111 protein-coding genes (2 of these 111 running past the window's edge) are annotated in these 109998 nt (G+C 69.2%); 65 read left to right on the forward strand and 46 right to left on the reverse strand.

Annotation, left to right across the window (positions count from 1 at the left end; translation table 11 throughout):
- Positions 1-314, forward strand: the 3' portion of a protein-coding gene (locus tag EPL03_RS04505; protein WP_135828126.1) for a hypothetical protein. Its footprint begins 7 nt before the window's first position; the window shows 314 of its 321 coding nt (coding positions 8-321); the start codon falls outside the window, past its left edge; it ends in the stop codon at positions 312-314.
- 159 nt (positions 315-473) lie between these two features.
- Here EPL03_RS04505 and EPL03_RS04510 read toward each other — a convergent pair whose 3' ends face one another.
- Positions 474-881 carry a DUF6166 domain-containing protein gene (locus EPL03_RS04510; RefSeq protein WP_135828127.1) on the reverse strand — a complete coding sequence of 136 codons (408 nt, stop codon included), beginning with the start codon at positions 879-881 and terminating at the stop codon, positions 474-476.
- A gap of 227 nt (positions 882-1108) precedes the next feature.
- On the opposite strand from EPL03_RS04510, the gene EPL03_RS04515 reads away from it, so the two are divergent.
- Entirely contained in the window at positions 1109-1342 is a 234-nt protein-coding gene (locus EPL03_RS04515) for a hypothetical protein (protein ID WP_135828128.1), read from the forward strand.
- Between the two features lie 13 nt (positions 1343-1355).
- On the opposite strand, the gene EPL03_RS20280 is transcribed toward EPL03_RS04515, so the two are convergent.
- The gene (locus tag EPL03_RS20280; RefSeq protein WP_210424894.1) at positions 1356-2714 is read right to left on the reverse strand and encodes a hypothetical protein; all 1359 of its coding nucleotides are present in this window, start codon (positions 2712-2714) and stop codon (positions 1356-1358) included.
- The gene (locus EPL03_RS20800) at positions 2715-3089 is read right to left on the reverse strand and encodes an SWIM zinc finger family protein (protein WP_210424895.1); all 375 of its coding nucleotides are present in this window, start codon (positions 3087-3089) and stop codon (positions 2715-2717) included.
- A gap of 232 nt (positions 3090-3321) precedes the next feature.
- Here EPL03_RS20800 and EPL03_RS04530 point away from each other — a divergent pair, with 232 nt between their 5' ends.
- Entirely contained in the window at positions 3322-3771 is a 450-nt protein-coding gene (locus tag EPL03_RS04530; RefSeq protein WP_135828129.1) for a universal stress protein, read from the forward strand.
- A gap of 220 nt (positions 3772-3991) precedes the next feature.
- Complete coding sequence (locus tag EPL03_RS04535) at positions 3992-5059, forward strand: alcohol dehydrogenase catalytic domain-containing protein (protein ID WP_135828130.1); 1068 nt, start codon at positions 3992-3994, stop codon at positions 5057-5059.
- 32 nt (positions 5060-5091) lie between these two features.
- Here the strand turns inward: EPL03_RS04535 and EPL03_RS04540 are convergent, their stop codons facing one another.
- Entirely contained in the window at positions 5092-6684 is a 1593-nt protein-coding gene (locus EPL03_RS04540) for a class I adenylate-forming enzyme family protein (protein WP_135828131.1), read from the reverse strand.
- 276 nt (positions 6685-6960) lie between these two features.
- On the opposite strand from EPL03_RS04540, the gene EPL03_RS04545 reads away from it, so the two are divergent.
- Positions 6961-8253, forward strand: a complete 1293-nt coding sequence (locus EPL03_RS04545; RefSeq protein WP_168216177.1) for an NRAMP family divalent metal transporter — start codon at positions 6961-6963, stop codon at positions 8251-8253.
- Positions 8254-8259: 6 nt separating this feature from the next.
- On the opposite strand, the gene EPL03_RS04550 is transcribed toward EPL03_RS04545, so the two are convergent.
- Positions 8260-9000 carry an SDR family oxidoreductase gene (locus EPL03_RS04550; RefSeq protein ID WP_135828133.1) on the reverse strand — a complete coding sequence of 247 codons (741 nt, stop codon included), beginning with the start codon at positions 8998-9000 and terminating at the stop codon, positions 8260-8262.
- Between the two features lie 70 nt (positions 9001-9070).
- Here EPL03_RS04550 and EPL03_RS04555 point away from each other — a divergent pair, with 70 nt between their 5' ends.
- Complete coding sequence (locus EPL03_RS04555) at positions 9071-9922, forward strand: VOC family protein (protein ID WP_168216178.1); 852 nt, start codon at positions 9071-9073, stop codon at positions 9920-9922.
- Positions 9923-9949: 27 nt separating this feature from the next.
- On the opposite strand, the gene EPL03_RS04560 is transcribed toward EPL03_RS04555, so the two are convergent.
- The 7 genes from EPL03_RS04560 to EPL03_RS04590 all read right to left on the reverse strand — a co-directional run bounded on the left by EPL03_RS04560 (position 9950) and on the right by EPL03_RS04590 (position 15690).
- Complete coding sequence (locus EPL03_RS04560) at positions 9950-10858, reverse strand: MBL fold metallo-hydrolase (protein ID WP_135828135.1); 909 nt, start codon at positions 10856-10858, stop codon at positions 9950-9952.
- A 133-nt stretch (positions 10859-10991) separates the two neighbouring features.
- On the reverse strand, positions 10992-11531 hold the full coding sequence (locus EPL03_RS04565) for a universal stress protein (protein ID WP_135828136.1): 540 nt from the start codon (positions 11529-11531) through the stop codon (positions 10992-10994).
- A 265-nt stretch (positions 11532-11796) separates the two neighbouring features.
- On the reverse strand, positions 11797-12504 hold the full coding sequence (locus tag EPL03_RS04570) for an Nmad3 family putative nucleotide modification protein (RefSeq protein ID WP_135828137.1): 708 nt from the start codon (positions 12502-12504) through the stop codon (positions 11797-11799).
- Positions 12505-12555: 51 nt separating this feature from the next.
- The gene (locus EPL03_RS04575; protein WP_135828138.1) at positions 12556-12933 is read right to left on the reverse strand and encodes a zinc ribbon domain-containing protein; all 378 of its coding nucleotides are present in this window, start codon (positions 12931-12933) and stop codon (positions 12556-12558) included.
- A 71-nt stretch (positions 12934-13004) separates the two neighbouring features.
- Positions 13005-14159, reverse strand: coding sequence for a PQQ-dependent sugar dehydrogenase (locus EPL03_RS04580; protein WP_135828139.1), 1155 nt, complete (start codon positions 14157-14159; stop codon positions 13005-13007).
- Between the two features lie 146 nt (positions 14160-14305).
- On the reverse strand, positions 14306-14557 hold the full coding sequence (locus EPL03_RS04585) for a DUF7123 family protein (RefSeq protein WP_135828140.1): 252 nt from the start codon (positions 14555-14557) through the stop codon (positions 14306-14308).
- 296 nt (positions 14558-14853) lie between these two features.
- On the reverse strand, positions 14854-15690 hold the full coding sequence (locus EPL03_RS04590; RefSeq protein WP_135828141.1) for a molybdopterin synthase: 837 nt from the start codon (positions 15688-15690) through the stop codon (positions 14854-14856).
- A gap of 213 nt (positions 15691-15903) precedes the next feature.
- On the opposite strand from EPL03_RS04590, the gene EPL03_RS04595 reads away from it, so the two are divergent.
- From EPL03_RS04595 to EPL03_RS04605, 3 genes are all read left to right on the forward strand, one after another.
- Positions 15904-17241: an AI-2E family transporter gene (locus EPL03_RS04595; RefSeq protein WP_168216179.1), complete on the forward strand. Its 1338-nt coding sequence runs from the start codon at positions 15904-15906 to the stop codon at positions 17239-17241.
- 311 nt (positions 17242-17552) lie between these two features.
- Positions 17553-18203 (forward strand): hypothetical protein, encoded by a 651-nt coding sequence (locus EPL03_RS04600; RefSeq protein WP_135828143.1) that lies wholly within the window; start codon positions 17553-17555, stop codon positions 18201-18203.
- Positions 18204-18485: 282 nt separating this feature from the next.
- Positions 18486-19217, forward strand: coding sequence for a sugar phosphate isomerase/epimerase family protein (locus EPL03_RS04605; protein WP_135828144.1), 732 nt, complete (start codon positions 18486-18488; stop codon positions 19215-19217).
- Positions 19218-19238: 21 nt separating this feature from the next.
- On the opposite strand, the gene EPL03_RS04610 is transcribed toward EPL03_RS04605, so the two are convergent.
- Positions 19239-19766, reverse strand: coding sequence for a hypothetical protein (locus tag EPL03_RS04610; RefSeq protein WP_135828145.1), 528 nt, complete (start codon positions 19764-19766; stop codon positions 19239-19241).
- A gap of 227 nt (positions 19767-19993) precedes the next feature.
- Between EPL03_RS04610 and dnaG the strand changes: the two genes are divergently transcribed.
- Positions 19994-21424: a DNA primase DnaG gene (gene dnaG, locus EPL03_RS04615; RefSeq protein WP_135828146.1), complete on the forward strand. Its 1431-nt coding sequence runs from the start codon at positions 19994-19996 to the stop codon at positions 21422-21424.
- 42 nt (positions 21425-21466) lie between these two features.
- Here dnaG and EPL03_RS04620 read toward each other — a convergent pair whose 3' ends face one another.
- Positions 21467-22339, reverse strand: coding sequence for a DUF7351 domain-containing protein (locus tag EPL03_RS04620; RefSeq protein ID WP_135828147.1), 873 nt, complete (start codon positions 22337-22339; stop codon positions 21467-21469).
- Between the two features lie 290 nt (positions 22340-22629).
- Between EPL03_RS04620 and EPL03_RS04625 the strand changes: the two genes are divergently transcribed.
- The 3 genes from EPL03_RS04625 to EPL03_RS04635 all read left to right on the forward strand — a co-directional run bounded on the left by EPL03_RS04625 (position 22630) and on the right by EPL03_RS04635 (position 24888).
- Positions 22630-23493: an ABC transporter permease gene (locus EPL03_RS04625; protein ID WP_135828148.1), complete on the forward strand. Its 864-nt coding sequence runs from the start codon at positions 22630-22632 to the stop codon at positions 23491-23493.
- Positions 23490-24341 carry an ABC transporter ATP-binding protein gene (locus EPL03_RS04630; protein WP_135828149.1) on the forward strand — a complete coding sequence of 284 codons (852 nt, stop codon included), beginning with the start codon at positions 23490-23492 and terminating at the stop codon, positions 24339-24341. The genes EPL03_RS04625 and EPL03_RS04630 overlap by 4 nt, the downstream gene beginning before the upstream one ends.
- 211 nt (positions 24342-24552) lie before the next feature.
- Complete coding sequence (locus tag EPL03_RS04635) at positions 24553-24888, forward strand: hypothetical protein (RefSeq protein ID WP_135828150.1); 336 nt, start codon at positions 24553-24555, stop codon at positions 24886-24888.
- Here EPL03_RS04635 and EPL03_RS04640 read toward each other — a convergent pair.
- The 3 genes from EPL03_RS04640 to EPL03_RS04650 all read right to left on the reverse strand — a co-directional run bounded on the left by EPL03_RS04640 (position 24874) and on the right by EPL03_RS04650 (position 28081).
- On the reverse strand, positions 24874-25302 hold the full coding sequence (locus tag EPL03_RS04640) for a GNAT family N-acetyltransferase (RefSeq protein ID WP_135828151.1): 429 nt from the start codon (positions 25300-25302) through the stop codon (positions 24874-24876). The two genes, EPL03_RS04635 and EPL03_RS04640, sit on opposite strands and share 15 nt — an antisense overlap.
- On the reverse strand, positions 25299-26609 hold the full coding sequence (locus EPL03_RS04645; protein WP_135828152.1) for a DUF92 domain-containing protein: 1311 nt from the start codon (positions 26607-26609) through the stop codon (positions 25299-25301). The genes EPL03_RS04640 and EPL03_RS04645 overlap by 4 nt, the downstream gene beginning before the upstream one ends.
- A 122-nt stretch (positions 26610-26731) precedes the next feature.
- Complete coding sequence (locus tag EPL03_RS04650; RefSeq protein WP_135828153.1) at positions 26732-28081, reverse strand: MFS transporter; 1350 nt, start codon at positions 28079-28081, stop codon at positions 26732-26734.
- Between the two features lie 234 nt (positions 28082-28315).
- Here EPL03_RS04650 and EPL03_RS04655 point away from each other — a divergent pair, with 234 nt between their 5' ends.
- Together EPL03_RS04655 and EPL03_RS04660 are read left to right on the forward strand one after the other, a co-directional pair.
- Entirely contained in the window at positions 28316-29785 is a 1470-nt protein-coding gene (locus EPL03_RS04655) for an arylsulfotransferase family protein (protein ID WP_135828154.1), read from the forward strand.
- Positions 29786-29836: 51 nt separating this feature from the next.
- Positions 29837-30445 (forward strand): undecaprenyl diphosphate synthase family protein, encoded by a 609-nt coding sequence (locus EPL03_RS04660; protein ID WP_135828155.1) that lies wholly within the window; start codon positions 29837-29839, stop codon positions 30443-30445.
- 1 nt (position 30446) lies between these two features.
- Here EPL03_RS04660 and uppS read toward each other — a convergent pair whose 3' ends face one another.
- Positions 30447-31370, reverse strand: a complete 924-nt coding sequence (uppS, locus tag EPL03_RS04665) for a polyprenyl diphosphate synthase (RefSeq protein ID WP_135828156.1) — start codon at positions 31368-31370, stop codon at positions 30447-30449.
- A gap of 125 nt (positions 31371-31495) precedes the next feature.
- Between uppS and EPL03_RS04670 the strand changes: the two genes are divergently transcribed.
- The 6 genes from EPL03_RS04670 to EPL03_RS04695 all read left to right on the forward strand — a co-directional run bounded on the left by EPL03_RS04670 (position 31496) and on the right by EPL03_RS04695 (position 35280).
- Positions 31496-31690, forward strand: a complete 195-nt coding sequence (locus EPL03_RS04670; protein WP_135828157.1) for a cold-shock protein — start codon at positions 31496-31498, stop codon at positions 31688-31690.
- Between the two features lie 152 nt (positions 31691-31842).
- Entirely contained in the window at positions 31843-32247 is a 405-nt protein-coding gene (locus EPL03_RS04675) for a DUF5778 family protein (protein WP_135828158.1), read from the forward strand.
- Positions 32248-32435: 188 nt separating this feature from the next.
- On the forward strand, positions 32436-33806 hold the full coding sequence (hemA, locus tag EPL03_RS04680) for a glutamyl-tRNA reductase (RefSeq protein WP_210424896.1): 1371 nt from the start codon (positions 32436-32438) through the stop codon (positions 33804-33806).
- A 60-nt stretch (positions 33807-33866) separates the two neighbouring features.
- The gene (locus tag EPL03_RS04685; protein WP_135828159.1) at positions 33867-34142 is read left to right on the forward strand and encodes a 4a-hydroxytetrahydrobiopterin dehydratase; all 276 of its coding nucleotides are present in this window, start codon (positions 33867-33869) and stop codon (positions 34140-34142) included.
- A 15-nt stretch (positions 34143-34157) separates the two neighbouring features.
- Positions 34158-34550 (forward strand): LWR-salt protein, encoded by a 393-nt coding sequence (gene lwrS / locus EPL03_RS04690; protein ID WP_135828160.1) that lies wholly within the window; start codon positions 34158-34160, stop codon positions 34548-34550.
- A 46-nt stretch (positions 34551-34596) separates the two neighbouring features.
- Positions 34597-35280, forward strand: coding sequence for an HAD family hydrolase (locus EPL03_RS04695; RefSeq protein ID WP_135828161.1), 684 nt, complete (start codon positions 34597-34599; stop codon positions 35278-35280).
- A gap of 273 nt (positions 35281-35553) precedes the next feature.
- Here EPL03_RS04695 and EPL03_RS04700 read toward each other — a convergent pair whose 3' ends face one another.
- Together EPL03_RS04700 and EPL03_RS04705 are read right to left on the reverse strand one after the other, a co-directional pair.
- A complete protein-coding gene (locus tag EPL03_RS04700; protein ID WP_135828162.1) occupies positions 35554-37449 on the reverse strand; it encodes a molybdopterin biosynthesis protein in 1896 nt (631 codons plus the stop codon).
- 709 nt (positions 37450-38158) lie between these two features.
- Positions 38159-39412 (reverse strand): molybdopterin molybdotransferase MoeA, encoded by a 1254-nt coding sequence (locus EPL03_RS04705; RefSeq protein WP_135828163.1) that lies wholly within the window; start codon positions 39410-39412, stop codon positions 38159-38161.
- Between the two features lie 118 nt (positions 39413-39530).
- Here EPL03_RS04705 and EPL03_RS04710 point away from each other — a divergent pair, with 118 nt between their 5' ends.
- From EPL03_RS04710 to EPL03_RS04720, 3 genes are all read left to right on the forward strand, one after another.
- The gene (locus EPL03_RS04710) at positions 39531-39887 is read left to right on the forward strand and encodes an Hsp20/alpha crystallin family protein (RefSeq protein ID WP_135828164.1); all 357 of its coding nucleotides are present in this window, start codon (positions 39531-39533) and stop codon (positions 39885-39887) included.
- 9 nt (positions 39888-39896) lie between these two features.
- A complete protein-coding gene (locus tag EPL03_RS04715; protein ID WP_210424897.1) occupies positions 39897-41570 on the forward strand; it encodes an ABC1 kinase family protein in 1674 nt (557 codons plus the stop codon).
- Positions 41571-41673: 103 nt separating this feature from the next.
- On the forward strand, positions 41674-42612 hold the full coding sequence (locus EPL03_RS04720; RefSeq protein ID WP_135828165.1) for a ZIP family metal transporter: 939 nt from the start codon (positions 41674-41676) through the stop codon (positions 42610-42612).
- Between the two features lie 19 nt (positions 42613-42631).
- Here EPL03_RS04720 and EPL03_RS04725 read toward each other — a convergent pair whose 3' ends face one another.
- Positions 42632-44041 carry a DUF6498-containing protein gene (locus EPL03_RS04725; RefSeq protein WP_135828166.1) on the reverse strand — a complete coding sequence of 470 codons (1410 nt, stop codon included), beginning with the start codon at positions 44039-44041 and terminating at the stop codon, positions 42632-42634.
- 368 nt (positions 44042-44409) lie between these two features.
- Between EPL03_RS04725 and EPL03_RS04730 the strand changes: the two genes are divergently transcribed.
- The 9 genes from EPL03_RS04730 to EPL03_RS04770 all read left to right on the forward strand — a co-directional run bounded on the left by EPL03_RS04730 (position 44410) and on the right by EPL03_RS04770 (position 52789).
- On the forward strand, positions 44410-44634 hold the full coding sequence (locus EPL03_RS04730; protein WP_135828167.1) for an antitoxin VapB family protein: 225 nt from the start codon (positions 44410-44412) through the stop codon (positions 44632-44634).
- 49 nt (positions 44635-44683) lie between these two features.
- Complete coding sequence (locus tag EPL03_RS04735; protein WP_135828168.1) at positions 44684-45778, forward strand: aminotransferase class I/II-fold pyridoxal phosphate-dependent enzyme; 1095 nt, start codon at positions 44684-44686, stop codon at positions 45776-45778.
- Between the two features lie 207 nt (positions 45779-45985).
- Complete coding sequence (locus tag EPL03_RS04740; RefSeq protein ID WP_135828169.1) at positions 45986-46258, forward strand: hypothetical protein; 273 nt, start codon at positions 45986-45988, stop codon at positions 46256-46258.
- 64 nt (positions 46259-46322) lie between these two features.
- Positions 46323-46703, forward strand: coding sequence for a translation initiation factor IF-5A (locus tag EPL03_RS04745; protein WP_135828170.1), 381 nt, complete (start codon positions 46323-46325; stop codon positions 46701-46703).
- Positions 46704-47522: an agmatinase gene (speB, locus tag EPL03_RS04750; RefSeq protein ID WP_135828171.1), complete on the forward strand. Its 819-nt coding sequence runs from the start codon at positions 46704-46706 to the stop codon at positions 47520-47522.
- A 364-nt stretch (positions 47523-47886) separates the two neighbouring features.
- Positions 47887-48612, forward strand: coding sequence for a UMP kinase (pyrH, locus tag EPL03_RS04755; protein ID WP_135828172.1), 726 nt, complete (start codon positions 47887-47889; stop codon positions 48610-48612).
- Complete coding sequence (gene lysS, locus EPL03_RS04760; RefSeq protein ID WP_135828173.1) at positions 48609-50414, forward strand: lysine--tRNA ligase; 1806 nt, start codon at positions 48609-48611, stop codon at positions 50412-50414. Before pyrH ends, lysS begins: the two co-directional genes overlap by 4 nt.
- Before the next feature lie 108 nt (positions 50415-50522).
- Positions 50523-50915 carry a hypothetical protein gene (locus EPL03_RS04765; protein ID WP_135828174.1) on the forward strand — a complete coding sequence of 131 codons (393 nt, stop codon included), beginning with the start codon at positions 50523-50525 and terminating at the stop codon, positions 50913-50915.
- 71 nt (positions 50916-50986) lie between these two features.
- On the forward strand, positions 50987-52789 hold the full coding sequence (locus EPL03_RS04770; protein WP_135828175.1) for a site-2 protease family protein: 1803 nt from the start codon (positions 50987-50989) through the stop codon (positions 52787-52789).
- A gap of 19 nt (positions 52790-52808) precedes the next feature.
- On the opposite strand, the gene EPL03_RS04775 is transcribed toward EPL03_RS04770, so the two are convergent.
- Complete coding sequence (locus EPL03_RS04775; RefSeq protein WP_135828176.1) at positions 52809-53330, reverse strand: PadR family transcriptional regulator; 522 nt, start codon at positions 53328-53330, stop codon at positions 52809-52811.
- Between the two features lie 118 nt (positions 53331-53448).
- Between EPL03_RS04775 and EPL03_RS04780 the strand changes: the two genes are divergently transcribed.
- The 3 genes from EPL03_RS04780 to EPL03_RS04790 all read left to right on the forward strand — a co-directional run bounded on the left by EPL03_RS04780 (position 53449) and on the right by EPL03_RS04790 (position 57573).
- A complete protein-coding gene (locus EPL03_RS04780) occupies positions 53449-54939 on the forward strand; it encodes a heme-binding protein (protein WP_135828177.1) in 1491 nt (496 codons plus the stop codon).
- Between the two features lie 143 nt (positions 54940-55082).
- Positions 55083-56003 (forward strand): acyltransferase, encoded by a 921-nt coding sequence (locus EPL03_RS04785; RefSeq protein ID WP_135828178.1) that lies wholly within the window; start codon positions 55083-55085, stop codon positions 56001-56003.
- A 613-nt stretch (positions 56004-56616) separates the two neighbouring features.
- The gene (locus EPL03_RS04790; protein WP_135828179.1) at positions 56617-57573 is read left to right on the forward strand and encodes an AEC family transporter; all 957 of its coding nucleotides are present in this window, start codon (positions 56617-56619) and stop codon (positions 57571-57573) included.
- 25 nt (positions 57574-57598) lie between these two features.
- On the opposite strand, the gene EPL03_RS04795 is transcribed toward EPL03_RS04790, so the two are convergent.
- Positions 57599-59869, reverse strand: a complete 2271-nt coding sequence (locus EPL03_RS04795; RefSeq protein WP_135828180.1) for an LUD domain-containing protein — start codon at positions 59867-59869, stop codon at positions 57599-57601.
- Positions 59866-60366, reverse strand: coding sequence for an LUD domain-containing protein (locus EPL03_RS04800; protein ID WP_135828181.1), 501 nt, complete (start codon positions 60364-60366; stop codon positions 59866-59868). The genes EPL03_RS04795 and EPL03_RS04800 overlap by 4 nt, the downstream gene beginning before the upstream one ends.
- A 154-nt stretch (positions 60367-60520) precedes the next feature.
- Between EPL03_RS04800 and EPL03_RS04805 the strand changes: the two genes are divergently transcribed.
- The 4 genes from EPL03_RS04805 (at position 60521) to EPL03_RS04820 (ending at position 68226) form a co-directional block, all read left to right on the forward strand.
- Positions 60521-64225 carry a GAF domain-containing protein gene (locus EPL03_RS04805; protein WP_135828182.1) on the forward strand — a complete coding sequence of 1235 codons (3705 nt, stop codon included), beginning with the start codon at positions 60521-60523 and terminating at the stop codon, positions 64223-64225.
- 133 nt (positions 64226-64358) lie between these two features.
- Positions 64359-65156 (forward strand): hypothetical protein, encoded by a 798-nt coding sequence (locus EPL03_RS04810; RefSeq protein WP_135828183.1) that lies wholly within the window; start codon positions 64359-64361, stop codon positions 65154-65156.
- 203 nt (positions 65157-65359) lie between these two features.
- A complete protein-coding gene (trkA, locus tag EPL03_RS04815) occupies positions 65360-66703 on the forward strand; it encodes a Trk system potassium transporter TrkA (protein ID WP_135828184.1) in 1344 nt (447 codons plus the stop codon).
- Positions 66700-68226, forward strand: coding sequence for a TrkH family potassium uptake protein (locus EPL03_RS04820; protein WP_135828185.1), 1527 nt, complete (start codon positions 66700-66702; stop codon positions 68224-68226). The genes trkA and EPL03_RS04820 overlap by 4 nt, the downstream gene beginning before the upstream one ends.
- Before the next feature lie 78 nt (positions 68227-68304).
- Here EPL03_RS04820 and EPL03_RS04825 read toward each other — a convergent pair whose 3' ends face one another.
- The gene (locus tag EPL03_RS04825; RefSeq protein ID WP_135828186.1) at positions 68305-68886 is read right to left on the reverse strand and encodes a DUF2150 family protein; all 582 of its coding nucleotides are present in this window, start codon (positions 68884-68886) and stop codon (positions 68305-68307) included.
- A gap of 71 nt (positions 68887-68957) precedes the next feature.
- A complete protein-coding gene (locus EPL03_RS04830) occupies positions 68958-69809 on the reverse strand; it encodes a TatD family hydrolase (protein ID WP_135828187.1) in 852 nt (283 codons plus the stop codon).
- A gap of 284 nt (positions 69810-70093) precedes the next feature.
- Between EPL03_RS04830 and EPL03_RS04835 the strand changes: the two genes are divergently transcribed.
- Positions 70094-70570, forward strand: a complete 477-nt coding sequence (locus tag EPL03_RS04835; RefSeq protein ID WP_135828188.1) for a hypothetical protein — start codon at positions 70094-70096, stop codon at positions 70568-70570.
- A 174-nt stretch (positions 70571-70744) separates the two neighbouring features.
- On the opposite strand, the gene EPL03_RS04840 is transcribed toward EPL03_RS04835, so the two are convergent.
- A complete protein-coding gene (locus EPL03_RS04840) occupies positions 70745-71203 on the reverse strand; it encodes an NYN domain-containing protein (RefSeq protein ID WP_135828189.1) in 459 nt (152 codons plus the stop codon).
- Between the two features lie 181 nt (positions 71204-71384).
- On the opposite strand from EPL03_RS04840, the gene EPL03_RS04845 reads away from it, so the two are divergent.
- Both EPL03_RS04845 and EPL03_RS04850 read left to right on the forward strand, forming a co-directional pair.
- A complete protein-coding gene (locus tag EPL03_RS04845; RefSeq protein ID WP_135828190.1) occupies positions 71385-72968 on the forward strand; it encodes a S8 family serine peptidase in 1584 nt (527 codons plus the stop codon).
- Between the two features lie 163 nt (positions 72969-73131).
- Positions 73132-73395 carry a hypothetical protein gene (locus tag EPL03_RS04850; RefSeq protein ID WP_135828191.1) on the forward strand — a complete coding sequence of 88 codons (264 nt, stop codon included), beginning with the start codon at positions 73132-73134 and terminating at the stop codon, positions 73393-73395.
- On the opposite strand, the gene EPL03_RS04855 is transcribed toward EPL03_RS04850, so the two are convergent.
- The gene (locus EPL03_RS04855) at positions 73371-73823 is read right to left on the reverse strand and encodes a hypothetical protein (protein ID WP_135828192.1); all 453 of its coding nucleotides are present in this window, start codon (positions 73821-73823) and stop codon (positions 73371-73373) included. The two genes, EPL03_RS04850 and EPL03_RS04855, sit on opposite strands and share 25 nt — an antisense overlap.
- A gap of 259 nt (positions 73824-74082) precedes the next feature.
- Here EPL03_RS04855 and EPL03_RS04860 point away from each other — a divergent pair, with 259 nt between their 5' ends.
- The 3 genes from EPL03_RS04860 to gcvH all read left to right on the forward strand — a co-directional run bounded on the left by EPL03_RS04860 (position 74083) and on the right by gcvH (position 75999).
- Complete coding sequence (locus EPL03_RS04860) at positions 74083-74259, forward strand: AbrB/MazE/SpoVT family DNA-binding domain-containing protein (RefSeq protein WP_135828193.1); 177 nt, start codon at positions 74083-74085, stop codon at positions 74257-74259.
- Between the two features lie 262 nt (positions 74260-74521).
- Positions 74522-75619, forward strand: a complete 1098-nt coding sequence (gene gcvT, locus EPL03_RS04865; protein WP_135828194.1) for a glycine cleavage system aminomethyltransferase GcvT — start codon at positions 74522-74524, stop codon at positions 75617-75619.
- Positions 75616-75999 carry a glycine cleavage system protein GcvH gene (gene gcvH, locus EPL03_RS04870; protein ID WP_135828195.1) on the forward strand — a complete coding sequence of 128 codons (384 nt, stop codon included), beginning with the start codon at positions 75616-75618 and terminating at the stop codon, positions 75997-75999. The genes gcvT and gcvH overlap by 4 nt, the downstream gene beginning before the upstream one ends.
- A 90-nt stretch (positions 76000-76089) precedes the next feature.
- On the opposite strand, the gene EPL03_RS04875 is transcribed toward gcvH, so the two are convergent.
- Positions 76090-76842 carry a DUF7504 family protein gene (locus tag EPL03_RS04875; protein WP_135828196.1) on the reverse strand — a complete coding sequence of 251 codons (753 nt, stop codon included), beginning with the start codon at positions 76840-76842 and terminating at the stop codon, positions 76090-76092.
- A gap of 236 nt (positions 76843-77078) precedes the next feature.
- On the opposite strand from EPL03_RS04875, the gene EPL03_RS20610 reads away from it, so the two are divergent.
- Positions 77079-77204 (forward strand): hypothetical protein, encoded by a 126-nt coding sequence (locus EPL03_RS20610; protein ID WP_280178826.1) that lies wholly within the window; start codon positions 77079-77081, stop codon positions 77202-77204.
- A gap of 1 nt (position 77205) precedes the next feature.
- On the opposite strand, the gene EPL03_RS04880 is transcribed toward EPL03_RS20610, so the two are convergent.
- Positions 77206-79362, reverse strand: coding sequence for a hypothetical protein (locus EPL03_RS04880; protein WP_135828197.1), 2157 nt, complete (start codon positions 79360-79362; stop codon positions 77206-77208).
- Between the two features lie 120 nt (positions 79363-79482).
- Here EPL03_RS04880 and gcvPA point away from each other — a divergent pair, with 120 nt between their 5' ends.
- Together gcvPA and gcvPB are read left to right on the forward strand one after the other, a co-directional pair.
- Positions 79483-80826, forward strand: a complete 1344-nt coding sequence (gcvPA, locus tag EPL03_RS04885; protein ID WP_135828198.1) for an aminomethyl-transferring glycine dehydrogenase subunit GcvPA — start codon at positions 79483-79485, stop codon at positions 80824-80826.
- Between the two features lies 1 nt (position 80827).
- The gene (gcvPB, locus tag EPL03_RS04890) at positions 80828-82300 is read left to right on the forward strand and encodes an aminomethyl-transferring glycine dehydrogenase subunit GcvPB (protein ID WP_135828199.1); all 1473 of its coding nucleotides are present in this window, start codon (positions 80828-80830) and stop codon (positions 82298-82300) included.
- A gap of 19 nt (positions 82301-82319) precedes the next feature.
- On the opposite strand, the gene EPL03_RS04895 is transcribed toward gcvPB, so the two are convergent.
- The 3 genes from EPL03_RS04895 to thrS all read right to left on the reverse strand — a co-directional run bounded on the left by EPL03_RS04895 (position 82320) and on the right by thrS (position 85230).
- Positions 82320-82676, reverse strand: coding sequence for a response regulator (locus EPL03_RS04895; RefSeq protein WP_135828200.1), 357 nt, complete (start codon positions 82674-82676; stop codon positions 82320-82322).
- A gap of 63 nt (positions 82677-82739) precedes the next feature.
- A complete protein-coding gene (locus tag EPL03_RS04900) occupies positions 82740-83249 on the reverse strand; it encodes a DUF3592 domain-containing protein (RefSeq protein ID WP_135828201.1) in 510 nt (169 codons plus the stop codon).
- A gap of 52 nt (positions 83250-83301) precedes the next feature.
- Positions 83302-85230, reverse strand: a complete 1929-nt coding sequence (gene thrS, locus EPL03_RS04905) for a threonine--tRNA ligase (protein WP_135828202.1) — start codon at positions 85228-85230, stop codon at positions 83302-83304.
- A 313-nt stretch (positions 85231-85543) separates the two neighbouring features.
- On the opposite strand from thrS, the gene EPL03_RS04910 reads away from it, so the two are divergent.
- A complete protein-coding gene (locus EPL03_RS04910; RefSeq protein WP_135828203.1) occupies positions 85544-86347 on the forward strand; it encodes a DUF7260 family protein in 804 nt (267 codons plus the stop codon).
- Positions 86348-86367: 20 nt separating this feature from the next.
- Here the strand turns inward: EPL03_RS04910 and EPL03_RS19775 are convergent, their stop codons facing one another.
- On the reverse strand, positions 86368-86535 hold the full coding sequence (locus EPL03_RS19775) for a DUF7838 family putative zinc beta-ribbon protein (protein ID WP_168216180.1): 168 nt from the start codon (positions 86533-86535) through the stop codon (positions 86368-86370).
- Positions 86536-86667: 132 nt separating this feature from the next.
- Here EPL03_RS19775 and EPL03_RS04915 point away from each other — a divergent pair, with 132 nt between their 5' ends.
- Complete coding sequence (locus EPL03_RS04915) at positions 86668-86907, forward strand: glutaredoxin family protein (protein WP_135828204.1); 240 nt, start codon at positions 86668-86670, stop codon at positions 86905-86907.
- Positions 86908-86957: 50 nt separating this feature from the next.
- Complete coding sequence (locus EPL03_RS04920) at positions 86958-87491, forward strand: cob(I)yrinic acid a,c-diamide adenosyltransferase (protein WP_135828205.1); 534 nt, start codon at positions 86958-86960, stop codon at positions 87489-87491.
- Positions 87492-87736: 245 nt separating this feature from the next.
- On the opposite strand, the gene EPL03_RS04925 is transcribed toward EPL03_RS04920, so the two are convergent.
- Complete coding sequence (locus EPL03_RS04925) at positions 87737-88099, reverse strand: hypothetical protein (protein WP_135828206.1); 363 nt, start codon at positions 88097-88099, stop codon at positions 87737-87739.
- A 57-nt stretch (positions 88100-88156) separates the two neighbouring features.
- On the opposite strand from EPL03_RS04925, the gene EPL03_RS04930 reads away from it, so the two are divergent.
- From EPL03_RS04930 to EPL03_RS04935, 3 genes are all read left to right on the forward strand, one after another.
- Positions 88157-88708, forward strand: a complete 552-nt coding sequence (locus EPL03_RS04930; RefSeq protein WP_135828207.1) for a hypothetical protein — start codon at positions 88157-88159, stop codon at positions 88706-88708.
- Positions 88709-88806: 98 nt separating this feature from the next.
- Positions 88807-88974: a hypothetical protein gene (locus EPL03_RS19780; RefSeq protein WP_168216181.1), complete on the forward strand. Its 168-nt coding sequence runs from the start codon at positions 88807-88809 to the stop codon at positions 88972-88974.
- A gap of 2 nt (positions 88975-88976) precedes the next feature.
- Positions 88977-89174, forward strand: a complete 198-nt coding sequence (locus EPL03_RS04935; protein WP_135828208.1) for a hypothetical protein — start codon at positions 88977-88979, stop codon at positions 89172-89174.
- Between the two features lie 19 nt (positions 89175-89193).
- On the opposite strand, the gene EPL03_RS04940 is transcribed toward EPL03_RS04935, so the two are convergent.
- From EPL03_RS04940 to EPL03_RS04965, 6 genes are all read right to left on the reverse strand, one after another.
- Positions 89194-90147, reverse strand: a complete 954-nt coding sequence (locus tag EPL03_RS04940) for a zinc-dependent metalloprotease (RefSeq protein WP_135828209.1) — start codon at positions 90145-90147, stop codon at positions 89194-89196.
- A gap of 91 nt (positions 90148-90238) precedes the next feature.
- Positions 90239-91297, reverse strand: coding sequence for an ABC transporter ATP-binding protein (locus EPL03_RS04945; RefSeq protein ID WP_135828210.1), 1059 nt, complete (start codon positions 91295-91297; stop codon positions 90239-90241).
- A complete protein-coding gene (locus EPL03_RS04950) occupies positions 91290-92570 on the reverse strand; it encodes an ABC transporter ATP-binding protein (RefSeq protein ID WP_135828211.1) in 1281 nt (426 codons plus the stop codon). Before EPL03_RS04950 ends, EPL03_RS04945 begins: the two co-directional genes overlap by 8 nt.
- Positions 92570-93643, reverse strand: a complete 1074-nt coding sequence (locus tag EPL03_RS04955) for an ABC transporter permease (RefSeq protein ID WP_135828212.1) — start codon at positions 93641-93643, stop codon at positions 92570-92572. Before EPL03_RS04955 ends, EPL03_RS04950 begins: the two co-directional genes overlap by 1 nt.
- On the reverse strand, positions 93640-94629 hold the full coding sequence (locus EPL03_RS04960; protein ID WP_135828213.1) for an ABC transporter permease: 990 nt from the start codon (positions 94627-94629) through the stop codon (positions 93640-93642). The genes EPL03_RS04955 and EPL03_RS04960 overlap by 4 nt, the downstream gene beginning before the upstream one ends.
- A gap of 57 nt (positions 94630-94686) precedes the next feature.
- A complete protein-coding gene (locus EPL03_RS04965; protein WP_135828214.1) occupies positions 94687-96348 on the reverse strand; it encodes an ABC transporter substrate-binding protein in 1662 nt (553 codons plus the stop codon).
- 131 nt (positions 96349-96479) lie between these two features.
- Between EPL03_RS04965 and EPL03_RS04970 the strand changes: the two genes are divergently transcribed.
- From EPL03_RS04970 to EPL03_RS04980, 3 genes are all read left to right on the forward strand, one after another.
- The gene (locus tag EPL03_RS04970; protein ID WP_135828215.1) at positions 96480-97115 is read left to right on the forward strand and encodes a reverse transcriptase-like protein; all 636 of its coding nucleotides are present in this window, start codon (positions 96480-96482) and stop codon (positions 97113-97115) included.
- Between the two features lie 84 nt (positions 97116-97199).
- Positions 97200-97613, forward strand: coding sequence for an ArsR/SmtB family transcription factor (locus EPL03_RS04975; protein WP_210424898.1), 414 nt, complete (start codon positions 97200-97202; stop codon positions 97611-97613).
- Between the two features lie 159 nt (positions 97614-97772).
- Positions 97773-98741, forward strand: coding sequence for a sugar phosphate nucleotidyltransferase (locus EPL03_RS04980; protein ID WP_135828216.1), 969 nt, complete (start codon positions 97773-97775; stop codon positions 98739-98741).
- 19 nt (positions 98742-98760) lie between these two features.
- Here the strand turns inward: EPL03_RS04980 and EPL03_RS04985 are convergent, their stop codons facing one another.
- The 5 genes from EPL03_RS04985 to EPL03_RS05005 all read right to left on the reverse strand — a co-directional run bounded on the left by EPL03_RS04985 (position 98761) and on the right by EPL03_RS05005 (position 102648).
- Positions 98761-99327, reverse strand: a complete 567-nt coding sequence (locus tag EPL03_RS04985; protein WP_135828217.1) for a hypothetical protein — start codon at positions 99325-99327, stop codon at positions 98761-98763.
- A gap of 57 nt (positions 99328-99384) precedes the next feature.
- Complete coding sequence (locus tag EPL03_RS04990) at positions 99385-100182, reverse strand: DUF6498-containing protein (RefSeq protein WP_135828218.1); 798 nt, start codon at positions 100180-100182, stop codon at positions 99385-99387.
- Positions 100183-100358: 176 nt separating this feature from the next.
- Positions 100359-101111 (reverse strand): diphthine--ammonia ligase, encoded by a 753-nt coding sequence (locus EPL03_RS04995; protein ID WP_135828219.1) that lies wholly within the window; start codon positions 101109-101111, stop codon positions 100359-100361.
- Positions 101112-101189: 78 nt separating this feature from the next.
- Complete coding sequence (locus tag EPL03_RS05000; protein WP_135828220.1) at positions 101190-101426, reverse strand: hypothetical protein; 237 nt, start codon at positions 101424-101426, stop codon at positions 101190-101192.
- Between the two features lie 67 nt (positions 101427-101493).
- Positions 101494-102648, reverse strand: a complete 1155-nt coding sequence (locus EPL03_RS05005) for a DUF373 family protein (RefSeq protein ID WP_168216182.1) — start codon at positions 102646-102648, stop codon at positions 101494-101496.
- A 156-nt stretch (positions 102649-102804) separates the two neighbouring features.
- Here EPL03_RS05005 and EPL03_RS05010 point away from each other — a divergent pair, with 156 nt between their 5' ends.
- The 7 genes from EPL03_RS05010 to EPL03_RS05040 all read left to right on the forward strand — a co-directional run.
- Positions 102805-103521: an EthD domain-containing protein gene (locus EPL03_RS05010; protein WP_135828221.1), complete on the forward strand. Its 717-nt coding sequence runs from the start codon at positions 102805-102807 to the stop codon at positions 103519-103521.
- Between the two features lie 114 nt (positions 103522-103635).
- Positions 103636-104337, forward strand: coding sequence for a TIGR00266 family protein (locus EPL03_RS05015; RefSeq protein ID WP_135828222.1), 702 nt, complete (start codon positions 103636-103638; stop codon positions 104335-104337).
- 76 nt (positions 104338-104413) lie between these two features.
- Positions 104414-105448: an LLM class flavin-dependent oxidoreductase gene (locus tag EPL03_RS05020; RefSeq protein WP_135828223.1), complete on the forward strand. Its 1035-nt coding sequence runs from the start codon at positions 104414-104416 to the stop codon at positions 105446-105448.
- 136 nt (positions 105449-105584) lie between these two features.
- The gene (locus tag EPL03_RS05025; protein WP_210424899.1) at positions 105585-106892 is read left to right on the forward strand and encodes an ABC transporter substrate-binding protein; all 1308 of its coding nucleotides are present in this window, start codon (positions 105585-105587) and stop codon (positions 106890-106892) included.
- A 1-nt stretch (position 106893) separates the two neighbouring features.
- A complete protein-coding gene (locus tag EPL03_RS05030) occupies positions 106894-108873 on the forward strand; it encodes an ABC transporter permease (protein ID WP_135828224.1) in 1980 nt (659 codons plus the stop codon).
- Positions 108870-109685 (forward strand): ABC transporter ATP-binding protein, encoded by an 816-nt coding sequence (locus EPL03_RS05035; RefSeq protein WP_135828225.1) that lies wholly within the window; start codon positions 108870-108872, stop codon positions 109683-109685. The genes EPL03_RS05030 and EPL03_RS05035 overlap by 4 nt, the downstream gene beginning before the upstream one ends.
- Positions 109682-109998, forward strand: partial view of an ABC transporter ATP-binding protein gene (locus EPL03_RS05040; protein WP_135828226.1) — the 5' end (the start) only. Its footprint extends 442 nt past the window's final position; 317 of the gene's 759 nt are visible here — the first part of the coding sequence; its start codon is at positions 109682-109684; its stop codon lies beyond the right edge, outside the window. The genes EPL03_RS05035 and EPL03_RS05040 overlap by 4 nt, the downstream gene beginning before the upstream one ends.

Raw genomic sequence — 109998 nt, forward strand, 5'->3', positions numbered from 1 at the left:
AGAAGATTGACGGGAAATGGATCTGCTCCAGTTGTTCACCAACGAAGGCAGAAACCAAATCTGCTACACGGAAAGCCGTCGTGGTGACATGCCCAGTGTGCAACAAACAACAGCTCTACTGTGGCGTAGACGGTGAACTCTCCCCCATCAAGTGGAAACAAGGTGTCGACTACCATCTCGACCACCATAACCTCGAAGGCGAACTGAAGGAACGCTATCGTCAAAACGCTCTCAATGAGAAGCAAACTATGCAGGTTCCTCAATCTCTTTGCGATGAATCTGATAACAGAGGGTGGGACAACTACGGCCTCTAAGTTTTTCCTCCGTTGGTAGATCTCTGAGACAAGATGAGCGACGGAAAACGGTGAGGATCTAACGCTTACAACGTTGTAGGTATACTATCGGTACAAGTGCTTTTTATGGGAACAACGCAAATCAACCTCCGACTCCCCGAAAAACAGAGCCAAAATCCGTCACAGGCCGTCCCTGATGAAGTCATCGAGTTCCTTCGCGCGTAGCTCCCAGTCATCGTGCTGGTCGAATCCGTCGATCAATTCCTCAACCTCAGTCTGGTACGTAAGCGCCACGTCGTCATCGCCGTATGCATCCGCAACGAGCGACACCGCCAGCAGGTACGGACCGTGCCCCGAATACCCCCATTGGTAGCTTGCCTGCGGAGCAGAGTTGCTTAGCTCCCGTCGCGGAAGCAACGGAAACTCTAGGTGAGTCCCCGGTTCAGAAACGTAGACGTCTGGCGCATACTTCTCCTGAACTTCGTCACCGCCGAAGCAGTCGACGAGCTGTCCCTCCCGTTCACCACGATATACGGTTTCGGGCGGACGCTCCAACTCCGGCAACGCAACATCATCTCCCCACTTCATACCACGCATAATTATCGTCGAATATTCAAATACCAAACGGGGTGATACATCACCGAGAGCCCCACCTCCCCGTTCGGGTCCTGCTCGGAATCACTGTACAATGTATAGTCGGTGGTGATTCAAACCTGATTTAGCCCGTGATTGGGTACTCTGATAGGCCTGATTCTCACCCGGTTCAAACCTGTCTAACCACTGCCAGTGATGAGTCTGTGGAGTTGATGCGGAAGGTGGCGTACTTTGACGCCCAGAAAACCTCTGAAGACGCAGAATACACCAAGACCGTTTCGGGAAAGACTTGTTACTACAACTCCCAACAGAAAGCAATCAGTGCAGAACCACCGGAGACATTTTTTGGCGAGCTAAAGATGAGATATAATCCTGTAGAGTTCAAGGAACAGGCACGGGAATGGCTGGACAACTCTAACGGTTTCTACACCAAGAGAGAAGGATTTGGAAACTAAAAAAAGAAGAAAGTTATGCGGTTTCTGCTTCAAGGAAGCTGTCCACACTGTCCATAGTTAAACGAGTCTCAGGATCCATACTCATGTTGTGGAGTTCTCCGTCGTTAACTGCGTACGCCGCACCTTCAAACACTTCATCCTCCTGATTATAATCCAAGCTATCTCCGTAAACTTGGACGTGTTCACCGGTCTCTATCTGTAGTTGGCTGGCCTTCAGCATCATATCAATGATTGGGTCGGCGGCTTCGCCTTCCGGAATATGTGTGTTGTAGATGTTCTCAAGTAGAGGGTCGGATAGTGATATGTTGTCGACGTTCATGTCTGTGTGTTGGCTTCCTCTGGTAAATCCGAGTAATGGTGCGACTGCTTTAGTTTTCTCTGTGTCGTATCTGTAGTGGTTTTCTGGGTCGCTTACCTGTTCTTCTCCGCTGTAACCTTCGATGAACGGGTTGTATCCTCCTCTGGCACCTGGACCTATTCTTATCTGGTCGTTGTTGATTGGTAGGGTCCAGTTGTCTGTTGTGTCGACGAACCACCAGTTGAACTCTCCGTGTGTTTCACCGTCGAAGTGGGTGTATTCTGTATCTGTTTTTTCTGGGTCTGCGTAGGCCATTACTGTTCCGTGGTTGCCTTCGTTGACGTATGTGGTTTCGATTATGTTTTCGTTGTCCGGGTTTTCGTCGTGGAGTTCGTTACAGATTTTTTGGAGTGTTGATGCGAAGTGGTCGTTTTCCGTACTCCAGCTTGTAAAATTGTTTTCGAGGTAGTGTACGTGGAGTGCGTTTCTTCCGAAGCTGAGTATTTCCTGTATTTTGTCGGTGTTTTGGAAGTCGTTGAGGTTCCATGTTCCATCGTCGTCTTCCTCAGCGTTAGGGTATTCAACGCTGCTTCCGTACTTGCTTCCTTTGTACTGTTCCTGTATTTGTTGTTTGTCTCCGTCTTTGAGATCGGCAATCAAAGTTGGGTACGCCATTTCGTCGTTCCAGATCTGTCTCTGCTCTTCGATGGTGTTTCCGTTGAATGCTTCTAGTGGTTGGTTGAATGTGTGGTCGTCTACTGGTGTTTGTGTTTGGTGGTTGCCGATGTTCTCCCCATCAGTGTTTTTGAGGTCGACACGGTACTTAGCGGGACGCTCCAGTTCCTCCGTAGTACTCTCCTCAGCGGTAGCTGTTTCCTCAGCGGCAGTAGTTCTCTGCGTGGTTGTGGTGATTCCAGTAGATCCGTCAGAACGGTCTTGTTGGTCTTGGTCAGTTCCGCTACACCCGGCGAGTCCGACCGTGGCGGCGACTGCTGTCCCGAGGAGCTGTCGTCTGGTTACACCATCCCGACGCAAAGAATTGTCACCTTCTGATAACAATACCTGACTTTGCATTTATAAAACTACCGTGTAGCCATCACGTATACCCTCGATACCGCTCGAACAGCGTCTCACGTGTATTCGCTCCGGCAGTCGGTCGGCGCGTACGTGACCGAGGAACGCGGGTTCTACAGTTCCCTCCGGAGGTCGTCCGATGCTCGCTCGTACGCGGGCGGAACCAGTCGCTTCCCGACGCTGCTCGTTCCGACAGGAACGCCCGGTAGTCCGGCAAGTCGTCTGAACTGCGGTCGGCGTTCTCGAATCCGATTGCGCGTCGACGTCGGCGGGGAGTTCGCCGGTGAGCGCGAGCAGTACGGCGACGACGTGTTTGCACGCGCCGGGACCAGCGTACGGACAACTGCACGTTGGAGCGAACGCCGACGCCGTCAAATCCGCGTGCTCGCAGACCTTCGAGGGGAATCCCGGCGAGTACGCTACCGGGCGTCCGATGGTGATGGAGGGCCACGACCACTAGGTCCCGTCCACGAGGCGACCGGGACAGAACACCGCTCTCAGGTCGTATGGACCGGTTCGATGACCGGAGCGCGTCGAGCGTTCGTCCTTCTCGGGGGCCGGGTATCGGTAGCGGATTTTATTATATCCGCGTTCGAAACTCGGACGAATGTACGACAGGATTCTGCTTTCGACGGACGGCACGGTCGCGTCCGAACGGGCTGCGTCGCACGCGCTCGACCTCGCGGTCGCCCACGACGCCGCCCTCCACGTGCTCTACGTGGTCGACGAGGACGTCGTGACGGCGTACAGCGGCGACGAGTACGTCGACGAGACCGAAGGCCCCGAACACGGGCTCGAAGAGCACGGCGAACAGACGCTTTCGGCGCTCCGTCGCCGAGCGTCGGAGGCCGGCCTCGACGTCGAGACGGCGATGCGACACGGTCGCCCTGCGGAGTCCATCGTGGCGTACGCCGACGACCACGATGCGGACCTGCTCGTGCTCGGAACCAAACGCCGGCCGGACGAATATCGCGCCCTGCTGGGGAGCGTCACCGACCGCGTCCTCCGACTGACCACCCGCCCGGCGACCGTGGTGAAAACCGAGGTCGGCGACTAGCGGCGACGGTGAGCGCCTCGGTCGGCGAACACCTCGGCCGGCGACCGGCGTCGGGCGCTTCGCTGGCGACGGCGCGTCTCTCGCCCCGCCGTCCGGACGCCCAGCCAGCCATCGAAATCCGAACCGAACGTCCACGGCTCCCGAATCGCGCCCTCCGGGACTGCCCCCAGTACTTGCTGGCTTCACCCGGTTTATAGCCGTCGGCGAGTGAAAATACGCCATGGCCGATGCAGCGGACGGCGAGACGATGACGGCGATTGGCTTTCACGACCACGGAAACCCGCTCGACCAGCTCGACGTGCTGGACGTTCCCGAGCCCGAGGTGGGCCGCGGGGACGTGCTCGTCGACGTGAAGGCGACCGCGCTGAACCACCTCGACGTGTTCACCGTCAGGGAACTCGACCACTACGTGTCCGAGTACCCGTTCTGGACCGGCGGCGACGTCGCGGGCGTGGTCGCCGAGACCGGCGCGGGCGTCACCGACTGGGAAGTCGGCGACCGCGTCCTCGTCAATCCGGTGCTCACCTGCGGCGAGTGCGAGTACTGTCGGCAGGGCCAAGAACAGCTCTGTCCGGACCTCCGGACCATCGGGGAACACCGACGCGGCGGGCTCGCGGAGTACCTGTCGGTCCCGGGGACGAACCTCTTCTCGATTCCCGACGACGTCGACTTCACGACTGCCTCTGCCGTCCCGATTGCGGGGAGTACCGCGTGGGGAGCGCTCTCGTCGCGCGCGGAGGTTCGCCCCTACGAGGACGTGCTCATCGTGGGCGCGACCGGCGGCGTCGGCACCTACGCGGTCCAGATAGCCAAGAACGTGTTCAACGTCGACACCCTGATTGCGACGACTTCGACCGAGGAGAAGGCCGATTTCCTCCGGGACCTCGGCGTCGACCACGTCATCGACTACACCGAGACGGAGTTCGACCGCGAGGTGTGGGAGCTCACCGACGAGCGCGGCGTCGACGTCTGTTACAACTGCGTCGGCGGCGAGACGTGGACGAAGTCCATGCGCTCGATGGCCCAGGGCGGGCGACTCGTCACGTCCGGCGCGACTGCGGGCCCGAACCCGGAGACGGAACTCCGGCTCGTGTTCATCCGGGGACTCGACGTCCTCGGGAGTTCGGTCGACCGATACCAGGGGTTCCACGAACTCCTCGAGTACGTCTGGGACGGGACCATCACGCCGGTCGTCGACGACACCTTCGACCTGCTCGACTACGAGGAGGCGTTCCGCCGGGTTCTGGACCGCGAGATGTACGGCAATGTGGTTCTCACCCAGGATTGACCGGACTGGACCTGACCTGACGGACTCGACGACTACAGCTTCCCGTCGATGGACTCCCGGGCCGTCGCCTCCAACTGCTCGCGGTCGACCTTTCCGGTGCCCGTCAGCGGCAGGTCCTCGCGGAAGAAGACGCGCCGTGGATGGGCGTACGCCGGCCCCACGTCGATGGAGAACTGCTTCAGCTCCTCGGCGGTCGCGGTCTCGCTCTCGGACTGGACCACGAACGCGACCGGAGCCTCGCCTTTGACCGCGTGGGGGGCCGCGACCACGGCGCTGTCCTCGACCGCGTCGTGGCGCTCCAGCAGCTCTTCGACCTCGCTGGGGTAGACGTTCTCGCCGCCGACGATGAGCATGTCGTCGAGGCGGCCGACGACGTAGTGATACCCCTGCTCGTCGACTCGGACCACGTCGTCGGTGTGGAGGAACCGTCGGCCGTCCCGGTACTCGAAGTCCTCGGCCACCTTCTCCGGGCGGTCGTGATACGTGGCGACGCCGGGCGAGGACACGAGGAGTTCGCCGGGTTCGCCCGGCGGAAGCTCCGCTCCGGTGTCGGGGTCGACGACGCGCGTCTCGACGTCGGGCAGGGCGAGCCCCGCGCTCCCGACCTTCCGGACGCCCCACCGCGGCGACGCCGAGACGACCGGCCCGCCCTCCGTGAGGCCGTACGATTCGAGCATCGAGGCGTCGAACGCGTCGCGGAACTCCTCGTGTAATGACGCGGGCACGTTGTCGCTCCCGCACATGGCCCACTCGACCGACGAGACGTCGGTCTCCGGGAGCGAATCTGAGTCGAGCAACAGCTTGTACATCGCCGGAACCCCAGTCAGATAGGTTACGTCGTACGCCTCGACGGCCGCGAGGACCGCCTCGGGGTCGAACCCGTTCATGACCACGACGCTGCCGCCCCCGAGCAGCAGGGGTTTCACCGCCCCCGCCATCGCGTTCTTGTGATACAGGGGAGCCGCCACCAGCCCCCGCTCGTTCTCGTCGAAGTAGTGGACCTTCCGGATGACGTTGGCGTTCCAGACCGCTCCCTCGTGGTCGACGACGACGCCCTTCGGTCGCCCCGTCGACCCGGAGGTGTACGGCTGGAACGCCGGCTCGTCGCCGTCGACGTCCCTGGGTTCGAGTTCGTCGTCGGCCGCCGCGACCGCCGCGGCGTACGACTCGGCCGGCCCCTCGTACTCGACGCCCGGTTCGGCGTCGTCTATCGCGAGGGTCACCGTTCCCGGCGTCCGCGCCGCCGCCGCTGCCGCCCGCTCCGGACAGTCGCCGCTCCCGCTCGCGACCACGGTCCCGGCGTCGCTGTCGTCGAGCACGTACGCCAGCGTTTCGGTCGGGGACTCGACGTTGAGCGGCACCGGGACAGCGCCGAGTCGGGTCGCGCCGAAGAACAGCGAGAGGTACGCTGGTTCGTTCGGAAAGAACAGGCCGACGCGGTCGCCTCGGCCGACCCCCGACGCGGCGAGCGCGTTGCCGGCTCGGGCGACCCGCGCGTCGAACTCGGCGTACGTGATTCGCTCGCCGGTCTCGCCCACGAGTATCGCCGTTTTGTCCGGCCACAGCGTCGTCGCCTGTTCGTGTAGCCTTCCGAGAGTAGGAGAGCCCCGCGACGGTGTCGTCATACCCGGGATTTGTCGCCGCCACACCAATCAGTTCAGGAAGGGCGCAGTATTGCCGATACCTGTGACGGCCGATACGCGCCACGGGTGAGAAAACGCGGCGCAGACCCGCTCTCGCCGGGTTTCGGTCGAACGGAACGACGGCAAACATCCCCCGCTACGTGTTGGTTTATCCGGATGCACTCTCTAGAGAGGGCCATGAGTTCGTCGTCGAGGACGTGGAATCCACCGAACAGTGCCCTCGGAAAACTAAAATACGTCATTCTGACGGTCGGTCCGATGGCCATCCTGATGAGCGCGTCGATGGGGCCGGGCACCATCTCCTCGCTCACCGTCGCGGGGTCGACCCTCGGATTCTCGGCGCTGTGGCTGGCGCTGCTCAGCGGGTGGCTCGGCGCGGCCGTCTACTACGTCGGGGGCAAGGTGTGTGCGATAACCGGCGAGACGCCCGTCGACCTGATAAACCGCTTCACGCACCCGGTGTTCACGTACGTCCTCATGGGCGTGTTGCTGTACGTCTGGTACTACACCATCTGGTCGCAGGGCAACATCCTGAGCACGACGACCGCGTTGCTCGTCCCGCCCCTCGCACCGTACGCCGACTGGCTGGTCACGCCGCTGTTGATACTGGTCATCGCGTTCATCTTCGTCGGCGGCTTCGACACGGTCGAGGCCGTGCTCTCGGCGTTCACCGTGTTCATGGCCGCCGTGTTCCTCGTGAACGCGCTGTACGTCGGCCTCGACCTCGGGGCGGTCGGGTCGGGGCTCGTCCCGAAACTGCTCGACGGCTCCAGCGGTGCCTCCGCGTTCGCCGGGATTCTGGGCGGGTCGGTCGGCATCGGCCCGATATGGTACGCCTACATCGCTCACGACAACGACTGGGGCCGGGACCAGCTCACGTTCATGGCCGTCGACCAGATCGTGTTCTACGGCGTCCTGTTCACGATATTCAGCGTCGGCATCTACCTCTCGGCCGCCGCCACGCTCCAGGGGGTTACCGTCAACGGCGCGGTCGACGCCGCGACCTCGCTCGAACCCGTCGGCGGCGGGTTCGCGGCGCTCCTGTTCGGGCTCGGTCTGTGGGCGGCCGCGTTCACCACCATCGGGGGCATGTCGGCCGTCGCCGCCTATCTCGTCACGGACCTCGTCAACCACCTCCCGTTCGTCGACCGCGACTTCGAACTCTCGATGGACAGCACCGTCTTCAAGGGCGTCATCGTGGCGGGCGTCGTCTCCTCGGCTATCGGCCCGTTCCTCAGCGACCTCCCGGCGCTCCCGCTGATGGTGTACGCCATCTCGCTGTTCAACGTCGTCGCGCCGACGACGATTCTGATCTTCACCATCGCGGTCGTCCGGAAGCGCGACGTGGGCGAACACAGGGGACCGTGGTATCTCGTCGTCGGCCTGCTCGCCGCCTTCGCCATCACGCTGTACTCGGTGTACGGCCTCGAAGACGACCTCTACTTCCAGGTCGCGGTCGTCCTCGTCCTCGGCATCCTGTCGTACACCGCCTACCGGGAAGTGACCGACACCCACTTGACCATTCGCGGGAGTTGGACGCGAGGCGACTGACCCGACTCAGAACTCCGACAGCTGGTCGCGCCGATAGATGTCGACCTCGCTCAGCGTCGCGCCGGCTCCCACGCCGGCCGCGAGTGCGATAGTCTCCGCGACCTCTTCGGGTTCTATCGCGTCTCCCGCCTCGTAGCGCTCGGCTTGAGACTCCCCGTCGTCGAAGGCGAACGACGTGCGGACGCCGCCGGGATTGAGCAGCGAAACGCCGACGCCGTCGTCGCCGACCTGCGCCTCGACGCTGTGTGCGAACGACCGCAGCCACGCTTTGCTCGCGCCGTACACCGGGTTCGACGGATACGGGTACTGGCCGGCGTAGCTCCCGACGAAGACGAGACTCCCCTCGCTGTCGCGCAGGTGGGGCACGAGCGCGCGGGTCGCGAAGAACGCGCCGTCGACGTTGGTCGCCGTCGTCGCCCGGAAGTCCTCGGTGTCGATGTCGGCCACGTCGGTCGCCCCGCGCCCGACGCCGGCGTTCACGACGCCGACGTCGACGCCGCCGAATCTGTCGACGGCCCGGTCGACGAGTTCTTCCACCTCGCTCTCCTCGCGCACGTCGGTCGGGACGGCCAGCGCGTCGGCACCCTCCGCTTCGAGTTCGGCCGCGAGGTCGTCGAGCGGCCCGGGTCGTCGCGCCGCCAGAACCACGTCGGCCCCCTCGGCCGCGAGCCGCCTCGCCGTCGCTTCCCCGATGCCGGAACTCGCGCCCGTGACGACCGCGACGTCCCCGTCGAAGTCCAGTTCCATACGTACTCGCGTGACCGGGTCGCCTTCACACCTTCGACAGGCCTTTGCGGGTCCCCGGCACAGTTCGGGTATGCTCGGGTCCATCGACCACGTTACCGTCGCCGGGAGCGACCTCGACGACCTCAGCGCCGCGTTCGACGGCGTCGGCCTCGCCACCGACTACGGCGGCCCGCACTCGAACGGGACGACCCACATGTCGGTCGTCGGCTTCGGCGACGGGAGTTACGTCGAACTGCTCTCGACTCGGCCCGGCGTCGAGACCGCCTCGATGTGGGGCCCACACGTCCGAAACGACGCCGGCCCCTGCGCGTGGTGCGTGGCGGTCGACGACGTCGAGGCGGTCGCCGCGACCCTCCGGAGTCGCGGCGTCCCCGTCGAGGGACCCACGCGCCTCACCCGCGACCGGCCCGACGGCGTCACCGTGACGTGGGACCTGGCGTTCCTCGGTGACGGCGAGCCAGGGTCGACCCTCCCGTTCCTCATCGAGGACGTCACGCCCCGGGAGCGACGGGTGACGCCGACCGGCGACCTCGCGGCGACGCCGCTCTCGGGCGTCGAGCGGGTCGTGGTGGGCGTGCCCGACCGCGACGCCGCCGTCGAGGCGTTCCGAACCGCCTTCGAACTGCCCGCTCCCGAGCGGGGCGCGGTCGACGCCGCTCCCGTCGACTTCGCGGCGGACCTCGCGTGGTTTCCGGACGCGCCCGTCGTCCTCGCCGAACCGAGCGAGGGCTGGCTCGCCGAGCGCGTCGAGGCGTTCGGAGCCGCGCCGGCCGCGTTCGTCCTCGGGAGCGAGGACGTGGAAGCGACCGCCGAGCGCCTCGGGCTGACCGACCCGACGCCGTCGTTCGCCGGCGCGTCCGTGCGCTGGGTTCGCCCGGCCGAACTCGGCGGCGTCCGCTATCTGGGCGTCTCGCCGGTGTGAGGCGCACCTCGTGGGCACTCGTGCGTCTCAGAGACGGCCGGCGTGTTTCAGGAACCCGCGCGTCTGGACGCGTCGCTGCATCCCGACCAGCGCGTCGTCGTAGGCGTCGAGGCCGAGGAGTTCGTCCTCGACCGCTCGCTCGGTCCGGTCGAGGTCCTCGTCGTGTTCCTCGTACAACTCGGGCACGCGAGCCTCGAACTCGTCGAGTGCGGCTTCTGCGGCGTCGAACGCGTCCTCGGGCGCTTCGGCGACGCCGAAGTGCGAGAGACAGACGCGCTCGGGGTCGAACGCCCGGAGGCGGTCGAGCGTCGCCCGGACCGCGTCGACGTCGAATCGGGGGAGGGTCGCCGGCGGGAGCCACCGGTCGGCGTTCGGCCAGTAGTTGCCGAACGTCTCGGTGGCGAACAGCGTTCCGGTCCGCTCGTCCCACGCGGCGAGCGCGTCGGGCGCGTGTCCCGGTGCCGGAACGAGTTCGAGCCGGCGGTCGTCGCCGAGTTCGAGCGTCGTCCCGTCCTCGCCGACGCTCACGAGGCGGTCCTCGGGGAGCGCGTCGGGTTCGCCCACGTCGTCGAACGCCTCGCCCATGACGTCCCTGCTCGACGCGACGAGCGACGACGGGTCGACGAGGTGTTGGGCGGTCATCTCGTGGATGTACACGTCGAGGTCCGGCGATTCCGACGCGAGTTCGGCGGCCGCGCCGGCGTGGTCGAGGTGGACGTGCGAGCAGACCGTCGCCGCGAGGTCCGCCGGCGAGACGCCGACTTCCGACAGACCGTCCCGAAGTCGGTCGTAGCCGTTCGGATGCCCCGGCTCGACCAGGACGGGGCTACCGTCGTCCGGGGTCACGAGGAAACTCGACAGCGTCGCGTCGTCGTGCAGGTGGAGGTCGATGCCGGTGACGCCGTCGGCACCGTCAACGTCGAACGTCCTGTCCATGTCGTCCGGTTCGGGGCGGGCCGCGAAAACGTTCCCGGTGGCGGTAACGCGTCGCCGAACTGTCGCGGTCGGCGGGGTCGGCCCGCGAGCGACTCGCGGCTGTCGGCGCTCTCGCGCCGGGGTCGGCCCGCGCTCACTCCTCGTCCCGGACGAACGTCACCGGGCAGGGCGCGTCGAGTAACACCCGCTGTGCGGTGCTCCCCGCCTTCACCTTCCCGATCGGCGTGCGCCGCCGGCCGCCGATCAGCACCTGCTTGGCGTCGATGTCCTCGGCGGCGGCGACTATCTCCTCGCTGACCGTCTCGCCGACCCGCCCCATGATAGTCATGGTCGACCCGTAGTTCCGGAGCGGCGTGTCGAGTTGCCGGGCGACCATTCGGACGGGTTTCACGTGTTCGGCCGCCGCGTCGGGGTCGGGCGTCGCGTCGGCTGGGTGGTCCAGCTGTTCGAGGACCCGCTCGAAGCGGGCCCTCGTGAAGACGTGGAGGATGCAGACCGTCGACTGCATCAGCCCGCCGACCTCGGCCGCCGTGGACGCGAGTGCCTCGACCCGACCGACGTCGGAACGGCCGACCGGGAGGACGACGGCGTCCCGCGCGTCGTCGACGCCGTCCGCCAGCGCCACGCCCAGGTCTCCCGGCTCCACGAGCCCGTCGGGCGAGGAGTCCGTCATTCGAACTCGACCTCCGCCCGCGGACGCCGCGGCAGTTTCGCCACGTTCCCACCTTCGGAACGGTCGTTGGCTTGCATGGCTGAGATACCCACTCGTCTGGCGTGCCGGGTGTTACGCCGCCACGTGGAAGAGAGTATTCGGAGGAGCCCAAAAAACTGCCCCCGCGACGACCGCAATAACTTCAACAAAACCACACGTTGGCCGCGATTGGGACGCCGTCGAGCCCACTGCCGGTAGTCCCGACGTGAGTCCCCGCCGGTACCGCTCACGCGAGCCCGTGGGACGCCAGGTCCAGCAGCTCGGCCGTCCCCTCGGCTCCGAACCGCATCGGGCGTCGCCACCACGGCCCGTTCCCCGAGTCGCTGGATAGCTCCGTCACGATTCGGTTCGCGTCGACGCCGCGCTCGGGCGAACTCAGCGGGACGGCGGTGTCGTACAGTCCGGACTCGCTGGGCTCGCCCGCGAGCAGGACCGCGGCGTCGAACGCCTCGCGCTTGACGTGGGCGTTGTTCCGGAATCGCGCGCGCTCGGCGTCCGGCAGGTCGGCGTAGGCATCGCCGGGCACGGGGTCGCGCGCGAGCCGGAACTGGCCGACGAGGTACGCGCCCCACTCGGGGGCGATCCAGTCGCGCTCGGGGTCGCCCTGCGTCGTCAGGGTCGCGTAGAACAGCGCGTAGTCGCCCGCCGTCAGGTCCAGCAGGGGTCGGGCCTTCACGCCGTGGGGGTCGCCGTAGGTGTAGCGTTCGCACTCGGGATACTCGGCGAACTCGGGGTCGAGGTGGACCGGCAGGTCGGCGGTTCCGTCGGGCAGGTCGGCGTCGAGCGCGAGGTCGGCGTACGTCGGTACCGGCTCGGCTGTCGGCGCGTCCTCGGGGATGGGAACGAACTCGAACGAGCCGTCGGGGTGAATCGGGCCTCTCACTCCCGGTGCATTCGTGTTGGCTCCGACGTTGATGGCGACGGCGCGGGACATACGCGCGTCTCGGTCCCCCGTCGGGAAAAGCGCTCGCTCGTCCGCCGGGAGTCACCGCACGGCCATCGGCCCCACACAGCCCCGGCAGTAGGTGTATCCCGACTCGTTCTCCGCGCCACACTGGGGACAGACCACCGTCGACGACCCGCCGGCCGATGGGCCGTCCCGCGTCCGGTCGTCCCGTCCACGGTCGTCGCTCCCGGTGCGGTCGTCGGTCCGCCGGTGGCCGTCTATCCGCGTGCGGTCGTCGGTCCAGACCGGGTTCTCGACGCTCCGGACCTCCTCGGCTCCCGCCCGGTCGCGGGTCGTCGGCGTCGAACTGAACAGCGGCGTCTCCTCGTCGTCGTCGCTCCGGAGGTAGCGGTAGACGAGCAACTGGACGACGGCGAACGCGAGTACGTACAGCACGATCCAGCCCCACGCACCCATATCGTGGTGTATGTTATCACGGTACTTTTCTCTTCCGTCGCCACGGCCCGGGTCGGCCAGCCGACGCCCGCTCAGGCGGGGCGGATGCGGAGAACGCGGTCGTCCTGAGGCGCGGCCGCGTCCTCGCCGCGGCCGTCTCGATTGCTGGTCGTGACGTAGAGGTCGCCCCGTGGTCCGGTGAAGACGGTTCGGAGCCGGCCGTACCTGCCGTCGAGCAGTCGCTCCTGCCCGGCTACGCCGCCGTCGTCGTCGAAGCGGATTCGCTGGAGGTGGGTGCCGGCGAGCGCCGCGACGAACAGGTCGCCCCGCCACTCCTCGACCCGGCCGCGGTACACCGCCGCACCTCCGAGCGCGAGCGTCGAGGGATAGGTCACGAGGGAGTCCGCGACCGACTCTCCGGTCGAGTCGGTCGCTCGGGGCCAGCCGTGGTCCTCGCCCGCCCGGACGACGATGACCTCGTCGTCGGCCGCCGGCCCCCCGTCGGCCGTGGCGTTCGACGCCGCTCCGTCGGTAGCGCTCGTCCGAATCGGGGCGTCCCCGCCGGACTCGGCGACCAGTAGCGCGCCCTCGCGCCACGCGAGTCCCTGCGGGTTCCGGTGGCCGTAGGTGAGGACGGCGTCGTCGAAGGGGTTGTCGGGATGTGGCGCTCCGTCGGGGGTGAGTCTGAGGACCTTCCCGGCCAGCGACTCGCGGTCGCGCGCGCGCTCGGGGTCGCCCGCGTCACCGGTCGCGACGTACAGCGCGCCGTCCGGTCCGAAGGCGACCCGGCCGCCGTTTCGGACCGCTCCCCCGGGGACGCCGTCGAGGACGACCGACTCGCGGGCGAACCCCTCGCTCGCACGGTTGCGCACGACCCGGTTGGTCAGTCCGGCATCGCCTCGGCTGGTCCGGAAGGTGTACGCGAGGTCGTCGTCCTCGGGGTGAAACGCCAGGCCGAGCAGGCCGGCGTCGGCCCGTCCGGCGATTCGGTCGGTGAGGTCGGCGACCGCCTCCGTGCGGTCGGCGACGACGCGCTGGACCCGTCCGGGCCGCTCGGTCAGGTAGAGCTCCTCGTCCGGTCCGAACGCCGCGCCCCACGGTACCTCCAGGTTCATCGTCACGGTCTCGACGCGGAACCGGGGCTGGTCGGTGGTCGTGGCGAGTCGGCTCCCGGCCGACCGCAGACAGCCGCCGACTCCGACCAGCCCCGCGACCGACAGCGACCGGAGGTAGGCGCGCCGCTCCATGGCCGACTCGACGACGCGACGAGAGAAAAGTAGCGGGGGTCTCGCGACAGTGCGCCGGGGCGCGTCCGGTCGGGGACCAGCACGGACACGACCGCGAACGCGACGGTTCTACGCTGGGGTGACGACGGCGGCGGGGCGGGCCGCGGTTACGACGGGGCGACTCGCCACGTCGTCGCGCTCGTGTACGACCACTTCTCGATCTCGAGGTCGGCGGCCGAGTCCTTGAGCTTCACCATGAGCGCGCCGATCTCCTTGGCGGACAGGTCGACCTCGTCGGCGATGAATTTGCTCTTGAAGTACATCTCGCCGTCGCTGGCCTTCCGCCGGAGGAACTGCTGGAGCCGCTGTTCCTTCGACTGCGGTTCGGGCGCGTCGGAGGGCGTCGTGGTTGCGCTCATCTTCGTTTCCCCGTTGTGACCGGGGGATGTTATAAAGGGCCGACGGTTAGGTTCGTTTTCCGTATCTTTCCGTGACGAAACCACTCGACCGCGGAAAATAGAGTAAAAGACGACGTTTTACGACGTTTTCTGACGCCCCTTTACAGTTTAAAACGAATTCTAAGACTTTGTTTCGGCTGCCCCGATATGGCCGTCTCACGGCTTGCGAACGTCTGACGCGGTGGGTCTCGGAGCCCCCGCCCTCGGTCCCGATGGGCCGGGCAACGCCTCCCGCGGAACGCGCGCGCGGCGGTCGCTCAGGGGCGGTGGTGGACCCAGAACTGCTCGTCGGCCGTGACCTCCTTCTTGAAGATCGGCACCTCGTCCTTGAGCCGGTCGATACCGTCCTCGACCGTTCGGAACGCCTCCGAGCGGTGGCCCGCCAGCACCACCACGAACACGATGTCCTCGCCGTACTCGACGACGCCCGTCCGGTGGTGCATCGCCACCTCGTGGACCCCCTCGCGCGCTTCGAGTTCGGCGGCGAGGTCCTGCATGCGCTCGTCGGCGACGCGCTCGTACCTCTCGAATTCGAGGTACTCGGTCGGCTCGTCGTCGGGGTCCTCCTTCGCGCGGACCCGGCCGGTGAAGGTGGCGATGGCGCCCGCGTACGGGGCGTCCGCCGAGCGCTTGACCTGGGCGACCAGCGATTCGAGCGTCTCGTGGGGTTCGGTGGCGTCGAGTTCCGCGCGGACCTCGGCGGGGTCGAGCGCGTCGGCGCTGTCGACCTCGACCAGTCGCTCGCCCCGGAGGTCAGCGCCGGAGTCGCCGACGACCACCTGGGGCAGGTCGGCGTCCGGGAAGTCCGCGAGGAGCGCGTAGTCGTACTCGGGCGCGAGGTCGTCGAGCAGGGCGGACGTCGACCTGTCGCGCCCGCCGACCGTCCAGCCGTCGTCGCCGAGTTGGTACGTCGTGGTTCCGCGGTCGGCGCGCTTCCGGGGCGCGGCGTCGTCGCCCGTCTCCGAGTCCCCGCGACGTTCGGTTCCGGTCCGGCGCACCACCGCGACCCGGCCGTCCTCGCCGAGTCGGTCCGCGAGCCGGTCGGTTGCCGTCGAGACCTCCGACTCCGGCCCGACGACGCCCAGTACGTGCATGTGGGGACGATGGACCGGCGTGCGCTTGTAGGCTTCGGTGGTCGCGTGTGCGACCGGCTCGTCGGCGCTTCGGGGCGATTCCGGTCGTCGTCCGACACTGCGAGCCGGTTGTCGCGGGGACCGTCTCCAGTCACCACCGAAAGCGAGTGTGGCGTCCCGGACGGACGCGGCCCGTCCCCGAGGAACTTACGTCTGGGCGTCGAACGTCCGGATATGGGGTGGGTACGGGAGTTCTCGTTCGACCGCGAGCGCATCGCGTGGTGGCTGGTCGCGGCGGCGCTGTTCGTCGCGGTCGGGTACGTCGTCGTCTCGTTCCTCGGAACCGTCCTGCTCGGCCTGTTCGTCTACTACGCGACCCGGCCGGTGTACCGGCGGTTGCTCGGTCGCCTCCACCAGCCGACCCTGACCGCGATCGCGGCGCTGGTCGGGCTCGCGTTCCCCGGACTGGTTCTGCTCGGGTACACCGTGGCCGTCAGCGTCCGGGAGCTGACCGAACTGGCTGGCGTCGGGCGCTCGGCGTTCGAGGGGATTTTGGGTACCGCGGTGAGCGGGTCGGGCCTGGTCGACCCCCGGCGGCTGCTCGACGCTGCCGGCGTCGACCCCCGGCAGTTCGTGGGCCAGCAGGGTACCGAGGCGCTCGGGGACGTGCTCGCGTCGGCCCTCGACGTGGCGGGCGTGCTCGCCGGGACCGCCATCGGCGTCGTGGTCGTGCTGGTCATCGCCTTCTACCTGCTTCGGGACGACCATCGGCTCGCGGCGTGGTTCAGTACCGGCGTCGCGGGCCCCGACAGTCCCACCGTGGCGTTCGCACGGGCGGTCGACCACGACCTCGAGACCGTCTACTTCGGCAACATCCTGACCGCGTTCGTCATCGCGGTCGTCTCCGCCGTGGTGTACGTCCTGCTCGACGTGGTGGCTCCGCCGGCCGTCTCGATTCCCTCGCCGACGCTGTTGGGGCTGCTGACCGGGCTCGCGAGCCTCGTCCCCGTGGTCGGCATGAAGCTGGTGTACGTCCCGCTCGGCATCGGGCTCGTGGCCGTGGCGGCGGTGACCGACCGCGGACTGCTGTGGTTCCCCGCGGCGTTCCTGTTGGTCTCGTTCGTCGTCGTCGACACGATTCCGGAGCTCGTCCTCCGGCCGTACGTCTCGGGCCGGGACCTCCACACCGGACTGGTGTTGCTGGCGTACGTCCTCGGCCCGGTGTTGTTCGGCTGGTACGGGCTCTTCCTCGGGCCGCTGTTGCTCGTGCTGGTCGTCCACTTCGTCCGGGTCGTCGTGCCGGAGCTCCTCGAACGCGACGAGTTCGCGGTCGAGACCGGTGACGACCCGACTTCGCGACCGCCTCCGGCCCGGCGGGCTCGCACGCACGTCCCCGCCCCCGTCGCGGCGCTCGCCGACCGGGCGCGAACCCCCGGCGGTGGCCCGGGACGGACTGGGGACGGCGGTCCGGAAGGAACTGCGGACGGCGAGCCTGGGCGGACTGTCGGCGACGACCCCGAGTCGCGCTCGGCCCGGATGTCCGACGGGGAGCGCGACGAGCCGGAGCGGTAGGTCGTGGGGCCGGACTCTGCGCGCACCTCGAACACCGCCGTTCCCCGAACGTCGACGTCGGGGTCTGGAGCGCGACCACGACCGCTCCGGGCGCACGCGCCGTTCGCCATCGCGGCCGCGGCCGCTCCGACCGCCGCGTCGTTGACCGTCCATCTGTCGTGTCGTCCGACTCGTTTGCGCCGTAGAACGGGAGTCCGGGACGGCCTCACCGCTGCAGCGGTGGGTAGCCGGCGTCGACCTCGTTCCGTGAGAGCCGCGTCGCCCGCGTCGTCCCGTAATTCTTTATAGCTATCCGATACCAATCCCGGAAGATGGTGTTTCGTGGCGCTGAACCGCGACCGGCCCTGGAAGCGTTGACCGGGAAGCTGTTTCTCGTCGGCGGTGGGGCGGCCATCGCCTCGGCGGTCGGCAGTTCTGTCGGGGCGTTCGCGCTCGTTCCGCTCCCGGACGCTCTGGCGGCGCTCCCGCTGCTGTGGATGGTCGAGTCCCTCCCGGTGCTCGCAAGTCTCCCGCTCGCGGTCGCAGCCGTCGTCGTGCTGTATCCCCGGCTGGTCGACCGAACCCCGGCGGTGGCCACGAGCGGTCTGCTGCTCGCGGTGGTGCCGTGGTCCCTCTTCGCCGCAGTCCTCGCGTGGGGCTCTGCGAGCGTCGTGGTCCCGGGAGTGGCGTTCTCGCCGGATGCGGTGTTGTCGGCTCGCGCCGCCGGGCTGGCGCTGTGGCTCGCGTTTTTTCTGGGCGTCGGGCTCGCCGGCGTCTCCCTCCTGCAGACCGGCCGGCACTACCTCGCTGGCGGCGGCCTTTTGGCGTTCGTGGTGGCGTGGAACGGGCCGCTTCTGCTTGCGGAGGCGACCGGCTACCCGCCCGGTCGGGTGCTCCGGTTCTCCCCCACGGGGACAGCACTGGCGATGGTGGTGATCGGCTACTCGCTGTCGCCCGGGCAGGACCTCTCGGATGGGGGGTAACCGCAGAGCACGAAGCGGCGGGCCATTCGCGTCCGACCGGCTCGACTTCGTCCGTTGGCCTCCGAAACGCCCGCGGTCCGTATCGTCGGTCCCTGCCATGGGGCGCGTCCCGTCGATGCCCCCGTCGTAGCAGCGCGGAACGTCCCGGACGTCTCGGCCCGAGCGGAAGCAGGTACCGCCGAACCCCCGAGAAACTGCGACCGCACACGCCCGACGGACGGTCCAGCCGGACTCCGGTCCGCAACAATCCATTTACGTCGAGTCGTCGAACCCGAGTAGAACATGCGACCAGCCATCCAGCTGTTCACGCTCCGGGGCCTCGCCGAACCGCTGCCGGACCTGCTCGCGCGGGTCGGCGAGACGGCCTTCGAGGGCGTCGAGTTCGCGGGCCTCGGCGATTTCGACGCCCGGGAGATACGAACCGCGCTCGACGACGCCGACCTCGACGCGGCCGCGGCCCACGTCGGTATCGAGGACCTCGACTCCGACCTCGACGGCGCGGTCGAGACCTGCCGCCGGCTCGACTGCGACCGCCTCGTGGTCCCGTACCTCGACGACGCGGCGTTTGCCAGCGAGGCCGCCGTCGCCGACGCCGCCCGCCGACTGCGCGACCTCGACGACCGGCTCGCCGACCGCGGCGTCGCGTTCGGCTACCACAACCACGACCACGAGTTCACCGACCTCGGGGGGACCACCGGCTTCGACGCGCTGGTCGCCGAGACCGGCCTCGACCTCGAACTCGACCTCGGGTGGGTCACCGCCGCCGGCCGGGACCCCGTCGACCTGCTCGGGCGGCTCAGGGGGCGCGTGCCGGTGGTCCACTGCAAGGACGTCGCGGGCGACCGGCCGGTCGAACTCGGCGACGGCGACCTCGACCTCGACGCCTGCGTCCGGGCCGCCCGCGACGCCGGCACCGAGTGGCTGGTGTACGAACACGACGAACCCGACGACCCCGAGGCCTCGCTGGCCCACGGCGCGGCGACGCTCCCGGACCTGCTCGCGTCCGGCGAATGAGGGCGCTCGCAGCGAACGCAGCTACTCCCCGACGGTGACGTTCCCGGTGGTCGTCTGCGCGTCGTTGACCGTCACCTCGACCGCGTATTCGCCCGGTTCGCCGGGGTTGTCGACGGCGGGATACTCCACCACGACCACGTCGCCGGCTTCGAGGGTGTAGTCGGTGTCGAGTCCCACGGTGAACGAGTAGTCGTTGTTGTTGGCACCGCTGACGTGGCTCCCGTCGAACTCCCGGTCGAGCGCTCCGTCGCCGTCGGTGTCGACGCCGAGGCGTAGGTCCCCGTGTTGGACCGAGTCGACGCTGAACCGGTCGCGGGGGTAGGTGGCGGCGACCGACTCCCACTCGGAGCCTGCGCTCTCGTTCACCGTGACGCGGAGGGTGTGGTCGACGCCGGTCGCACCCGGCGTCGCGTTCCCCGACTCGACGACCGACCCGTCGGCTCCCGCGTCGTCGGCCGTCCCGTCGCCGGCGGGTCCGCCGCCGAGCCCCGAACAGCCGGCGAGCGATACGAGCGCGACCACGGCCACGACCATCGTCGTTCGTCGCATGCGCTCCCGTCGAGAGGGGAGCCCTGAATGCCTTCTGGCTCCCGGGCGGACCGCGTTCCGGTCTCGCGCACGGGCGCGAACGCGGACCTCGGCTCCGGCCGGCGAATCGCCGCCGGTGACGACAGGTATTTCAGTTTCGGTGTGTCATTTTAAAACATCCATGGCCGCGTTCACGCACATGGACACGTCACCATCAACCCGCCCCACAGAGGGGCAGTTCATCACTCATGGACGACACAGCAAAATACGTCATTCACGCCGACATCACCGCGGACGGGGTGGTCGAGCGCAGCGACGTCGTCGGGGCGGTCTTCGGCCAGACCGAGGGCCTGCTCGGCGACGACCTCGACCTCCGTGACCTCCAGCAGTCCTCCAAACTCGGACGCATCGACGTCGACGTCGACAGCGAGAACGGACAGTCGTTCGGCACCATCACCATCGCCTCCAGCCTCGACAAGGTCGAGACCTCCATCCTCGCGGCCTCCCTGGAGACCATCAGCAGGGTCGGCCCCTGCCGGGCCACGGTCTCGGTCGCGAGCATCGAGGACGTGCGGGCCGCCAAGCGCCGGACGGTGGTCGACCGCGCGAAGGAACTCCTCTCGGACTCGTTCGACGAGGACGTGATGACCAGCCGGGAGATTCTCGAAGAGGTCCGCCAGAGCGTCCGCGTCGAGGACATCGTCGAGTTCGAGGGCCTGCCCGCCGGCCCCCGCGTCGCCGAAAGCGACGCCGTGGTCGTGGTCGAGGGACGGGCGGACGTGCTCAACCTGCTCCAGTACGGCGTCAAGAACGCCGTCGCGGTCGAGGGCACCAACGTCCCCGACGCGGTGGCCGAACTGACCCAGGACCGGACCGTCACCGTGTTCCTCGACGACGACCGGGGCGGCGACCTCATCCGGAAGGAACTCGCGCAGGTCGCCGACGTCGACTACGTGGCGTTCGCGCCCACCGGCAAGTCGGTCGAGGACCTCTCGCGCCACGAGGTCATGTCCGCGCTCCGGAGCAAGCGGCCCTTCGAGGACGCGGTGGCCGACGACGAGGGGACCGCCGAGAGCGAGCGCGTCGAGGACGCGCCCGAGTCGCCGACCGACGGCGAAGGAGCCGCGAGCGCCGGCCCGTCGGCATCCGACGCCGGCGAGGCCGGACCGGCCGCGACCGACGGGAGCGCCCGTCCCGCGCCCGAGACCGACGCCGGAGCCGACGCCCCCGACTCGCCGGAGTCGACGGTCACTCCGAGCGCCGACGCGGAGGCCGTGGCCGCGGACGGGACGGCCGCGACCGACGAGGGCGGAGCCGACGACCTCGAAGCGGACGCGACGACGCCCGACGAACCGAGCGCCGACTCGGGCGCACCCGCCGACTCGGAGCCCGCGACTCTGCGCGAACACGTCGAGGCCGTCCTCGACGACGCGAGCGGGACGGCGCGCCTGCTCGACGAGGCGTTCGGCGTGCTGGACGAGGTCGACGCCGAGGAGGCCTTCGACGCGGTCGAGCGCGCCGACGAGCCACCGTTCGCGGTAATCGTGGACGGCACGGCCGACCAGCGCCTGCTCGACGTGTCGGCCCAGCGGGGCGTCGGACAGGTCGTCGCCCGGGAGTCGGGCGAGTACGTCAAACAGCCCGCCGACGTGCGGATCCGGACTGCGGACCAGTTCTGAGTCCGCGACGATTCTCCTGCCTTCGCGTCGTCGCTCGCCGCGTCAGCGACGCCAGTGGTCGAGGACGCGACAGGCCGCGTCGAGTTCGACGACCAGCGACTCGTCGCCGAGGTCGACCGTGAGCCGGACCGCCGGGGCGTCGCCGTCGCAGTCGGCGACCTCGCTCACGCGCGCCAGGTCGTGCGGCCCGAGCTGTGCGTCCGCCGGCCCCAGCCCGCGCTCGTCGTACAGGCGCTCGACCGCCGGATGGCCCAGGACGGCGTGAGCGACGGGCAGCGGATAGGACAGCCAGCAGTCCTCGCACGACGCCGTCGCGTACGCGACGTCGTCGAGGAGGTACGAGTCCGGGACCGACTCGCGCGGAACGGAGAGGCCGGCGGTCCCCACACAGCGCGGGCAGACCCCCGAACGCAGGAGTCGGACGTCGCAGGCGTGTCTCCGGAGCGAGACGTCGATGGCCTCCGACAGCGTGCGGTCCGCGAGCGCTCGCGGCGCGAGCGGGTACGCGACCGCAGCGCCGTGGTCCGGGCACACGACGAACAGCGAGTGGTCCCGGTAGGCGGCCACGAGCGCCTGCCCGCAGTGTGGACACTCGTAGTCGGTCCCCTGGGGGTCGACCGAGGCGGCGTCGCCGTCGTAGGTTCCGGCTCGAATCGCCGAGGCGATTTCGAGGGCCGCCACTCGCGGCCGGTATCGCCCGTCGACCTTGCGGACGAACTCGTCCTGGAGTTCGTCGAGGTGGTAGCTGAACCGGCTGGTGTCCTCGACGCCGACCTGCTCGCGCAACTCCGAGAACGTCGGCCACTCGGACGACCACGCCTCGTCGTACCGGGCCGCGAGCGCGAGCAGGATGCGAACCCGCGTCTCGTCGGTCAGGACCGCGTACGTCTCGTCGTGCGCGCCGTCGCCCGGCATACGTCCCGGTAGCACGGCTCCCCGCCTACGTGTTCCGGTTCGAGACGTCAACGAGCCAACTTAAAGGTCGTCCAGATAACATTTATTCCCGGCCCGAGACAACCCCCGGTCGTGCCGGATTCAGTTTCGAGACCGACGGCAGTCGCAACCGAGTCGTTCGCCGACCGGGCCGGGGTCGGTCCCGTCGCGGCGGTCCCCGCTGACGCCATCCCGGCCGAAACGGCGACGGACGTCGGGTCGAGACGACCGGCCCCAAGGCGCGACGGACGCCACGTCGGGGGTGACTGCGCGTGAGCGACGCCACCGGGGCCGTCGAGGACGTCGAAGCGTCGAGCGAGTCGCGGACGGCGACGCCGGCCGAGTCGACGCGCGGCGTCTGGGTCGAACAGGCAATGGGGTTCACCTACCGGACGCTCCGGGACGTGGCGCGGAGTTGGACCGTGCTGGGGGTCGCCGTCGGCCTGCCCCCGACGATGTACCTGCTCGTGACCGCGACCCGGGAGTTCGACCCGGCGACGAAAGGCTTGTTCGCGGTCGGCATCGCGGTGCTGGGCGCGATGATAGCGTCGCTGACCGTGTTCGGGAGCCAACTCGCCGTCGACCTGGAGTCCGACCGGTTCCTCGCGTACCGTTCGATGTCGGTGCGTCCCTCGGCCGACCTCGCGGGCCGGATGGCGGCCGGGCTGGCGGTCGCCGCGCTGGCGCTCGGGGTCGGACTCGTGGTCGGACTCCTCGACGGCGCGCCGCTCGGCGTCGGCGGCGTCGTCCCGGCGATGGTGTCTGTCGCCGCGTTCGTCGGCCTGAGCGTGGTGTTCATGGCGGCCGCGATTCCCGTCGTCGCGGCCGCGAACAACGAGCAGTACGCCCAGTTCGTGCTGTCGCTGGTCGCGGTGTTCGCGTTCATGCTCACCGGGTACAACGGCGTGATGCCCTCGATTGCGATACTCGACGAGTCGGTCGTCCAGTGGTTCCCGAACGCGCTCGCCACCCGCGCGATGGCGGTCCGCCTCGTCGCCGTCGAGGGGGCGTCGCGCGTCGGCTTCGCCGGGACGGCCAATCGGCTCGTTCCCCTCGCCGGATACGCCGTCGTCGCGGCAGTGGCCGGCGTCCTCCTCTCGCGCTGGCAGTTGTACGACGGGAGGTCCGGCCGATGAGCGACCCGATTCTGGTCGCCGAGAACGTCGGGAAGTCGTTCGGCGACGAGGCCGTGGTCGGGGGCATCGACCTGACCGTCGACCCCGGCGAAGTCGTCGTCCTGATGGGACCGAACGGCACGGGCAAGTCGGTCCTCGTCTCGTGTCTCGCCGGCGGGCTGGTCCCGTCGGCGGGCCGGGTCGAGGTCGCGGGTCGGCCGCCCGCGTCGGACCCCGGCACGACGAGTTTCCTGCTTCAGGACGCGCTCTGTCTCGACAGGCTGACCGGCCGGGAGAACGTCGCGTTCTACGACCGTCTCAACCCGACGTTCACCGACGAGTGGCGCACGCTGGTCGAGACGTTCGGCATCGACGACCGGCTCGACGACCGAGTGGCCCACTACTCCGGCGGGATGCGTCGAAAGCTCGAACTCGCCATCGCGCTCAGCATCGAGGCCCCGCTGTACGTCCTCGACGAGCCGACGGCCGCCCTCGATCTGACGATGGTGAGCGAGGTCCACCACAGGCTGTCGGAGCTTCGCGACCGTGGGAAGGGGGTCCTCGTGACGACTCACCTGCCGATGGACGCCGACGTCGCCGACCGGATCGTGTTCCTCACCGGTGACGGCGTCGTGGCGTCCGGGACGCCCGACGCGCTCCTGTCGTCGGTCCCGCCGGTCGTCGAGGCGTCGCTGGGAAGCGCCGACGCGCTCGCCGACGAGGTGATGGACGGACGCCTGTTCAGGGGCGACGGCGTCGTCCGCGGCTTCCTCGACTCGGACGCGGCGGGCGTCGACGACCTCGGGGACGCTCGCGTGACCGACCCCACGTACGCCGACCTGTTCAACTACCTCCGGTTCGCGGACTGACCGGCTCCGGTGGTCGGACAGTTCCGTCGCCCGGCCGAGCGAGACGCCCGGCTTCGGTTCGGTCGTCCCCAGTTTCCGCACAGCACTCCGTCACCCGTCCCGCCCGTTCGTGGTACAGTATCGGAACCCAGCCCCGTAACGCTCCGTAACAACCTGTTACAATCTGTTTCATTTCGTAACGCTTAACAGTCCCGCGCCGGAACGACGGGGTATGTCCGAAACGGTGCGAGTCCGAGACGACGACTACGAACGGATGCAGTCCGCACAGGACGTTCTGGGGCTGCCGTTCCCGGAGGTCGTCCATCTCAGTCTGACCACGGACCTGTTGAAGGGGAGTCCGGCACAGAACGCACGTCGGGCGATGCAGTACTACTACACGTACATCCTCCGCGAGTACGACGACGTGCGCGACGTTCCCGTCGAGGAGCTGTCGTTCGACAGCGCGGACCAGGCGAAAGCCGGGCTGACCATCGGCGCGGAGAAACACGAGAACCAGCTTCAAGAACAGCGGAAAGCGCGGCGAGCCGAGTCCTCACGCCCGTCCTAACTCCCGACTCATCGTTATCCCCTCGCTGCCGTCCTCGTAGTAGTCCGCGACGCGACCCACTTCCGCGAAGCCCAGCGACTCGTACAGTCGTCGGGCGGCGTCGTTGTCGGGGTGGACCGTGAGCCGAATTTCGGAACACCCCGCCGCGCGAAGGCGGTCGCAGGCGGCCGCAAGCAGTCGTTTCGCTCGGCCCGCCCGACGGTGCGCCGGCTCGACGACGATCTCCGCGACGTATCCCGTTTCGTCGTCGTGGAAGGCCGCGAGGTAGCCGACCGGCGTGCCCTCCGCGGTCGAGACCAGAACGAGCGGTGGCCCGTCGACGGCGTACGCCAGCAGGGCGGGATTCGGCTCCCGGAGGTTGGTCTGGATGGCGCGCAGGCGCTCGCGGTCACCGGCCTCGGCCGCTCGAATCACGGCAACGCGACCACCGCGAGGCCCGCGCCGACGAGCGCGCCCGTGAGCGTGGCGAGGAAGTTGACGCCCTGATTGCCCAGCGCGTCGCCTTCGAGGGTCGCGCCGAGCAGGCTGTCGGTCGTCATCCCGGCCACGCCCGCCGCGACGACGACCGCCGCGCCCGTCGGGTCCACGCTGTCGAACAGCGCGAACGCGATGGCCGCGACGACCGCCGCGCCCGCGAGCCCCGCGAGTTCGCCCTGCCACGTCACCGCGCCGTCGGTCCCGGGGTCGACGGGTTCGAGCGTGGTGACCAGCCGAGGGTCGTCGAACACGCCGCCGATTTCGCTGGAGAGGGTGTCGCTCATCGCGGTGGCGACCGAGCCGGTGAACGCGAACAGGAACAGCTCGCCCGGCACCGGGAGCCGGCCGCGCGCAGCGTACGCCAGCACCGCCGCCAGCGCGACCGCCGCGTTGCCGAGCACGTTGCCGGTGCCGCGGGCACCCTCGTTGTCCTCGGCGACGCCGCGGGCCTGCTTTTGCTCGTAGCGGAACTTGGTCGAGAGGCTGCCGACGCCGAAGAAGGCGATGAGGACGGCGAACCACGCGTAGCCCCCGAGCACGATGGTCAGCACCGCCAGCAGCGCGCCGGTCATCATCCCCGGGATGGAGGCGGCGTCGAGCGCCCACGAGACGTAGCCGAACAGCGCGCTCACGACGATGGCGACCGCGACGCCCTCGACGGTCACGACCACCGTGAGGTCGGCGAACAGCCACAGCAGCAGCGCGACCGAGAGGACCACCAGCGGGTCGTCGCGGGCGAACAGCACCGACCGGAGCAGCCCCGCCAGCATCGCGCCGCTGGCCGCGAGGAAGACGAGTTCCGGCAGCGCGGGCGCGACGGCGACGCCCTCGACGGTCAGCACGGCGAGTTGCCCGGCGGTGGCCGCGGCCAGTCCGCCGGCGACGAACGCGCCCGTCCGGACGATGGCGTCGGCGTCGAACCGCGACGCGACTTGGTGGGCCAGATTGCCGTAGCCGACCACGAGGACGCTGGCGACGAAGACGTGGGTCGGCAGGCGGGCGAACAGCGCGAGGAGCGCGACGCCCGTGGCGGCGAAGCCGAAGGCCGCGAGCCCGTGGAGTCGCCCCGCCTGCCGGTCGGCGGGCCGGGCGAACAGTTCGAACGCCGGTCCGTCGGTGACCGACAGCGCGAGGACCGCTATCGCGCCGAACGCTCCGGCGGTGGCCCATCCGAACATCGGGGCGGCCAGCGACAGGGTGGCCACTGCGGCGAACGCCGCCGCGCGCCGAACTCTGGAGGTCACGATGTGCGAGCGTTCCGCCGACGCCCACTTAATGCTCCCGAAGCGACCGGCACGACGCCGGACGTGGGGCCGACGCGCGTCTGACGCCGGGCGGAGAGGCGACCGTGGGTCCGCCCGCGCGGTCACCGATACGCGTCGAACTCCTCGCCGAACAGCAGGAAGTAACCGGTGCCGACGACGCCGATTACCGCCGCGAGCGTGAACGCGACCTCCGGGCTGACGAAGTCCCAGAGGTAGCCTCCCAGCGCCGCGCTCGGAACGACGACCGCGTTCCGGAGCAGATAGTAGGTGCCGGTGACTCGCCCGCCGGCGTCCCGTTCGGCCGGGCCGACGATGAGCGCCTTGTGGGAGGGCAGCCCGGCGAATCGGAGGCCGGAGAACGCGAAGATCGCCACCATCGCCCACTGGAGGGAGACTGCCGGAGCGAGCACTTCGGGGCCCGCGATGAGGACGACGGGGAACACGCCGTAGACGAGGAACCCGAGCGCGACGATAGGCTTGAGACCGACGCGCTCGGCGAGCTTGGCGGCCGGTGCCATCGTGAGCAGCGCGACCAGCATCTCCACGCCCAGCAGGTAGCCGAAGAACGCTTCCGGGGAGACGTCCACCGCGTAGGAGAACTCGCCCAGCGCCAGCGTGGCCTCGAAGCCGACCTCGTAGAACTGCGTGACCACCAGCACGAAGAACACGTACACCATCCCGTTCGCGAACCGGACCAGCGTGTCGCCCACCAGGAGCGGCCGGAGTTCGTCGGGCATCTCCCGGAGGTCGCGCCGAATCCCGTCGAGACCCTCGAAGCTGTCGCCGACGGTGTCCTCGCTGGCGTCGTAGAGGACGTGCTGGACGACCGTCCCGATTGCTCCGAAGACGACTGCGACGGCAAGCACGTACTGGAAGCTCACCGTGAACGCGGGATGGAACCCGATCAGAACGGCCGCGAGCACGGGGCCGACGAGGAAGGCGGTCCGGCGGAACGTCTCGGTGCTGGCGAACCCGGCCGCCAGCTTCGAGGGCTCGGTCGCCTGCTTGACGACCGCGAACGTCGCGCCGAGGCCGAACGACTTCCACGCCTGAGCGAGCAGCAGACCGACGAATATCCAGACCCACGGGTCGACGGTGACCCCGCCCACCGAGAGCGCGCCGACCGCGGGCGCGACGAGCCAGAACGCGAACCCGAGCGTCGAGAGGAGCCCGAACAGCGTCAGCGCGTATCGGGAGCCCAGCCGGTCGGAGACGGTACCGCCCGGGTAGGGATACACCGCGGAGATGACGTTGCCGACCGTCCCGTACAGGCCGACGACGAATCCCGAAGCGCCCAGCGCCGCCATGTACTCGGGCAGGTAGCGGCTGGTCATCTGGAAGCCGAGGCTGAACGCGAACATCGCGGCCGAAAGGACCAGCACGTCGCGTTCGAGTGCGAAGAACTGGTGGAACGGGTCGAGTACGCTTCTGGACTCGTCCTCGGCGACCATTCTCGGGTCGAGGTTCGGAGGTGAATCAATTATGCTTTGCCGTGCGGACGGTCGCGGGCGCGCCAGTGTTGGGAAATATATTTGCGCCTCGCCGGCGTAGCCCGGCCATGCGCGCTTCTGACGGGGGGACCGACGAATCGAGCGGCCGCGAACCTCGCGGGGAACAGTGATGGCCGTGCGAGCAGCGCCGGCATCCGAGCGACGTCGCCGACGCGACCGACTCCGACCCGACGAATGACGGGAGACACGAAGCGACGGCTCCGAATCGCGTTCGTCGCACTGCTCGCGCTCTCGGTCGTCGGCGTCGGCTACGGCCTCGCCACCTCGTGGACCGACACGACCGTCGAGTCCCACCTCGACGGCGACGGCGTCGACCCGACCGCCGAGGTCGCGCCCGACGCCGACGGCGTCACCGTCGTCGCGACCGACTCGAACTCGTGGCGGGGCGAGGCCAGCGAGGGCCCCCGCGCCCGGGCGGAACTCGTCGGCATCAACCCGAACGGGACGGTCCGCTACTACGACGACGCCCACACGCGCTACTGGGACGTCGACCCCGTGGCCGGCACCGACGCCACCGTCGAGTACTCGTACGCCGACCACCGCGAGGGCGAGGCCTGTCCCGACGCCGACGAGTGGGACCCCGGCGACTACGGCGTCGACGAGGTGACGTGGGACACCTACTACGAGAGCCACGACGAGGCCGGCGCGTGTACGTACAACGGCGTCGAGCGCGCCAACCTCACGACCGGCGAGACCGAGCAGGTGTGGGGCCACCTCACGCCCGGCAAGGAGTCCTCGCGGTACCACGACGTCGACCGGGTCAACGACACCCACCTCGTGGTCGCGGACATCTACCTCGACGGCGCGTTCGGCGTCGACACCACCGCCGACGAGGTGGCGTGGCGCTGGAACGCCTCCGACGCCTACGACACGGACGCCACGGGCGGCCCGTACCCCGAGGACTGGTCGCACATCAACGACGTCGAGTTGCTCGCCGACGGGCGCATCATGGTGAGCGCCCGGAACCACGACCGCGTCCTCTTTCTGACCGCCGAGGACCGAACCCTCGACGAGGAGTGGACGCTGGGCAGCGAGGACGAGTACGACGTCCTCTACGAGCAGCACAATCCCGACTTCGTGAACGAGTCGAACGGCGGGCCGGCCGCCGTCGTCGCCGACAGCGAGAACAACCGGGTGGTCGAGTACCGGCGCGAGGCCGACGGGACGTGGACCCAGTCGTGGCTCTGGCGCGACGCCCGGATGCAGTGGGCCCGGGACGCCGACCGGCTTCCGAACGGCCATACGCTGATCTCGGACTCGAACGGCAACCGCGTGTTCGAGGTCGACGAGGACGGCGAGGTGGTCTGGAGCCTCAACATCGCGTTCCCCTACGAGGCCGAGCGTCTGGGGACGGGCGACGAGTCCGCCGGGGGCCCGAGCGCGCGCTCGGCCGACCTCGCCTCGCGCACCGGAACCGCAGGCGACCGGTTCTGGATAACGGTCAAGAGCGTCGTGCCCGGCAAGTACCTCAACGGGCTGATGTACGTCACGCCGGTCTGGATGGGGTTCCCGGAGGTGGTCGCGACCGCGTTCGGCGGGCTGGTCGCGCTCGTCTGGGGCGTCCTCGAAGCGCGGTGGTATCGCGCCCGCCACCGCACGAGCCCCGCGGACGGCTCGGACGAGCGCGCGACCGACGACGACTGAACCCGTCCCGGTCCGTGACGTTTAGGTCGCTGGCCCGCGAAATTCCGACGCGTGGGACTGTACGACCGCTACCTCGCCGCCCGCCTCCGGCGGCGCGAGCCCGCGCCGCCGAGCCACGTCGCCGTCATCGTCACCGAGCGCGACCTGCTCGAACAGGGCGCATACGCCACCCTGGAGGCGTTCTTCGAGTGGGCGTTCGAGTACGGAGCCCAGCGCGTGACCGTGTACGTCAGCGTGCTCGACCCCGCGGCCGCGCCGACGCTCCGCCGGGAACTCGAAGGGGTGTCGGCCCCGCGAACGCTCGCGGTCCGGGGGCCCGAGGACACCCAGCGCGCCGACGCGCCCATCCAGGTGTCCATCGGCCTGGGCGGCAAACACGAGTTCGCGGGCGCGGTCCGGAAGATAGCCGAGGACGTGCAGGCGGGCGAGCTCGACGCCGAACAGGTCGACGAGCGCGAGGTCGAGAACTACCTCGTGTTCCCCGAGAATCCGGACCTGGTCATCAAGACCGGCGCGGAGCGGCTCTCGGACTTCATGATATGGCAGTCGGTGTACTCGGAGCTGTACTTTACCGACGTGAACTGGCGGGACTTCCGGAAGCGCGATTACCTCCGGGCGCTGCTCGACTACGAGAGCCGCCAGCGTCGGTTCGGCCAGTAGGTCACTCCACGGAGGTCCCGTCGCTCTCGACCTCCAGTTCCTCGACGCTCGGGTCCTCGGGGAGCGTGCCCCGGAACCGCTCGATGATGGCCCGAGCCTCGGCCAGCTCCGCGCCGCCGAGCGCCCTCACCAGCGCGAGCGCGCGCTCGGCCCGCGTGCGCCGCCACGACTCCTCGCGGGACTCGTAGGTCCGGACCGCCCGCAGGAAGTCGACCTTCGAGAACTCCGGCCAGTAGGGCGTACAGAAGAAGACGGCGGCCTCGTTGCCGTTGGCGTGCCACGGCAGGAAGTTCGACGTGCGCTCGTCCCCGCCGGTCCGGATGATGAGGTCGACGTCCCGGACCGGGCGGTCGTAGATGCGGTCCTCGATTTCGGCGACGTCGACGTCCTCGATGTCGAGGTCGCCGTCCTCGACCGCGCGGGCCACCTCGCGGGCCGCGCCGAGGAGTTCGTTCCGACCCCCGTACGCCAGCGCGACGTTGAGCGTGAACTCGTCGTAGTCGGCCGTCCGACGCTCGGCGTAGTCGATGGCCTCCCGGACGCGGCCGGGAAGCCGGTCGACGTCGCCGATGGCCCGAATGCACACCCCGCCGTCGTGGACGCGGTCGTCGTCGGCGAACTCGTAGAGTTTGTCCTCCAGCAGGTCGAACAGGACCTCGCGCTGGTCTTTCGGTCGGTCGAAGTTCTCGGTCGAGAAGGCGTACAGCGTCAGCTCCTCGACCCCCATCTCCTTGCACCAGTCGAGCACCCGCTCGGTCGTCCGCGCCCCGGCGTGATAGCCGTCGTGAGCGTCCCCGCCCCGCTGGGTGGCGTACCGTCGGTTCCCGTCCTGAATCACGGCGACGTGCGTCGGCGCGCCCGAAATCTCCCGCTCGAGGAGCCGTTCGTACGCGACCCCCGCACGCTGCCGTAGCCACTCGAACATCCGTTAGTGGCCCCGACGCCGTCGAGTACAATTAGCCTTTTGACCCGTCAGTCGGCCGACCCGGCGGACCAGCTTCACCTAGTTGCATACCTTTTTAACTATGGGGCGACTTGTGGCAGAACGCAATGGCGAAAGGTACGGTCGATTTCTTCAACGACACTGGCGGTTACGGATTCATCGACACCGAGGACTCGGAGGAAGACGTCTTCTTCCACATGGAAGACGTCGGCGGTCCCGACCTCGAAGAGGGGCAGGAAGTCGAGTTCGACATCGAACAGGCCGACAAGGGACCGCGCGCGACGAACCTCACGCGTCTGTAGCGGTATCCCGTCGAACAGAGTGATTTTCTTGGTGCAAGTCGGGTAGCTGCGGGTGTGCCGCGAATCGCCGTCGCTGCGACCCTCGGCACCGCACCGTGGCCACGACCCCGCGAACCGCAGGGCGTTTAACCGGCGGCTGACTTGACCCCGACATGGAAGACGTGCTCGACGAGGAGCTCTACCGCAGGACCAAGCAGTTGCTCGAACCCGGCGACGTCGAGCTGAACGGCGCGGTCGTCCACACCGACTTCGGGGGCGACGAGGACGTCGAGATGCATCAGGCGACCGTGGACGTGGGCGAGATAATCGCCGCACACGCGGGCCACGACCCCACCGACACGTTCGTCTACTCGGGCACCGACGATTCCGAGTTCGCGTCGAACCAGCATCAGGGGCTGACGCTCGACGACGAGTCGTTCGTCTGGGAGTGCCAACAGCTCCTCCGGGAGGGCAGCTTCGACGTGGTGTTCTACTACGAGGCAGACGCCGACCACGAGGGCATCCTCGCGGACGTCCGCGACCTGGGCTTCGAGGTGACGGGCGTCGAGGGGCCGTAGGCGATGCCCGGCGGACGCCCGGTGGTCGCCGGCCGGTCCCCCGAATACCGGAAGCGGGGGCGCGTTTGGAAGGCTTTACGTACCGGCCGTCCAAAGCCGTCTACAATGAGTGTGCGGTGCGTCTCGGTGGGTACGAACGGGACTCCCGGGGGCTCTCGGACCGAAGCACGGCTCGCGGGGTGGTCCCCGTGAGCGGGGCGACCGGCGTGGTCTCCGGCCTCCGGGTCAGCCACGACAGCGCGAGCCTCGACGCGGTCGAAGGAGCCTGTCACGTCGACAGCGAGGCGGTTCTCGGCCGCCTGCTGGACGCGCCCGACGTCCGCGAGGCGTTCGCGCTCCAGACGTGCAACCGGTTCGAGGCCTACGTCGTCACGGACGCGCCCGCGACCGGGCGAGCGGTCCTGTCGGAGTTCTCGCCCGACGTCGACGGTCACGCCACCGTCGAGACCGACCACGAGGAGAGCCTACGCCACCTGATGCGGGTGGCCGCCGGTCTCGAATCCATCGTGCTCGGCGAGGACCAGATACTCGGGCAGGTCCGTGACGCCTACGCGACGGCCGTCGAAGCCGGCGCGCTCGGCCCGATTCTCGACGACGCGGTCACCAAGGCCATCCACGTCGGCGAGCGCGCCCGGACCGAGACCGCCATCAACGACGGCGCGGTGTCGGTCGGCAGCGCGGCGGTCGAACTGCTCGACGAGGAGACCGACCTCGGCTCGGCGGGGGCCGTGGTCGTCGGCGCGGGCGAGATGGGAACCATCGCGGCGCGCGCGCTGGCCGACGCCGGCGTCGAGACGCTGACGGTCGCCAACCGGACGCCCGAGCGCGCGGCCGAACTGGCCCGCGAACTCGACCACGACGACGCCCGCGCGGTCGGCCTCGAGGACGTCGAGTCGGCGCTCGCGGCCGCCGACGTCGCGGTCACCGCCACCGGAAGCGACGGGCGCGTCCTCGGGGTCGAGGAGTTCGCGACCGCCGGCGGCACGCTCGTCGTCGACGTCGCCCAGCCTCGGGACGTCGCGCCCGCGGCCGCCGCGCTCGCGGACGTGACGGTGTACGACATGACCGCCCTGGAGACGGTGACCGACGAGACCGAGCGCAGGCGGCGGGCGGCCGCCGAGTCGGTCGAGACCATGATAGACCGGGAGTTCGACCGCCTGCTGGAGGGGTACAAGCGCAAGCGGGCCGACGAGGTGGTCTCGGCGATGTACGAGAGCGCCGAGCGCGTCAAGGAGCGCGAGCTCTCGGAGGCGCTGTCGAAGCTCGACGCGCACGGTGACCTCTCCGAGGACCAGCGCGAGGTGGTGGCGTCGATGGCCGACGCGCTGGTCTCCCAGTTGCTCGCGCCCCCGACCAAGAGCCTGCGGGACGCCGCCGCCGAAGACGACTGGACGACCATCAACACCGCGCTCCGGCTGTTCGACCCCGAGTTCGGCGACGAGGACGGGACCGAAGACCGTGAACCGCCGGCGTTCGTCCGCGAGCAGGCCGAGATACCCGACGAGGTGGCCGAGCGGATGCCCGACGACGTCGCGGCGGGCGTCACCGACGACGACTGAGGGCGCGCTCGTCGCTCCCCGGCACCTGATTTTATCTGCCGCCGCGCCCAACGACGACGCATGGCCGAGCTACTCTCGGACGACGAGATCGACCGGCGAATCCCCGACGGCTGGGAGCGCGAGGGCGACGAGATCGTGCGCGTCTACGAGTTCGACGACTACCTGAAGGGCGTCGCGTTCGCCAGCGAGGTCGGCGAAATCGCCGAGGAGCAGTTCCACCATCCGACCATCGAGATCGGGTACGAGGCGGTCACGGTACGGTTCACCAGCCACGAGGAGGGCGGCGTCACCGACGCCGACGTCGAGATGGCCGAGCTGACCGACGACGTTCGGTGAGTCGGAAGTGCGAGCATGGACGCCCGCTACGTCTTCGCGGTCCGGTTCCGGCTCGACCCCGCAGTCGGCGGCGTGTCGGTCGACCCCGACGAGTTCGAGACCCGACTGGCGCGCGCGGCCGACCCGCCCGGCGAGGCGGGGTGGCTCTTCTTCCGGGACAACCTCTGGCGCGGCGAGATAACCGACGAGGCCCACTTCCGCGAGTTGACCGAGGACGCGCTGGGCGTGACGGACGCGCGGGGCGTGACGGTGCTGTCGGTGGAGTACCGCGCGTTCGAGACCGACGAGGCGTACCTGACGGCGTTGAAAGACGAGATTCGGAGCGACCTCGCGCAGTTCAACGCCGACTCGGTCTCGGCGGTGCTGCACAAGTACCTCGGGAGTTCGCTCGAAGTCGAACGCTCGTAGTTCCGGAAAACGTTTATTTTTCCCGAGCGCCTACCCGACTGTCCCTATGGTCGCCCGCGAGTACGATTACTGGCTGCTCGACCTCGACGGCACACTCGTCGACGTCGACTGGTCGTACCCCCGGTCGGTGTTCGACCGGGTCGGGACCCGGCTCGGCCGGGAGTTCACCGACCGCGAGGCCGAACTCCTCTGGCACGGCCTCGGCGGGAGTCGCAACGACCAGCTCCGGGAGTGGGGCATCGACCCCGAGAACTTCTGGCCGGTCTTCCACGAGATAGAGGACCCACAGCGCCGGGCCGAGGAGACGTTTCTCCACGACGACGCCGCGTTCGTCGCCGACCTCGAGTGTCCGGTGGGGCTGGTCACCCACTGCCAGCCGTTCCTCGCGAACCCGGTCCTCGACGAACTCGACATCCGCGACTGGTTCGACGCCGTGGTCTGTTGCGACGAGGAACTGGGCTGGAAGCCCGACCCCAGCCCGGTCGAACACGCCGAGACACTGCTGGGCGTCGACCGTGAAGGCGTCCCCGCGAGCGGCGGTTCGTCGAGTCGCGGGTCCGACGGCGTGCTGGCGGGCGACGGCGCGAGCGACGTGGGCGCGGCGTGGAACGCCGGCCTCGACGCGGTCCACGTCGAGCGCCACGGCCACGCCCACCGCCAGCAGTGCGTCCTCGGCGACTATCGGGTGGAGACGTTCGAGGAACTGCCGGGACTGGCGAGTTCGGGGTAACTCGAAACGTCGAGAGCGGATTCGATCTGACCGGGACGACGGTAGCGAGCCGATTTTTGAATGAGACATCCGTACCGAGGAACGTTTAGAAAGCCCCCGCCCGCTCGCGGTCGCTCTGCGGGATATCTTGCGGGCGCAAAACTGCGCCCGCAAGATAGTGGCCGCGCACAGGCGACCACGGGCCTGCGGCCCGCGAGCGGGCGGCCCCTTTCAGTCCACCCGGACTGTCGGAGGCGTCACGGGGTGCATCCTCGTGGACGACCCCACCGCGCGCTACCGGTCGAATCCCGGCAGGTCGTCGAGTATCCCGTCCAGTTCCGCGTTCAGCGCCGTCCGAAGCGCCGCGACGCCCGGCTTCTCGGCGCGGTCGGGATTCCCCAGCACGCGGACCGTCTCGGTGCCGACCGGGACGAAGCCCAGTCCGAGCTTCTCCGCCGTCGCGCGCAAGCCGAGGCCGGCATCGGCGTCGCCCGTGGCGACCTTCCGGGCGGGGCTCTCGTGGGCTTTCGCCGCCAACTCGAAGCCGTCGATGGCGTCGGTGAGGTCCCTGCGGCTCGCGGCCCGGTCGTCGGCGAGGTCGGCGAGTGCGGCGTCGAGGGAGGTCCGCAGGCCCGAATCGCTCCCCCGGTTGACGAACCGCAAGTCGCGGTCGACGAGGTCGGCGAGGCCCGCGATTTCCTCGGGGTTGCCCGCCGGGACGACCAATCCCCACTCGCGCTCGTAGGCGGCGAGTTGCTGGGACGCGACGTCGCGGTCGTCGGGCGGGCCGGTCGTCGTGACCGCGACGTCCGGTACGCCGTCGCGCAGGCGACGCAGCCCCTCGCGCGAGCCGACCGCGAGGTATCTGGGTCGCTCCAGGTCGTCGAGCAGGCGGGCCAGCGCGGGGTCGTCCTCGCCGACGCCCAGCACCGTGGGCGGGCGCACGTCCGGGGAGAACAACTGGACCTCGACGGACTCGCCCTCGGCGAGGTAGGCGGTGTCGGCCGGCACCTCGACCACGCCGTCGGCGGCCACGAGGCTGGTGGTCGCGCCGCTGCCTTTGTCGACGGTGTAGGCCACTACCTCTTCGCCGGTCTCGACCAGCCCGACCGGCAACATTCGGGTCCGACCCTCCGAGTACCGCTCTTCGGCGGCCAGCCGAGCCGCGACGGTCGCGGTCGCCGGCTCGGGCAGGCCGGCGGCGTCGCGGACGGCGGGCGCGACGAACGTCCGGAAGATGGTGAGCGCCGAGACCGGGTAGCCCGGCAGGCCGACGTACGCCGACCGGTCGAGTCGACCCACCAGCATCGGTTTGCCGGGCTTGACCGAGACGCCGTGGAGCAGGAGTTCGCCCCGGTCCTCGATCACCTGATATATGACGTCGACCGCGCTCGCGCTCGTCGAACCCGAGGACAGCACGAGGTCGCACTCGTCGGCCGTCCGGCGCAGGACGGCCTCCATCTCGTCGTAGTCGTCCCCGGCGTGGGGGTAGAGTTCCGGCTCGCCGCCGGCCTCCGCCACGGCGCTCGCGACGGCGTAGCTGTTGACGTCGTATATCTGGCCCGCCCCGCTGTCGAGGTCCGCGCCGGGACGGACGAGTTCGTCGCCGGTCGAGACGATGCCGACGGTGGGTTTCGCGCGGACCGGCACCGAGTCGACCCCGAGCGCCGACAGCAGGCCGATTTCGCGTGGCGTGAGCCGCGTTCCCGGGCCGAGCGCGCGCTCGCCGGCGGCCACGTCCGCGCCCGCGAGCATCACGTGGTCGCCCGGTGCGACGGCGGTCCGGACGAGGACCGCGTCGCCGTCTTCGGACTCTTCCGTCCGCTCGACCATCACCACGGCGTCCGCGCCGGGCGGCATCACCGCGCCGGTCGAAATCTCGGCGGCTTCGCCCTCGTCGACCGCGACTGTCGGCTCCTCGCCCGCGTGGACGGTCCCCGCGAGGTCGAGGACTGCGGGGTCGGTCTCGTCCGCGCCGAACGTGTCGCGGGCGCGGACCGCGTAGCCGTCCATGCTCGCGCGGTCGAACCCCGGCACGTCGAGGCCGGCGTCGATTCGCTCGGCCAGCACCCGACCTCGGGCGTCTTCGAGCGGGACGCGCTCGGCGTCGGGCGTGAGGTCGAGGCTAGCGATTGCGTCTCTGGCGTCCTCGGGGTCGGCGAGGTCCCTGAACTCCTTGCGGTCGGTCATTGCGTATCACTTCCCGACGGGACGGTTGGAGCCGACGAGTCGGTGGTCGATTCGTCCTCGAAAGCCCCCGCCCGCTCGCTACGCCTCGAAGATATTGAAACACGGGAGAAGACAGCCGACAACAACACCCCGAAAGCCCCCGCCCGCTCGCGGTCGCTCAGCGACATATTCGGCGCAAACCGCACGCCGAATAGGGGTCGCTGAAGCGACGGAACTGCACGCGAGCGGGCGGCCCCTTTCGGTCCGCCCGGACGGTGGAGCGTCGAATCGGGCCCAATCCGGTGGGCAGTCCCACCGGGCGTGAGCCTCACGCCGCCCCAGCCTCGGCGAGCGCCTGAACGCGCTCGCCTCCCTCGCGCAGTCGGTCGCGCCCACGAGAGGGCGCGACCGTGCGCGCCGACCGCCGGCCGACCAACCGGCGCGTTCCGCCCGGTAGGCCATGCCCCCGCCTCGGCGGACTGAAAGGGCGAGCGGCGCTCGGGGAAGGCGGACGACGGAAGCACCGCAGGGAGCGACCGCAGGGAGCGACCGAGGAGCGCAACGAGTCCCCCGACCCGAGCGCCGCGAGGGCTTTCGGGGCGGTTGCCGCTCCAGTGGCCCTTGCGGTCCTGTATGCGAGGGCTTTCGAGGCGGTTGTCGTCCCAGTCGCTTCTACGGTGCTGTTCGCGGATGCGTCCGAGGAAGTCGCTATCGCGGTCCGTCCGACCGCTCATGGAAGCGCCTCCCAGTCCTGCACCTCGACGGTCTCGCCCGCGGGAATGCCCTCCCGGTCCTCCGGCACGACGACCCAGCCGTCCGCGAGCGCGACGCTCGACAGCACGCCCGACCCCGAGGCCCGCGTCGGGGTCGCGGTCGTCTCGCCCTCCGCGCTCGCGTCGACTTCCACTCGCGCGAACGTCCGGATGCCCGGCTCGCTCCGTATCTTCCGGTCGAGTCGCGCCTCGGTCGCGGGCAGGGGCCCGCACGGGAGCCCGCCGACCGCCTTCAGCGCGGGCCGGAGGAACTGGACCGCGTTGACGATGCACGCGACCGGGTAGCCCGGCAGCATCACCACCGGCGTCCCCTCGACCGCGCCGACCGCGACCGGGTGGCCGGGCTTGAGCGCGACGCCGTGGACCAGCACCTCGCCGAGGTCGGCCACGACCTCGGGCGTCAGGTCGCGCTCGCCCACCGACGACCCGCCGATGGTGACCACCACGTCCTTCGTGAGGTCGCGCTGGACGGCGGCCCGGAGCGCGTCCGGGTCGTCGGTCACCGGGTCGCGGAGCGTCGGAACGCCGCCCCACCGCTGGGCGAACCGCGCGACCGTCAGCCCGTTGGTCTCGACGACCTCGCCGGGGTCCGGGTCGGCCGCCACCAGTTCCTCGCCGGTCGGAACCACGCCGACGGTCGGGCGCTCGCGCACCGCGACCGTCTCGACGCCGACCGAGCGCAGCAGGCCGAGGTCGGAGGGTCTCAGGCGGTGGCCCGCGTCGTACAGGCGCTGGCCCGACTCGACGTCCTCGCCGACGGGCGCGACGTTCTCGCCGGGCGCGACCGCGTCGAAAACCTCCACCTCGTCACCGAAAACGTCGGTCTGTTCTATCATCACCACCGCGTCCGCGTCCGCGGGGAGTTCGCTCCCGGTGTGGACCCGGATCGCACCGCCGGGCGCGACCGCGTCGGCTCCCGCCCGCTCGCTCGCCGCTCCGCTCGGGCGGAGCACCGCGGGCGAGCGGTCGCTCGCGCCGAAGGTGTCCTCGGCCCGCACCGCGTAGCCGTCCATCGCGGCGCGCGGGTAGTGGGGGACGTTGCGCTCGGCGACCACCGGCTCGGCGAGCGCCCGCCCGTCGGCCGCTTCGAGGGGTCGCTCCTCGACCCGCTCGTGGGGGTCGACCGCGTCGAGCAGGCGTCTGCGGGCGTCGTCGAGGCGCGTCCTGTCCTTGAACCCGGACCGCTTCCGGTCGGGCGACTCGTCGCTCATGGGGTGGAATCGGCCTGCCTCGGGCAAAAGCGTGTGGGACGGAGCGACTGGACCGCCGACGCCGGCCGGCACGGGTCGGACCACACCCTTTTTCGCCCTTCCGTCCCAAAACGGGAGTATGTCAGCGCTTCGCGACGCGATGCGGGAGTTGCCCGACGCGGTGTTCGCCGACCTGTTGGAGAGCGACGACGCCTACCTGCTGGTCGTCGACCTGCCCGGCGTCGTCGACGACACGGTGGACGTCGAAGCGACCGACGGGACGCTCGAGATCGAGGCGCGCCGCGAGAAGGACGTCCCCGTCGCGTTCTCGTACCTCCAGGAGGACAGGTCGCCGTTCCTCGACGCCGAGCTACCGCTGCCGCCCGACGCGACCGGCGCCGGCGCGCGCGCGACCATCGACCGGGGCGTGCTGGAGTTGCGCCTGCCCAAGCGCGACGCCGCGCCCGAGCGAGAGATTCCCGTCGAGCATCGGTGACCGCGCGGGGTGGTCACACTGGTCCAACTCCGCGCGTACCGGCGGTTCCTCGTCGTGGCGTACCACTTCCTGCCGCTGTTGGTGAGCTACGCCCGCGACCGCCGCCGGTTCGTCCTGTTCGGCCGGTCGCGGCAGGTCGACGCCCAGACCCGCGTCGAGCGGGCCGAGACCCTGCTGGAGTCGCTGCTGACGCTCGGCCCGACGTTCATCAAGTTCGGCCAGTTGCTGTCGACCCGTCCCGACGTGCTCCCGCCCGAGTACGTGGACGTGCTCTCCCGATTGCAAGACGAGGTGCCGCCCGCGCCGTGGGCCGAGGCCCGGGTCGTACTCGAAGAGGAAATCGGTCCCGTCGAGGAGCACTTCGACGACTTCGACACCGACCCCATCTCCGGGGCGAGCCTCGGTCAGGTGTACACCGCCGAAATCGACGGCGAGGAGGTCGCGGTGAAGGTCCGCCGGCCCGGCATCGAGGCCCTCGTGGCGGCCGACCTCCAGGTCGTCCGGTGGGCGCTGCCGGTCCTGTTGTACTTCATCGACGACGCCCGGTCGTTCTCGCTGGAGACCCTCGCCGACGAGTTCGACCGCACCATCCGCGAGGAGATGGACTACGAGCGGGAGGCCGAGATGCTCGAAGAGATACGCGCGAACTTCGAGGGCGACGACGACGTGACGATTCCGGCGGTCGTCGGCTCTCACTCGGGCTCGCGCGTGTTGACGATGGAGTACGTCGAGGGGACCAAGATAAACGACGTCGAGGCGCTCGACGAGATGGGCGTCGACCGCCACGAACTCGCGGTGACTCTCCAGCGGGCGTACCTCCAGATGATGCTCGAAGACGGCGTGTTCCACGCCGACCCCCATCCGGGGAACCTGTCGGTCCGGCCCGACGGCACCATCGTCTTCTACGACTTCGGCATGTCCGGCCGGGTCGACGAGTTCGTCCAGAACAAGATAGTCGAGTTCTACGTCGCGGTGGCCAACCAGGACATCGACGGCATCCTCGACGCGCTCGTCGAGATGGGGACGCTCAGCCCGGAGGCCGACCGCGCGACGATGGGCAAGGTGATGGAACTCGCCATCGAAGACGCTCGCGGCGAGGACATCGAGACCTACCGGGTCCAGCAGATAATCTCGCAGGTCGAGGACACCATCTACGAGTTCCCCCTGCGCTTGCCGTCGAACCTCGCGCTCGTGCTTCGGGTCGCGACGGTCGTCGAGGGGGTCTGTGTCACGCTCGCTCCCGACTTCGACTTCATCTCGACCGCCACCGACTACCTCACCGAGCAGGGGTTCCGCGAGGAGTCCATCAGGAAGTACGCCGCCCAGACGGGCGACCGGCTCCGCGAGTCGGTCGAGTCGTCGGTCCGACTCGCGCCGAAGGTCGAAGACGCTCTCGACCGCATCGACCGCGAGGACTTCCACGTCCGCGTCGACGTCGAGGACGGCGACGACGTGTTCGAACTGCTGGCCAAGCGGCTCGTCTACGGGATGTTGCTCGCCTCGGGCGCGTTCTCGACCGCGTTCCTCTACGCGACCACCGAGGTCCGGGCGGCGGCCGTCGCCGCGGCGTTCTCGGCCGGCGTCGCGGTCCTGCTCTACCGGACTTTCCGGAGTCGCGGCGGCATTCGGACGACGCCCCAGTTCACCCGTCACGAGCTACAGCGCCGGCGCGGCAGGGAGTAGCCGGTCGGCAGTGACGCCGCTCGCGCGCGCCTGGTTTTAGGATAGCCAAAATTATGTTCTTCATTTAGAAACTCTTTTTTGTAGTCGGTGTGTTGAAACGGACATGAGCCTCGCAGGGAACCTCGTACTCGTGTTCGTCGCGGGACTGGTGACGGCACTGGCGACGGGCCTCGGCGCGCTCCCGTTTTTCTTCGTCGACGAGTTCAGCGACCGATGGAACGTGACGCTGTGGGGACTCGCGTCGGGCATCATGGTGGCGGCGTCGCTGTTCGGCCTCGTCAACGAGGGGCTGGCCTACACGTCGGGCGGCGTCCCGACGCTGATGGTCGGCGGCCTGTTCGCTGGCGTCGCGCTGGTCGAGGCCGCCGACAGGGCGCTCGACGCGGTCGAAGTCGGCGGGGGCGGCGAACCCGGGACGGCCGAACACGGGTCCGACGACCCCGACGACGAGGCCGACGCTCACCCCGACAACGAGACCGACGCTCACCTCGCCGACGGCGGCCACGACCACGACGACCACGCGATGGAGGCCAGAGCCTTCGCCGAGGGCGACCTCAAGACGCTCGTGCTCATCCTCGGCATCCTCACCGTCCACAGCTTTCCGGAGGGCGTCGCGGTCGGCGTCTCGTTCGCGGAGCTCGGACTGGACGGCGGCCTCCAGCTGCTCGGCTTCTCGATTCCGCTGCTCGCGGTGTTCATGACCGTCGCCATCTCCATCCACAACGTCCCGGAGGGGACCGCCATCGCCATCCCGATGCGGGCGCTGGGGCTCTCGAATTGGCGGATGGTCGGCGCGGCGGTGTTCTCCAGTCTGCCCCAGCCCGTCGGCGCGGTCATCGCGTTCGCGTTCGTGCGCTGGGCCGAGGCGTTCCTCCCGTTCGGCTTCGGGTTCGCCGCCGGCGCGATGGTGTACCTCGTGGCCACGGAGTTCGTCCCGGAGGCGCTCGAAACCGGCGCGGACCTGCCCAACGGCGGCTACAGGGAACTCGCCGTCGGGTTCGGCCTCGGCATCGTGGCGATGGTGCCGCTGATGTACGTGTGACGGGACCTCTCCACTCGACTCACGCGTTGTACAGCGAGACCCACAGCAGCGCGCCGACGAGTACCGCCATCATCGGCCCGAGCAGTATCACGACCGCGATCACCTGACCAGTCGACACGCTGGGCGCGGCCAACATTCCTACGGGGACCGTCAGGAAGCAGCCGACCAGTCCGAGCGCGGCGACCGCGACGGTCCGGTCGGCGTCGGCCTGACTCGCGTCGAACGGCGGGAACCCGAACCGGTCGGGAAGTTCCCGAGCGTCGGCGACGGGACCGACCCGGCGGGTCGACTCGTCGGACCAGTCGGCCGCGAACGTGACCACGCTGGTCCCGAACAGCCGGCTCGTGATTCGACGTTCGACCGACGGGTCGCGGACGGCGTCGACGTCGCAGGCCCACTGTGGCTCGTCGAGCCACGTATCGTAGCAGACGAACGCGTCGCCCCGGCGCTGGTATTCGAGCGTCCCGTACCGCAGGTAGTGTGTCAGGAGGCTCGCGCCCGCGAGGACCCCGACCACCGCGACGCCGACCAACAGCGCCTCGACGCCGACGACCAGAACTGCCAGCGCGACCAGCAGGAGCGAGAACACGCCCAGTTGGCTCACGAACGTCAGCGCGACCGGCACCAACCCGCTGAACAGCACGGCCGCCGTGTCCGTCCCCAGTCGCTCGTCGGGGGGGTCGTCGGGCACGTCGACGGTCGGCGGTGGCTCGCCGGTCTCGACGTTGCCGAACAGTCGCTCGCCGAGACGGTGGGGCTCCCCGCCGAGGTGGTCGACCCAGAACCCGTAGCCGTCGGCGAGCGTCTTCACGACGACCACGATGAACAGCGACAGGGTACCAGCAGTCCGCGATTCGCCGAGCGAGGCCAGCAACGGCAGCAGACAGACCACCAGCAGGAACTGTCTGACGGGCGTCGCCGCGACCGCGCGCGCCGACACGTCGGCGTACTCGCCCCGCCCGACGTACTCGGTCCGGAACTCGGCGAGTCGCGTGGCCACCAGTCCGAGTCCCGACACCAGGACCGTCAGCGACACCGCGTCGGACAGCGCGGCCAGCGCGTCGGCCAGCACGAGCGCGCCGGGGACCGCCCAGGCGAACAGAAACGTGCCGGTCATGCCGAGCGTGAACGGCAGGTTTCGCGGGTAGACCGGCGGCAACCCGTCCAGCACCGCGACGCCGCCCCGCTTCTCCCGGAGTTGCGGGAACGGGAGGTCGGTCGCGCTCATGCGGACGCTGGGTAGCCGTTCGGCGAACAGCATCTTCAGCGACGCGATGGCGGCCGTCACGACGCCCTCGATGCCGTAGAGGACTAAAAGCGCCGAGAGGTTCCACTCCCAGACCGCCACGCCGACCAGCGGGAGGGCGTTCCCGGCGACGAGCAGTCCGGCCCGGCCGCCGTGACCGACGAGGACGTTCGCGCGACCCATCGTCTCGGAGGTGAGAAGTGGCGGACTTAGCTGTGGCGGAGTCCCTGACGACCCTGTGACCCCGACGTGATGGCTGCGACCGTCGTTTCATCCGTCCAGTAGTGTTCAGATTAGCGCCACCGGCCACGAGTTGCGCTCGGCGAACGAATCCACGTCCTTGGTGGACTGAAAGGGCGAGGCGCGCTCGCGTTCGCGTGGTCGTCTCAGCGACCGCTCTCCGTCGCAACCACGTCCGTCGGAGGTGTCGCTGAGCGACCGCGAGCGCGCCGAGGGCTTTCGAGGAATTGGTTGCGGTCACAGCCGCTTATTTGAACAGTCCTATCCGTCTCAGAAGAACGCTTTTGACGGTGGTACGTACGTGTACGTGCATGGGCACGAAGACTATCTCGCTCGCCGATGACGCCTACGAGCGCCTCAAAGCCGAGAAGAAGGAGGACGAGAGCTTCAGTGACGTCGTTCGACGGATAACGGACGGTGCCGAACTCGGCGACTTCTACGGCGTCCTGAGCGAGGAGACGGCGGAGGAACTCGAAGACGCCGTCGCGGAGCGTCGGTCCGAGCGAATCGACGGCCTCGACGTCGTCTCCTATTAGCCTCTGCCCCTTCCAGTAGCTTTTCGCCCGCTCGGCTCGACGCTCCAGCATGGACATCGCACCGTTCGGACTCGAACGCTGGTTCGCCGAGTACGAACACGAGGCCGACATCATGCTGGCCGAGAGCGGCATCCGGAGCCTCGACGCCGACCGATTCGACCTCGACCCCGGCAAGTTGGGCTACGTCATCCCGACCAACGGCGACCCCGAGTTCCGCGCGGAGGTCGGCGACCGCTACGACCGGTCGGCCGACGAGGTACTGTTCACCTGCGGGACCCAGGAGGCCAACTTCCTCGCGTTCCTCGCGTTGCTCGGCGGGAACGCGGGTCGAGACGGCGAGGGTGACCACGCGGTCGTCGTCACCCCCACGTATCAGGCGCTCCACGCGGTCCCCGAGGCCGTGGGCGACGTGACCCGGGTCGGACTCGAACCGCCGGAGTGGGAACTCGACGTGGAAGCCGTGTCGGACGCGATTCGGCCCGAAACCAGCGTCGTCGTCCTGAACAACCCGAACAACCCCACCGGGCGCTACCACCCCGAGGAGAAGGTGCGCGCGCTCTACGACCTCGCCGCCGACAACGACGCCTACCTGCTCTGTGACGAGGTGTACCGGCTGCTGGCCGACGAGCCGCTCGCGCCGGTCGCGAGCATGGGCGAGTACGGCGTGAGTACGACGAGCCTCACCAAGGCCTACGGCCTCGCCGGCCTGCGATTCGGCTGGCTCGCCGGCCCCGAGGCGGTGGTCGAGGCGGCGTGGCGCTGGAAGGACTACACCACCATCTCGCCGTCGCTGTTCGGCCAGCACGTCGCACGACAGGCGCTCGGCGACGCCGAAGACGGGATTCTGTCCGAGAACCGCGACCTCGCGGCGCGCAACCGCGAGCGCGTCCGGGCGTTCGTCGACGAGCGCGACCTGTCGTGGTACGACCCGGTCGGGGTCAACGGCTTCGTGTCGGTGCCCGACGGCTTCGCGGGCAGTCGGGAGTTCTGCCGGACGGTCGTCGAGGAAGAGAGCGTGGTACTCGCGCCCGGCGACCTGTTCGGCTACGACGACTACTTCCGCATCGGGTTCGGCCTGCCGACCGACGAACTGGAGGACGGGCTCGCGCGAGTCGGCGACTGCATCGAGCGCCACTCCCGGTAGCTGCCGACCGTCGGTCGTCCGACATCTTTCCCGAAACGAGATTAAACGGTCTTATAAAATGTCTAGGGGAATCTAAACCCGTCGTAAAAGGTGGTCGGCCGGCGATGAAACCGAGGGAAAGCCGAGCTGCCGGGGTGAAACACGCGAATTTTCGCTAACGCTCTGGCCCTTATATGGGGTCGGCGTTCGTGGGGTGGAGTAAGAACGATGTCGAACGCACCCTCCACCTTCGACGCGACGCACGCGACCGGAACGGCCGACGAGTCGACGACCGCCCTCCCGAGTCTCGCACGAGCGGCGGGCGAGGCCGCCCGCGAGCGGGTCCAGTTCACCGGCTTCTGGTCGGCGGTCCTGCTCCCGCTGGTCTACGTCCCGATGCTCGTCGGGGGCGCGGCGGCCAGCCGTCCGTCGGCGGTCGTCGCCCTGCTCGGGGCCCACGCGCTCGCGCTCGTCGCTGGGCACGGCTACCACGAGGAGTGACCCGCGTCGCCGGGCGAAAATGCATTCCAAACTGTTTATACTGCCCCATCCGCTATCCGGCCGTATGGCAAGAGAGCAGAAGGAAGTTCGGGACCTGCAGGAAGGAAACTACGTGATGATCGACGACGCCGCGTGCGAGATCAACTCCTACAGCACGGCCAAGCCGGGCAAGCACGGCAGCGCCAAGGCCCGAATCGAGGCCGAGGGCGTCTTCGACGGCAAGAAGCGAAGCCTCTCCCAGCCGGTCGACGCCAAGATATGGGTTCCCATCATCGAGCGCAAGCAGGGACAGGTCGTCGCCGTCGAGAGCGCCGACGTGGCCCAGGTCATGGACCTCGAGACCTACGAGACCATCACCATCAAGACGCCCGAGGGCGTCGACCTCTCGCCCGACGACGAGATAGAGTACCTCGAGATGGACGAGCAGCGCAAGATTCTCGGATAGATGTTCCCCGGTGCGTCCGCCGACCGCGAGGCGGCCGACTACGTGGTCGTGGGCGCGCCCCTCGACGTCTCCACGACGTTCCAGCCGGGCGCGCGGTTCGGCCCCGACCGAATCCGGCAGTTCGCCCGGTCGTACGACGACTACGACCCGCGCGCCGACCGGCACTTCTCGGACCTCTCCGTCCACGACCACGGCGACGTCCGCGCGTGGGACGACGCCGACGAGTACCTGGAGTACCTCGACGGCGTCCTGACCGACGTGCGGTGGGACGACGCCCTCCCGCTCGTGCTGGGGGGCGAGCACACCGTCACGCTGGCGGGCGTGCGAGCGACCGACCCGGACGTCTTCGTCTGTCTCGACGCTCACCTCGACCTCCGTGAGGCCTACGACGGCAACCCGCTGAGCCACGCCACGGTGACCCGCCACGCCCTCGACACGGCCGACGAGGCCGTGATTCTGGGCGCTCGAACGGGCAGCGAGCCCGAGTACGAGCGCGCCGCCGAGTCGGACGTGACCGTCGTCGCGCCCGAGGCGGTGCCCGACTGGACGCCCGCGTTCGACGCCGACGAGTCGGTCTATCTGAGCGTCGACGTCGACGCGGCCGACCCCGGATTCGCGCCCGGCACGGGCACGATGGAGCCGTTCGGCCTCCGTCCCCGCGAGCTGCGCGACGCGGTCCGGGACGTGGCCGAATCCAGCGACGTGGTCGGGTTCGACGTGGTCGAGGTCAACGACCGCGACGACGGCCAGTCGGCGGCGCTGGCGGGCAAACTCCTCCGCGAGTTCGTCTTCTCGCACGCCGCCTCCGACGAGGCGTGAGCCGGGTCGACGAACCGCCGTTCGGACGAAGGCCGGGCCAGTTTCGGCGTCGGCAGTCCGACCAGCCGCCGGTTTCGACGGGCCGACCGTTAATGAGTCGACCGACTAACTGCCGCCCTCGGCCGACCGAACGGGCAGGCCGGGGTCGCGCCGACGGTTCGGGCCCCACCGCGTTGGGTGGGCGGTGCGACCGCGAGCAGCGAGTGTGACGTTGTCCGCGCGAGCCGACGCGCGCCGCTGGAACACGTCGAACTCCCGCGCGCCGAGCGACCCCGCGCCGTCACGAGGGCAGACGCGCCGTACCGGCTCGCACTCCGGACAGTTGGCAATCCTTAAGGCCGCGTCCGGGCTACTCGGCGACAGCATGAAAGTAGTCGTCTCCATCGGCGGGAGCGTCCTCGCGCCGGACCTCCGCTCCGAGCGCGTGCGCGCCCACGCCGACGTAATCGAGACCCTCGCCGCCGAGGGCTGCACCGTCGGAACCGTCGTCGGGGGCGGTGGCGTCGCACGGGAGTACATCGGCGCGGCCCGCGAGCTGGGAGCCAACGAGATCGAACTCGACGACATCGGCATCGACGTGACCCGGCTGAACGCCCGGCTACTCATCGCGGCGCTGTCCGAACAGGCCGCCCCGAGCCCGCCCGAGGACTACGAGTCCGCGGGAGCCGCGATGCACCGGGGCGACATCGCGGTGATGGGCGGGGTCACGCCCGGCCAGACCACCGACGCCGTCAGCGCCGCGCTCGCCGAGTACGTCAACGCCGACCTGCTCGTCTACGCCACCAGCGTCGACGGCGTCTACAGCGACGACCCCAACGAGACCGACGACGCCCGGAAGTACGACGAACTCGACGCGGGCGAACTCGTGGACGTCATCGCCGGCCTGGAGATGAACGCCGGGAGTTCGGCTCCGGTCGACCTGCTCGCGGCCAAACTCATCGAGCGGTCGGGCGTGCGCACCATCGTCCTTGACGGCACCGAACCCGAGCGCATCGCCGACGCGGTCCGGTACGGCGACCACGCCGGCACCGACATCGTCCCCGACGGCGCGGACGACCAGATGACCTACTGGGTCCGCGACGAGCAATGAGCGACGCGGACCCCGACCGGCCTGCGGCCCGCGAGACCCACGCCGACGACGACCCCTACGTCCTCCAGGGCTCTCAACCCCACCCGTTCTGGGCCGAGTCGGTCGCCGAGAAGATTCTGGAGCGCGACCCCGACGACCCGGTCGTCATCAAGGGCGGCATCTCGCCGTCGGGCGTCCCGCACCTGGGCAACATGAACGAAATCGTGCGGGGCTACTTCGTCGCGGAAGCCCTGCGCGACCGGGGCCGGACGGTCCGGCAGGTGTTCACCGCCGACGACCGCGACCCGCTCCGGGGGCTGCCCCGAAAGCTCGCGGACCTCGACGGGAACGTGGTCGACCTCGGCGACGTGAACGCCGGTGCCTTGGGCCGCAACCTCGGCAAACCCTACACCGCGATTCCGGACCCCTTCGGCTGCTGTGACTCGTACGGCGAACACTTCTCGACCCTCATCGAGCGCAGCGCCGAACTGCTCGGCGTCCCGGTCGAGACGGTGTCGAACACCGACCTCTACGAGTCGGGCGAGTTCGAGGCGGTGACCCACTACCTGCTCGAACACCGCGAGCGGGCCCGCGACGTCCTCGGCCACTATCAGGACAAGGTCGACGCCGAGTACGTTCCGTTCAACCCCATCTGCGGGGCGTGTGGCAAGATAACCGAGACCGTGACCGCAGTCGACCTCGGCGACAGCCCCGGGGAGACCACGGTCGAGTACCGCTGTACCGACATGGAGGCCGGCGACCAGACCATCGAGGGCTGTGGTCACGAGGGGACGGCCACCCTCCGGGAGGGAAAGCTCCCGTGGCGGTTCGAGTGGCCCGCCCAGTGGCAGGTGTTGGGCGTCGACCACGAGCCGTTCGGCAAGGACCACGCGGAGGGCTCGTGGCCCAGCGGCGCGGACGTCGCCCGGAACGTCCTCGACGTCGAACCGCCCTCCCCGATGGCCTACGAGTGGTTCACGCTCGACGGCGAACCGTTCTCCTCGTCGTCGGGTCACGTCGTCATGGTCCAGGACGTGCTGGAACTGCTCGAACCCGAGGTGGTCCGGTACTTCTTCACCAAGGACCCCGCCAAGGCGCGGGACTTCAGCGTCGAGAACCTCGAATTCCTCGTCGACGAGTTCGACGAGTTCGAGCGGGTCTACTACGGCGAGGCCGACGCCGACGACAAGCGGGCCGAAATCGCCGACGCGGCGTACCCGCCGGTCGTTCGGCCGACCGTTGCCGCCCGGTTCGACGAGGACGGCGCGCCCTCCGACCGACCGGACGCGGGGAGCGTTCCGGTCGCCGACCCCGAGCGCCGGGCGAGCGTCGACGCGGCGGTCGACGGGTCGTTTTGCGACCGGGTGCGTCTGCCGTACTCCTTCGCGGCGGTCCTCGGCATGACCGACGACCCCGACCTCCGCGAGGACATCGCTCGTCGGGAGGGCCACCTCGGCGACGACCCCGACTGGGCGGTCGCGTACGCGCTCGACCGCGTGGAACTGGCCCGCGAGTGGGCCCGCCGCACGGGCAACGCCTACGACTACGAACTCAAGCGGACCGAGATGCCCGCGGTCGACCTCGACGTCGAGGTCGAGGCGGCGCTCGACGAACTCGCCGACTTCGTGGCGACCCACGACGACCCCGACGAGATTCAGGGCGAGATATACGAGACCGCCAAGCGCCACGACGTCGACGTCGGCGAGTTCTTCGCGACCGGCTACCGGCTGTTCTTCGACGACGAGGAGGGGCCCAAGCTCGGGCCCTTCCTCGCCAACCTCGACGAGGAGTTCGTGCTGGCTCGGCTCCGCCGCGAGGAGTAAACGCTCCCTACTCCGAGTTCAGGGCCGGCATAACAAAGTGTCTCGCGGCCCTCCGTCGACGTGAGCGTCGGACGGCGGCTCTCGCCGACCGACCCACGGAGCGTTACTATGGCAATAATCGAACTCAATCTCGAGAAACCCGCGCTCAAGCGGGTCGAATCGGGCGAGAAACCGTCGCGAACGACGACCACGGAATCGACCTCGGGGAACCGAGACACCACCGAATCGAGCGAATCGACCGTGGACGTCGGAACTCCGGCCGCGGAATCGGGTCCGGCGTCGACGACGGGTCAGGAACCCGACCGGCAGTCCGACTCCGGGGGGAAGAGCCGCCTCCGGAAGTACGGCCGCCGGATGGCGATTCTGGGCGGTACGGCCGCGGGCGTGGCCGCCGCGCGAAAGCTCCGGCAGCGCCGAAAGGCCGGGTCCGACCAGCAGGACCTCGACGACGACTGGCAGACCGCCGACCCCACCTCGTCGTCGGAGTCGTCGAGTCGGTGAAGTCGGGCGACGCCGCCGGGGGCGTGGGCGTTCCCAAACGCCTTTGACCGCCGCGTCCTTTCTTTCACGCGATGAACACGCTCGCGTGGGTAGTCGCCGGCATCGCGCTCTACTGGTTCGGGATGCTCTACCTCGACTCGCAGGGCCTCCTCCCCGCCTCCGTCGGAACGCAGGGGCCGATTCTGACCGTCCACACTCAGCGGGGCAAGCAGTTCCTCGACTGGCTCGCCGGCCCCAAGCGCCTCTGGCGAGCGTGGGGGAACTTCGGACTCGGCGTGGCGCTGGTCGTGATGGCGGGCACGTTCGTCCTGCTGGTGGTCCAGGCGGTCGCCATCGTCCGGAACCCGCCGCCCGCCTCGCCCGCGACCCAGCCCCGGAACGTCCTCGTGATTCCCGGCGTCAACGATTTCCTCCCGCTGTCGGTCGCGCCCGAGATTCTGCTCGGACTGCTCGTGGGCCTCGTCGTCCACGAGGGCGGCCACGGGCTGCTGTGCCGGGTCGAGGACATCGAGATCGAGTCGATGGGTATCGCGGCGCTCGCGGTCCTGCCGGTCGGCGCGTTCGTCGAACCCGACGAGGAGAGCCGCGCGAACGCCGACCGGGGCAGCCAGAGCCGGATGTTCGCGGCCGGCGTCACCAACAACTTCGCGGTGACCGTGGTGGCGTTCGCCCTGCTGTTCGGCCCGGTCGTCGGCTCCATCGCGGTCGCGCCCGGTGCCGCCATCGGCGGGTCGTTCGACGGGTCGGCCGCCGCGCAGGCGGGCATCGGCGGGGGCGACCGCATCGTCGCGGTCGACGACGAGCGGATAGAGAGCAACGCCGACCTCGAGGCCACGCTCGCCCGCATCGACGACCGGACGGTGACGGTGACGCTGGCCGACGGCGAGGCGGTCGACCTCCAGCGGTCGCTGCTCGTCACCGCCGTCCATCCCGACTCGCCGTTCGCGTCGGCCGTCACCGTGAACGCCGACGACACCACGACCGTCGCGGCGGTCAACGACACCGAGGTCTACACCGAAGACGAGTTCCGGCAAGCGGTCGCCGGCTCGGAGGTCGCCACCCTGCGGACCGGGAGCGGCGACACCGTCACCGGCCCCGTCGGCGCGCTGGTGACCGTCCAGTCGGGCGGTGGTGGCGCGGCGGCCGGGCTGCCGGCGGACGAGACGGTCGTCGTCACGGCCATCGACGACCGGCGGGTCCCCAACACCTCGGCGCTGACCGCCGCGTTGGACCGATACGAACCGGGCGACACCGTCACCGTGGCGGCGTTCGTCGACGGCGAACGCGACGAGTACGGGGTCACGCTCGGCGAGGGCGACGACGGGTCGGCAGCGATCGGCGTGCTGGTGACCCAGGGGTACAGCGGCGTGGAGTTCAGCAGCGTCGGCGTGCAGTCGTACCCGGCGGCCGAGTTCCTCAGCGTGCTCGGGGGCAACCTCGGCGACTTCCTGTTCGCGAGCGGCGGGCCCGTCGTCTCGTTCCTCTCGGGGCTGTTCGGCGTTCTCATGCTCCCGTTCTCCAGCATCTCGCTGGGCACGACGTTCAACTTCGCCGGGTTCGTCGGGCTCAACGGCGGCTTCTACGCCGCGACTGGCGGCCCGCTCTCGTTCCTCGGCGAGTGGGGGCTGTTCGTGCTGGCGAACGCGCTGTTCTGGACCGGATGGATAAACCTCAACCTCGGGTTCTTCAACTGCATCCCGGCGTTCCCGCTCGACGGCGGCCACATCCTCCGGACGAGCACGGAGGCGGTCGTCTCGCGGCTCCCGACGAGTCAGAACCGCGAACTTGCCACGATGGTCACGACGACCGTCGGGCTGACGATGCTGGTCAGCCTGCTGTTGATGGTGTTCGGGCCCCAGCTGCTGTCGGGATAGCGGCGTCCCGCGATTCGAATCAGTCGCCGTCGTCCAGCCCCATCCGCTCGTGGAACTCCTCGGGCGTGTCCGGGACGCGCTCGAAGTCGCCGAAGTCGCGCTCGTGGTGGCGGGTCAACTGCTCGACGACCCACGCGCTGAACTCCTCGTCGAACCGCCACTCGTCGGCGCGGTCGTCGACCTCGAACCGGTCGTCGGTGGCGAACGCGACGAAGACGTGGTAGAACCCGAGGATGACGTCGGCGAAATCGCGGGCCTTGCCGCCGGTCTCCTCGCGCTTGCTTTCGAGTTCCTCGCGGCCCGCGTCGGTGAGTTCGAAGTACTTGCGGTCGGGTTCGTCCTCGCGGTCGATGCGCTCGGCCCAACCCTTCTCCTCGAACTTGTAGAGGATGGGGTACACCGACCCGTAGGAGGGCTCCCAGTGGCCGCCGCTGATGGACTTTATCTCCTTGAGAATCTCGTATCCGTACCGAGGCTTCTCGTCGAGTAGTTCCAGTACGAGATACGCGATGAGTCCTTTCGGCGGACCGCTTTTCCGCATTGGGAGGTGATTCCCGCCGAATTTTTGAAAGGCTTTCGGTCGGGGAAACGAGCGTCGCCGGTGCCGGGAGCGGCTGAAACGCAAAACCCTATTACCGCGCCGGACCCCAGTTCCGGACATGCCCCGACAACCCCCTGCGACCAACGAAGGCTGGTACGCGCTGCACGACTTCCGGACCGTCGACTGGGACGCGTGGCGGGCCGCCCCCGAGCGCGACCGCGAGGCCGCCATCGAGGAGGGCGTCGCCTTCCTGCGCGAGCACGTCGACGTGGTCGACGCCGACGAGGGGTCGTCGGCCGTCTTCTCGATGCTGGGCCACGAGGCCGACCTGCTCGTGGTCCACTTCCGGCCGACGATGGCCGACCTCGACACCGCCGAGCGCGCGTTCGAGGACACCGCCTTCGCCGAGTACACCGAGCGCTCGGACTCCTACGTCTCCGTGACCGAGGTCGGGGGCTACACCAACGAGGAGATGACCAACGACCCGGCCGACATCGAGGACACCGGCCTCGCCCGGTACGCCGAGAGCAAGCTCTACCCCGAGATTCCGGACGCGGAGTTCGTCTGCTTCTACCCGATGGACAAGCGCCGCGCGCCCGGCGAGAACTGGTACGACCTGCCCTTTGACGAGCGGGCCGAGATGATGGACACCCACGGCGAGATCGGCAAGACCTACGCCGGGCAGGTCACGCAGGTCATCACCGGCTCCATCGGGTTCGACGACTACGAGTGGGGCGTCGACCTGTTCGCCGAGGACGCGACCGACATCAAGGACCTGCTGTACGAGCTCCGGTTCGACGAGAGCAGTTCGAAGTACGCCGAGTTCGGCCCGTTCTACGTCGGCCGCCAGTTCCCGCCCGAGGACCTCCCGGCGTTCCTGGCGGGCGAGACGGTCCCCGCCGAGGGAAGCGCCGACGAGGGCTCGTCGGACCATCCCCACGGCGAGAGCCATCACGGTGAGAGCGAGAGCCACCACGGCGGCGAGGGTGGCGGTTCGCACCACGGCGAGTCCGAGAGCGACGACTCGGGGGCCATTCGGGGCGAACTCGAGGACCTCGACATCTACGCGGGCCAGCCCCACGGCGAGGACGTGTACGCGATGGTGCTGTACTCGGAGGCCGACCCCGACGAGCTGTTCGAGGAGGTCGACGGCCTCCGCGCGAACTTCGACCACTACGACACCCACGTCAAGACGGCCGTGTACGAAACCGACGACCGCGACCGCTCGGCGGTCGTGAGCATCTGGGACACCCAGAGCGCGGCCGACACCGCCGGCGGGTTCCTCGCGGACCTCCCCGGAATCGTCGGTCGGGCGGGAGAGGAGAGCGGCTTCGGCACGATGGGGATGTTCTACACCACCAAGCCCGACAAGCGCGAGGACTTCGTCGAGAAGTTCGAGACGGTCGGCGGCCTGCTCGCGGACATGGACGGCCACCTCGAGACCGACCTGCTGGCCAACCGCGAGGACGACAACGACATGTTCATCGCGAGCCAGTGGGAGTCCAAAGAGGACGCGATGGCGTTCTTCCGGAGCGACGCCTTCTCGGACACGGTCGACTGGGGCCGGGACGTGCTGGCCGACCGGCCGAGGCACGTCTTCCTGGCCTGAATCGGCGATTCCGGCCCGAGCGGGCGGCTCGCCCGTTTCGACCACCGGAACCACCCGCGAAAAGTACCGACCCGTAGCGCCGCAACCAAAACCCCCATCACGTCGGCACGAGAAGGTTCGGGTAAGTGAGTACGGACGACTCCATGACCAAACGACGCGTCTCCCTCCCGGACGAGATGGCGGACTCGCTCGAAGCGTTCCTCGCGGAGGTCGACGAGCGACTCTCGAACGCGGGCCCCGACGGCCCCGAGCGCACCTGCGAGGTGGTCGCGGACGTGCTGGTCGACCTCCACGGCGACCGCGAGGCCTACGAGCGCTGGCAGGACGGCGAGCGCGTCTCGCCGGCCGCGGAAGTCCGACTCCGGAGCTACGACCCCTGCAACGTCACGCTCGAAAGCGAGTACTACGCCGAGAAGGACGAGGAGCGGTTCCGGCGCTCGAAGCACCTCCAGTGGCTCTGGCGGCAGTTCGACGCCACGCCGATGGCCGACAACGTGGCGTTCGCGCTCCGATTCCGCCGGATGCTGGCCCACCATCTGTTCGCCGACTGCGGCGACGACTGCCGCTTTTTCAAGGGCATCACGTTCACCTACGGCCACAACATCTCGGTCGGGGACAACGTCGTGGTCCACGACGACGTGCATCTCGACGACCGGGGGAAGCTCACGGTCGGCGACCGGGTCTCGATCTCGGACTCGGCGCACGTCTACAGCCACGACCACGACGTGGTCGACCAGACCCACGTGACCGACTACCGCACCGTCCTCGAAGACGACGCCCGCATCACCTACGACGCGATGGTCCAGGCAGGCGTGCGGGTCGGCGAGAACGCCATCGTGGGCGCGAAGTCGGTGGTTCAGGACGACGTGCCGGCCCACCACGTCGCGGTCGGCCAACCGGCCAAGAGCGTCAAGGTAAAGCCCGGCTGGGAGGACGTGGCCGACCCGGTCGACGCCGACGTGGAAACGCCGAAAGAGGAGCGACGCATCGAGCGCGAGGTTCCGGACGACGCCGAGATATTCGACGAGTTCCAGCGCGACCTGGCTCCGCCGAGTGGGGAGTGAGACTGTGGGGCGGTTCGGTCGATAGCGTCTCGAACGGGATGGCGTCTATCGATATTCCGGGACGCGGATAGTTCGTCTTCGTCGTGAGATTATTGGTGGCGTCCCAGATTTCGTACTGCGGTCGGCGCGCGAGCAACGCGCGAGGGACGAGGACCGCACGGAGGAGCGTAGCGACGACTGAGGACCGCAGGAGGCTGGGGAGGCGTGAGGGTGCGGTTTCTCATCGGTCGAGGCAGAAGCTAGCTCGAATCCGACTCGAAACGTCGACGGACAGTCCCGTGAAGCTAGCTTCTGCTTGAGCCTATGAGAAACCGCCACAGCGCCGCGACCGCGACCGCGCCCGCCACCGCACCGCGACAGCGGGCCTCGTCCTCCCCAGCCGCCTCGCTTCGCTCGGCTCTCGGGCGATTTTGGCGCGAGATGAACTCGCGCCAGCGCGCGCCGGGATAGTCGGTGGCGGTTCGCGCCGGCGTCTCGCGATGACGAGTCGCGACGGGATGGTCGGTCGTCGTTCGTCGACAAGAATCACCGACGAGCCGACCGATTGCCACGTCCCCTCGCACACATAGCCGCATCCGTCACATTTGTATCGCCCACCCGCCACGCTCCGAGCGTGTCACTCCTGTCGGCGCTCGGGGACGCCATCCTGCCGGTGCTGTCGGTGGCCGCGGTGGGGTTCGCGCTGGGCAAGACCCGCGAGATAGACGTCCAGCCGCTCAGCACCGTCACCATCTACGTGCTGACGCCCGCGCTCATCGTCCACAGCATCGCCACCTCCGAGATGTCGGGCGGGCTGGCCGCGCGAATCGTCGGGGGCGTGCTGGCGTTCTCGGTCGTGATGATACTGCTCTCGGAGGTCGTCGGGCGACTGCTCGGCGAGTCCGAACCCGTGCTGGGCGCGCTCGTGCTCTCGTCGTCGTTCGCCAACGCGGGCAACTACGGCATCCCGCTGGCGGCGTTCGCGTTCGGGACGACCGGGCGCTCGACCGCCGTGATGTTCATCGCGGCCCAGTCGGTCGTGATGTACACCGTCGGCGTGTTCGTCGCCTCCCGGGGCACCGAGGCGTCGACGCTGGACGCGGTGACCGAGGTGTTCCGGCTCCCGCTGGTCTACGCCGTCATCGCGGCGTGGGCGGCCCGCTGGGTCGGCGTCGTCCCGGCGACCGACACCGCCGCGATGGAGACCCTCCAGCTGGTCGGCGACGCCTCGATTCCCGTGATGTTGCTGATGTTGGGCATCCAACTGGCCAACACCCGCCACGGCGCGACCCTCTCGCGGGTCGGCGTCGCGACCTCGCTCAAGCTGTTCGTCGCGCCGGCGGTCGGCGTCGCGATAGCCCTGCTGTTCGGAATCACCGCCGACTCGACCGTCGCCCGCGTGTTCGTGCTGGAGTGTGCGACCCCCGTGGCGGTCACGCCGCTGTTGCTCACCATCGAGTACGACGCCGGCGACGGCGAGGGACTGTCCGGGCCCGAGTACGTCAGCACCGCCATCTTCGTCAGCACGGTGGCCAGCGTGGTCACGCTGACCGGACTCATCGCGATTCTGGAGTCGGGCGCGGTGATTTAGCGCACTCCGGGCGCGAGTCGGCCGCTCACTCGGGCGCGACCGTCCGAATCGGGTGGGGCACCGACTCCTCGCGCAGTGCGCCCAGTTGCTCGCAACAGGACGTCCCGCTCGCGAGTACTCGGTCCTCGTCGGCGAACTCCTCGCGGAGGTCCTCGCCCACGTCCAGACTCAGCTCGTAGTACTCGCGCTTGTAGCCGAAGCTCCCGGCCATCCCGCAGCACTCGGCCGCGGAGGTCTCGACGTCGTAGCCCAGTTCGTCGAGGACCGCCGTGGTGTACCGCTCCAGTCCGAGGGTGCGTTGCTGACAGTGGGCGTGGTAGGCCACGCGCTCGCCCGACGCCGATTCGAGCGCGTCGGGGTCCGCGCCCTCGTCCAGCAGGCCGTAGACGTACTCGAACACCTCGTAGCTCGCGTCGGCGATGCGGTCGGCGGTCGACTCGCCGTCCCCGTCGGCCTCGATTTCTTCCGCCTCCAATCCGCCGAGCAACTTCCGGTAGTCGGCCCGGAACATCGCGAGGTCGCTGGGCTCGATGACCACCACGTCCCGGCCCGCGTCGAGGTGGGGGCCGAGCGCCGCCGCGACTCGCTCGGCCTGGGTCTCCGCCGTGGCGACCATCCCCTGCGAGAGCGGCGCGCGCCCGGACGCCGGCAGGTCGGGCACGCGCACGTCGACGCCCAGCGCCTCCAGCGCCCGGACGGTCGCCTTCCCGCGCTCGACCGCGACGTAGTCGGTGTACGGGTCGGGGTAGAGGACGGCCTCGCGGTCGGGGTCGCCCGCGCCGTCGGCACCGGCTCGCGACGCGCCATCGGTCCGGTCGCGCGACTCGAACCACTCCCGGAAGCTCTCGCGCCGGAAGGTCGGCAGGTCCCGGCGGGCGTCGACCCCCAGCGCGCGCTCGGCCAGCGCCCGGACGCCCGGCGCGCGAGCCAGCCAGTTCGAGACGGGCGCGGTCGCGCTCCCGAGTTTCGCCAGCGTCGAGAAGTTGCCGAACAGTCGCTTCTGGACGTCCAGCCCGCCCGATTCCTCGTCGGGCGTCAGCCCCTCCACGAGGAAGTCGAACCGGCCGTCGTCGGCCCCGCGATTCAGCCGGTCGCGGACCACGGTGTTTATCCACGGCACGTCTATCTTGACGGGACACTGATTCACGCACCGCGTGCAGCCGGTACAGAGGTCGTTGAACTCGCCCGCCGCGTCGAGCCCGTGGACGCCGGCCTCCCACCCGGTCCCGATGCCGCCCGAGTAGGTCTCGCCGCCGAAGCCGTGGCCGCCGACGTGCTGGAAGTTGGCACACGAGTTGAGACACGCCGAACACCGGATGCAGTAGAGGGTCTCGCGCAACTGGTCGTCCTCGCGCATGTCGGTCCGGCCGTTGTCGAGCAACACGAGGTGGAACTCGCGGTCCTCGGTGCCGACTTCGTCGGCCTCGAAGTCCAGCGTGGGCGCGTCGCCCGGCGGCGTCAGGAACGTCACGTACGAGGTGATGTCCTGGCCCGTGCCCGACCGCGCGATGAGTTCCACGAACGCAGACAGGTCCTCGAACGCGGGCAGGAGCTTCTCGACGCCCGCGACCGCGACGTGGGTGTCGGTCGCGGCTACGGTCTTCCGGGCGTTGCCCTCGCTGGTGACCAGCGCCACGGTGCCCGTGTCGGCGGTCACGAAGTTCGCGCCCGTCATCCCCACGTCGGCCTCGGCGATGCGGTCGGCGAGGAACTCCCGGGCGAACGCGGTCAGGTCCGCGGCGGTGTCGAGCGGTTCGTCCGGCTCGAAGTGGGTCTCGAACAACTCGGCGATGTCGGCCTCGGACTTGTGGATGGCGGGCGCGACGATGTGGCTCGGCGACTCGTCGGCCACCTGCAACACGAACTCCCCGAGGTCGGTCTCCCACACGTCCGCGCCCGTCTCCCGGATGGCGTCGTTGACCTCGATCTCCTCGGAGGTCATCGACTTGCTCTTGACCACCGAGTCGGCGTCGCACTCGCCGACCACCTCGCGGACGTACCGATTCGCGTCCGCGGCGTCGTCGGCGAGGTAGACGTGCCCGCCCCGGGACTCGACCGACTCGCGCACCCGCTCGACCAGTTCGGGCAGGCGCTCGATGGCGTCCTCCTTGATGGCGCGGGCCTCGTCTTTCAGCCCCTCGTAGTCGTCGAGGCCGGCCACCGCGTCGTACCGCCCGCGGTTGAACCCCTGGGCGTTCGCCCGCACGCTGTCGCCCTCGGCGTCGAGCAGGTCGCGGATGCGGGCGGCCTTCTGCTGGCGGCTGGCCTGCCCGCCGCTGGATTGCTTGCCGCTCATCGGTCCTCCAGCACGACGACGCTCACTTGCCGGGGGCCGTGTGCGCCGACCACGAGTTCGCCCATGTCGGCGGTCGCGCTCGGCCCGGTGGCGAACACGACGTCGCCGCCCGCCCGCGCTAACTCGGCGGCGCGCTCGACGCCGGCCGCCATGTCAGCGACCACGTCGCTGGCCGCCAGCACCGCGACGTGGTGGCCGGGCCAGAGGCTCGCGTGCTCGTCGCCTGCGGGCGTCGACGCGACCGCGACCGAGCCGTAGTCCGCGACGCCGAACCGGGCGGGCGTCACGCCGGTCCCGGCCGATTCGAGGGTCGACGGGACGGGGTCGGCGTCGACCGACTCGGGGAGCGAGACGCCCGCGAAGGGAAGCGGTGCGCCGACTGCCGGGGGGTCGAGCAGGTCCGACAGCGTCGCGTCGACCTCGGCGGCCGGGATGCGGTGGACCCCGCAGCCGGCGTCGGTCGCGCGGCGCTCGAACCGTTCGAGGGATGTGCTCACGGGTATCGTATCGGGTCCGGGACCACGTAACGATGGGGGTCGCGGCGACCCGCCTCGCCCCGGCTGGGCCCCGCCCGTTCCTCTTCGAAAGGTGATAATTTCGTCCGGGGGCGAGACGAAACGCTAACAACCTCGGAGTGTCTGTCGGATAACGATGTTACGGTCGACGGGGGAGCGGCGTTCGGCCGACCCGGACGCGCAAACGGTAGTGTACGCGGGCGAACCCACGCGAGGGGCGGCCGTGGGGGAGGCGCTGACCGGCGCGGCGGTCGACGCCGAAGCGACCGCTACCGCCGCGCTGAAGCGACTCGACGCCGGCGAGGTCGACTGCGTGGTCGCGGAGGCCGACCTCGCGGACGTCGACGGGGCCGAGTTCCTGAGCGTTGTCGGGGAGCTCTACCCGGCTGTCGGTCGGGTCATGGTGGCCGGCTCGGTCGAGGCGGTGCCCGAGGGCGTTGTCTTCGCGTCGGCGCGGCCCCGCGCGGGACTGCCGACGCGGGTCGCCCGCCGCGTCGAGCGCGCCGTCGAGTGTCGCCGGGTCGCGGCCGAGCGCGACCGACTCGCCGACCGGTTCGAGACGCTGGTCGAGCACTCGCCCGACCCCATCGTCACGGTCGACGAGGACGGGCGGGTGGCGTTCGCCAACGCGGCGGTCGAGCGCGTGTTCGGCTACGAGCTCGACGCGGTGGTCGGCGAATCCGTCGCCCGGCTGCTCGACCCGACCGTCCGCGACCGGTTCGAGGCCGCGCTCGGCGAACTGGCCGCCGACGAGGGCACCGTCGTCCGCGACTACGTGGAACTGCCGGGCCGGACCGCCGAGGGCCGCGAGATACCGCTGGCCATCTCGTTCACCGAGACCGAGCGCCGGGGTCGTCACTACTTCTCGATAATCGTCCGGGACGTGAGCGAGCGAAAGCGGCTCGAGGACCGGCTCGACGCCGAGCGGCGCAAGACCCGCGAACTCCACGACGTCGCGGTGATGCTCGAGGAGGCCGACACCGTCGAGGAGGCGTGCCGGCTGGCCGTCGAGACCGCCGAGCAGCTCCTGGAGTTCGACCTCGCGGCGGTCGACACCGTCGAGGACGGCGAGCTCGTCCCGCAGGCCGTCTCGAAGGGCGTGCCGTCCGACGGCTACTACACCACCACCTCGCTCGACGCCGACGACAAGCTCGCGGCGCGGGCCTACCGTCAGGGTGAGTCCATCCGGACCGCCGACCTCCACGCCGAGGGCGTCACGCCGGCGGCCAGCGGCTACCGGGCGGCCTTGTCGGTGCCGATGAGCGACATCGGCGTGTTCCAGACGGTCTCGGAGCAGGCCGACGCCTTCGGCGAGAGCGACCGCGAGCTCGCCGAACTGCTGGTGTCGCACCTCGCGCAGGCGCTCCAGCGCATCCGCTCGGAGCGGCAACTCGCGGCCGAGCGCGACCGGTTCGCCGCGCTGTTCGAGAACATCCGGGAGGCGACCGTCGACTACGAGCTCCGGGACGGCGAGCCCGTGGTGCGCTCGACCAACGAGGCGTTCGAGTCGGTGTTCGGCTACGACGCCGGAGCGGCGGTCGGCGAGTCGCTGGTCGAGCTCATCGTGCCCGAGGGCCACCACGAGCAGGCCCGCGAGCACGTCGAGCGGATGCGCGCGGGCGAGGACATCGACACCGAGGTCCGGCGGGCGACCGACGACGGCGTCCGGGACTTCCTGCTCCGGACCGCCCAGGTCCCCGGACGCGATTCGGGCGGGTACGTGATGTACACCGACATCACCGAGCGCAAGCGCAACGCCGAGCGCCACCGCTCGATGACCGAGGACGTGCTCGACGAGACCGACGTGGGCATCTTCGTCCTCGACGACGAGTTCGACGTGGCGTGGGCCAACGCCGCCGTCGCGGAGTACTTCGGGCTCGACCGCGACGCCGCGCTGGGGGCCGACAAGCGGACGCTGGTCGACGGCCCCGTCCGCGAGGCGGTCGCGGACGGCGAGTCGTTCGCCGAGACGGTCCGGGCCACCTACGAGGACAACAGCGACGCGGTGGAGTTCACCTGCAACGTCACGCCCGGCGACGGGCGGGCCGAGCGCCACCTCCACCACCGGAGCCGCCCCATCGAGTCGGGCCTCTACGAGGGCGGCCGGGTCGAACTCTACTACGACGTGACCGAGCGGGTCGAGCGCGCGGCGATGCTCGACGCGCTCCACGGCGCGACCCGCGACCTGATGGCGGCCGAGAGCCAGTCGACGATCTGCGAGACGACGGTCGAGACGGTGCGGGAGGTGCTCGACATCCCCTACGCCACGGTGTTCGAGTACGACGCCGAGGCCGACCTGCTCGACCCGTCCGTCCACGCCCGGGGGACCGTCGACGAGATCGGCGAGACGCCCTCGCTCGAGCCCGGCCAGGGCATCGTCGGGAACGTCTTCGAGTCGGGCGAGAGCGCGCACTTCGACAACGCGTGGGAGGACCCGCGAGCCCACGAGGACGGCGCGCCGTCGATTCGGGCCTTCGCGGCGTTCCCGCTGGGCGACTGGGGCGTCCTGTCGGTCGCCTCGACGGCGGCCGGCGCGTTCGACGACTACGAGGTCGACCTCGTGCGGGTGCTGGCGGCCAACGCGGAGGTCGCGCTCGACCGCGCGGCCCGCGAGGCCGAACTCGACGACCAGCGGAGCCGACTGGCCCAGCTCGACCGCATCAACGCGGTCATCCGGGACGTCGACCAGTTGCTCGTCCGGGCGACCACGCGCGAGGAGATACTTCAGGGCGTCTGCGACCGACTCGCCGACTCGGCCCACTACCGGTTCGCGTGGACCGGCGAGTCGATGGCCGGCTCGACCCGGGCCGAGCCGACCGCGTGGGCGGGGGTCGAGGCGGGCTACCTCGACGAGTTCGTCGCCAGGCGCGACGAGGCGGCCGACGGCGAGGGAACCGACGACGGCCCCGCGGCGAGGGCGCTGGCGACCGGCGAGGTGCAGGTCGTCGACGTTCACGGGGACGGGACGCCCCATCCGTGTCGCGAGGGGGCGCTCGAACGCGGCTACCGGTCGGGCGCGGCCATCCCGCTCAGGTATCGGGAGACGGTGTACGGCGTTCTCTGCGTCTACGCCGCCCGCGCCGACGCCTTCGACGACCGCGAACGCGCGGTGCTGGCCGAGCTGGGCGAGACCATCGGTCACGCCATCAACGCGGCCGAGAAGGAGCGGGCGCTGGTCTCGGACGGCGTGGTCGAGGTCGAGTTCCGGATTCACGACGGCACGGGCTTTTTCGCCCGCCTCCCGCGCGAGGAGGGCGGCCGGTTCGAGATCGACGGGGTCACCATGACCGCCGAGGGCTCGTTCGTCTACTTCGCGACCGTCGACGGCCTCGACCCGGACCGCGTGCTCGCGCGGGCCGAGGCGGCCGACGACGTCGAGCGCGCCCGGCTGGTCAACGAGCACGACGACGGCGACCTCTTCGAGTTCGTCTACACCGGACCGTCGCCGCTGCCCCAGCTGGTCGACCACGGCGGCAGCCTCGTGGCGGCGACGTTCACGCCCGACGGCGGCCGCAGCGTGGTCGAGCTCCCCCGGAGCGCCGACGTCCGCACGGTGGTCGAGTCGGTGCAAGAGGCCATCCCGGGGACGAAGGTGGTCGCCCGGCGCGAGCGCGAGCGCCCGGCCCGGACGGTCGAGGAGGTCCGGACCGAGCTGGACGAGGCGCTCACCGAGCGCCAGCGGTCGGCGCTGGCGGCGGCCTACTACGCCGGCTTCTTCGAGTGGCCCCGCGAGAGCAACGGCGAGGAGGTCAGCGAGTCGCTCGGGGTGACCCCGCCGACGTTCCACCAGCACCTCCGGGTGGGCGAGCGCAAGCTCCTCTCGGCGTTTCTGGACGACTAGGCGCGCGACGCGGAACGTCCTCGGGCGCGCCTGACCGTTTCCGAGGACTCGCCTCCAGTTGCGTCCCCGTATCCGAACGCTGTCCGTCGAGTCGGGACGAAACCATAAACCGCCGCGGGTCGTGTCGGGATGCATGGACGGGGAGCGACGGGCGGTCCTGCGGGGAATCGTGGGCGTAGCGGGCATCGCGGTCGGGAGCGGCGCGAGCAGTGCGGCCGTCGAGAGCGACGGGACCGGGCGGGTCGGCCGGCAGGTCGACGCGCGGCTCCGGTCGGGCGTCACGCTGTTCGACCTCGACGGCGACGGCGAGTACGCGACGACGGTCGAGCGAGCGTCCGAGCCGATTCGCGACGACGACCATCCCGAGCCGATTCGGGTGACTTCGGGCGGACGCTCGACCGTCGACTACGCGGTCTCGGTTGCCGAGCCGCCGACCGGGACCACGCTGGGCGGCCTCGACGGGCTGTCGTACGACTACTACGTGGGCGCGGACGAGGAGATTTCGGGCAATACGGACGGGACGACCTCCGGCGGGGCCGACTCGGAATACCTGTCGGGCGACCCGTTTCTGGTGGTCGAGAACGACGACGGCCGCCACGGCGCGTCGCTCGACCTCGGCGGCGCGGGGAGTTCGGGCGACAGGAGCGGGTCGACCGACGAGGGGTGGTCGACGGTCGACGTGCTGTCCCCGGCCACCGGCGGGACGGGCGAGCGCCGGTGGTACGAGTACACGCCGGTCGAGGACGGCTACGACGGCGAGTCGTTCGACGACGCCGTCGAGCGATTCGGCGAGGGGGCGCGGCTCGCGCTGGTGGGCGTGGGGTGCGGGAACGCGGTCACGCCGACTCGCCTCGACGCGGCCTTCGGCAATCTGGTGGTCGACGACGAGACCGTTCGGCTCCCGACCGCGGTCGCGAATCGGGTGTCGTGACCGCATCTGTACCGGCGAGCGCATCTGCATCCGCGACCGCTTCTCGGCGTGAGCCTCTGAGAACCGCAACAGCGGCCGCCTCCGCGACCGCAACAGCAGCTGCGACCGCAACTGGGACCCACCCGCGCCGGAACGCCCCGAAAGGAAAATAATCATACCCCGCGGCTCACAAGCAACGCCAAGAATGACGAGGGAGGGTTCAGATGCGGGTCATCATCGTCGGTGCCGGTGAGGTCGGGTCCTCGATCGCGGCGAGCCTCGCGCACGACCACGAGGTCGTCGTGGTGGACGTCGACTCCGAGCGCGTCGACGCGCTGACCTATTCGCTCGACGTGCTCGCCATCGAGGGCGACGGGACGTCGCTGTCGACGCTCCAGGAGGCGGGCGTCGGGGACGCCGACATGATAATCGCGAGTACCGACGACGACGAGACCAACCTCGTGGCCTGTGGCACGGCCAAGACCGTCGACGACCCGTTCACCATCGCGCGGGTCAAGAACGTCGACTACCTCGACACGTGGCACCACGCCGCCGACCGGGGCGCGTTCGGCGTCGACTTCATGGTCTGTACGAACCTGCTCACCGCCGAGGACATCGTCCGAGTCGTGAGCCTGCCGGCGGCCCGCGACGTCGACTCGTTCGCGGGCGGCGCGGTCCAGATGGCCGAGTTCACGGTGAGCGAGGGGAGTCCGGTCGCCGACCAGACGGTCGCGGAGGCCGACCGCTTCGACTCGCTGACGTTCGCGGCCATCATCCGCGACGACGACGTCGCGATCCCGAGCGGCGACACCTGCATCCGGACCGGCGAGAAGGTGGTCGTCATCGGGAGCCCCGAGAGCGTGCAGGGGTTCGCCCGCGAGGTCGCGCCCGGCGAGACCCCGACCGGCAGCGAGGACCTCGTCATCATCGGCGGCAGCGAGATCGGCTACCACACGGCCAAACTCCTCGAAGAGCGCGGGCTCCGGCCGCGACTCATCGAGCGCGACCACGACCGCGCCCGCGAACTCGCCGAGGAGCTACCCAACACCGTGGTCATGGAGAACGACGCGACCGACGCCGAGTTCCTCGCCCGCGAGCACGTCGACGACGCGGACGCGGTCGTCGCCGCATTGGAGAGCGACGAGAAGAACCTGCTGGTCTCGGTGCTGGCCAAACAGCTCGGCGTGCGCCGGACGGTCGCGGTCATCGAGAGCTCCGAGTACGTCAGCGTGTTCGAGACCGTCGGCGTCGACGTGGGCGTCAACCCCCGCGAGGTCACCGCCGAGGAGATAACGCGGTTCACCCGCGAACTCCACACCGAGAACGTCGCGCTCATCGAGAACGACCGGGCGGAGGTACTCGAAATCGAGGTCGACGCCGACTCCGTGCTGGTCGGCCGCCCGATTCAGGAGGCGGTCGCCGACCTGCCCGAGGGGTTCGTGCTCGGGGCCATCACGCGCGACGGCGAGTTCGTCGTCCCGCGCGGCGAGACGGTGGTCGAGACCGGCGACCACGTCGTCGTCTTCGTCGACATCGAGGTGCTCGACGCCGTGACGGCGAAGTTATGACGCTCCGCGTCGACTGGCGAGCGAGCTGTAGCCTCGTCGGTGCGGTCGTCAAGTGGCTCGCGGTTACGCTGGTGTTTCCGCTGGGCGTCGCGGTGTACTACGGCGAGGGCGCGGCCACGTTCCTCGCGACCATCGCCATAGCGGTCGGGGTCGGTGCGGGGCTCGAACGGCTCGACGACGACCCGGACCTGGGCGCGCGCGAGGGATTCTTGATGGTCGCGCTGACGTGGCTGGCGGTGTCGGTCGTGGGCGCGCTCCCTTACGTCATCGCGGGCAACGGGACGGTCGCCGGTCCGGTCAACGCGCTGTTCGAGTCGATGAGCGGATTCACGACGACCGGGGCGACCGTGATGGGCAACATCGGCTTCGAGGAGCACTCCCGGGCGCTGATGATGTGGCGACAGCAGACCCAGTGGCTCGGCGGGATGGGAATCGTCGTGCTGGCGGTCGCCATCCTCCCGGAACTGTCGGTCGGCGGCGCGCAGTTGATGGAGGCCGAAGCGCCCGGGCCGGGCATCCAGAAGCTCACGCCCCGCATCGCCGAGACCGCCCGGGCGCTCTGGAAGGCGTACCTCGGCATCACGGTCCTGGAGATGACGCTCCTGTTCGGTCTCCACGTCGCCGGCGTCGCGCCGGAGATGACCCTCTACCAGTCGGTCGCCCACGGCTTCACCACGATGGCGACCGGCGGGTTCTCCCCGGCAGCCCGGAGCATCGAGTTCTTCTCGGCGGCGGTCCAGTGGCTCATCGTCCCGTTCATGGTGGCGGCCGGCACCAACTTCGCGCTGTTCTGGCACGCGATGAACGGCGAGTTCGAGGCGTTCGGCGAGGACAGCGAGTTCCGGTTCTTCGTCGGCGTCCTCGGGGCGTTCACCGCCATCACCGCGGGGCTGCTGTTCGCCGGCACGTTCGCCGAGACGCCTGCCATCGGGCCGATAGCCGGGAACCTGGAGGCGTCGGTCCGCCACGCCGCGTTCCAGGTGGTCTCGCTCGTCACGACGACCGGGTACGCCAGCATGGACTTCACCACGTGGGGCGGGGCCGCCAAGTACGTGCTGTTCGTGGCGCTGTTCGTCGGCGGGTCGGCGGGCTCGACCGGCGGCGCCATCAAGGTAGTGCGGTGGCTCGTGATCCTGAAGTCGCTCAAGCGCGAACTGTTCACCACGGTCCACCCGGAGGCGATCCGGCCGGTCCGGCTCGGCGGTCGCGCGCTCGACGAGCGCGCGGTCCGGGGAATCTACGCGTTCACCCTGCTGTACTTCGTCGCGTTCTTCGTCGCGGCGTTCGTGGTCTACGTCGACGCAACCCGCGTCGGACTCGAACTGGTCTCGCTCGACGCGATGAGCGCGACCGCCGCCACGCTCGGGAACATCGGGCCGGGCTTTGGCATCGTCGGACCGATGGAGAGCTATCTGCCCTTCCCGCGGACGACGAAGCTACTCATGGTGTTCCTGATGTGGATCGGCCGGCTGGAGGTCCTGCCGGTGCTGGTCCTCCTGACGCCGACGTACTGGCGGTCCTGACGCCTCTGGGGTCGATTCGTCGGGAATCCGGCTCGAAAAACGTCGCTCGAAATCGCGGCCCGCGGACGGCAGAACGGCTCAGTCCTCGTCCTCTTCGACCACTTCGGGGTCGCTCATCGCGCTCTGGAGGCTGTCGAGCCCGTTGACCCACTCGGTGACCAGCCCGTACTCTATGTCCTCGGTCACCGACATGTCGAGTTCCGCGCCGTCGATGATGCCCGTGCCGGCGGCCGCGACCAGCCCGAGCGCCGAATCGAGGTCCTCGGCCGCCTCGGCCTTGCCGGCTTCGAGGACGTACTCCTCGACGCTGGCCTCCTCGGCCGGCCCCTCGGCGACGTACTGCTCGGCCGCGTAGAAGACACAGACGAGGCTCGTCTGGACGCCGTCGATGAGCATGGCCTTCTCGTCGTTGTCGAACGACACCTCGTCGAGGACGACCTCCCGGATGTCGCCCAGTTCCTCGAGGGCCTCCTCCTCGTCGATGGCGTCGTCGTCGTAGGCCGTGACTATCTTGGCCACCGCGATGGCCACGTCGTCCTGGAGGTTGAGGAGCAGCCGCGCGGAGTCCTCGTTCTCCGGGTCGATTTCCTCCTCCCGGATGCGGTCGAGCCAGTTCTGCCAGCGTTCGTCGGAGTAGAATTCCTCCGGGGGCGCGCTCATGTGTTCTCCGAGTGCTGCGCGCCCCATATGCCTTTCTCTTAGGAGTCGGCACTCCGGGATGGGCCGGCGTTTCACCGGTCGAGCGTGGCTTCGGTGTCGACGCCGTACACCCGCCGAGGCGTCTCGACGTGGGCGGTGTGAATCGCCTCGTCGTACCCCTGTTCGCGCAGCCACCGCACGCGCCGGGGTACGGTCCGGGGTCCCATGACCGCGCCGGGTCGGTCGGGGTCGTCCACGAAGTCGGTCTCCATCAGGAAGGGGTCGGCGCGCTCGGCCGCGACCTCCAGCCGGTCTTTCTCGCTCATCACGCTGGGCGTGGGGCCGGCGAGTCGTCCGCCCGCGTAGTGTTTGACCACCTTCAGCGGGTCGAGTCCGGCGGCCTCGGCCCAGTCGGCGACGTCGGTCAGGTCGTCGCTGGCCTCGGTGTGAAGCTGGACGGCACAGTCGTTTTCCGCGCCGAGTTCGAGCCCGTGGCGCAACGCTTCGTTCGACGCCGCCCACACCGCGTCGCTGGTGTCGTAGTGGGGCCGACCGGTCTTGAGCGCGAGCGCCCGGCCGTCCGCGACGTACTCGGCCGCGACGTCGAGGCCGGCCTGCATCAACTCGCGGGCGTCCGCCGGCGAGACGCCTCGGTCGTCGACCAGTTTCGAGACGAGGCCGGGGTGGACCCCCAGCACGGGCCACGCCCGGCCGTCCAGAATCCCGGTCGCGCGCTCGACCACGTCGAGGGTGGTCTCGAACACGGGCCGGAACTCCTCGCCGGATTCGGGTTCTACCCCGAGCAGCCACGAGGGCTTGTTCACCACCAGCAGGTGGGTGCCGCCGCTCCGCGCGAAGTCCTTCACCGCTTCGAGGCCCCGGCCGTGGTCGGGGTCGAGGTGGAGGTGGTCGTCCAGCACCGGGGTTCCGAGGTCCTCGCTCATGGGTGTTGGTTGGCGCGAGACCGGGAAAGTCCCGGCGGTTCGGGCGAGTGCGGTTCGACCCGAACGCTCGGCGCGGTCCCCGTGACTCCTCGGCCGTTCGAGGGACGACCGACTGCAACGGAGGGGCGACCGGGGAGTCTGCCGTCGCGGTGCGGTCGCGGACGGGGCACCAGCCACGGATTTCTCGTCGTCCCGGCCGAACCGCCGAAACGAGACAACTCACTCCGATACGAAAGCCGGTACGAACGACGAGAAATAATATCCTCGGGCACGCACGGACGGACATGACCGACGACACCTCGTCAGGCTCCGGCCCGCGAACCGTCCGGTCGCTCGCGGTCACGGTCGCCGACGTAGTGACGGCCTACGAGGCCGGTCGGCGGAGCGGGCGGCGACCCGTCCTGCGCGCGACGCCGCCGTTCGCCGGGCGGATGCGCGCGCGGCTACACGAGGCCAGTTCCGACGCGAAGGCGAGCGACTCCGACCTCGACCCCGACACCGGGGCGCTCCACGTCCCGCCCGCGCGGTTCGTCGACGAGGGGGCGATTCCGGCGTACCCCGACCCGGACGACACCGAGGACGCGCTCCGCGCGGACCCCGACGCGGAGTTCACGGTCGAGCGCCACCGGGAGCGCCACGTCGACGCGGTCGAGGCGTGGCGCGAATCGGTCCGGGAGTCGCTGGTCGAGACCGTCGAACTCCGACTCGGCGAGGGGACTCGTCGGGTCGCGGTCAAGACGCTCGGCGCTTCCGGGGAGTGACCGGCGCACGACGCGGTGGACGTGTGACCGTCGGACCTGTGACGTCTGGACCGTGACCGGGACAGCCCCACCGAAACTGCGAGTGCAGACGGTGTCGAGTGCAGGGCGACGCTAGCTGCTCGAGCCGATGCGAACCGCACCGCATCCGCACGGCACCGCGGCCGCTTCGCACCCTCACTCCCCGACCACGACCGCGTCGTGGGCCGCGTTCCGGAGCGCGTCCGAGCGGCCGTGTTCGCCCGGCGCGAGTGCCACGGTCCGGACCCCGTTGTGCGCGGCTTTCTCCAGCACGGGCTTGAAGTCGGTGTCCCGGGAGGCGACCGCCAGCACGTCGACTTCCGCCCCGAGCGCGAACTCGGTGGCGTCGACCGCGAGCTTCACGTCCACGTCGCCGCTGGTCACCGTCACCTCGAACCCTCGGGCCTCACCCGCCTGAATCAGTCCCGGCGTGGCGTGTTCGTCGAGGTAGAGCCGGGCGGCGGTCAGCCGGCCCTGCCGTTCGGCGACTCGCCGCACGTCGTCGAGGTCGACGTCGAACTCCTCGCGGAGGACGTTGGGACCGTCGACGAACAGCGCGACCGTCGTCGCGTCGTCGCCGGACGCGTCGCCGAGGAGCGAACGCAACGATTGCATGCCCCGGGGTAGACGCCGTTCCGGTTTAGCGATGCCGGTCCACGCCCAGTCGGTCGGTCGAGTACCGGCGAACTCCCCCGAAAATTTCTCTGGTAATTCTCTAAATATACAAATCCTATACTAATTCATTACAGCAAAAACTAAAATTTAAATAATTGCGCCGTGATTGGTAGTCTGAAGCATGACAGACGACAGCACGAACGCGTTCGACCGTCGTACGTTCCTCAAGGCGACCGGCGTCGCGGGCGCGACCGCCGCGCTCGGTGGCGTGACCGCAGCGACTCCCGGGCGCGAGCCCGGCCCGAAGACCGACGAGATCATCGTCGGCGTCTCCGCGGGTGCCGGCGACGTCGAGTCCACGGTCACCCAGTACGTCCCCGGCGACGCCGAGGTCGTCCACAAGAACGAGACGCTCCGCTACGTGTCGGTGAAGTTCCCCGAGCGGGCCGCCGACGTCGCACGGGACAACTTCGCCGAGGCAATCACCCGCAAGGACGGCATCAAGTACGCCGAGCCCAACGCGACCCACGAGGCGCTGCTGACGCCGGGCGACCCGCAGTTCGGCGACCAGTACGCGCCCCAGCAGGTCGACGCGCCCTCGGCGTGGGACACGACGACCGGCTCCCCGGACGTCACCATCGCGGTCGTGGACACCGGCGCACAGTACGACCACCCCGACCTCGCGGACAACTACGCCTCGAACCCCGGGCAGGACTTCGCCGACGGCGACGCCGACCCCGCGCCGGACGACCCGTCCAGCGAGTACCACGCCACGCACGTCTCCGGATGCGCCTCGGCGGTCGTGGACAACGACACGGGCGTCGCCGGCCAGAGCAACTCCTCGCTCATCAACGGCCGCGCGCTCGACGAGAGCGGCAGCGGGTCGACCACCGACATCGCGGACGCCGTCGAGTGGGCCGCCGACCAGGGCGCGGACGTCATCAACCTCTCGCTCGGCGGGGGCGGCTACACCCAGACGATGAAGAACGCGGTCAGCTACGCCACCGACAACGGCGCGCTCGTCATGGCGGCGGCGGGCAACAGCGGTTCACAGGGCGTCAGCTATCCGGCCGCCTACAGCGAGTGCGTGGCCGTCTCGGCGGTCGACTCCAACGAGAACCTCGCCAGCTTCTCGCAGTACGGCAGCAGCGTCGAACTCGCGGCCCCCGGCGTCGACGTGCTCTCGACCACGACCCAGCAGCGGGGCTCGTACGAGACGCTCTCGGGCACTTCGATGGCGACGCCGGTCGCGTCCGGCGTCGCGGGCCTGACGCTCGCCCAGTGGGACCTCGCGAACAACGAGCTTCGGACCCACCTCAAGAACACCGCCAAGAACATCGGCCTGTCCGACGACGAGCAGGGCAGCGGTCAGGTCAACGCCTACAACGCGGTCACCACCGAGCCCGGCAACGGCGGCGGCGGCGACGACCCGGACGACCCGAGTGACCCCGTCTCCGAGACCCTCTCCGGGTCGCTGTCGGGCTACTGGGACTACGACGACTACACGTGGGAGTGGGAGTTCAGCGGTCCGAGCCAGATAGTCGTCGAACTCGACGGTCCCGCGAGCGCCGACTTCGACCTCTACGTCAACGAGGGGACGACGACGCCCGCGTCGCCCGAGAACTACGACCACCGCTCTATCAGCACCAACAGCCAGGAGACCGTCACCGTCGACGACCCCGACACGTCGACCCCGCTCCAGATCGATGTCGACGCCTACAGCGGGTCGGGCAGCTACGACGTGACGATCACCGAGTACCAGTAACGGTCCCCGGTTCCCGGCCGCCCATTCTTTCGCGCGTCGGTGGCGGGACCGAACCGGGCTCTAACGGCTCATCGGCACTGCCGCGCGCCACGCCAAGCTTCAAATACGGAAACGAACCAGTTCACCTCGACCGGCCCGCGAAACCAACCGCCGGTCCGATACCATGACGCACTGCTACAACTGCGGTCACGCCGGTACGTTCGTACTGCTCGTCGAGTTCGCCATCGCGGTCCCCCGCACGGTCCCCGACCGGACGGCTCCCGACGCCGTCGTCGCGGACCGTCGTGCCGAATCGGGCCGGGCCGCCCGGCCCCGGGGCGGGGCCGACCCGTCGTTCGCGGTCCAGTGTCCGGTCTGCGGTAGCACCGACGTCGGCGTCGCGCCCGCCGACCTGCTGGCTCGCTACGGGTCGAGCGTCACGTCGTAGCGGTCGCCGGCCGCACCGTCTTCGTCGGTCGTCCACCCCACGAGCCGCGCGTCCGCCCGCCGCGCCGCGGCCGCGAGCCGGCGGTCGAGGGACGCGACCACGTCGCCGCTCCACCACGACCCGACGCGCGCCCGGCCGCAGAGCCACACCGACCGTGGCTCGCGCTCGGCGGCCAGCGTCGCCGCCGCGTCGACCGCTCGCCCGACGTCCCGTCCGTCGTACCGTCGGATGGTCCGTCCGCAACGGGTCTCGGCGGTCACGAGCAGCGACCCGCGCCGCCGGTCGGGCACGACCCGCGCGGTGACGCTTGGCGCGACCGTCACGGTCGCGGGCGGCCGCGGCGGTGCGGTCCGGCCACGCACCAGCACCGTTCGCGCGCCGGTTCGGTCCGCTCGTTTCCGGATTTGATTCATCGTCTCACTAGCCATAATTGACTATATAGTCGGAAACGTCGAAGCAGGATAAGCGTGTCGGACGGAGCGGTCGAGCCGACTCGGGCGGCGGGCACGCGATGCGGGCGGACGGCGGTCCGGACGCGACCGGCGACGCCGGGACCCACGACGCCGGTCCGGTCAGCTTCGGCGAATCGGCTCCCCGTCCGACGAACTATCGCTCTCCCGATATCTCGGTCCGATAGTCGAAATAGCTAAGAGTCCATAACAACACCGATGCATAATACTCGACCCGATGAGCGAAGACACCGACGAGAAGATACTCGGCACGACGACAGTCACCCAGCGATGGCGAATCAGCCTCATCAAGGCCGTCCGCGAGGAGTTCGCGGCGGACGGTCTCGACGTCGAGGAAGGCGACAGGCTCGTCTACAAGCTCCGGGACGGCCAAATCGTCGTCGAACCGGCGTGAGCCGTCGTCGCGCTCTCTATCGCTTGGACAGCAACCACATCATCGAACGCCCTCGCCGCGCTTGCGGTCGCCGAGACGACGACGCTGAACGCCAGTTCTGTCGGAAGCGAGTTGCGACACTTCACGTCGCTCAGGAAGACGCGTGGGCCCGCCAGCGCGCGCCGGGCGCGGTCGGCGTCGCCTGACCCAGCTTCACCTGCGTCTCCGAGGAGTGGCCCTCCGGAAGACAAACCATTACGTGCCGGGACCCGAATCCCCGGACATGAGCCTTCGGAAGCCGCCGCTGCGAGACGCCCACGACGCCGAGGGAGCGACGTTCACCGAGTTCGGCGGGTGGGAGATGCCCGTCGAGTTCGACTCCATCACGGCCGAACACGACGCCGTCCGGGAGTCGGCCGGCATCTTCGACGTGTCCCACATGGGTCAGATCGAGGTGTCGGGCCCGGACGCCGAGGCGCTGACCCAGCAGCTCACCACCAACGACGTGACCGCACTGGACGCCGGCGACTCCCAGTACTCGATGATAACCGACGAGAGCGGCGCGATTCTGGACGACACCGTGGTCTACCGGCTCCCCGAGGACGCCGAGGCGACGTTCGTCTTCGTCCCGAACGCGGGCCACGACGCCGAGACGTACGACCGGTGGGTCGACCACCGCGACGAGTGGGGACTCGACGCCGAGGTGACCAACGCCACCGAGGACTACGCCATGTTCGCGGTGCAGGGCCCCGACGCGCCGGACCTCGTGGCCGAGGCCGCCGAGGAGTCGGTGTCCGGCCTGTCGTCCTTCGAGGCGGCGTTCGTCGAGTTCGGCCCCGCCGACTGCTGGACCGCTCGCACGGGCTACACCGGCGAGGCCGGGTTCGAGCTGATGGTCCCGGTCGAGCACGCCCGAGCGATATGGGACCTGTTCGACTGCCAGCCCTGCGGCCTCGGGGCGCGCGACACCCTCCGGCTGGAGCAGGGGTTCCTGCTCTCGGGCCAGGACTTCGACGCCGAGGACAACCCCCGCAACCCCTACGAGGCGGGCGTGGGCTTTACCGTGAAGCTCGACACCGAGTTCGTCGGCCGCGACGCGCTCGAACGAGTCGCCGAGGAGGGCCGCGACGAGGCGTTCGTCGGCCTCAAGCTGGTCGACCGCGGCGTCCCGCGCCACGGGTACGACATCACGGACGACGACGAGGACGTCATCGGGCAGGTCACCAGCGGCACCATGAGCCCGACGCTGGACGAACCCATCGCGCTGGGCTACGTCCCAGTCGAGTACGCCGACCCCGGGACGACCGTCCGGGTCGTCATCCGCGGTCAGTCGAAAAAGGCAAAGATAGCGAGCACGCCATTCGAGAGTGAGGACCAATGAGCTTCGAAGTGCCCGACGACCGCAGGTATCTGGAATCGCACGAGTGGGTAACGACGGACGCGGACACCGCCAGAATCGGCATCTCCGACTTCGCGCAGGACGAACTCGGCGACGTGGTGTTCGTCGAACTCCCCGACGAGGGCGACGACCTCGCCGCCGACGAGGAGTTCGGCGTGGTCGAGTCCATCAAGGCGGTCTCGGACCTCTACTCGCCGGTGAGCGGCACCGTCGTCGACGTCAACGACGCGCTCGGCGACCAGCCCGAACTCGTCAACGACGACCCGTTCGGCGACGGCTGGATGCTGGCGGTCGACCTCGACGACGAGAGCGAACTCGACGACCTGCTGTCGGCCGAGGAGTACCGCGACCAGATCGAGTAGAAGCGCCCGGCGTCGAGCCCCGAGACACCGGCCTGCCCCGCCTGTCGCAGCGCCAGCGGCGTGCCGGCCGTCCGGTCGGGACCCCCGCGCTCAGAGCGGCACCCAGTCGGTCCGGAGGTCCCGGTCGGGGACGTGCCAGCGCTGTTCGGCCGTCCGGTCGTCGGTCGACTCGGCGAGCCGCAGTTCCACGACCGCGTCGACCTCGGCCGCGAGTTGCGTCGCCGCCTCGCTCCCGCAGGGCGCGGGCAACACGAAGTGGGCCATCGCGTCGTGGGTGCGGACGTATCGCCCGACGGCCCCCAGACACTCCCGGACCTGCTCGACGCCGTAGAACTCGATGAGCGGTTCGAGCGAGTCGATGCCGACGCGGACGTCACCCGGGGAGACGGTGGTCGCGCCCGCAGCGAAGTCGTCGATGGCCTCGAAGAGCGCGGACCGCAGCCCCGCCAGTTCGGGGTCGACGATGCGGGTCTCGGTCACGCCGGCCAGCTTCGGCGGCGTCCGGGTGCTGGTGGCGGCGGTGACCGACCGGAGCGTCCCGGCGTGGTTGAGGACGTGCGTGGTCTCGGTGAGCGGGCGAGGCGTCACGTCCGGGTCGGGGAGTCGCCCGGCGATGCTCTCGGCGGTCGCGTCGGTCACCGCGAGGACCCGATACCGGAGCTCCTCGTCCGCGCCCAGGAGCTTCGCGCTCGCGCGGGTGAAGAGCTCTCGGGGAACGTCGCCCGTGACGAGTATGGAACAGCCGGTCGACTTCAGTCGGTCTAACAGCCTCACGAAGTCCTCGAGGCCCTCGTCGACTCCGCCGGGGTCGTCCGCGGGGGCGTCCGGGTTCGGGGGTGCCATTGACTCTCGTACCCTGGTTATTTCTAACGAGGGGGAATAAAAATTTTCCTTGACGAATGGGCCACCAACGCGACGACCGGAGATGCCCCGAGGGAGTTCGGTCGAGCCGAGTCGCCCGCCCCGAGAAACACTTGTTGAGACGGACTGTCGTTCCTTTTCACTCACTTATATACTCAAATATATTTAGAAAAATAAAAATATTTTCATATATAACGACATTGATGGTGGTTGATTGTATGGAAATTCTCGAAAGGGTGTTACAACGGCCGGCGGTCGTGAACGCGATGTGGGTCGGGATGATTATCGTGACGAAGGCAGGCATCGAGGTGAACGGTTGTCACTGCGGGAAAACCGGGCCGTAGTCTACTGCTGGCCGAACCAGAGGTCGCTCCAAACCAGATTTCTATCCACGATTAATGGCTCCGGAGGGCCGTCTATAGCGCCCTGAAATTCGTCGTACGTGAGCGTCAGCCGAATCGGTGGCCCGCCGATGATGTGGAACTCGTCCATCACCGTCACGATTGGTTTGTACATCGACCCCATACCGTTGTCTCGAACCGGGTGCGAACGTGGTTCGAGGGTCACTGTTTCCTCGCTTTCGTCTAGTATATTGAATAGCACCGGGAATATCCCCTCGTTCTCGACGATTATCGTGCCCGGGTCGCCGACGACCGCGTACCGATTCCCGATGGAGGTGTACTCCCGGACGATTTTCATCGTCGCGCCCACGTCGAACCCGTGGTGAAGCAGTCGCGCCACGGTCCGGCCCACCTCGACCGCGCCCTCGTTGAACAGGTCCGACAGGCTCACGATGGCGGCGTTCGCGCCGGCCTTCACGAGGTCGATTCCCTGGTCGTGGGACCGACAGCCGTTGAGGAGCGCGGTCGTCGCACCGGTCGAGTCGAGCGCGCCGGCGTCGAGCACGCCGTCCGAACACTGGAAGCCCGCGCCGTCGATGTGGCCGATGAAGTGGAACAGGTCACAGTCCCGGGTGAGCAACCCGCGGAGTTGGTCCGTCGAGACGCCCGACTCGCTGGTCACGTCGACCCGGACGTCCTCGCGGCTGGCGTAAATCTCGCCGACCGAGTCCCACTCCTCGCGCATCTCGTCGTCGTTGCACACCACGGTCACGTCGATGGTGCCGTCGGAGGGCTCGGGCGTCTCGTGGACGAACGCCTCGCGGACCAGCTTGGTGCCCCGGAGCGGCGTGCCCTCGCCGACCCACGCCTGTTCGAGCGCGTCGACCTCCGGCAGCGAGACGTACTCGTCGAGGTCGGGCGTGCCCCGCGTCGCGTTCCGGTTGCCCTCCTCGGTCGTCCGCTGGAGCGGTCCCGCCGACCGGGTGAAGCCGTCGGCCGTCGCCTCGGCCCGCGACGGCCCCCGCAGGAACTGGTCGAGCTCCTCGTCGAGTTCGCGCTGGGCGTCGGTCACGGGCGGGGCCTCGTCGATCGCGACCTCCGGACGGACCAGCGACAGGTCGTTGACCGCGTAGGGGAGCAACTCGACGGCGTCGGCCGTCGGCTCGACGTGGGTGACCCGGTGCCACGGCGACTCGACGGCGGCGACCGCCTCGTCGTCGACCGCGAGGTAGCGGTCGAGCCGCTCGGCCGGGGGCGCGTCGTACAGCCCCGCGAGGTCGAGGTCGACGCGGGATTCGAGCACGTCGCGCTCGTGGAGGTCGTCGGGGTACAGCCCCTCGGTCCGGACCACGCAGTCCAGGAAGAACACGCGCTTGAGCGTCGCCGCCACGGCGTCGGCCACCGCTTCGGGCTCGTCGCCCAGCGAGCGCGCGACCCCGTCGTCGGTCAGGACCGCCCCGCGGTCGCCCGGCACCACGTCCGCGCCGAGATAGTACGCCAGCGGCGCGACCGCGTACACCGCCCAGTACTCGGACGGGACCGCGACGCGGATGCCCGTGTCGGGCGCGTCGAGGCCGTCGGGAATCGAGAGCTCGTCGCCGCGGGCTATCTCGGGCGGGTGGCCCCGGAGCGTCGGCCACGCCCGCTCGGGCGAGGTGGTCTTGAGCGCCGACCCGAACGTCGACGCCGCCGCCATCATCGCCTCCGGGTCGTCGGGCACCGTGACGGTCTCCCCGGGCGCGCTGTGGTACGACCGCGCGCCCACCTCGACGGCCGTCTCGCCGTCGAACTCGAACCGGACCGCCTCGGTCGTGACCGTTATCTCGCCCGCGCCCGAGACCCGCAGGTAGAGCTTGATGGGCGAGTGGAGTTCGAGCAGGTGGTCGCCGTCCGCGAGCCGGTGGGTCGTCGGGCTGTCGACCGACGCGCGCGGGTCACCGTTGGGCTCGCGGACGTCCACGGGCGTCATGTACCGGAGCCCGAGCCGCGCGACCGAGATGCGACACGCGGTCGAGACCGGAAACGCGAACGCGTCGGGGTCGGTCGGCGTCGGGTGGACGGGTCGGTCGGTCAGCAACGAGACGTGCCGGGTCTCGACCGGGTCGATGACGTCCAGTCCCGTCGGGTCGGACAGCGGCTCGAAGTTCGGATTCAGAGACATGAGAGTCGTGTGATGGTCGTCGTGCGAAATCCTCGCAGTCTGTCAGTAAAAATCCTGTGACGACGGCTCCGAGCGCGAATACCCCTACGTTAAAACGGTCCACTCCGTAGGCCCGGGCACATGAGCGGAGGACACGAGTCAGGGGCCGGAGGGAGCCCGTACGCACCACACACCGCCGCGGAGACCGAAGCGATGCTGTCGGCCGTCGGCGCGGACGACGTGACCGAACTGTTCGACATCCCGGAGTCGGTGGCGTTCGACGGCGAGTTCGGCATCGAGGCACGAACCGAGCAGCGAGCCGAGCGCCACGTCCGGGACCTGCTGGCGCGCAACGAGGACCTGACCGAGTTCCTCGGGCGGGGCCACTACGACCACTACGTGCCCTCGCTGGTCGACCACATCTCCCAGCGCTCGGAGTTTCTGACCTCCTACACCCAGTACCAGCCCGAAATCACGCAGGGATTCCTGCAGGCGCTGTTCGAGTACCAGTCGATGCTGGTCGAGCTGACCGGGCTCGAGGTCGTCAACGCCTCGATGTACGACCACGCCACCGCGCTCGCGGAGGCGGCCCTGCTCGCGGCCCGCGTGCGGTCGACCGACGGCGACCGCGTGCTGGTGCCCGACTACCTGCTCGAGGCCCGCCGGGACGTCCTCGACAACTACGTCGACGGCGCGGGCCTCGCCGTGGAGACGTACGCCACCGACGACGGCAACGTCGACCCCGAGGCGCTCGCCGGGACAATCGACGACGACGCCGTGCTGGTGTACGCCGAGAACCCGACCACGCTGGGCACCGTCGAGGAACACCTCGGGGCCGTGGGCGACCTCGCCGACGACCACGGCGCGCTGTTCTGTCTCGGCTCGGACCCGGTCGCGCTGTCGGTGCTCGAAGAACCCGAATCCGTCGGCGCGGACGTGGTCGTCGGCGACGCCGCGACCCTCGGCTTGCCGACCGCCTACGGCATGGGGCTGGGCCTGTTCGCCTGCCGGGAGGAATTCGTCCGGCAGGTCCCCGGCCGGCTCGTCGGCGCGAGCCAGGACGACGCCGACCGCCGGGCCTACACCCTGACGCTCCAGACCCGCGAACAGCACATCCGGCGCGAGCGCGCAACCAGCAACATCTGCACGAATCAGGCGTGGGTCGCGCTCCGGACCGCCATCCACGTGGCGTCGCTCGGTCCCGACGGCCTCGTCGACCTCGCCAACGACTGCGTGCGCCTCGCGAGCGACCTCGCCGACCGACTCGACGCGGTCGACGGCGTCGGCGCGCCGGTCCACGACCGCCACCACGTCCGGGAGTTCGTGGCCCGCACCGACCGGCCCGCGCACGCGGTCGCCCGCGACCTCGAAGCCGAGGGGTTCGCGGTCCACGCGGTCGGCGACCACGAGGTGCAGGTCTGTGTCACCGACGCCAACCGCCACGCCGTCGACGACCTCGTCGCGGCCGTCGAGGAGGTGGCCTGAGATGCGCTACGACCAGGCCCGCTGGACGCAGGATGGCGACGCTGAACGGTCTCAGGACGACCAGTACGAACCCCTGCTCGACGAGAAGCACACCGACGAGGTCGCCGTCGAGTCGCCCCTGCCCGACGAGTTGACCCGCGACAGCCTCGAACTCCCGGACCTCTCGGAACCGGAGCTCGCGCGCCACTACACCCGGCTCTCCCAGATGAACTACGGGGTCGACTCGGGGCCGTACCCGCTCGGGAGCTGTACGATGAAGTACAACCCCAAGTTCACCGAGGACGTGGCCGCGCTCGGCGACGCCGCCGTCCACCCCGCCCGGTCGGACCGCAGCGTCCAGGGCACGCTCGGGCTGCTCCACGGCCTGCAGGACTACCTCGCGCGCATCGGCGGGATGGACGCCGTGAGCCTCCAGCCGCCGGCCGGCGCGGCCGGCGAGTTCACGGGCATCCTCGTCGCCAGGGCCTACCACGAGCACCACGGCGAGGGCGACCGGCGCGACGAGATAATCGTGCCCGACAGCGCCCACGGCACCAACTTCGCCAGCGCCGCGCTCGGTGGCTACGACGTGGTGGAACTCCCCTCGGGCGAGGACGGCCGGGTCGACCTCGAAGCGCTCGAAGCCGCCGCGAGCGACCGCACCGCGCTGTTCATGCTCACCAACCCGAACACGCTCGGGCTGTTCGAGCGCGACATCGAGGCCATCGCCGAGATAATCCACAACGCGGGCGGGCTGCTCTACTACGACGGCGCGAACCTCAACGCCCTGCTGGGCCGGGCCCGACCGGGCGACATGGGCTTCGACATCATGCACTACAACGTCCACAAGACGTTCGCCACGCCCCACGGCGGCGGCGGACCGGGCGCGGGACCGGTGGGGGTCACCGACGAACTCGCCGAGTTCCTGCCCGCGCCCCGCGTCCGCGAGGTCGGGCGCGACGAGGGCGAAGGGCGAGGAACGGACGGCGTGTACGAGCTGTTCGACCCCGAACACACGGTCGGGAAGGTCCACGGGTTCGAGGGCAACTGGCTCGTCCTCGTCAAGGCCTACGCCTACATCGCCCGGCTGGGCGACGACGGCCTCCGGGACGCCTCCGCGAAGGCCGTCCTCAATGCCAACTACCTCGCCGAGCGGATAGAGTACGAGGTTCCCTTCGAGCCGTTCCACCACGAGTTCGTCGCCAGCGCGGGCGACCAGGACGCCGCCGACGTGGCAAAGCGCATGCTCGACTACGGCGTCCACCCGCCCACGACCAAGTGGCCCGAGATCGTCTCCGAGGCGCTGATGACCGAACCCACCGAGATAGAGGGCAAGGACACGCTCGACCAGCTGGCCGACGCCTTCAATCGGGTCCTCGCGGAGGACGACGCGACCATCGAGGACGCCCCGAACCGCACCACGGCCCGGCGCATCGACCAGACCAGCGCGGCGCGGGACCTCCGGCTGTCGTGGCAGGCGCTCGACGACGAGTGAACGCGGGCGGCGCTCCGACTCAGAGGACGCTTCGAAGCCCCGCGAGTACGTCTTCGGGGTCGAACGGCTTGGTGACGTAGCTGTCCGCGCCCGCCTGGACCGCCTGTTTCATCTTCTCCTCCTGGTCGACGCTGGTCACCATTACGACAGCCGGCGGGCGGTCGGCGGACTTTATCTCGGTGGTCGCCTCGACGCCGTCCATCTCGGGCATCATGATGTCCATCGTGACCGCGTCGGGCGCGTGGCGCTCGAACAGTTCAACGGCCTCGACGCCGTTCCCGGCCTCGGCCACGACGTCGAACCCGCTCTCGACGCCCTGCCGTATCATCGTCCGCTGAAAGTCGCTGTCGTCCACTATCAACAACTCGGGGGCCATCGTCGATATGGTGCTGGAGGGTTGAACTCGTTAAATATCTGCCGGAGGTGCGACTCGACGCGCTCACCGGCCGACGAGCGACCTGAGCGCCGAGTATCCGCCGACCAGCACGAACAGGCCGCCGATGGCGGTGAAAAACAGCGGGCTGTTCGACGTCTCGTTCACGAGGAAGGCGTCGCTCGGCGAGTTCGGGTCGACGTACGCGGCGACCGTCTCGCCGGCCTGATAGTCCTCCAGCACCGATTCGGCCGCCGACCGGGTGTCGTAGTCCTTGGTTATCGACCCCGGGAAGACGCTGTTTCCGGTGTACGACTCGCCCTGATAGCTGTACTCGAAGGTGGCTTCCGGGCTGTAGTCCGGCCCGCCGCGTCTGGACGACGAGGCGTCGACGCCGGTCTCGACCACGGTGGCGTCGACCTCGACGGCGTTCTCGACCGCCTGATTCTGCTGGACGTAGTCGTAGACGCCGAACCCGCCGGCTCCGAGGCCGACCAGCACGACGAGGAGGGACCTCCGGAGCGACACCGCGCTCAGACTCCGTCCGCCGATAGTGATACCGGAATCGCGGGGCATGGACCCGCGTACCGGGAAGAACTTGTTAACTCTGCTGATTGGTCGCGCGGACCTAGTCGAGGAGCGTCGGCTGGGTCGCCTTCTCCGAAATCTCCTCGCGGAGGTGGTCGGCGAACGCCTCGACCGCGACGTCGTCGCGCTCGCGCTCCTGTCGGTCCCGGACCGAGACGGTGCCGGCCGCCTCCTCGTCGTCGCCCACGACCAGCATGTAGGGGACGTTGTCGTCGTGGGCCTGCTGTATCTTCTTGCCGACCGTCCACGACCGGTCCTCGATTTCGACGCGGAAGTCGCCGAGATACCGGTTCTTGAGCTGTTTGGCGTAGCCGAGGTTGTCGTCGCTCACGGGCAGGATGCGGACCTGCTCGGGCGCGAGCCACGTCGGGAACCGACCCTTGAAGTGTTCGATGATGACGCCCATGAACCGCTCGAACGACCCCAGCAGCGCGCGGTGGACCATCACCGGGCGGTGTTCCTCGTTGTCCTCGCCGACGTACGTCAAATCGAGGCGCTCGGGGATGTTGAAGTCGACCTGGACCGTGCCGATGGTCCACTCGCGGCCGATGGCGTCGACCGCGTTGATGCCGATTTTCGGGCCGTAGAAGGCGGCCTCGCCCGCCTCGACGTCGTACTCCAGCCCCTCCGAGGCGAGGGCGTCCTTCAGCGCGCTCGTGGCCTGTTCCCAGATGTCGTCGCCGCCGACCGCGTCGTCGCCTTTCGTCTCCAGTTTGTACTGGACGTCGAGGTCGAAGTGGCCGTAGATGTCGTCGATGACGCCGAGCGTGCGCACGATTTCCTCGTTGATCTGGTCGGGGCGGATGAACGCGTGGCCGTCGTCCTGAGTCATACCCCGGACCCGCAGGAGGCCCGAGAGTTCGCCCGACTGCTCGTTGCGGTAGACGGTGCCGAACTCCGAGTAGCGAACCGGAAGGTCCCGGTAGGAGAACTGGTGGTCGTCGTAGACGTGGGCGTGGTTCGCGCAGTTCATCGGCTTGAGGCCGTACTCGGTGTCGTCCTGCATCCACGCGAACATCTCGCCCGCTTCCTTGAACGTGTCGTAGTGACCGGTGGGCTTCCAGAGGTCGGCCTTGTTGAGTTCGGGCGTCCACACCTCGTCGTAGCCCAACTCGTCGTTTTTCGTCCGGATGTAGTCCTCCAGTTCGCGCCGGATGGTCATCCCGTTCGGGTGGTAGTGGGGCGTCCCCGGCGAGTGGTCCGGGATGGAGAACAGGTCCATCTCCCGACCGAGCTTGCGGTGGTCGCGCTCCTCGGCCTCCCGGCGGCGTTCGAGGAACGCCTCCAACTCGTCCTCGCTCTCGAAGGCGGTGCCGTACACCCGCGTCAGCATCTCGTTGTCCTCGTCGCCCCGCCAGTACGCGCCCGAGATCGACAGCAGCGCGAACCCGCCGATCTCGCCGGTCGACTCGACGTGGGGGCCCTTGCAGAGGTCCTCGAACTCGCCCTGCTGGTAGAACGAGACCGACTCGGCGTCGGCGGCCTCGTCGTCCAGAATCTCGCGCTTGAACGGGTTGTCCTCGTAGGCCTCGAACGCCTCCTCGCGCGAGCGCTCGAACCGCTCGAGGGTGAGGTCCTCCTCGATGACGTCGTAGGCCTCCTCCTCGATGGCGTCGAGGTCGTCCTCGTCCAGTTCGACGCCGTAGACGTCATAGTAGAACCCCTCGTCGGTCCACGGCCCGATGGTCAGCTTCGCCTCGGGATAGAGCCGCTCGAGCGCCTGCGCGAACACGTGGGCCGCCGAGTGGCGCAACACGTCGAGGTACTCGTCGCTGGAGGGCGTGACGATTTCGAGGGTCGCGCCCTCGTGGAGCTCGCTGGCCCTGTCCACGAGGTCGCCGTCCACGACGCCGGCGACGGTGTCCCGGCCGAGGCCGGGCCCGATCTCGTACGCTGCGTCCTCGACCGTTGCCCCCTCCTGTAGCTCCAGCTCGGAGCCGTCCGGGAGGGTGACCGTGATGGTGCTCATGTTTCCTGTACGGTCCCGGTCGAGTGATAACCCTTTCTAAGCGCGAGTTATCCCGGGCCGGGCGTCGACGGTCTCGCCGGCGGGCGGACAACCGCGGACCGGCCGGAGGACGTCGACTGCCGTCCGTCTCGCCGGAACCAAAGCGGTTATAATCTTTTAGGCTAACCTAAAACACATGCCCGACGCCACCACCCAGCCCTCCCGCACGGAGGGCCGACCAGTCGTACACCCGCCGCACGCGCGGCCGAACGCCGAGCGGTCGACGCCGCCGGGTCGGCGTCGGCCGCGGTCGAGGTAGTGTCGGCCGCCGACTATGGCTGTCACCACACGCGTTCACGACGCCATCGACCGGGTCGACGCCGAGCAGGAACACGTCGCCGACGAGCTGTCCGCGTTCGACCGGTTCGAGGCGGGCGTGCGCGACCTCGACCCGGTTTCGCCGGTCGCGTCGGCGGCGTCGTCCCGCACCGCCGGCGACGCCGGTCTCGTCACCGGCGCGTTCCAGCACAGCGTCGCGGGACCCGACCGGCTCGACCGAGTCCGGGACCTCTTCGCCGAGACGGTGCGGCCGTACAGCCTCGCCGACGTCGGCGGGTCGGAACCGCTCGTCGAGACCATCGGCACGGAACTCGGCGAGGAGATCGCGACCGCGGTCGCGCCGGCGACGCGGGGGCGGTTCACCGCCGACCTGAAGCGGGCCATCCTCTCGTCGGTCGAACAGCGCCGGGCCGAACTCCGGGCGATGGACCGGGCGCTCGCCCGCGAGGCGGAGTCGCTCGACGCGGCCCTCGACGCGTTCGAGTCGATGGCCGACTGGCTGGTCGAGGCCGACGAGACCCCACTCTCGGCGCTCGGGTTCGAGGCCCTCAGGGAGCGCCACGGGGTGCTCGACGACTACCGGGCCCGTTGCGAGGCGGTCGCCCGCGAGCGCCAGGAGGTCTTGCACGCCACCACGTCCTACGAGGGGGCGGCCGGGCTCGTCCATCGGTCGCTGGCCGGCTACCTCTACGAGGACCTACCGACCACCTACCCGGTGCTGTCGACTGCGGTGCGGTTCGACGCGGTGTGCGAGGCGTGCCAGCGGGCCGTCCGCGACCACCTCACCCGCCGAGCGTAGCGGGCTCGCGAGAACGTCGGTCAGGCCGTCGCGGAGTCGATGTCGCCGTCGATGCGCACGAACCGGTAGTCACACTCCGGACAGCTCCACTTGGTCTTCAGTCCGAGGTGGAGGTTCGTGCTCGCAGTCCGGTAGAACGTCCGCTCGGTGCCACACTGGGGACACTCGCGGTCGAGTTCCTGGGCCATGTTCGAACGTCGTCGCGGCGCGCATTTGAGGATACTGGTTCGGGCCGCCCGCGATAAACCCCATTTCGGTGTATCAAACCGAAGTATCCGGCGGACGCTACCTTCTTGGCGGTCGCGCCCGACCGTTCGGACGTGTCCATCACTCTCTACGCGCTCGACGGCTGTCCGTACTGCGAGAACGTCGAAGCCGCGCTCGACGACCACGGCGTCGAGTACGAGACCGAGTGGGTCGAGGCGCTCCACTCGACGCGTGACGAGGTCAAGCGCGTCAGCGGCCAGCGCTCGGTCCCGGTCCTCGTCGACGACGAGCGGGGCGTCACCATGGGCGAGAGCGACAACATCGTCGAGTACGTCGAGACGTCGCTCGCGTGACCCGGGCGTTCGGGCCGGGAGTTAAGGGGCGCGGGCCGGAAGGCCCGGGCATGAAGATATACACCGGACGAGGCGACGAGGGCCAGACCGACCTCCGGGACATGTCCCGCGTGTCGAAGGCCAGCCCGCGCATCGAGGCGTACGGCACGGTCGACGAACTCAACGCGCTCGTCGGACGGATTCGACCGAGCGGCCACGACGACGTCGACGACCACCTCCGGCAGGTCCAGAACCACCTCCACGTCGTGCAGGCCGACTTCGCCAATCCGGACCCCGACGAGGACGACCCGGCGGTGGGCGAGAACCACGTCGAGCAACTCGAAGCGTGGATGGACGGCTACGACGACGAACTCGAACCGCTCCAGTCGTTCATCCTGCCCGGCGGCAGCGAGGCCGGCGCGTCGCTCCACCACGCCCGGACGGTCTGCCGGCGGGCCGAGCGCCGCGCGGTCGCGCTCGAAGCCGAGGAGGACATCAACGACGCGGCGGTCACCTACCTGAATCGGCTGTCGGACGCGCTGTTCGTGTTCGGCCGCGTGGTCAACCAGCGCGAGGACGTGCCCGAGGAGTCGCCGACGTACTGACGGGACTGCTCCCTTTTCGGCGGGCTCACCGCCAACACGGGTTTCGAGCCGTCTCGACCAATCACTGATTCCGCGCCTTCTCCACCGACCACGGAATTCCGCGCCGACTCGACCAACGCCGGGTGGGACTGAAAGGGGCTGCCCGCTCTCGGGCCGCAGGCCCGTGGTCGTCTCAGCGACCACTATCCGACGCAACTACGTCCGTCGGATATGTCGCTGAGCGACCGAGAGCGGGCGGGGGCTTTCTACACCGCGTTCGCGGTCGTCCCCGAATCAGTGTCGACCGTGACCGGATGCGCCACCGCATCAGCGACCGTAACTCGTCTTGAATCCGTGAGAACCGCCACCGTACCAGCAACTGCGACCGCAACGGCCACCGCGACCGTGACCATAACAGCAACCGCAACCGCGACGGCAACCGCAACCGCGACGGCAACCGCAACAGTACCTGCGATCGCCGTTACTCTTGAGCCAATGAGAACCGCGACCGCGTCCGCTACCGCAACAGCAACGCTATCCGCAACAGCAACGCCATCCGCAACCACACCAGCAGCCGCCACTGCGACCGCAACGCCATCCACAACAGCAACTCCCGAAACACCGACCACGTCAGGTCGCCGAGACCGACACGTTAATTCCCTCCCAGCGGCTTGAGGCATCTAAGCATGCGGGTACGCGAGTGGACGGACATCGTCGAGGACGTGGTCGAGCAGGACGTCGACCCCGACGGCTGGCGCGCGGTCGGCGGCAAGCGCTCGGGCGGCGTCGGCGAGGACCTCTACGTCGGCCACCCGCGCGGCGGGGTCTTCCTGCTCAAGACCTACGCCAAGAATCCCTACGACGTCAAGGGCGTGGGCACGCGAGTCGCGCGCAAACTCGACGACGAAATCGGCTCGTTCCTGCCCGACGACGGCGCGGAGGGCCGGTTCGCTGTCCAGCAACCGCCCGACGACGAGGACGACGCCGAGGAGACCGCCCGCAACGTCGAGGCGGTCGTGAAGGCCCACGCCGACGCGCCGACCACGCCCGACGCTTTCTTCGAGGACCTGATGGACGCGATGGACACCCCGGCGTTCGGCCCCATCGACTTCGACCGGTACGACCGGCCGGCCGCCACCGACGAACTCTCCGACCGGTTCGAGGAGGCCGAAGAGTTGCTCGACGCGGAACTCGACGACCTCGTCGACGCCGACGACGTGGGCCGGGGCTTCCAGTAGCGGGCCGGGAGCGACCGCGAGGCATCCGACGCCCCGACTCGACGCCGTCGCGTTCCGAACCGACCACGTTTAAGCGCGTCCGCCGCCACGACTCGTGCATGAATCCGACCCAGAGCGTCGAGTCGCACCCCGGCACGGTCCGGGACGGCGATTCCCTCGAATCGGCCCCGGTCGAGCGCGCGGCCGTGGTGCAGTTCGGTCCGAGCCACCGACTCGCGGGCTCCGATTCGGCCACCGAACCCGACGGCGCGCCGCGCGACCTCTGACGATGGTCGGGCCTGCATCCGAGGCGGAACAACGGTCGTCGATGAACCGGCTCAAGGCCGCCGTCGTGGCGCTGGTGGGCGCGTCGGCCGGGCTGGTCACCCTGTCCGGCGGCGGCTCCCCGGCCCAGATTGCGGCGGCCGTGGTCGCGGGGCTTGCGGTCGGGGCGGTGCTGTTGGCCTATCTCGTCAGAATCGCGTGAGTCCGTTTCGTCGTCGCTCTCAGGGACGCACGCGCGCCAGCCACTTCGCCGGGTCGGCTATCTCCTCGTCGGTCGGCAGGTTCTCCGGGCGGTCCCACACCGCGCTCGCGCCCTCGATGCCGCGCTCGGCCGCGACCGCGTCGAAAAATGCCTTGCCCCGCTCGTACTGGCGGCGCTTCAGCCCGAGGCCCAGCAGTCGCCGGACCAGCTGCGAGAGCGGGTCGCCGCCGCGTCGCCGGGCCTCCATCTTCCGGCGGAGGTCGGCGTACTCGTCGTCGAACGCGCCGTCCATCAGGAGTTCGGCGTACCCCTCGACCGCCGTCATGGCGGCGTCGAGCTCGCGGAACGCCTCGCGGTCGAGGCTGCCCCGCGCCAGCGCCTCGATGCCGTCCTCCATTCGGGATTCGAGGTGCCCGGACAGCCACGGGGCCGCGCCGAACTCGGCGGCGTGGGTCACCTCGTGGAACGCTATCCAGCGCCGGAACCGGTCGTAGTCGACGTCGAGCTCGCGGGCGATGCGGTCGATGTTCGGCCGGACGAAGTAGAGGGCGTGTTCGTCGCCGTCGGCGAGCAACAGCGGGTCGTACTGGCCGAGGACGTTGTTCGCCAGCACCGACAGCATCACCGACATCGTGCCGGTGTTGATGGTGCGGGCGACCCCGGGCATCACCACCGGGCCGTACTCCTCGACCGGCTTCATCACGCGCCGGAACGTGTCGACGTTGGCGTCTATCCAGTGGTGGCGGTTCTGCACTTCGATGGTCTCGGGGACGTCGAACTCCGAACCCGACACCTCGCGGACGCGGGCGCGGGCGTCGCGCACGTCGGCCGCGTAGCCCTCGCGCTCGCTGGCCGAGAGGTCGAGCGGACCCGGGTCGGTCGCCGCCGTGGCCGCCTCGCCGACTGCTCGCCAGTCGATTGGCCCGTCGCCGGACGCGTCGGCGATAGCCCTGACGCTGCGATAGAGACTCACGGGGTCGAGTTGGAGCCGAGCGGTCAAAATCCTTCTGCCGGTCCGTCGCAGCCTCGCCGAGCCTCGGTCGGCGGCGGTCCCTCGACGGACTTCAGTCGTCGGCGGTCCCCTCGACCGCCCGCGTCCCGTCGTCGAGGGGCGGGCTCTCCCAGTACTCGTGGTCGTCGACCTGCCGGAAGCAGGCCGACCGGTGGTCGCCGGCCGCGTCGAGTTCGTAGTCGGCGGGCGTCTCGGCCCGGCAGGCCTCGCGGGCGTACGGACACCGGGTGTGGAACCGACAGCCCGAGGGCGGGTCTCGCGGCGAGGGCACGTCGCCCGACAGCGTCCCGACGTCCCGGCCCTGCTCGCTGGTGTCGGCGCGCGGCACGCTCTCCAGCAGCGCCTCGGTGTACGGGTGGCTGGGGTTCTCGAATATCTCCTCGGTGGGCCCGAACTCGACGATCTCGCCCAGGTACATCACCGCGACCCGGTCGGAGATGTGCCGGACCACGCTCAGGTCGTGGGCGATGAAGAGGTAGGTCAGCCCGAACTCCGCCTGGAGGTCGTCGAGCAGGTTGAGAATCTGGGCCTGCACGCTCACGTCCAGCGCCGACACCGGCTCGTCGCAGACGATGAAGTCCGGTTCGAGCGCCAGGGCCCGCGCGATGCCGACCCGCTGGCGCTGGCCGCCCGAAAACTCGTGTGGGTAGCGGTCGACCTGGCCGGCCGACAGTCCCACGCGTTCGAGCAACTCTTCGACGCGCTCGCGGCGCTCGGCCTCGGTGCCGACGCCGTGGACGTCCAGCGGTTCGCGGATTATCTGGCCGGCGGTCATCCGGGGGTCGAGACTGGAGAAGGGGTCCTGAAAGACGACTTGCGCGCGCTTGCGGAACTCGTTGAGGTCGTCGGTCTCGAACACGTTCTGGCCGTCGAACTCGACCGCGCCGCCGGTCGGCTCGCGGAGCCGCAGCAGGGTCTCGCCGGTGGTGGACTTGCCACACCCCGACTCGCCCACGAGGCCCAGCGTCTCGCCCTCCCGGACGTCGAAGCTCACGCCGTCGACCGCCTGCACGCTCTCGGGCTCGTTGCCCAGCAGTCTGTCGAGCAGGTTGTCCTGCTCGAAGTAGTATTTTTGGAGGTCCTCGACGCGGACGAGCGGGTCGTCAGTCATCGGCGTTCACCCCCTCGGCGTCGCCGGCAGCGTCGGGCCGTTCCACGAAGTAGCCCTCGGGAAGCGCCTGCGACTCGTCGTACTCGTGGTCGGCGAGGACGCAGCGCACGCCGTGGTGGCCCGCGTCGACCTTGGACTCGACGGGGTCGCCCGGGTCGGCGGCTCCGTCCGGCGAGCCCGTCGGAGCCGCGTCGGCGTCGAACTCCGGCGGGTGGCTCAGACACTCCTCCATCGCGTACGGGCACCGGTCGGCGAAGTAACAGCGGTCGCCCATCTCGCTGTCGTAGAGGTCCGGCACGTTGCCCTCGATGGGCTGGAGCCGGGCGGCGGGGTCGTCGAGGTCCGGAATCGACCCGAGCAGCCCCTGCGTGTACGGGTGGACCGGGTCGTCGAACACGTCCCCGAGCGTGCCGCGCTCGACGACCTCGCCCGCGTACATCACGCCCACCCGGTCGCACATCCGGGCGATGACGCCGAGGTTGTGGGTTATCATCACGATGCTCATGCCGGTCTCGGCCTGCAGGTCCTTGAGCAGGTCCAGAATCTGGGCCTGGATGGTCACGTCGAGCGCGGTGGTCGGCTCGTCGGCGATGAGCAGGTCCGGCTCGCCCGCCAGCGCCTGGGCTATCATCGCGCGCTGTAACATTCCGCCCGAGAACTGGTGGGGGTACTCGTCGGCTCGGTCGGCCGGGTCGGGGATGCCGACCTGTTCGAGCAACTCGACGGCCCGGTCGCGGCTCTCCTCGGTGACGTACTTCCGGGAGGGCAACACGGTGCTCGACAGCATGTCGAACAGTCCGTACCCCTGGGTTCGCGACCGGGTCGAGCGCGGGTTGGCCCGCGCCCGGCGCTGGACCTCGACCGCCTCGGCTATCTGCTCGCCCACCGTCAGCGACGGGTTGAGACTGCTCATCGGGTCCTGGAATATCATGCTGAACGACGGCCCACGGAGCGCCCGTCGGACGCTCTCTGACACCCCGCGCACGTCCACGAAGTCGCCGTCGACCGCCTCGGGGTCGTCGACCTCCTCGGCGAGGTCGGGGTTGCGGTACCACACCTCGCCGCTGGTGACCCGGCCGGGCGACTCCACGAGGTCGACGACCGACAGCGCGGTCACGCTCTTGCCCGACCCGGACTCGCCCACGATGCCGAACACCTCGCCGTCCCGCACGTCGAAGTCGACCGACTCGACCGCGTTGACCTGCCCCTCCTCGGTGAAGAATCGGGTCGAGAGGTCCCGAACCCGGAGCAGGTCGCGTGCGTCGTCGGCCATCAGACGCCACCTCCCTCGCCCTCGATACCGGGGTCCAGGGCGTCCCTGAGCCAGTCACCCACGAGGTTGATGCCGATGACCGTCAGCACGATGGCGATGCCGGGCATGGTGGATATCCACCACGCGGTCGCCAGATAGTCCCGACCCTGTGCGATGTCGAAGCCCCACGAGAGAGTCGTCCCGGAGAACCCGAGGAACGACAGCGAGGATTCGAGCAGGATGATGGCGGCGATCTGGATGGTCGCCAACACGAGGATGGGGGTCACGCTGTTGGGCAGGACGTGCTTGCGGATGATGAACCCGTCGCCTGCGCCCACCGACCGCGCGGCCTTGACGTACTCCTCGCCCTCGATGGACAGCGCCTCGCCGCGCGCGACCCGGGCGAACCACACCCAGTTGACCAGCCCCACGACGAGCACGACCGTCCCGGGCAACGCGAACGTCTCGGGCATCCCGGATTCGAGTCCGGCGATCACCAGCGGGTCGGGAATCGGTATCGACGCCTTGCCGAACAGTCCGACCAGCGCGACCGCCAGCACCAGCGACGGGAACGCCAGCATCACGTCGGCGCTCCGCATCAGCGCGTCGTCGACCTTCCCGCCGTAGTAGCCCGCCGCCAGCCCGACCGACACGCCGAGCAACACTGCGATACTGGTCCCGAGCAGTCCGACCAGCATCGAGGTCCGCGCGCCGTAGATGACCCGCGAGAGCATGTCCCGTCCCAGCGAGTCGGTCCCGAGCGGGTGGGAGGGGTCGGCCTCGACGTAGACCGTCTCGTTGACGATTTCGATGCTCCCGTTGACCATCTCCGAGGAGGTCTCGGTGGTCTCGGCGCTGAAGCCCACGGGCGGCAGGTTCGACTGGTCGAGGTTCTGGGTCGTGGGGTTGTGGGGCGCGAGTATCGGCGCGAACGCCGCCACGAGGATGACGGCGGCGATGAGCACCACGCCGAGTTTGGCGAGCAGGCTGTTGCGGAACTCCTTGCGGAGGTTCCGAACGGTTCGCGGGGAGAAACTCCCCGGAAGGGCACGTCCCGCGACGCCGAGCAACCTGGCCAGCAGTTCGGTTATCATTCGCCTCTCACCTGCGGGTTGATGTACGCGTAGGTCGCGTCGACCGCGATGTTGAGTATCACGAACCCGGCTCCGATGACCACCAGCGACCCCTGTATCAGCACCCAGTCGCGGTCGTTGATGGCGTTGATGACCACCGTACCGAGGCCGGGCCAGTTGAACACCGCCTCGGTGATGACCGCGCCGCCGATGAGCGTCCCGAGCTGGAGGCCGAGCACCGTGATGACCGGAATCAGCGTGTTCCGGAGGACGTGCTTGTACCGGACCAGCGTCTCGGGCAGCCCCTTCGCGCGGGAGGCCTGGACGTAGCTCTTTCCGAGTTCGTCGAGCATCCCGCTCCGTGTCAGGCGGGTGATGAGCGCGGTGAAGTACGTCCCGAGCGTGACCGCCGGGAGCGTGATGTGCCACAGCCACGTCCGGAGGCCGCCGGGGTCGAGGTCGGTAAACAGCAGTTCGAGCGCGGGCAGGAGTCCGATCGGTCGCCGGCTGGTCGGGAACACTTCCAGCCCCACGCCGAGCAGCAACACCAGCATGATGCCCAGCCAGAAGTTGGGCGTCGAGATGCCGACCAGCGAGAACGTGGTCGCGGCGTAGTCGGCCGGCTCGTGGCGTCTGGTCGCGCTGATGACGCCCAGCGGGATGGAGATGACGATGGCCACGACGCTCGCGGCGACCGCCAGCTCCAGCGTCGCGGGCAGCCGGTTGAAGATTCGGGCGGCGGCCGGCGTGCCGTTGATGAACGAGTAGCCCATCTCCCCCTGCAGCAGCTCGACCAGATAATCGAAGTACTGGACGTACAACGGTTGGTCGAGCCCGAGTTCCTGTGCGATGTTCGCCCGAACCTCCGGCCCGGCGTCCAGCGGCGCGATGAACGTGATCGGGTCGCCCGGCGTCACGAACCGCAGCATGAACACCACGGTCACGACGCCCCAGATCACGAACACGCCCTGCAGGATTCGCCTGAGCAGAAACCGCCCCATCGACATGCTTGTGCGCCACTCTGTAACGCAGCTACAAAAAAGCCGTAGTGTCGGAGGTACGTCCTACTCGGACGGGCTCATCGCGTAGGCGTTGATGCGCTCGTCGCTGCGAGCTTCCCACGAGACGCGGTCGTTGACGCCGTAGACGCTGTACTGGCGGTTGAGGAAGACCCACGGAGCCTGCTCGTGGACGACCGCGTTCAGCTCCTGGAGGATGGACTCGCGCTCCTCGGCGTCGGGTTCGCTCTGGGCCTGCGCGTGGAGGTCGTCTATCTCCTCGTTCGAGAACGAGGTGAGCGAGCCGTCGGTCGTCATCAGCGAGCCGATAGTGAGCGCGCCCTCGAAGGTGGCCTCGCCCCAGCCGAGCAGGTAGAACGGCGGACTCGTCGTGATGTCGCCGTTCGTGACCTCGCCCGCCAGCGAGGAGAACTCCCGCTGGTTGTACGAACACGAGACGTTCGACAGGCTGTCGATCTGGTCGGCGACCGCCTGGGCGATCTCGACGTCACGCAGGTACCGACCCGTCGGGCCGTCGAGGGTTATCTCCGCGCCGGCGAAGCCGCTCTCCTCGACCAGCGACTCGGCCTGGTCGGGGTCGTACGGGTAGGGGTCGAGGTCCGGGTTGTGGCCGACGAACCCTTCGAGGGTGGGCTGGGCCGTGGGCGCACCGAACGTCTGGAGGACGTTCTCGATGATGCTATCGAGGTCGACCGCGTAGTTCATCGCCTGCCGGAACTGCTGGCTGCTGAATGGCTCGACGTCGTACCGCATGGCGGCGAACACCAGTCGGGTACTCGGGACGGCCGACAGTCGAGTGCCGTCGTTGCCCCGGACCCGCTCGGCGTCTTGGGGCGGTACGTTGACGATGACGTCGGTTTCGCCGCTGAGCAACTGGTTGACTCGGGTCCCGGACTCGCTGGCGGCGGTGAACGTCAACTCGCTCACGTCGGCCGCGCCGTCCCAGTAGTCGTCGTAGCGTTCGAGGACGACCTGCTCGTCCTGGCTGTACTCGGCGAACTGGAACGGCCCGGTGCCGTTCATGTTCTGGTTGATGTAGGCGCTCTCGTTGTCCTCTATCCACGACTGCTGGACCATGTCGCCGTACGTCGCGAACGACGAGAAGACGGTCGGGTTGAACCCGTCCGAGGAGACGTCGATCGCGCTGTCGGCGTCCGAGGAGACCTCCGCGCCGGTGACGCCCGCGAGCTGGTCGTTCTGCGGGCTCTCGAAGTCGACCTCGGGGTCGACGATGCGGTTGATGCTGTAGGCGGCGTCCTGGGGCGTGAAGTCGTCGCCGTTGTGGAAGGTGACGCCGTCCCGGATGGTGAACCGGACGAGTCCGTCCTCGACGCGCTCGTACTCGGTCGCCAGCCCCTCGATGGTCGCGCCCTCGCGGTCGCGGGCGAGCAGCCCCTCGTACGCGTGGAGGACCACGTTGTCGGTCGAGGTCTCGCGGTGGTCGTGGGGGTCGAGGCCGGTCGGCATCTGGCCCTGCGTGATGGTGACCTCGAACTCCCCGGCCCCGCCGTCGCCTTCCTCCTCGGTCGTCTCGGTCTCCTCGTCGGCGACCGTCTCGGTGTCAGCACCGTCGTCGTCGGCGGTCGTCTCGGCGTCGGTCGTCTCCTGGTCGCCCCCGCCGCTACAGCCGGCGAGCGACGCGGCGGCCGCAGCAGCGCCGGCCCCCTTGAGGAACGTCCGTCTGGATGTATCTTTGTCGTGCACCATACCGAGTACAACATCTACTATGATATAAATATGCTGTGGTGAACTACAGCAGTCGCCGCTCTCGTCGTTCGTTCGCCCGTCCGTCGATGCCGGGCCGTAAGTTTAAGTTTCCCCGAATCGAAGCGGCATACATGGCCGTTCACGGCCGTTCCTCCCAACTCCGGGCACTGTTCGACGAATCGCCCACGCCGCACATCGCCCACCCGCCCCGAACGCACCACCGGGACTTCTACGTCGCCACCGACGGCTCCTACAGCCTCGACGGCGACGAGGGCGGGCTGGGCGTCATCATCGAGACCCGAGACGGCGAGCGGGTCGCGCGACTCGCGCTCCCCGACCGCACGGTCGCGGACAACAACGTCGCGGAGTACCGGGCGCTCCACCTCGGCCTCGACGTGCTCGCCGAGCGCGCGCCGGCCGACGCCCGGGTGGGCGTCCTCGTCGACCACGACGACCTCGGGGCCAACGTCAACAGCGCGGCGCTTGCGGCCCGACGCGCCGACCGCTCGCCGCCGCGGCGGCTGACGGTCCCGCCGGCGGGGAGCAACCACTGGCGGGGCATCCGCGCTCGGGTCTGTCGGTTCGACGAGGTCCGGGCGGCGGTGCTCGCGAGCGGTCAGAACCCGGCCCACGCGCTGGCGAACGCGCCCGGCGAGTACGCCCACGTCAACCGGGAGTCCGACCGCTGTCTGCTCCCCGACGCCCCCGACTCGGGCGAGGCCCAGATTCCGCCGCCGTCCCGGGCCGACCGGCGCGCGAGCGACTGACGCCGCCAGTCGACCGGGCGTACCTCACTGTTTAGGCCCACCGTTCATCGTGGTCCGTGCGAAAGCGTCGGCCGACGCGCCAGCATGAGCCACGAACGCGCACCGACGAACGACCGAGGGGCATCGACGGGCTACGGAACGGCCGTCTTCGACGACCGACCGGGCGGCGCGGAACTGGACGCGCTGTTCGAGGCGCTCGCCGACCAACAGCGCCGGCGCATCCTCGCGTACCTCGACGACTGCGAGGGCGACGCGGCGACGGTCGCCGACCTGACAGACGGCATCGCTCCGGGCGTCGACGCCGCGAGCGCGAGCTCCGATTCCGGCGACGACGCGTCGACCGGCGAGCGCGAGCGAGTCGCGACCAGACTCCACCACGTCCACCTCCCGAAGCTTGCGGAGGTCGGACTGGTGGAGTTCGACGACGGGAGCGGCGTCGTCCGGTATCGGGGCGGAGCGGTCGTCTCGGATTGGCTCGAACTCGCGCGGTCGGACTGATTGGGCGTCGGGACCGACCCGGCGTGGGACGGACGCCGCCGGTTCGGGTCTGTCCCGTCCGAACGCCCGCGGAATCGACGGCCTGGCTCGGGCCGGTACTGAGTCGGGCGCGGGCCGGTAATGAAAAAGGACTTATCGCGCGGGGTCGACGCTCGCGATATGAAAGCCGTCGTTCTCGCGGGCGGATACGCGACCCGGCTCTGGCCCATAACCAAGCACCGGCCCAAGATGTTCCTCCCGGTCGGCGACTCGACGGTCATCGACCAGATATTCGCCGAACTGGAGGCCGACGACCGGATAGAGGAGGTGTACGTCTCGACCAACGAGCGGTTCGCCGACGACTTTCGCGACCACCTCGCGGACAGCGAGTTCGACAAGCCGACGCTCACGGTCGAGGACACCTCCGAGGAGGACGAGAAGTTCGGCGTCGTCGGCGCGCTGGCCCAGCTGTTCGACCGCGAGAACGTCACCGACGACACCCTCGTCGTCGCGGGCGACAACCTCATCAGCTTCGGCGTCAGCGACTTCGTCGACTTCTTCGCGGAGAAGGGGTCGCCGACGCTGGCGGCCTACGACGTCGGCTCCCGCGAGCGCGCCAAGTCCTACGGGCTGGTCGAACTCGACGGCGACGAGGTGGTCGACTTCCAGGAGAAGCCCGACGACCCGGCGAGCACGCTGGTCTCTATCGCCTGCTACGCGTTCACCGCCGAGACGCTCCCGCTGCTCGACGAGTACCTCGAAAACGGCAACAACCCCGACGAACCCGGCTGGTTCGTCCAGTGGCTCCAGCAGCGCGAGTCGGTCCACGCCTACGCCTTCGACGAGGCGTGGTTCGACATCGGTACGCCCGAGAGCTACCTCGAAGCGGTGGCGTGGAAACTCGACGGCGAGAACCGCATCGCCGACTCCGCGACGGTCGAGAACACCACGGTCGGTGAGAACGTCCACGTGATGGCGGACGCGGAACTGGTCAACTCCAGCGTCAACAACGCCATCGTCTTCCCGGGCGCGACCATCCGGGACTGCGACGTCCGCGACTCCATCATCGACGAGAAGACCCGCGTCGAGAACATGGACCTCGCGGGCGCGCTCATCGGCGCGCACACCCAGATTCTGAACGGGGAGTAATCGAGCGTCGTTCCCGCGGTCACTCCCGAACGCCCAGGTACGCCACCCGGCTCTCGAACTCGCCGCCCCGTAGCAGGTCGAGGACGTGGGCGACCGCGCGGTGGTTGCCGTCCACGACGTACGCCGGGTCCTCGCCGTCTTTCAGGACGACGAGCCGGCTCTTCGGGGCTCCGTCGGCGATGGCGTCCGCGAGGTCGACCACCTCGCCGACGTCCTTGGGCGTCTCGGCGTCCAGTTTCGCCACGTCGTCGGCCCCGTGGACGCGCTCGGCGATGGACTCGACGCGGTCGTCGTCGGCCAGCGCCCGCCAGTCCTCGCCGTGGGGACCGACGACGACTCGGAGGTCCCGGAGCGCCTCCTCGGTGAGGTCGACGCGGTACCAGTCGGCCGGGTCCGGGGTGAACGCCCGCTTTGCGATGGGCGCGCGCTCGAACAGTTCCGCCCGGAGCGCAGGTTCGGTTTCGAGAGCGTCGGGGTCAGGCGGGTCGTCGGTCGCCCCGTCTCCCTCCTCGCGGAGCCAGTAGCGTATCACCCGCTCGGGCGAGACCGGGTCGGGGTCGCCGCGGAGGTGGTCTTCGATGCTCACGGGTCGTTTCGAAGGCGACCCACGGGGAGAAGGATTACGGCACCGGGGCCGGTCGCGCTACGCCTCCCGCGGGTCCTCCGGAGTGAACCAGCCGGCGAGTCCGCCGGGGTCCGCTTCGCGGCTCGCCCAGAACCGCGACCACTCGACGGCGAGCATGGCGAGCATCACGACGACCGCGTAGCAGACCGCGGCGACGCGGGCGGTCACGACCGTCTCGAACGTCGACGCGCCGACCGCTCCGCGCACCGCCAACAGCAGGAGGATGCCGACGACGTGCAGGACCATCAGCAGCCCGCCCGCGAAGACGATGACGCGCAACGGTATCTCGAGCACCATGTGGACCGACACCTCCTCGTAGCGACGCTTCCCGAAGAACTCCCGTCGCACCTCGACGAGTTGCGAGGCGGCGATGCCGAACGCGGCCACGAGCACCGTCGGGGACACTGCGGACGAAACGGCGACGTAGTCGAAGAACGTGGGTATCGCCACCCAGAAGGCACCGAAGACGAGCGACAGGACGACCATCCCGGCGTTGCGCGGATACGCCGGCGGAAGCGACCCCGGCAGGTGGACGCGCCGGGGGTCGCCGTCCCACTTCGCCCCGAGTTCCGTCTCCTCGGAGACGCCGGGGAGATACAGGTCCCGGCCGTCGAGCACCATCGGCCGCTGGGCGAACAGCGCCGCACCAGCGTAGACGACCAGCATGACCGCCATCTCTATCCAGTAGGTCGCCAGCACCTGCAGGACCTCCCAGCCGAGGAAGACGACGCCGCCCAGCGGCAGGAGATTCGAGAGGGCGACCGGTACGAACTCTCGGACGTCGGCCGTGGCTTCCGTCCGACCGTCGGGGGTCATCGTGGGGTCTTGCGGGCTACCTATCGAAAAAGGCACTGTTGTTCCACCATCTTCTTCCGAAACAACTGGACCAGACCCACGCTCGCTCGGCGGTGCTCAGCCCCGGGTCGCTCGCGGTGCGACTGTCGGTGTCCTTTCCCCATCGCTCGCGCGACCGACGCGCCGCGTAGACTCGTTCACGCCAGCCGCGCGTCCTCGATTTTCAAAGTCCCGCGGGAGCCGTCCCACTCGCTCTCGTAGTCCAGTTCGATGCGTCGGTCCATGTGCGGGCCGTCCGTGACCAGCGTCTCGAACTCGCCGCCCTCGCCGAGCAGGTGGACGCCGTACTCGTCGTTCAGTTCCGCCAGTTCCGCGAACGCCTCGGCGTCCAGCGTCCGGCCGAGCCACGATTCGTCGAGTCCGTACGCCGCGACCCGGATGACTCGAATCTCGAAGCCGGCGTCGAGCATCGCGTCGGCGAGGTCGCGGGGTTCGCGCTGCCAGAGGGGCGCGAACAGGTCGGCGTCGAGCCGGTCGGCCATCGCCTCGATGCGGGAGGTCTGGTACTCGCTCTCGACCGCGCCCGCAGTCAGCCCCGCGATACCGCCCGGCAGTTCCCCGTCGAGGTCCCGCAGGGCCGCCTCCAGCGGCCGGAGTTCGGCGTCGCCCTGCGCGCCCGACTCGGCGGCCGCCCCGGCCTCGAAGTCGTCGGGTTCGACCTCCACGAGTTCGATGCCGACGCTCTCGGCCGCGAGGCCCGCGAGTTCGGTCGCCGGCACGTGGTACATGTACGAGTCGCCGTCGGGGTGGACGGTCACCAGTCGGGACACGTCGCGTCCCGATTCGAGCGCGCGGTACAGCGCCCACGAGGAGTCCTTGCCGCCCGAGAAGAGGCTGACCCACGACCCGTCGGTCGCGGCGTCGTCGGTCGCTGGCGTGTCTCCGGTCATGCTGGAGCGTCCGAACCGGGCGGATTTAGGTGCGGCGAATCGCCACGTGGGGCGCGTCGCCGAAGAGGGGTCGGGACGCTACTCCGCGTCGCCGGTGAGTCCCGCCATCGGGGACGCGCCCGCGACGATGGCACCCGTCGACAGGAGGGCGGCCGACAGCGCGACGAAGTCGCCGCTCGGGGAGTAGCCGGCGAGCCCCGACCCCGCCTGGACGATGAACACCGTGACGAAGAAGCTGAGGACGGCAAAGGCCAACATCACGATTGCCGCGATAATACTACTCACGAGTACGCCGAACGAGTCGAGAAGTCCCATGCGGTAGTGCCTCCTCGAAACCCAACGAGCCGCGACTGAAAAGTGTTCGGATACCGACGGAACGGTCTCACTCCGCCAGCTCCTCGTCGAACTCCCCGCCGAACCGCGACCCGCTGAGGTACGAGGAGACGTGGACGCCAAGCAGGCTCACGACGACGCCCGCGACGACGAACACCGCCATGCGGGTCCCCGGCAGGAGGACGAGCCGGTCGACCGCGAGGCTGCCGACCTCGACGCGGGGCATCGCTATCGGCTCGACGAGCGCCTCGCGCTGGAGGAAGTACGACGAGAACCCGCGGACGACCAGCCCGACCGCGAGCACACCGAACGGGAGGTTGAGGTAGGAGTTCCGGAGCCGGTCCTCGCGGATGACCTCGTCGAGGAGCCGTCCGGTCGAGGCCGCCATCGCGGCCGCCGCGAGCCACGGCACGCTGGCGTACGCGAACGCCATCGCCGGCACCAGGAATCCCTGGGTCGGAACTGCCAGGTCCGACACCCGGAGCGCGCCGGCGAACACGCCCACGAGCGTCAGCCCGGACGCGACCACGTAGGTCACGAGCGACACCCGCCCGGAGTAGAGGGCGTCCCTGACCTCGCCGGGCAGGTCGGCCACGTAGTCGTCGACGCCCAGGCCCTTGTAGAGGACGAACAGGCCGATGACCGCCGTTATCGACGCCACCGCCGTAGCCGGTCCGGCCAGCATCAACAGGACCGGGAAGACGAGCATGGCGACCCCGACCGGGACGAGCACGGTCTGGCGGAGCTCCTCGTCGGCGAGGAACTGCTTGAGCAGGTAGTAGGTCGACTCGATGTCGCGGGCCTGCCGGACCACGACCCTGTCGACCGCGTCGACCTGCACGCGGCTCTCGATGATGGGGACGAGTCGCTCGTCCTGTGCGCTGTCGATGACGACCACCGCCGAGTCGGGGCCGTACTCGGCGATGAGGTCGTCCATCTGCTCGGCGACCGCGCGGTCCCGGCCGACCATGGTCTCGGCCGCCCCGGAGATGACCGCCACCGTCGCGTCCTCGTCGTCGGCCCGCAGGTCCCGGGCCACCCGGAGGGTCTCGAGCAGGCAGTTCACGCTGGCGTCCTCGGGGTCCGCGAGGCCGACGTCGGTGACCAGCGACCGGACCGCTTCCCAGCCGGCGACCGGGGTCTCCAGCCCGGTGTTGGTCCCGATGTCGTCGTCGCGGTCGACGCACACCACCAGCGTACTCATGTCGTACGGGCGAATCCAGACGGTCCGGGATTAAAAACCCTCGTGGTCGGTTCGCACTCGTCGCGACCTGCGCTCGTCTCCGAACTGGCGGCGCGTCCGGCGGTCGACCACTACACCTCCGGACGTTTTAAGCCGCGGCCGGACGACGCCACGCGTATGTACAAACACGTCGCGCTGCTCGTCCGCCAGGAGGGGATGACCCACGAGGAGTTCGTCGACCACTGGCAGAACGAACACACGCCCATCGCCCGCGAGATAGAGGGCGTGGTGAAGTACAACACGGTGTTGCCGACCGACCCCGAGAACGCCGAGTTCGACGGCATCGCCGAGCTCTACTTCGAGGACCTCCCCGACCTCCACGACGCGCTGGGCTCGCCCGGCTCCCGGGACTACGACCCGACCAAGGAGGTCGCCGCGAAGGCCCGCGAGGACGTGGACAACTTCCTCGACATCGACGAGCGCCCCCGGTTCATCGGCGAGGAAATCGTCCAGAAGGACGAGGTCGACGGCGACTCGGACGGCCTCTACAAGCACTCGGCGTTCCTCGTCCGCCAGGAGGGGATGACCCACGAGGAGTTCGTCGACCACTGGCAGAACGAACACACGCCCATCGCCCGCGAGATAGAGGGCGTGGTGAAGTACAACACGGTGTTGCCGACCGACCCCGAGAACGCCGAGTTCGACGGCATCGCCGAGCTCTACTTCGAGGACCTCGACAAGCTCTACGACGCGTTGGGCAGCGAGGGCTCGCGGGACTACGACCCCGACAGGGGCAAGGCCAAGGAGGCCCGCGAGGACGTGAACAACTTCCTCGCCATCGACGAGCGCCCCCGGTTCATCGGCCGGGAGACCGTCCAGAAGGACGAGACCTGAGAGTCCGCCGACGGGAAGCGCCGTCCGCCGACCCCGCCGCGAGCCACCCGTCCACAAGGATTAAACCCGTGATAGGAGAACCCTCGAGCGGACGCTCACCGTCCTGAATCCACCATGGATGTCGAATTCACCCACCGACCGTCGTACACCCACCTCGTAGTCGAACTCGACCCCGGCGAGACCATCCGGACCGAACCCGGCGCGATGGTCAGCCACTCGCCGTCGGTCGCCATCCAGACGACGTCGAGCCGCGACGGCCTGTTGAGCTCGGCCAAGTCGATGCTCGGGGGCGAGTCGTTCGTCGTCAACGAGTTCACCGCCGAGAGCGAACCCGGGACGCTGACGCTCTCGCCGCCGACGCCAGGCGACGTGAGCAGACACCACCTCGACGACGAGACGCTGTACGCCGTCGACGGCGCGTTCCTCGCGTCCGAGACCGGCATCGACGTCGACTCGGAGTTCGGCGGCCTCAAGTCGATGCTGGCGGGCGCGAGCGTCACGCCCCTCGCGCTCACCGGGACCGGCGACGTGTTCATCGAGGCGTTCGGCGGCATCGAGACGGTCGAGCTCGGCCCCGGCGAGTCGTACGTCGTCGACAACGAGAACGTCGTGGCGTGGGACGACAGCGTCGACTTCGACGCCCGCCGGGTGGGCGGCCTGAAGTCGTCGCTGCTGAGCGGCGAGGGCCTCGTCATGGACTTCACCGGCCCGGGGACGGTGTGGTACCAGACCCGGGGCATCGACTCGTTCGCGAGCGCCATCGCGGGCGCGATTCCCGGCGGGGACGAGGGCGGAGCCGACATCGATATCGGGTAACCGCCCGGACGCCACATTTTCGCGCCGCCCGTCGGACCGTATAAACGATTAAGGCGGGTCCGGCCGACCTCCCGCCATGGAGATAGGGACCGGACTGTTCACCTGCCAGCGACGCCCGGACGACGACCGCTCGACCAGCGAGATATACGACGAGATGCTGCGGCTGGGTCGGGCCATCGACGACGCGGGGCTGGCCAGCGCGTGGGTCTCCGAGCACCACTTCGCGGAGGACGGTTACCTCTCGGCGACGATGCCCTCGCTCGGTGCGCTGGCGGCCGAGACCGACGACGTCGAACTCGGCACCTGCATCGCGCTCGCGCCGCTGTACGACGGCGTGCGGCTCGCCGAGGACGCCGCGACCGTCGACCTGCTGTCGGACGGCCGGCTCACGCTCGGGCTCGCCATCGGGTCGAACCCCCGCGAGTTCGAGCAGTTCGGCGTCCCAAAGGACGAACGCGTCGAGCGCCTCCGGGACACCACCGACCTGCTCCGGGGCGCGTGGTCGGCGGGCCCCCTCGACTACGACCCCGAGTTCCACGACGTGAGCCCAGACGCGACCGTGACGCCGAAACCGGACTCCGAGATTCCGGTCATGTACGGCGGGTCGGCCAAGCCCGCGGTCAGGCGCGCGGCCCGGGTCGCCGACGCGTGGTGTGCGCCCTCGGCGCTGTCGGTCGAGGGCGTCCGCAAGCGCGTCGAGGACGTCCGGAACGTGCGCGCCGAGGAGGGGCTTCGACCCGACGCCGGCGAGGACGGCGACGCCGAGGACGACTTCCAGATATACGTGCTCCAGCACGGCTTCGTCGGCGACTCGAAGGAGGAAGCGTGGGACGCGATGAAGGAGGGGTACTTCTACATCCAGCGCCGGTACGCCGAGATTTTTTCGGGCGACCCCGTCGAACAACTCGACGACGACCGCAAGCAGGAACTCAAAGACCAAGCCGTCTTCGGCACGCCCGACCAGGTAATCGACCCACTGGAGGCGTACCGCGGGGCGCTGGGCGACGACGTCCACTTCGTCTTCCGGACCTACTACCCCGGCGTCGGCACCGACCGGATGGTCGAGTGCGTCGAGCGACTCGGCGACGAGGTCGTTCCCGCGTTCGACTGACGTCCGGCAGGCGTGGGGGACCGTCGGCGGCCGCACCGGTTCGTGTCGGACTCGCTATCAGTTCGAGTTTTTTCCCGGCGATTCTACCGGCAACCCTACGCAAAGATATTTATAATTATAGATTCCGCATTTGGGTATGCGTGACGATACCACTGGACGAGAACTCGGCGCACCGAACCCTCCCGGCGACCCGTCGGCGGACGGCGGGGACCGGTCCCGGCGATTGTCTTCGGCTTCGTCTCGCCGGGCGTTCCTCGCGCTCGCCGGCGCGGCCGGGACGGGCGCGCTCGCGGGCTGCGTCGGCGGTGGCGGCGGGCAGAACATCGACGACGTGACCTACGGCGTCCTCAACCCGATGACGGGGACCTACGGCGCGCTCGCGGAGGGCCAGCGTCAGGGGGCCGAGCTCGCAATCGAGCACGTCAACGGTAGCGACGAGTTCGACTTCCAGATAGAGGGGGTCTACGAGGACACGCAGGCCGACACCGCGACCGGCCGCCAACTCGCTCAGAAGGTCGTCGAGCAGGACGGCGCGCAGTACATCATGGGCGCGATATCCAGTTCGACGGCGCTCGCGCTCAACGAGTTCGCGGCGTCCGAGGAGGTCATCTACAACCCCGGCGCGGCCGCGATGAACATCACGGGCGCGGAGTGCAACGAGTGGGTGTTCCGGGCCGAGACCCACACCGCCCAGATCGCCGAGGCGATGGCCCCGTGGACGGTGAACAACGTCGGCACCAACGTATGGTTCCACATCGCCGACTACGCGTACGGCGACTCGGTCCGCGAGGAGTGGAGCTCCCGGATGGAGGCCGAGAGCGACGAGTACGAGGAGGTCGGCGTCTCCCGGTCGGAACTGGGCGCGAGCAACTACGGCTCGTTCGTCAGTCGGATCGGCAACTCCGAGGCGGACGTCGTGGTGTTGGGCATGACCGGCGGCGACCTCGTCAACTTCACCTCCCAGGCCGCCGACCAGGGACTCAAAGCGGACGTCGACATCGTGGCGGGGACCATGACGTTCCAGACCGCCCGGGCCGCGCTCGGCCCGGCGGCCTACGGGACCTACGGCGGGGTCCGGTACGTCCCCAGCATCGACACCGGCGACAACCAGGACTTCGTGAGCGCGTATCAGGACGCCTACGACGCGGCCCCAGACAGCTTCGCTCGGGTCGCCTACGACTCCATCCGGATGACCGCCCACGGCATCGCGGAGTCCGGCACCAACGACCCCGCGGAGGTGCGGAGCGCGCTGTCGGGTCTCGAAGTGCCCAGCCTCTACGGGCCCAACCGGTTCCGGGAGTGCGACCAGCAGGCCACCAACCCCGTCTGGGCCGGCGAGAACGTCGAACCCGACTCGGGCGAGACCGCAGACGTCGAACTCCGCACCAAGATAGAGGGTCAGGACGCCATCCCGCCCTGCGACCAAGTCGAGTGTAGCCTCTGACATGGTCGGGGTCGCGGGATTCGCCGAGCAACTGCTGAACGGACTCACCATCGGCATGGTGTACGTCCTGATAGCGGCGGGACTGTCGGTCATCTTCGGCGTGATGGACGTCATCAACTTCGCGCACGGCGAACTGTTCGCGCTGGGCGCGTACCTCGCGTTCGCCATCGCCGCGCCCTTCGGCGGCGCGGGGTTCTGGGTGGCGCTGGTCGTCGCGCCGCTGCTGGTCGGGGTGGTCGGCGCGGCCATCGAGCGGCTCACGCTCCGGCCGCTGTACGACCGGAATCCGCTGTACCACATCCTGCTGACGTTCGGGCTGGTGCTGATACTCAACGACGTGATTTCGTTCGTGTGGGGTCCCCAGGACAAGCACTTCGGCGCGCCGCCGCTGCTCGAAGGGCCGGTGACGGTGTTTGGCATCACCGGCTCGCTGTACGGCTACTTCATCGTCGCGTTCGGCGCGGTGCTGTCGGTCGCGACGTGGTGGGCGCTCAACAACACCCGGGTCGGTCTCGTGGTCCGGGCCGGTTCGCAGGACCGCGAGATGGTCCGGAACCTCGGCATCGACATCGACCGGTACTACACGCTGGTATTCGGCGTCGGCGCGGCGCTCGCGGGCGTCGCGGGGGTCGTCCTCGGCGCGTACCAGAACGTCAGCACGACGATGGGCAACGAGGCCATCATCCCGGCGTTCGTCGTGGTGGTCATCGGCGGCCTCGGGAGCTTCCGGGGCGCGGTCGTGGGCGGGCTCGGCGTCGGCGTCGCCCAGACGCTGGCCCGGAGCTACGCCCAGAGCCTCGAAGGGCTGGTCGTGTTCGCGCTGATGATACTCGTCCTGCTCGTCAAGCCCGAGGGGCTGTTCGGCAACCCCGAGTGGGGCACGTCCGAGGAGTCCGAGGAGGAACTGCTCGCCGGGTCGGCCGGCGGCCTGCTCACCGACGCCCAGCGGTTCCGGTTCGGCGCGGTCGCGGTCGGGCTGTTGGCGGTGGTGCCGCTCGGGGTGGACGTGTTCTACTCCGAGTACGCGCTCACGCTGCTGTCGGACGTGCTCATCTGGGCGCTGTTCGCGCTCAGCCTCGACTTCGTGATGGGGTACGCCGGACTGGTGTCGCTGGGTCACGCGCTGTTCTACGGCACCGGCGCGTACGCCGCGATGCTCGTGTTGCTCCACGTCACGCCGTCGGCGCTGGTCGCGCTGGTCGCGGCGGTCGCCATCTGCGCGGCCATCGCGTGGGCGGTCGGCTACCTCTCGATTCGGGTGTCGGGCGTCTACTTCGCGATGATAACGCTGGCGTTCGCCCAGTTGTTCTACAACGCGGTGTTCAAGTTCGACTGGACCGGCGGCAGCGACGGCCTGTTCGGGGCGGACGTGGTGTACGGGCTCGGCGGCGTCACCGTCGAACTCGACGCGCTCGCCGAGTCGATTCCGCTGCTGGGCGAGAGCGCGCTGTTCTACTACGTCCTGCTGGCGGTCGTGGTGGGCTCGTACCTGTTGGCCCGCCAGATGATGCGCGCGCCGTTCGGCAGCGTCCTCCAGTCCATCCGGGAGAGCGAGCGCCGGACCGAGTTCGTCGGCTACGACGTGACCGCCTACAAGCGCCGGGCGTTCGTCGTCAGCGGCGCGATGGCGGGACTGGCCGGCGGGCTGTTCGCCATCCAGGACGGCTACGTCGCGCCGTCGCTGCTCCACTGGATTAACTCGGGCGAGGTCGTCGTGATGACGGTGCTGGGCGGGATGGGAACCCTCTACGGGCCGATGGTCGGCGCGGGCGTGTTCGTCGGCTTCGAGGACGTGCTGTCGTCGTACACCGACCAGTGGCAGGCCGTGCTGGGGCTCGTGTTCGTGGTCTTCGTCATCGCGCTCCCGCGCGGGCTGGTGTCGCTCCCGCGGCGGCTCTCCGAGCTCGCCGGCGACCGGTCGGCGGCCGGCGGGCCCGACGACGAGGCCGAACCCCTCGCCGACCGGGAGGTGAACGAATGAGCGCCACCGACGAGTCCGGAACGACCGAGGAGTTCGACGCGACGACCGAGTCCGTGCTTCGGACCGACGGGCTGACCAAGCAGTTCGGCGAGTTCGTCGCGCTCGACGGCGTGGACCTCGACGTCAGCGAGGGCGAGTTCCGGAGCGTCATCGGGCCCAACGGCGCGGGCAAGACCACGCTGTTCAACGTGTTGACCGGCGCGCTCTCGCCCACCGAGGGCACGGTCACCTTCCGTGGCGAGGACGTGACCGACCTGCCGCCCCACCAGCGGGTCCGGCGCGGGATGGGTCGGTCGTTCCAGATAAGCACCGTGTTCGGCGGCCTGACCGTCCGGGAGAACGTTCGACTGGCGGCCCAGTCGGTGGTACAGGGCCGGGGCGAGATTCCGCTCGTCGGCCGGTTCCTCTCGCCGACCGACCGGTTCGAGGCGGTGTTGGAGCGGACCGACGAGGTGCTCGCCGACATCGGGCTGGCCGACCGGGCCGACGACCGCGCCCGCAACCTGGCCCACGGCGACCGGCGACGCCTCGAACTCGGGCTGGTGCTGGCGGGCGACCCCGAGCTCGTGTTGCTCGACGAGCCGACCGCCGGGATGGGCAGCGAGGAGACCCAGCGCACCATCCGGCTGGTCGAGGAGGTGCTTTCCGACCGCACGCTGTTGCTCATCGAGCACGACATCGACCTCGTGATGAACGTCTCGGACTCGGTGACCGTGCTGAATCGCGGGCAGGTGCTGGCGACCGGCTCGCCCGACCGCATCGCGGGCGACGACGAGGTCCAGCGGGCGTACCTCGGAGGTGTTCGGGAATGAGTTCCGACGCCCCCGACCGACTCGACGCCGGGGCCTGCCAGGACCCGCTGCTCGACGTCTCTGGCGTGGTCGCGGGCTACGGCGCGACCGAGGTGCTCCACGACGTGTCGCTCTGTGTCGGCGAGGGCGAGGTGGTCTCGCTGGTCGGGCGCAACGGCGCGGGCAAGACCACGACCCTGCGCTCGGTCGTGGGCAACGTCACCCCCTCGGCCGGCACGGTCAGCTTCCGGGGCGAGGACGTCACCGGGCTCTCGGCCGAGGAGACGGTCCGGAAGGGCGTGGCGTTCGTGCCGGAGGAGCGGCGCGTCTTCCC

The organism is Halorussus halobius, assembly GCF_004765805.1.
Taxonomy (GTDB): Archaea; Halobacteriota; Halobacteria; order Halobacteriales; family Haladaptataceae; genus Halorussus; species Halorussus halobius.

What these genes read in the sequence shown, in the direction of transcription:
- EPL03_RS04630 (WP_135828149.1), top strand. Translation starts at nt 23,490, where the DNA reads ATGAGCGACCCGATTCTGGTCGCCGAGAACGTCGGGAAGTCGTTCGGC.
- EPL03_RS04530 (WP_135828129.1), top strand. Translation starts at nt 3,322, where the DNA reads ATGTACGACAGGATTCTGCTTTCGACGGACGGCACGGTCGCGTCCGAA.
- EPL03_RS04590 (WP_135828141.1), bottom strand. Translation starts at nt 15,690, where the DNA reads ATGCACGTACTGGGCGTCGTCGGGCCGGAGTCGGAGGTCTCGACGGCA.
- pyrH (WP_135828172.1), top strand. Translation starts at nt 47,887, where the DNA reads ATGAAAGTAGTCGTCTCCATCGGCGGGAGCGTCCTCGCGCCGGACCTC.
- EPL03_RS04970 (WP_135828215.1), top strand. Translation starts at nt 96,480, where the DNA reads ATGGCCGTTCACGGCCGTTCCTCCCAACTCCGGGCACTGTTCGACGAA.
- thrS (WP_135828202.1), bottom strand. Translation starts at nt 85,230, where the DNA reads ATGAGCACCATCACGGTCACCCTCCCGGACGGCTCCGAGCTGGAGCTA.
- EPL03_RS04610 (WP_135828145.1), bottom strand. Translation starts at nt 19,766, where the DNA reads ATGCGACGAACGACGATGGTCGTGGCCGTGGTCGCGCTCGTATCGCTC.
- EPL03_RS04560 (WP_135828135.1), bottom strand. Translation starts at nt 10,858, where the DNA reads ATGGACAGGACGTTCGACGTTGACGGTGCCGACGGCGTCACCGGCATC.
- EPL03_RS04720 (WP_135828165.1), top strand. Translation starts at nt 41,674, where the DNA reads ATGAGCCTCGCAGGGAACCTCGTACTCGTGTTCGTCGCGGGACTGGTG.
- EPL03_RS05010 (WP_135828221.1), top strand. Translation starts at nt 102,805, where the DNA reads ATGTACAAACACGTCGCGCTGCTCGTCCGCCAGGAGGGGATGACCCAC.
- EPL03_RS04910 (WP_135828203.1), top strand. Translation starts at nt 85,544, where the DNA reads ATGGCTGTCACCACACGCGTTCACGACGCCATCGACCGGGTCGACGCC.
- EPL03_RS04950 (WP_135828211.1), bottom strand. Translation starts at nt 92,570, where the DNA reads ATGGCCGACGACGCACGCGACCTGCTCCGGGTTCGGGACCTCTCGACC.
- EPL03_RS04735 (WP_135828168.1), top strand. Translation starts at nt 44,684, where the DNA reads ATGGACATCGCACCGTTCGGACTCGAACGCTGGTTCGCCGAGTACGAA.
- EPL03_RS04580 (WP_135828139.1), bottom strand. Translation starts at nt 14,159, where the DNA reads ATGGAGCGGCGCGCCTACCTCCGGTCGCTGTCGGTCGCGGGGCTGGTC.
- EPL03_RS04960 (WP_135828213.1), bottom strand. Translation starts at nt 94,629, where the DNA reads ATGTCGATGGGGCGGTTTCTGCTCAGGCGAATCCTGCAGGGCGTGTTC.
- EPL03_RS04770 (WP_135828175.1), top strand. Translation starts at nt 50,987, where the DNA reads ATGAACACGCTCGCGTGGGTAGTCGCCGGCATCGCGCTCTACTGGTTC.
- EPL03_RS04965 (WP_135828214.1), bottom strand. Translation starts at nt 96,348, where the DNA reads ATGGTGCACGACAAAGATACATCCAGACGGACGTTCCTCAAGGGGGCC.
- EPL03_RS05005 (WP_168216182.1), bottom strand. Translation starts at nt 102,648, where the DNA reads ATGAGTACGCTGGTGGTGTGCGTCGACCGCGACGACGACATCGGGACC.
- EPL03_RS04555 (WP_168216178.1), top strand. Translation starts at nt 9,071, where the DNA reads ATGCTCGGGTCCATCGACCACGTTACCGTCGCCGGGAGCGACCTCGAC.
- EPL03_RS04605 (WP_135828144.1), top strand. Translation starts at nt 18,486, where the DNA reads ATGCGACCAGCCATCCAGCTGTTCACGCTCCGGGGCCTCGCCGAACCG.
- EPL03_RS04675 (WP_135828158.1), top strand. Translation starts at nt 31,843, where the DNA reads ATGGAAGACGTGCTCGACGAGGAGCTCTACCGCAGGACCAAGCAGTTG.
- EPL03_RS04550 (WP_135828133.1), bottom strand. Translation starts at nt 9,000, where the DNA reads ATGGAACTGGACTTCGACGGGGACGTCGCGGTCGTCACGGGCGCGAGT.
- EPL03_RS04845 (WP_135828190.1), top strand. Translation starts at nt 71,385, where the DNA reads ATGACAGACGACAGCACGAACGCGTTCGACCGTCGTACGTTCCTCAAG.
- EPL03_RS04825 (WP_135828186.1), bottom strand. Translation starts at nt 68,886, where the DNA reads ATGAGCGCGCCCCCGGAGGAATTCTACTCCGACGAACGCTGGCAGAAC.
- EPL03_RS04835 (WP_135828188.1), top strand. Translation starts at nt 70,094, where the DNA reads ATGACCGACGACACCTCGTCAGGCTCCGGCCCGCGAACCGTCCGGTCG.
- EPL03_RS04535 (WP_135828130.1), top strand. Translation starts at nt 3,992, where the DNA reads ATGGCCGATGCAGCGGACGGCGAGACGATGACGGCGATTGGCTTTCAC.
- EPL03_RS04730 (WP_135828167.1), top strand. Translation starts at nt 44,410, where the DNA reads ATGGGCACGAAGACTATCTCGCTCGCCGATGACGCCTACGAGCGCCTC.
- EPL03_RS04540 (WP_135828131.1), bottom strand. Translation starts at nt 6,684, where the DNA reads ATGACGACACCGTCGCGGGGCTCTCCTACTCTCGGAAGGCTACACGAA.
- EPL03_RS04955 (WP_135828212.1), bottom strand. Translation starts at nt 93,643, where the DNA reads ATGATAACCGAACTGCTGGCCAGGTTGCTCGGCGTCGCGGGACGTGCC.
- EPL03_RS04900 (WP_135828201.1), bottom strand. Translation starts at nt 83,249, where the DNA reads ATGCCCCGCGATTCCGGTATCACTATCGGCGGACGGAGTCTGAGCGCG.
- EPL03_RS04510 (WP_135828127.1), bottom strand. Translation starts at nt 881, where the DNA reads ATGAAGTGGGGAGATGATGTTGCGTTGCCGGAGTTGGAGCGTCCGCCC.
- EPL03_RS04545 (WP_168216177.1), top strand. Translation starts at nt 6,961, where the DNA reads ATGGCCATCCTGATGAGCGCGTCGATGGGGCCGGGCACCATCTCCTCG.
- EPL03_RS04775 (WP_135828176.1), bottom strand. Translation starts at nt 53,330, where the DNA reads ATGCGGAAAAGCGGTCCGCCGAAAGGACTCATCGCGTATCTCGTACTG.
- EPL03_RS04695 (WP_135828161.1), top strand. Translation starts at nt 34,597, where the DNA reads ATGGTCGCCCGCGAGTACGATTACTGGCTGCTCGACCTCGACGGCACA.
- EPL03_RS20610 (WP_280178826.1), top strand. Translation starts at nt 77,079, where the DNA reads ATGGAAATTCTCGAAAGGGTGTTACAACGGCCGGCGGTCGTGAACGCG.
- EPL03_RS04705 (WP_135828163.1), bottom strand. Translation starts at nt 39,412, where the DNA reads ATGAGCGACGAGTCGCCCGACCGGAAGCGGTCCGGGTTCAAGGACAGG.
- EPL03_RS04765 (WP_135828174.1), top strand. Translation starts at nt 50,523, where the DNA reads ATGGCAATAATCGAACTCAATCTCGAGAAACCCGCGCTCAAGCGGGTC.
- EPL03_RS04980 (WP_135828216.1), top strand. Translation starts at nt 97,773, where the DNA reads ATGAAAGCCGTCGTTCTCGCGGGCGGATACGCGACCCGGCTCTGGCCC.
- EPL03_RS04595 (WP_168216179.1), top strand. Translation starts at nt 15,904, where the DNA reads ATGGGGTGGGTACGGGAGTTCTCGTTCGACCGCGAGCGCATCGCGTGG.
- EPL03_RS04710 (WP_135828164.1), top strand. Translation starts at nt 39,531, where the DNA reads ATGTCAGCGCTTCGCGACGCGATGCGGGAGTTGCCCGACGCGGTGTTC.
- dnaG (WP_135828146.1), top strand. Translation starts at nt 19,994, where the DNA reads ATGGACGACACAGCAAAATACGTCATTCACGCCGACATCACCGCGGAC.
- EPL03_RS19780 (WP_168216181.1), top strand. Translation starts at nt 88,807, where the DNA reads ATGAATCCGACCCAGAGCGTCGAGTCGCACCCCGGCACGGTCCGGGAC.
- EPL03_RS04585 (WP_135828140.1), bottom strand. Translation starts at nt 14,557, where the DNA reads ATGAGCGCAACCACGACGCCCTCCGACGCGCCCGAACCGCAGTCGAAG.
- EPL03_RS04860 (WP_135828193.1), top strand. Translation starts at nt 74,083, where the DNA reads ATGAGCGAAGACACCGACGAGAAGATACTCGGCACGACGACAGTCACC.
- gcvT (WP_135828194.1), top strand. Translation starts at nt 74,522, where the DNA reads ATGAGCCTTCGGAAGCCGCCGCTGCGAGACGCCCACGACGCCGAGGGA.
- trkA (WP_135828184.1), top strand. Translation starts at nt 65,360, where the DNA reads ATGCGGGTCATCATCGTCGGTGCCGGTGAGGTCGGGTCCTCGATCGCG.
- EPL03_RS05015 (WP_135828222.1), top strand. Translation starts at nt 103,636, where the DNA reads ATGGATGTCGAATTCACCCACCGACCGTCGTACACCCACCTCGTAGTC.
- EPL03_RS04805 (WP_135828182.1), top strand. Translation starts at nt 60,521, where the DNA reads ATGTTACGGTCGACGGGGGAGCGGCGTTCGGCCGACCCGGACGCGCAA.
- EPL03_RS20280 (WP_210424894.1), bottom strand. Translation starts at nt 2,714, where the DNA reads ATGCAAAGTCAGGTATTGTTATCAGAAGGTGACAATTCTTTGCGTCGG.
- speB (WP_135828171.1), top strand. Translation starts at nt 46,704, where the DNA reads ATGTTCCCCGGTGCGTCCGCCGACCGCGAGGCGGCCGACTACGTGGTC.
- EPL03_RS04785 (WP_135828178.1), top strand. Translation starts at nt 55,083, where the DNA reads ATGACCAAACGACGCGTCTCCCTCCCGGACGAGATGGCGGACTCGCTC.
- EPL03_RS04975 (WP_210424898.1), top strand. Translation starts at nt 97,200, where the DNA reads ATGAGCCACGAACGCGCACCGACGAACGACCGAGGGGCATCGACGGGC.
- EPL03_RS04850 (WP_135828191.1), top strand. Translation starts at nt 73,132, where the DNA reads ATGACGCACTGCTACAACTGCGGTCACGCCGGTACGTTCGTACTGCTC.
- EPL03_RS04570 (WP_135828137.1), bottom strand. Translation starts at nt 12,504, where the DNA reads ATGTCCCGCGCCGTCGCCATCAACGTCGGAGCCAACACGAATGCACCG.
- EPL03_RS04635 (WP_135828150.1), top strand. Translation starts at nt 24,553, where the DNA reads ATGTCCGAAACGGTGCGAGTCCGAGACGACGACTACGAACGGATGCAG.
- EPL03_RS04930 (WP_135828207.1), top strand. Translation starts at nt 88,157, where the DNA reads ATGCGGGTACGCGAGTGGACGGACATCGTCGAGGACGTGGTCGAGCAG.
- EPL03_RS04880 (WP_135828197.1), bottom strand. Translation starts at nt 79,362, where the DNA reads ATGTCTCTGAATCCGAACTTCGAGCCGCTGTCCGACCCGACGGGACTG.
- EPL03_RS04620 (WP_135828147.1), bottom strand. Translation starts at nt 22,339, where the DNA reads ATGCCGGGCGACGGCGCGCACGACGAGACGTACGCGGTCCTGACCGAC.
- EPL03_RS19775 (WP_168216180.1), bottom strand. Translation starts at nt 86,535, where the DNA reads ATGGCCCAGGAACTCGACCGCGAGTGTCCCCAGTGTGGCACCGAGCGG.
- EPL03_RS05025 (WP_210424899.1), top strand. Translation starts at nt 105,585, where the DNA reads ATGCGTGACGATACCACTGGACGAGAACTCGGCGCACCGAACCCTCCC.
- EPL03_RS04795 (WP_135828180.1), bottom strand. Translation starts at nt 59,869, where the DNA reads ATGAGCGGCAAGCAATCCAGCGGCGGGCAGGCCAGCCGCCAGCAGAAG.
- EPL03_RS04810 (WP_135828183.1), top strand. Translation starts at nt 64,359, where the DNA reads ATGGACGGGGAGCGACGGGCGGTCCTGCGGGGAATCGTGGGCGTAGCG.
- gcvPA (WP_135828198.1), top strand. Translation starts at nt 79,483, where the DNA reads ATGAGCGGAGGACACGAGTCAGGGGCCGGAGGGAGCCCGTACGCACCA.
- EPL03_RS05000 (WP_135828220.1), bottom strand. Translation starts at nt 101,426, where the DNA reads ATGGGACTTCTCGACTCGTTCGGCGTACTCGTGAGTAGTATTATCGCG.
- EPL03_RS05035 (WP_135828225.1), top strand. Translation starts at nt 108,870, where the DNA reads ATGAGCGCCACCGACGAGTCCGGAACGACCGAGGAGTTCGACGCGACG.
- EPL03_RS04990 (WP_135828218.1), bottom strand. Translation starts at nt 100,182, where the DNA reads ATGACCCCCGACGGTCGGACGGAAGCCACGGCCGACGTCCGAGAGTTC.
- EPL03_RS04655 (WP_135828154.1), top strand. Translation starts at nt 28,316, where the DNA reads ATGACGGGAGACACGAAGCGACGGCTCCGAATCGCGTTCGTCGCACTG.
- EPL03_RS04840 (WP_135828189.1), bottom strand. Translation starts at nt 71,203, where the DNA reads ATGCAATCGTTGCGTTCGCTCCTCGGCGACGCGTCCGGCGACGACGCG.
- EPL03_RS05020 (WP_135828223.1), top strand. Translation starts at nt 104,414, where the DNA reads ATGGAGATAGGGACCGGACTGTTCACCTGCCAGCGACGCCCGGACGAC.
- gcvPB (WP_135828199.1), top strand. Translation starts at nt 80,828, where the DNA reads ATGCGCTACGACCAGGCCCGCTGGACGCAGGATGGCGACGCTGAACGG.
- uppS (WP_135828156.1), bottom strand. Translation starts at nt 31,370, where the DNA reads ATGTTCGAGTGGCTACGGCAGCGTGCGGGGGTCGCGTACGAACGGCTC.
- EPL03_RS05030 (WP_135828224.1), top strand. Translation starts at nt 106,894, where the DNA reads ATGGTCGGGGTCGCGGGATTCGCCGAGCAACTGCTGAACGGACTCACC.
- EPL03_RS04700 (WP_135828162.1), bottom strand. Translation starts at nt 37,449, where the DNA reads ATGACCGACCGCAAGGAGTTCAGGGACCTCGCCGACCCCGAGGACGCC.
- EPL03_RS04670 (WP_135828157.1), top strand. Translation starts at nt 31,496, where the DNA reads ATGGCGAAAGGTACGGTCGATTTCTTCAACGACACTGGCGGTTACGGA.
- EPL03_RS04740 (WP_135828169.1), top strand. Translation starts at nt 45,986, where the DNA reads ATGTCGAACGCACCCTCCACCTTCGACGCGACGCACGCGACCGGAACG.
- EPL03_RS04855 (WP_135828192.1), bottom strand. Translation starts at nt 73,823, where the DNA reads ATGGCTAGTGAGACGATGAATCAAATCCGGAAACGAGCGGACCGAACC.
- EPL03_RS04575 (WP_135828138.1), bottom strand. Translation starts at nt 12,933, where the DNA reads ATGGGTGCGTGGGGCTGGATCGTGCTGTACGTACTCGCGTTCGCCGTC.
- gcvH (WP_135828195.1), top strand. Translation starts at nt 75,616, where the DNA reads ATGAGCTTCGAAGTGCCCGACGACCGCAGGTATCTGGAATCGCACGAG.
- EPL03_RS04935 (WP_135828208.1), top strand. Translation starts at nt 88,977, where the DNA reads ATGGTCGGGCCTGCATCCGAGGCGGAACAACGGTCGTCGATGAACCGG.
- EPL03_RS04565 (WP_135828136.1), bottom strand. Translation starts at nt 11,531, where the DNA reads ATGACGGACTCCTCGCCCGACGGGCTCGTGGAGCCGGGAGACCTGGGC.
- EPL03_RS04945 (WP_135828210.1), bottom strand. Translation starts at nt 91,297, where the DNA reads ATGACTGACGACCCGCTCGTCCGCGTCGAGGACCTCCAAAAATACTAC.
- EPL03_RS04685 (WP_135828159.1), top strand. Translation starts at nt 33,867, where the DNA reads ATGGCCGAGCTACTCTCGGACGACGAGATCGACCGGCGAATCCCCGAC.
- EPL03_RS04745 (WP_135828170.1), top strand. Translation starts at nt 46,323, where the DNA reads ATGGCAAGAGAGCAGAAGGAAGTTCGGGACCTGCAGGAAGGAAACTAC.
- EPL03_RS04600 (WP_135828143.1), top strand. Translation starts at nt 17,553, where the DNA reads ATGGTGTTTCGTGGCGCTGAACCGCGACCGGCCCTGGAAGCGTTGACC.
- EPL03_RS04895 (WP_135828200.1), bottom strand. Translation starts at nt 82,676, where the DNA reads ATGGCCCCCGAGTTGTTGATAGTGGACGACAGCGACTTTCAGCGGACG.
- EPL03_RS04875 (WP_135828196.1), bottom strand. Translation starts at nt 76,842, where the DNA reads ATGGCACCCCCGAACCCGGACGCCCCCGCGGACGACCCCGGCGGAGTC.
- EPL03_RS04995 (WP_135828219.1), bottom strand. Translation starts at nt 101,111, where the DNA reads ATGACCGGAGACACGCCAGCGACCGACGACGCCGCGACCGACGGGTCG.
- lwrS (WP_135828160.1), top strand. Translation starts at nt 34,158, where the DNA reads ATGGACGCCCGCTACGTCTTCGCGGTCCGGTTCCGGCTCGACCCCGCA.
- EPL03_RS04820 (WP_135828185.1), top strand. Translation starts at nt 66,700, where the DNA reads ATGACGCTCCGCGTCGACTGGCGAGCGAGCTGTAGCCTCGTCGGTGCG.
- EPL03_RS04780 (WP_135828177.1), top strand. Translation starts at nt 53,449, where the DNA reads ATGCCCCGACAACCCCCTGCGACCAACGAAGGCTGGTACGCGCTGCAC.
- EPL03_RS04725 (WP_135828166.1), bottom strand. Translation starts at nt 44,041, where the DNA reads ATGGGTCGCGCGAACGTCCTCGTCGGTCACGGCGGCCGGGCCGGACTG.
- EPL03_RS04650 (WP_135828153.1), bottom strand. Translation starts at nt 28,081, where the DNA reads ATGGTCGCCGAGGACGAGTCCAGAAGCGTACTCGACCCGTTCCACCAG.
- EPL03_RS04830 (WP_135828187.1), bottom strand. Translation starts at nt 69,809, where the DNA reads ATGAGCGAGGACCTCGGAACCCCGGTGCTGGACGACCACCTCCACCTC.
- lysS (WP_135828173.1), top strand. Translation starts at nt 48,609, where the DNA reads ATGAGCGACGCGGACCCCGACCGGCCTGCGGCCCGCGAGACCCACGCC.
- EPL03_RS04920 (WP_135828205.1), top strand. Translation starts at nt 86,958, where the DNA reads ATGAAGATATACACCGGACGAGGCGACGAGGGCCAGACCGACCTCCGG.